Genomic DNA, 83,949 nt, shown 5'->3' with positions numbered 1-83,949 from the left:
ATCAGCCCCCATTACGGACTTTCACCGATTAGTACGTGCCCATGCTGGGCACACGTATAAAAAAAGTACTTGATAATATCAAGTACTTTTCAAAAAATATTTATATCATTGCATATTCAAATATAAGGTATCTTATGTTTTGTTAATTTATTAAATCTTCCTCACAAATTAGTACAGCTAAAAGCGTCCATCCAGGAACATATGCTGTCCATATAATATTAGTAAGCCATGTAGAATTAGTTGTTGCTAAAGGCGGATAAAATTTAGAAAATGCTACTCCAACATCGCAGATAAACATTAAACAGCCAGAAGCGGCTATAATCCAAGAAGCTTTTTTTGTAAAGTAATTCCGAAAAATAGTGCATACAGATGTCCAAGCCATATAAGTTAATACAATACCAAATATTATAGTTCCTATTTTCATTACTGAGTTATAAATATATGGTATCAATAAACTAAATAAGCTAATAAATAGAATGACAAAAGGTATTGCAACGAATATTTCTGATACTCTTAATCTAAAATTTTTATTATATGCAACAATCAGACAAATATAAGCACATAAAAATCCCAAAATTCCAAATGGATCTAAATTCATTTTTAAATTATCTATTGTACCTGAAAAAACTAAAAAGAAATCAGCAATAACAAGGAAAAATAAAGATAAAGCCATAAGCTTTTGCTCCATAAATTTCTTCTTTATTGTTAATGCTGATAAAAAAAGTGTAATCATAGTAGTGTATTTAAGATACAAAATCATATTTTCTTTAGGATAATAATTATCTAAGATAAAAATCAACACTGTTATTGGAAAATATATAGCTATTAGAATTCTTTGAGTATTTCTCATTAAAATCCCTTCCTTAAGTTATGTAAGATTGCTTTTAATAGTTAATGTTTTACTTATGATTTATTATAACCAAATTACATAATTTAAAACGAAAACATTTCTATAACCAAAGTATCTAAAAACTAATGAATTCCCTTACTTCATTTAGTATTCTTTTTGAACTTTCAAATTGAAAGGCATCCATTGCTTCCTTATATGTCATTAAATAAGCACCTTCTAATTCCTCTTCTTGATAACGTATCTGTTGATTATCATACTCTGCAAGAAAATATACTATTCTTTTAATAACATCATTTTTATTAGGAATTGTATGTTCATCAGTTGTCCTAAACCCTGCAATTATTTGTGGTTTTATACCAATTTCTTCATATATCTCCCTTAATGCAGTTTCTTCTTCAGTTTCATTTCCTTCAATATGCCCTTTGGGAAATCCATAAAATCCTTCTAAAGATTTCACAATAGCAAAATAAATTTCATTGTCTTTACGAGTAAAAACTATCGCTCCGCATGATACTTCATATTTCATAATTTACCTCCTTCTAATTACTATTTGTAATACTCAATATAAAATTGGACTTTATCTAACTATTTCTAATAATTCATTTAATGATTTAATCTCAATAAAATTTTTATTATTAATATTAGTATCTTGTTTACGATTTATAAAAATTGGCGTAAATCCAAAGTTTTCAGAACCAAGAACATCAGCTTCAAAGTTATCGCCAATAAAGTAAACTTGTTCCATTTTGATGCTATTATCATACTCTTTAATATCATCAAATACGATTTTAAATAGACCTTTATGTGGCTTCCGTATATTATAATCTGCACTAAAATATGTATTAATAAAATACTTTTCTAAATCATATTGATTAATGAATTTTCTCATTATGTTCTTTTTAAATATAGAATTACTTAATAAATATACAGGGATTCCTAATAACTTGAGCTGATTTAAAGTTGCAATAGTATCAGTAAATAATTCAGTAGTATTTATTTCAAGTGCACAATTAAATAAAATTTCTTCTAGTGGATAATTTACTTTAAAGCCATATTTATTTTTGAAATCTAAAAGTTCATCTTCAAATGCTACCTCTGAATTATTCTCGTTTCTTTTATCATAAAGTTCTTTCCAATATGTATTTGCATAATCTAAAAATTCTACTCTATCCGTTTCTTTTGATAATATATTTTTATGTAGATAAAGTAAACCTGAATTGAAATCAAAATTAATATCACGGACTAATGTCTCGAACAAATCAAAGACAATGGCTCTAGCTTTTGGCATAATGCACCTCCTTGTATAATCATAACTTGTACACCTTTTAATAATATTGCAAGTCCCTAAGTAATAATTCTTAATTTATCTTTGCTGATATATCATGCAATAAAAAAAACTTAGAACTTTTTATTTGTATATACATACTTATTTGCTTCTCCTGTTTTCTTAAATCCTACAGATTGATATAACAATTGAGCAGCATTGTTATTAATTGATGTACTTACATAAACACATTGTATACCTCTCTTTTGTAATTCTGAAAGTCCAAAATTAAGCGTACGTTTAATAATTCCACGCCTTCTATATTGCTCACAACAAGCTACTGGCTCAAGTAGTGCAGTACTACTCTTTTGGTCTATCCACCATGTTGTAAAACCAATAAAATTATTTGTTGATACATCACGGATTACATAGTCTAATGTATTATTGTAGTCATTGGATTGTAGGTAATCCTGAAACATTTTTTCAGTAATCATATTACCTGTTGGAATAGAAGCATGCTTAATACGCTCTGGAATATCTTCTGTTGTTAAAAAGCTTATCCGTTCTTCCAACCATTCACTTTTTTCTATTGAATAATTATTAAGCTCTAACATTCCTTGAAAACGTATTTCATTTTCCTTTCTATATCCATTATTTATTAATGATTTACATAAATTCTCATTGAGGCTATTCGCAATTATAAACCATTCTTCACAGTCATCGTAAAGCTTTCGAACTAACTTTATTATATCATCTATATATTGCTCAAAATTTGGCATAATTCTAAGTGAGTATTCCCTTTCATCAATGTATGCTAACAAATATCCAATTGGTGTTTCATCAAGGTAAAGTAATTTTGCATATGAGAATAGATCTGTCGCTCCATTTCCAAACATATATCTATCAAAACTTAAGCCACCTATATGCGGATGCCAAGATTTAAGCATATTCGCTTTACATATATTACTTTCAATACAACACATTATACTATAATCAATTTCATTTATAACGTCTCTAAGTGTAATCATTATAACACTCCTTGATTTATCTTTACTTACACATTAACTTACTGCTGTTAATTAAAACTACTCTATAATTGAATTTTATAGTTCAACTAAAATAGATGAACCTTTAGACTTATCACCATTTAACCATTGCCATTCTTCATGTAATTCTAATTTACCACTTTCCAAAGTGTATGAAATACTATGACACTTTCCAATTCTTTGTTGACCTTGTTTATTGATGTGTTACAAAAAAATCTACTGCTCCTTCTGGATAATAATGAGAATATATAGTTTGTATTGTTTTATGTGTTATATTTTTTACTATATCTAAATCTTCCTTTGTGGCTTGTCTTATATTCATGCTATACCCTCCAAATTACTATTTATAGTACTCAAAATAAAATTGAAATTTATTTATATATGTTCTTATTTTGATAAATTTTATTAACTATTAAATCATCTATTTGATTTCCATATAAAGAAACTGAACCAACCACTGTATTATTAATCCATAGAATATAGATGTTTTTTCTTTTAATCTCTTGAATAATACCATTTTACAATTTGCTATTTATTTTTATGATTAATGATATAAAGAAAATTGCGTATTAGTTAAACTTCTTAATAAATATCACAAGTTATATAATATAAATCTAACAGTAATCCAAAATCCAATTAACTGCCTGTAGCACATTTTCTGCAATGTAATCAGCTTCGTAATCTCTCCAAGTATCTCGGAATTCCTCCATACTGCCTTTGCCAACACCAGTTAACACCAAAATGCCCTTTGCCCCTATTCTTTTTGATAAAATAATATCTGAATTACCCATGTCACCTACTACAAAACTACTTTTTAAATCTATGTAATGTTCTTTAGCAGCTTTTTCTACCATCTCTGTTAATGGCTTTTTACATGTGCAATTGTCTTCTTTTGTATGTGGGCAACAATAAACCCCATCAAAATATGCTCCTTGTTCAGCTAAATTTCCTTGTAATATAGATAATTTGTTATCAAAATCTTTTTTCGAAAGATAACCTCTGGATATATTACTTTGATTTGTAATGATTATAGCAGGAATCCCATTATCATTTAACTTCTTTATGGCTTCTATAGAGAAGGGGTAAAACTCAAAATTGCTGATATCATCTACTCCATTTCCACCTAGAGTGCCCTGCATATCTAAAAATACTGCTTTTTTTAAACCATTCATAATTATAACTCCCCCTTATATTTCTCCCAAGTAGCACATAGACCGAAATGCAGTACATACCTTACCTGCGGTTTGATACTTTTCAAAAACATTTTGAAGTTCAAGTATAAATTGGTCATAGTTTTCCTCATCAGGTTTAGGTGTAAACGAGGCAGATAGTGCTCCCCCTTTGATACCGTCAAAGTTCTGATAAAGCTCATGAGTAAAAGATAATGTTTCATACTTATTATCTCTAAAAAAATCATATACCATTTCATCTCTCGAAAGTTTTCTACCATTATTTTCTGGTTTATCATTTCTGTACTTAGATAAAACATTTCTGTATTCAGTTGAAAAATCGTTGTAATCACCTACAAAGTCATCCCATACTATAAAAACTTTCCCATTATCTTTAATAATTCGTTTAAATTCCAATAGACACTTTTCTTTATTAAACCAATGAAATGCTTGGGCAACAGTTATCAAGTCAAAACAATTATCTTCAAGACCTGTCTTCTCTGCGCTACCAGCTATAGAAATGAAGTTACTAAACTGTGATAATAGTTCTTCAGCTTTTGCACGCATTTCATTATTTTGTTCAACTCCATAAACTGTATTTCCTTTCTCAAGCAAAAGGCGAGTAAATCTCCCTGTACCAGAACCGATATCAGCAATTACTGAATTATCATTAATAATATTATTTGAATAAAGAAATTTCATTATTTCAGCAGGAAAGCTTGGACGGTATTTGTCATAATCTTCTGTTTTGTTGGAATATCTTTCAGCACCAAATTTCATAGTATACCTCCTAAAAATTATTTCGTGATTATTTACTATTCCATATCAATTATAGCATAATTTGTAAAAATCGTATGATTTAATTTTCAAAGAACATTTATACAATTTAATACGTCAAATCTACATATTATCTGTTACTGTCTGCTAAAAGTTTTAACATTTCCTAATAAGGTCATTTTTTTATTATCAATAATTATTCCACCAGTATTGGTAATTGCATATACATTTTCTTTTTTCTCAGCTAATACCTTATTAATATATTTATTTTGAATTTCAGTATCTTCATAGTGAACTTCAATATCAAAATCTTTAATTAAATTTAGTCCTGTATTATATGTAAATGTATTATAATCTTCATCTGGAGTAATGTGATATTCTGATATTTGAATCATTGCTCCTGCGCTACTGCCAATAATAACACCTGTAAAATTTTTAATATCATCAATTAAATTAAACTCTTTTAAGCGCAACATCATTTTATCTGGAAAACCACCAGTAAAAAATATTATATTGCTATTTTTTATTTTAACTTTTGCATTTTCCTTTGTATCCTTAAAATAATTTATCCAATTTATATTTTCTTCTTTAACTCCGCAATTCAAAAATGGTATAACAACACTTTCATAATATTTACCATTATTATTGCTATACGCCTTCTGCCAATCATTATCACTACATATATCTTCACCAAATGAAAATGGAATTATTAAAACTTTATCATTAGAATTTATGTATTTCGATACTATATCTTTTGCCCAACTTTCGTGAAAATTATATAAACTAAATAACATATTTACCATAAATATTCTCTCCTTTATACAAAATATCCTTGTCCATAATTTACTTATACTATAACTTTGGAAGAATATCGCTCCATATTACACGCAATATATCCTTATGATTGATTTCATTATGGGCTGTAACAGTAATAACAGCATTATAATCAGTCAATACCACACACATTTGACCATACATGCCGTCTGCTCTATAAGTGTTTGGTGGCGTACACTTCCAAACCTGGTATCCATAACCCCCTCTTGTTTCTGGGTCATTTTTGGAGGTAGTATCTACCAAATCAGAATGCAGTAGATTTACATAATTAACAGGAACAATTTGTTTATCCTTATATACACCATTATGTAGTAAGGTTATCCCAATTCGAGAAAACTCTTCTGTAGTAAGATACAAACCTCCTGAACAGGATGTATGCCCATATTGGCAGGTATTCCATTGAGGATTTATAATTTCCAACATATCGAACATCCGAGGCTTTAAATACTCTAGCATTATTTTGCCGCTCACTTTTTCTACAAGCCGACCAAGCATGTAAGTACATAAATCCTCATAATAAAAATTAGAACCAGCTTCTTTTTTCATTTCAGTAATAAAGAAAAGCTCTGCTCTGTCTTTAGAATTATATTGACTAAAATCTTCAAACATATGTCCAGAGCTCATCTGTAACAGATGCCTAATACTTATTTTTTCAGAACCTGGATATGCCATCTCCTTGTATTCTGGAAAAAAATCTAGTACATAATCTGACAACCTTAAACGACCTTCATTTTCTGCTATACCAATTCCAACAGATGCAAAGGTTTTTGATGCGGAATAAAGATTTTCTCTATCATTACTCCGAAATCGATATTCATCCAGTGTTTTTCCGTTTTGATAAAGATGAATACCATATACACCCAAATTCCTTTCAATTACAGAAAATCGAAAATCCGATAACAAACCCATTTAAATACCTCCATATTAATAAAATATCATTTCCGCTACTTATTATTGTTCCATGCTTGATAAAAATTTACTAATAACTATTAATCTATATGACGTTTCATATAATCTCTTATTACTGCTACACTTGCCAATATATCAGCAATATTTTCTTCTGTTTTATAATTATCTTTAGCATAAAAAAGTATTTCACGAACTGTGGATAAAGAATTTTCAAATTTTTCATCCATCCATTCATATCTAGGAAGCAGCCATAAATGAAAATGACCAGACCTTTCTTCTTGAATAATAGATACTTCTTTAATATCTTTTATGCTTTTTAATGCCATCCTTGCTCTATAAACTAAATCAAAGAGTTCTTGTGATTCTTCGAAGGTAAGTTGTGAAAGTGATTTAACATGTTTTTTTGAAGCAATAATCAAAAATGCCTTAATTGGAATTTCTGGATCTTGGTGAAGAATAAAATTTTCCGTACTCAATATTATTTCACCTGGAGGTATAATTTCTCCATTTCCTATAGAACATCCAATACATTTACAATTTAGTTCCTTACCTAAAATGTCTTTTATTATCATAATTTTATCTCCTCACTAATTTTATACAATGGAGTAATTTATCAGTATTCAATTAGGTTATAATTTTCACAATTGTTATAATAAAAGTTACTTGTCCATAATATCTTTATAAATCTTTTTTATTTTCAATATTGAGTTTTTAACTGTTTTTATTCGAGAAATGTATTTAATAAGCCATATGTGAGGCTTATTAATTGTTTCAGTACTCCATCCATTAATCTTGCTAAATATTTATTTACAAATTATACACCCTTAAAGAAAAGCACGTATTAAATTAACTTAAATTGTTACTTGCATTCAAATATCTTGTATTATAGTATTTAACAGAAGTTTTCTTCTATCATTGCTTAAATTATGATATACATCTTCTTCCTTGTAATCAGGTATTATAAAACTGTTATTAATATTCATTAGATTTGCTAAATATCTATAAAAATCATAATGGCTTACTGGTTTTTCTCCCGATACATTTACTATTCCCGTAAAGTCACTATATGAAAGTTCAATTATTGCATTTGCTAAATCCTCTACATTAACAAAACTCGCATACATATTTGCTGTTCTTGAATACTTTTTTCCTGTTTTCGAAATTTCAAGTAACCCTTTCATCCTACAATCCATTTTGCCATCATAATCATACCCATATATACTCCCAGGTCTTACAATAACATAATTCGGATGATTTCTTACTATTTTTTCACCTTCAATTTTACCATTAATATATTTAGGTAAATATTCATCAGGTTTACGTTTATTAGGAATTACATCTTCACTTTGGTCTTTCCCTTTTCCAACTGTAGTAGAAACATAAATTAATCGCACATCTTTAGATATATTATTAACTATGGCATTTAAGCCTATTTCTGACAATAGCATTTCTTTTTCTGCATCCATAATGCTCCAAATAATTATATCTGGTTTCAATGAGAGTATTTTATCTATGTCTATCCTATTCAAAATGTTAATTTGTATAAGTTCGTGATTACTTGAGGTATTACAAGTTCCATAAACTTCGTTATTACTATATTTCTTAAGTTTCTTATATATTGTATTTCCCAAATATCCACTTGCTCCAATTATCAATAATTTCATAAATGTTCTCCTTGTCTTTCTAAATTTCATCAATATTGCATCATAATTTACTTTTATGTATCACTAAATTTCAAAATCTGGAATACTTTTTTCATTATTGAACCAGTGCAACACATGAGCACTGGCGAGAATATCGATGCTGTGATCTGGGAGTTTTGTGGCTTCAGCGGTGTCATCTATAATCTTTGAATTTGAAAAAGGCTAAAGTGTAATGGCAAGTTGTTATCGCATATCCGCATTTGATTCTACGGCAAATACAGAGTAGCCACCCTTCGCTAGTTTCACCGTGAACTTTCCATCCCCGCACCGATATGGGCAAATACTAAGTATAATGGCGCAAGTCCGAAGATTGTTTCAATAGAAGCCTTGGGATACCCAGGCAGTCCTTTGCATATGCATCTGCCTTTCCTGTAAAATTTTCTATATTCACTTTATTCCCTCCAAGTTTATAAATTTACGTTATAAATTTTCTACCTATGAATTACTTACCATTATGTATAAAGTATAGCATATTTTGTAATCACTGTATTATTATAAATTAATTTAGAGAAAACTGAACAACAAATTGGGACGGTTTTGTTAATTTGCTTAATAAAAAATCCCCCAATTAAGGGAGAGTATAGAAAACATCATAAAGAATTTGTAAATTTTTCTTCCAATCTTATCTTGGTAATAACCATAGATGAACATGATACTATAGTCAATTTCATTTAAACCGTTTCTAATTGTAATCATTATAGCCTTCCTATAATTTTTCCATTCAAATATTTTTAGTGCATATTAAGAGAAAATAGAGAACTAAAAATATTAATATATATCTTCAATTACATAAAGTTTTTTTGTATCAGTAGTTAATATTAAGTATATTTTTGAATTATCGTCTTTGCCTATAGTGTAGTATTTATAGTTGTTCTGGAAATTGGGCATATTTTCTTGTGGAACATTAAACATAGATAGAACTTTATCAATTTGTGTTTCAATGGATTTATTTTTATTATTTTCCCAATTCACAGATTCATTAATATCACTTTCTTTTGCATATTGAAAAATATGATATCGCTCACCATCTCCATGAAAACTAGCTTCACTCTCCATTGAATAAATTTCTTTATATGTGTCTGGTAATTTAATAGACCAATTGATATCAATAATTTCAGTATATGGTTTGTTTATTTGTACATATAAAAATACAGAAATTAAAATTATAACTACTAATAAAAAAACACCTATAATTTTAAATAATTTCTTCACTGTTTTACTCCTTTAAAACAATTTTATATAAATTCTTTATCCTATTAACTCATGCAATTCCCATATTCTTAATTATGTATTTATCACCTTGTTTAATGACGGTTACTTCTGTGTATTTATCCTTAATCCAACCATCGGTTGTTATTTCTCCATTTCCTGCAACCCAATCTGAATTACTGCTTACAGGTTTAACAGAATATACTACTCTAAATGTGAAGCCTGTCATAGTATTCTTAACATCCCGTACTTCCACAACTTTATAATCTGATAATATTATATTCTCCTCAGTTGCGGCAGACTTATAATCATTAAAATACTCATTCATTAGCTTTAAACAAATATCCTTTTCTTGCATATGCTGTACGTATAAAATAGTAATAAAAATAGCGACTATTAGTAATAACACTTATATAAATGTTTTATTTCTCATAAACTTTATTTCCTCCTGTATTTAATTTTTTCAAAAAGCGTCTCTTATAAAATATATTACGATTATATATCACTAATTTTTCAAAATCTGCAATACTTTTTTCATTAATATAGCAAATTATTTTCCAAGCTTCAGCCATTGCTTTTTCATATCCATTTTTATTGCTACTGCAACTTACTTTTCCATTCTTTCTATTCTTACTACAGAAATATTATGCTCATAATTTACGCAATCCATTAACCCTTATATCATCTAATTCTTCAGCAGTTAATGCTCCTGCTTCATAAAGCCTTAAATATTCTTTAGATACAGGGCTATCAAAAATCAATATATCATCAGAATTAATCGTAACGTTAACGCCTGATTTATAAAGCATCTTAATTGGATGCTCAGCCAGTTTTGATACTCGTCCTAATTTAATATTGCTAGTTGGAACAATATTTAAACGTATATTATTATCTACTAAATATTTAATTACTTGTGGAGATTGAGCTGCTGCAATTCCATGCTGCACTTCATCCAAGCCTAAAATTTGCACACCTTTTAGAACATCTTCTGCTGTTCCCCATTCTCCAATATGAGCTTTTAATCTTAATCCTTGTTCCTTAGCCTTCTTATAAATTGACTGGAAGTTTTCAATAGGTTGTGCAAATTCGTCACAATATAAATCTATAGAATAAAATTCTCTGCGCCCCCAAAAATGTTCTAAACATTCCTCTAAGTAAGAAATTTGACAATGTCTTGATAATCCAATTTGTAAACGCAATTCGATCTCAGGTGCTATTTTTTCATGTGCTTTATAAAATGCATCAATTAATGAATCAATATCATTATTAAAATATTCACCTAAGCCCCAAACATCTTCTCCAATTTCTAATATGGTTACACCATCTATTTTTGCTTGATAAAAGGTAGCTTCTATCAATAATTTTCTCATTTCACTGTTATGAAACTTTTTCCCCATGTATTTGTTATTCCAAGAATCCATATCATTCATTGAACATAATACACCATCAAAATAAGGAATATCTATTCCTGTAACCATTTTTATATATTCTCGATTTCCGCCCAAAGAAAAATGATTATGTAAGTCTGCTTTGGGAATTGTTTTTATTCCATTAAGGTCTTTTGATTCTAAAGAACTTATAAATTTATCCGAGTAAAAATCATTCATTTTGTTTCTCCTACGTCATACGTAATTAATCTATATGACGTTTCATATAATCTCTTATTATTCCTACACTTACCAATATATCAGCTTTATTTTCTTCAGCCTTATACTTGTCTTTAGCATAAAAACTTATTTCACGAACTGTCCATAAAGAATTTGTAAATTTTTCTTCCATTCATATCTTGGTAATAACCATAGATGAACATGACCAGACCTTTTTAGTTGTTTCACTATTTAAGATATATATTTATTAAGTTGTAGATATGCTTATTAGCGATACTTATTAATTGTTTCGTCACTCCATACATGAGCTTCAATATATCGTTCCGGACCAAATTTCCCATCATCATTCCAATCTTGTGGCAAACCATATTTTTCAATAATTTTTAGTATTTCATCATATGTATAGAGCTTTTTTCGATACTCTTTCCCATCATTAATTTTCGGACTAAATGTTGGCATTGAATCACCATATGTAAATGAAATAGTTTTTATTTCAAATTCCTCAATAGGAATTTTTATAAAGGCGCTGTTTTCAAACCAAGTGCTTAGCCAAGGGCTATGTCCAACTACCATATAATGAGGTGCTGTCCTATTTATAACTCCACCTTTCTTAGCAAACTCTGATCTAATTATATTCTCGCAGTTATGTCTGTATTCAATATATTTATTATGCCTTTGTGCACCTTGAGAATTTGGTTTTGTTACTTTTATATTATCAAGAATAGATTTTGCTTCATCAATTGGCAAGTCTGATAAGTTGACAAATGGACCGATTGTTTTATCAAAATAATGATATAAATACATTACAATCACCACCAATTACATAAATTTTCTACTTCACATTCATATACAATAATTTAATTAATTTTTATCTACCTAGAGACTCTACAAGTTTATAAATTTCGAACTTTCTCTTACCAATCGTTTGTTTCTCTAATCTCTTAAAACGGTTATTACCTATTTTCTGATTTTTATTCATACAAATAGCAATCATTGTTTCACTACTACAGATTTTTGCTAAAGATTCCATTAAGCTATTTATCTCATCTGTTCCCTCTTGCCAATCTACTAAGTTACCATAAGGTACATCAGTAATAATAATATCTGGTGTAATGTCAATTTGAATATTTTTTAAAGCATTTGCTTGAAATAACTGAATATTAATTTCTTTTTCTATAAGAGTTAATAATTTTATTGCACTTTCTTTTGCATCTCTATGAGATATTTTTTTAAACTGTTCATAAAGTGAATGAATTTCATCTATTCTTCGGTTAATACCCTTTTCTGATAATAATGACAGATTAAGTTTAGCAATTTCAAGCATTTTATAATCAATATCACTAGCAATTATTTTTGATATTGATTGTTGATTAAGTAGCCCCAACACTGTTGTGGAATATCCCCCGCCACAACAACAGTCATATAAACATATATCTTTCTTCTTGCTGGAATATTCTAAGCATCTACCATATATCTCATTTATAAGCCTAACAGGGAAATTGGGAACCCCATTAACATGATATAAAACCCTTCCACTTGCAAAATCTTCATAATTATTATTTTCTGCATATTTGTATTCCATATAATTTACTTCCTATTCTTTTCACTACACTATATTTAGTCTAATGATTTTATCTATTTTCTTTCCAACTTCCCCTGAACTCATATTTTAATCTAATCTTATTTAACCTCATAATGAAGTTCAACAAATTGATTAAACCTCCTTGTCCCCTTTAACCTTAATTCTAACTCAAAATCATTATTATTAAATAAAGGTATTCCACTGCCTATTATTATAGGTGATATAGTAATAATAAATTCGTCAACTAATCTTTCTTTAATAAAAGAATTTAGAAGATTACCACCACCAACAAGCCATATGTTTCCTCCCTCTAATCTTTTGATTTTATTTGTAAATTCAACTACATCTTCATTGATAAATTCTACATTTTCATTCTTACCTTTTTCTGACCTAGAAAATACATAGCAGTTTTTATTTTTATAAGGAAATTTACCTTCTTCCTTTTCCATAACCCAATCATATGTTCTTCTTCCAATTAGAATAGTGTCAACTGTGTTATAGAATTTAGAATATCCATTATCTCCTTCACCTTCTATTTTAAACAACCATTCTAAAGAATCATCTTCTGTGGCTATGTAACCATCTAAACTTGTTGCAATAAATAAAACTAATTTTCTATTGTTTGACATCGTTAAACCTCCCTATTTATTTACTTTAATGAATATAATTTACAATTGCAAATTAAATTAAATTTCCTTTATTTCTTTCTCACGAAAATATTCCTTTATTCTCTTTGCATATTCTAATCGTTCTTCAGGCTTAGAATTAACTCTATCTGCTTTATATAAATTATCATCTCTATATCTAGGAAATACATGAAGATGATAATGCCATACATCTTGACCTCCACAAGGTTCATTGTGCTGTCTTGAAGATACACCATCACATTTATACGTTTCTTTTAATACAAATGCAATTTCCTTCTCCATATCATGAATTCTATATGATAACTCAGAAGGTAAATCATAAATATTTTCTATATGCTCATTAGGAATTATTATAACATGCCCTTTATTATTCTCCCACCAATCAGATGCAATAAACACAGTAATATAATCATCTCTATACACTATATCATTTTGTTTAGTATATAAATGTTCATTTTCAATCCCTCTAACTATTAGACAAAAAGGGCAAGTATAATCCTTTGGCTCATGATTGTACATAGGTTTCCTCCTATTTAACTAGTCCCATTGTCCTGGGAATCTAAGTTTTTTTAGTTTTGGGAATTCTTTATTATATTCTTCTACTTCTTCTTTAGGAAGATTTTCAAAGGTTTCTGATTCATAGAATTTTCCTTTTATACCTTTCATACTAGCTTCAGCTAATTCTATTCCCATAAATGCATCGAAATTTTTACCTTCAGCAGTTGTAATATTAAAATTATCACAGGTTTTAAATCCTCTTAGCGGATAATATTCTGGTTCTCCAAAAATTACAATGCCTTTATATCCTTTATTGGCAGCTAATTTCATAGTTTCTCGTAGTAACAGCTCACCAACTCCAGTTCCCTGCCATTTAGGCTCTACACAAAGAGGACCAAAAGTTATAATGTCATGTGTAACTGCATCATCAACAACTCGTGCCTTTGAATACATTATGAATCCTATTACCTGTCCATCTTTTACTGCTATTCTGCTTAGCTCTGGAAGATAGTCTTTATCCTGACGTAATTTATGCACAAGGTAATGTTCATCGCAACCAAGATGATGTTTATTCCAAAATGCATGTTGTGTCATTAACTCTACATTGTAAAAGTCATCTTCTGTTTCCATTCTAATTTCTATTTCTTCAGGAGATAATTTTTTCTTTTCTTCTGGAAACCATCCAAATTCTAACCTTACTTCTTTTCTTTGCAAATCATTATTCTTGTAGCAGCAAGTATCCATACCAATCAAAGTAAAACCTTCATGCTGATAAAAATCTACTGCATTAACATTACAAGATTGTGTTTCAAGTATAATTGCACGACGACGTTCTCTCCTTGCTTGTTCCTTTGCCATTTCAATTAGACTATGGCCTATGCCTTGTTTTTGATATTTTTCCGCTACCCAAAGTTCAGTAATTCTTAGACGATTAGACCATAATTCCTGATCAGTTTCAATAGCAGCAATTAATTCATCATCAACTAACACGCCCCAAGCATAAGCATTCTCCCAGTGATCTGCATATAACTTATCTGGGAAATCATATTCTTCTGGAGTATGAGCTACTGGCTCCATAAAATCTTTCTTTTCTATTTCAATAGCATAGCCTTTATCTGTTTTATTAATTGAAACATCATAATACTTATTAGTTTTGTACCCTATTGGAATTATAGTTCCCTTCCATTTATCTATTGGTAAATGTATAATTTCAAATTCCACTATTACTATCCTCACTTTCTATATTATTCATTAATTTTACTTCCAAAAAAATTAATCTTACTTTATTATTATTTTCATCTTATTATATATATCTTTTTTTATTTTTGGGCAATTACACAATCATGGAATTCTCCTGTCAATTCTTTTGATGACCAAATACCATATTTTATTTCACTAATTAATAATTCATTCTTCCAATAAAGTTCTTTGACCATTTCTTCATTATGTGCAAATCCATATTCAGGGGTTTCTTGAACTAGACAATAGGAATTTTCATTAATTTTATATTTTATATCTAGATATGCTTTTCCCATTTTAATTTGGTTGCTTATATATTTGTTATATAAATTAAAAGAAGATATAAATAGTCCACCTTTTTTTAATACTCTATGAATTTCTTTTAAATATGAATCTATATCCTCTAGATACATATGGGTAAATACAGACCACATTATTACAATATCTACTGATTCATCTTCTATAGGAAAAACAATATCTTGACATTTTATTTTCCCTTCTTTTGAATATGCTCCATTGTATGCATCTATAAATTTAAATTTAAAATTGTTGTTTGTTACAGGTATATTATCTATACAATAAGAAAGCAAATTCTTGTTACTATCTATTCCAATATATTGACCTTGTTCATTTAAATAATTCAAAAAATGAATGGCTATTCTCCCGCAACCACAACCAATATCTAATATTTTTTGGTCTGGTTTTATAGATAACCACTGAATAATTTTTTCTGATTGCTCTTTTCCTAAATTAAAATAATATTCCTCATCATCAAAAGGCCCTGTCCAATTTCTAATCTCTGGAGCAGGAATAAGTTTCTTAATTTCCATAACTACCTCCATATATTGTTAATGCCATAATAATGATATTTTAGCCACACATAATTTATACTAGAAATAATATTTACATATATTTGTAAATAAAATGTTATCTATAATCTCTTCATATTCTTTGGACTTGCTCTATGCTTTCTTTCAGCATCATATTTTTGCCAATAAATCCTTTTTTCATTATATTGTGTTCTTGCCTCTTTAAATTCAGCAGGATAACCAAAATACACCACGCTCATTGGAATAACGTGGTCTGGAATATTTAAAGCTTTACATAAAGGTTCACATTTTCAACTTCTCTTTCAATGTATTTCCTAATGCTTCGTCTTTTGAAAATCGAGTCTATAAGACTTTCATATTCCATATTTCCATCTCCAATCTTTTGAGATACCTAATTTACACGTAAATTATAAGCGCAAATTTTAATCAACACAATTGAAAAAATAATTATAACTATTCTTTCTCAAATTTATAAAAGGCTTCTATGGGTTTCAGGAACATTCTTTCAATTTATAAGAATAAAAGTTGGAGAAATTAGATGGTATAAATTAATTAATTTTTCCTAATTTTCAATAGTTATAAACTTTGGTTTAATAAATTCAACCCCATTATCTAAAACATGATTTATGATTTCATAAAAATAATTTGGATAAATATCATCTGTTTGTGGGTGATCATGAATCACAAAAATATTTTGTGCATTTGACGCAAGCAAAACTCCACCTGTTTTAGGGTTTTCATTACGAATTCCTTTAAAAATATCTTCACGAGTGAATCCATCATTTTGTTGTAATCTATATTCTTGACAATCAAATGTGAAAAAAACATCATAATCTTTGTAGAATTCATGATGATTATACCACTCACTTGTAATTTGACTATCATCAATTCTACTAAATCCATTATTTATTAAATATTCTTGTAAAGCCTTTTTGTTTTTCCCACCCTTATCAGCATAAGGGAAGCGAAATAGCTTATATTTTCTTGGCACACCTGCATCTTTGTACAACAAATCGATTTGTTCCTCTTGACGTTCAATTTCAGAAATGCATTCTTCCAAATCAAGTTTCGAAAAATGTGGATGTGTGTACGTGTGATTTCCTATTATAGCTCCATTTTGAATTGCATATATGCCGTCTTCTCTTGATTCCCTGATCTTTTCACCACAAAAGAACATAATTGGAGTTATATCCTTACTATTAAGAAAATCAATATATGCTTTTGTATCCTTAGTTGGTCCATCATCTATTGTTAAATATGCTTTGCTCATATTACCCTCCTGTTATGTATAAATTATTATATTAAACTTTAAATTTATCAATTATCCTATCTATTTGATTATTAAATTCAAAATAGAAACTTTCATTAGTTTTAGATCTTTTTATGCACCACCCGATTCTAGTAAAGGCAGTCAAAAACTTATAGAAAGGAAGAGTATTATCCAAATCAGGCAGTTGTTTTATAGATTTATAACCCTCTAAGAAACTTTCTCTAGTCCCAGCATAAACATTGAATACTTCATTTTCTAATATTGAAAAGTCTTCGTCTGCAACTCCACCATTTGCAACTTCAAAATCTATAATTCCAACTACTTCAGAACCATTCACCAATATATTTCCCATTCGATAGTCCGAATGAAGTAAACACGGTTCTCCTAGAATCGGTAATTTCTCATGATAATAATTAAATATTTCATCGCATATACTTAGTTTCTTAGGATCCATAACCTTCTCGCAGAACACTTTATTCTTAGTGTACATTATTTTAAGATTATCAAGATAAACCGACTGCTTGTCTTTCTCTCCTTCAGTTTCTATTTTTCCATACTTCTTTAAGTGTATATTATGGATTCTAGCCAACATTATGCCCATTTGATATGCTAATTCTTCTGTAACATTTCCAGCAAGAGGCGTTCCATTAATATATGATATTAATAATGCTCCAGGTATCAGACTATCACCATTATAATATTTAATTACTTTTGGAACAGAAACTTTTCCACTCAATAATTCTAAAGCTTTTTTCTCACGCTCAAATTTTTCAGAATTAAAAGGTATTTTTAATACAACCTTTTTACCCCCTTCCAATGTTAAGATATAAACATTGGAACTATTTGACTCTGTAACAGTATCTACTCTTTTCACATCTAACTCAAAAATATCATAATAATTCTTAAGTTTATCTTTCAATTCCATATTTCATTACATCTCTTTCACCAAAATTTTACCGTTTTACTAACTCAAGCATATGTTTAAGGTCGGCTTCGTATCTTTTAAAAAGAACAATTCTATCATTTGAAATATCATTCATTAATTTATTAGCAACATTATAGGCTAAATTATACTGATCCTCATTAATTACTTTCGTATCTCTTGCTTCAGCTAATTCATCTTCGTCCAATAAATAAATCTCTAAAGGTGGCAAAATAACAATATCTAAATATAAATCATCATAAAAAGGTATTCCATCATTACCTATTCCATTTCTATATGTAATATCAAAATACCATTGAATTAATCTATTGTTTTCATCAAAAAATGCCGTTAGTGTATAATTCTCATTCAAAGGAACATATTGCATCATCTTGTAACCATTATTAATAATACAAATATTCTTCTTTCCATACTTAATAATACAATCTTGTGTCACTTTATTTATCTTAAAAAGTGTAATATACCCTTTAAAATCATAATCATCAACATTGATAAAAATGAAATCTCGATCAATAACTCTTTTCAAATATGTTCTATCTGTGGACTTTGTCTTCATTATTTATCCTCCAAATTCAAAAATCTTCAATTATAAATTTATCTTAATCCATCTATACGTTTCTTCTAGCATTTCATTTGTTACCGTATGTCCAATATCCTCATATTCAATAAACTTAAATAATTCATTTGCATTTTCAAATTCATTTATTAAAACAATTATCTGCATAATTCTTCCTGACCTATTATGTTTTATTAAGAAAATACTCCACTTTTTTAGAAGTCTAGCAAATTCTCTAGTAACAGCTTCTCTTTCTAAAGCATATTCAAGAACATTATGACATAAAATAACATCAAAGGATTCATCTTTTAAAATATTATTCTAATCTTTTAAAAAGTTTACATATTGATTTTGTAATAAAATTTTCATATTATTCATTAAGTACAGTTCCCAAAAAATTATTCTTATCCAATCGTATCTTATTATTGTTTTCATCTGTTAGAACTAAATCTTTAACAGTATCTGAACCTCCACCATTTTGTGATACTCGTCCTCCAGATATTTTATAATCATTTAAATTTATCCTAAAAACCATAGTTTCATTGCCTTCTAATTCAAAAACAGCCTTCTCCCCACCCCTTGTAAGTACATCAATACCATTAAGTCCATCTTCTTTATAATCAAAATCATTTATTATCATGTAAAATTGTTTTCTTTCATTTCCGTAATTAGTCATTTCTATTTCAGAATTAAACTTTGTATAACTCATATCTTTTGATTGATATTCAATTTTACTTTTTTCAAAATTATAGCCTATAGTTCTTAAGCCATCAGAATTCTTCTTTAATTTGATTACTGTTGCATCAGTTATATAATTAAATATGTTTACAAATACAAAAATCAAAATAAAAACCCATCTCTTTTTTATTTTCCATTCATCTGCAACAAACCTAAAAACTAAAGCTAACAGTACTATTGTTAATATGCCAAAATAAATAACCGCTAAATGCGTCCCACTAAAGTTACCACTCCAGGATTTTAGCCCAATAAATTCAAGTACATAATCTCCTAAAGCTCGTGTATAAGTGGTTGTTAACATCATATAAAATGAAATTGATAAAAAAAAGATTAATGATACTCCTTTAATGCTATTGTTGGTTATTGTTTTTTTCATCTAAGTCCCCCTCCGAAGTAATTCCCTCAAAATTGGTTATATTGAAATTATAAACATATTTATTATTTTATTCTATAATGAAATATAACAAAAATTTGCTTATTAATTTCTGTTTAATTTTTATTGCCAAACATTTTTCTAATTTTGTTTTCATAATATCTTAGTTCCTAAACGTAATTTATACAATTGAAAGACTTTGGCCTGCTTGATCCATAGTGAAAAAAACATCTTGTTCCATAACTAACAACAAGATGTTTCAATTTTATCATTTCAGCCGAGGCTTATATGAAAACATTGTACTATTATGATTAATTTCCTATTTAGCTACTTATTTAACTAATTTAATCAACTTTTATTTTGAAATAAAATAAAGAGGAGAACCCCTAAATCTGGACTTAGTTCTCCTCTGTTACTTAAACGAATTATTAAGTTCTCTTTTAACTTGTACAAAAAGGATTAGAAATTAATTTTCCAAAAGTCCATTCTATCTTGCCACCATTTTGCAAGTAAGGCTTTAGATTTTTTTGTAATAAAGTATCTTCTGGTAATACATCTAATGGAATGTCTTTGTTTCCATATACCCAGTCCATAAAACCTAAACTATCAACTTCCATGCGTTCAACATGGAAAGCTTTCTGAAATTGTAAGATTTTAGAGTTCTCAGGCAAAACATACTTTAATGATGGAGCAAGTAACCAGGAATTACAGACCATATCTGCCCCTTTAAAATCTGGATAATACTTTTCAAAAAAATCTAATGCTTCCAAATATGAGTTTCGTAGCTTGTCTATTGTCATATCAGCATCAGCTGGAATATGAATATCAATCAAATGTCGACCATTTTCCATTTTCATTTCATATTCAAGTTCTCCAATTCGAAATTCTACCATTGAAATTTGACGAACTGACCACCATGCCCAGATATAACGATAGTTTCCATGTTTATCCTTATAATCTTCCAGAAATCTCGAAAAAAACTTCATGGTAGCAATAAATATTTCTTTTGATATACCAAGCTCTTCATATTTAGCATAAGTATCACATGCGCATTGCAATTGGCAGGCTAAAATTTTCATTCCATCATCATCAGAACCTAACAAGCATTTCAAGCTCTCGAGTGCACTGTCCCAAGAATCTGGTTGCTTCATTTGCTCTATCTCATGTTCCATACTTTTAAAATCTATGCATTTCTCAAGCTCTATTATTTTATCCTTAACTTCATTAGCTATCCCTAAAAGGTTACAAATCTCTATTGTCTTCACAATACTTTTCCTCCAATTCCTTTTTGCAAATCTGTTTAATGTGCTCCCCTAAAGTATCTCACATACTGTTTTCGTCAGCCTATTCATTATCATTAAGTCAATAAAACTAATTTTCCCACTTTATATAGAATCATACTTATTCTTATTAGATTTTTTACCTAAATACATGAGCTTATCAACATAGTTGATATATTCATCAGATCTAAGTGTTTGCGTAATAATATTTACTATTAGGTTTTATTAAAGCATTGGGAATTATTTATATAGCCGATAGTAATGAGTAGTTTGTTCTATATCAAATCCAAGACTTCTATATAAATTTACTGCTCTTGTATTGCCATCTACTACAATCAACTCAATATTGCTATTTCCGTTGTTTAATGCCTTATTTATAGCAAATTGTGTTATTATCTTTCCATAACCTTTACCTTGATATGATGGAATTACAAATAAACCATCTATAAAGCCGTTATCATCAACAGCTACTGTAGCTATAAGATTTTCATTATTTAATAATAAGAAAGTATGATCTTTATTACTTATTAATTCATCTCTTTTTTTCTTGTCTAATTCACAGCATAAATGAGGTTGAAAATCATATGCCTTTCTCATTTCATAATAGCTTGTTCGTTGTCCTTCTACATATTGTTGAAAGTATTTATCCTCATAAGATACAAAACTTAAATTTGATTTAGGTTGTTCTTCCCCATTGTAAAACAAATCATACTCTCCATACTACTTTTCATAGCCTAATTTTTTATAAAGTAAAGTGGCATCATCTTCATCTACCCTAAATCTTGTATTAATAAATTTGAGATTTATTTCAGCTGTATACTTCATTATTTCATTGTACAACAAAGTTCCAATTCCTTTTCTTCTTGAACTCGGAACTACATATGTATCTACATCTGCCTTATTTTTATTACTCATCCATAATCTAAAGCTACTAAATCCTATAATCCCTCTTTCATTATCATCATATACAATTATTTTAATATCTTTATTAGTAATATAATTATTAATATCTTGATCTCTAATAATAATTCCTTGTTTAACTATTTTAAACAATTGCTCCTTGTCTTCAATACTAAACTCTCTTATCATTTTTTCTCCTTATTCAATCAAATTAATATAAACTTTATATTAGATATAAGTTGTTTATTATTTTAAAAAATCACAAATTAAATGTGTTTTTAATAACGCCCGCTTCTGCAGTATAAATTGAATGTTGCGCATCTCCCTTTTATAAGTCGTTATGTAAATTACTACAATACAAATGTATAACTTAAGCTGTAAATTTCATACCAATACCCATTAATAATCAAATAATCTACAACCACTCATAAGATATAATCCATATAATGTTTATTATAACATATATTACAACGCATAAGATATGTCATATATTCCACTAATATATATTTATTTCAAAACATTTTAATAACAAAGCTCTATTTATGAATACAGACCTATAAAACTAATTAGGACCCTCCGTAAAAGAAACGATTGGTCCTAATTAGTTTTATATACTATTCATTTAAATTAATAACCTAAAATAAGCCTATTTCTACATTCTGTTCTTTGCTCTGGTGCCATTTTTAAAATATTTTGTTCCATCCATTTTCGCTGAGGATAAGAAAACCTTGTCCCAAAAAACAACATAAATTGATTATGATGCTTTTCTCCATGAACTCCATAAATAGATTGAGTAAATTTAATAAAGCCCAATGCTTCTAGCAAAGCTGTATCATGTAGAAAAATCTTTTTTTCATCATCATATAATTCTAATCCTAGATCTTTTTCTAATTTAGAGGCTAAAAGATTATGTTTGGATTCACCGCATTCATAAAATTGTCCTTCTCTAGATAGCCAACCACATATACCTGTTTTACTCATAAACTTCGCAGGATAGATATTTAAAGCTTTCATACAAAACTTTAAATGTATCTTCCCACTCACCTCTCTTTCGTTAAAAAATTTAATATATAAGTTATAAATTAATTGTCCTCTTAATTATATTTTAATATATATGTTGTAAATTTAAAATATTTAATGACAAATTATTCTATTTTATTTTATTTTTTTCAATTATGCCTTATAAATAGTTTTCACATATATAAAGGTTAACTCTGCTACACCCCAAAACGTTTCTACACTACCAAGCTTTTCACCTATCTAATGAGTAGCTATGCCAGAATGCTGAATTTCTCTGGAATAAGGAACTTTTCTACAGCATACAAATTCTCTTCAGTATGTAGCTTTCCTACAATAAAAAGCATAAATTTAAATAAGAGTTATGGAATCCATTTTAAGTATTTCATCCATAACTCTTATTTTTTAGTTTTTATTTATTAACTTATTATCAATTTCTACTTTAGCAATAGGATAATTAACATAATATATATTTTTGAATTACTTTTTATTTTTATACTTATTGTTGACCAGCTAATCTCTTGTAAATTTCTAATCTTTCCATTGCTTCTTTTTCAGTTTTTTCAAATAATTTTTCAGCTTCTTCTGGGAAAGCTTTTGCAAGAGATGCATATCTTACTTCACCCATTAAGAAATCTTTAAATTCACCTTTTGGATCTTTCGAATCTAAAATAAATGGATTTTTCTCTCCTGCTAGTTCTGGATTATATCTATAAAGATGCCAATATCCACAATCTACAGCTTTTTTCTCTTCTGCTTGAGTATTAGCCATTCCTACCTTAATACCATGATTAATACATGTAGAGTATGCTATTATAAGTGATGGACCATCGTAAGCTTCTGCTTCTTTTATTGCTTTAATAGTTTGATTTTTATCAGCTCCCATACATACTTGTGCCACATATACATATCCATAAGTCATAGCCATTCTTCCTAAATCCTTTTTCTTAGTTCTCTTACCAGAGGCAGCAAATTTTGCAATTGCTGCTGTTGGAGTCGATTTTGAAGATTGACCTCCAGTATTTGAATAAATTTCTGTATCAAATACTAAAATATTTACATTTTCATTCATGGCAATAACTTGATCAAGGCCGCCATATCCTATATCATAAGCCCAACCATCACCACCAAATATCCATTGTGACCTTTTAACAAAATATTCTTTATCCTTTAATATTTCCTTAGCTATTTCGCTATTGTCATTTTCTAAAACTTCTATTAATCTTTTTGCTCTATCCCTAGTTCCTTCTCCAACATCTTTATTATCTAACCAATCCCTTAATACCTGTTTAGCATCCTCCGACATATTTGTTTCAAGTGCTGCTGCTACATTATTTGCAATTCTTTCCCTAATTGTCTTAACTCCTAAGTACATTCCATATCCGAATTCAGCATTATCTTCAAATAAAGAATTTGCCCATGCTGGTCCATGACCTTGTTCATTAATTGTATAAGCCATTTCATATGAACCTGCTGCCCAAATTGAAGAACATCCTGTAGCATTAGCAATCATCATTCTATCTCCAAATAATTGAGTTACAAGTTTTGCATAAGGAGTTTCGCCACATCCAGCACATGCACCATTAAATTCAAGTAATGGTCTTTCAAATTGGCTTCCCTTAAGAGTATATTTATCCATTGGGTTTTTAGTTTTTACTTTTTCTACTTTATAATTCCATGCTTCAATTTGCTCATGTTGACTATCTTGGGATTTCATAACTAAAGCTTTACCTGGTGCAGGACATACTTGTGCACAATTTCCACAACCAGTACAATCAAGAGGTGTAACACCAATTGAAAAATACAATTTTTCATCACCCTTAATTCCTTTTGATTCTCTTAATTTAACACTTTCAGGTGCCTTTTCTTTTTCTTCTTCATTTAATAAAAATGCTCTTATAGTTGCATGAGGACATATAAATGAGCATTGATTACATTGAATACAATTTTCTGGTATCCATTCTGGAACATTAACTGCTATTCCCCTCTTTTCATAGGAAGTAGTTCCTGCCATAAAGGTACCATCATGTATTCCTGCATTTATAAAGGTTGATACAGGCATGGAATCTCCTTCTAATCTATTCATAGGTCTTGTAATTTCCTTAATAAATTCTGGGAAATCTTCATTATGTTCAAGTTTTTCATCCAAAGCATTATTCCAATCATAAGGAACATTAATTTTAATTATTCCCTCCAAACCAGCATCTATAGCCTGATGATTCATATTTACTATTTTTTCACCTTTATTTCCATAGGACTTAACTACAGCTTCTTTTAAGAATTTAATAGCATCTTCTACTGGAATAATTTTTGCTATTTTAAAGAAAGCTGCCTGCATTATCATGTTTATTCTTCCACCTAAACCTATATCTTGAGCGATTTTAACTGCATTGATTATATAAAACTCTATATTGTTTTTAGCAATATACCTTTTTATGTTAGCAGGTAATTTTTCTTCTAATTCTTCTGGTGTCCAAATGGTATTTAATATGAATTTTCCATCCTTTTTTAATCCTCTAATAACATGATATTTGTATACATATGATTGATTATGACATGCAACAAAATCAGGACGATCTATTGGATATCTTGATTTTATTGGTTTATTGCCAAATCTTAAGTGAGATACAGTAAGACCTCCAGACTTTCTTGAATCATAGTCAAAATACCCTTGGGCATACATATCAGTATTATCTCCAATAATCTTTATTGCACTTTTATTTGCACCAACTGTTCCATCAGAACCTAAGCCCCAAAACTTACATGAAGTTATACCATCTGGGGTAGCATCTATATCATCTAAGGTTCTTAAGGAGGTGCTTGTAACATCATCAATAATTCCTATTGTAAAATTATTTTTAGGTTCATCTAAAATTAAATTGTCAAAAACAGATGCAATATGAGCTGGAGTTGGATCTTTTGAACCAAGACCAAATCTTCCTCCAACAATTATTGGAGCATTTTCTTTTCCAAAAAAAGCTCTTGAAACATCTAAGTATAACGGTTCACCTACGGAACCTGGTTCTTTTGTTCTATCCAAAACTGCAATTTTCGTAACAGTTTTAGGAATAACCTTTAATAATTTTTCTACTGAAAATGGTCTAAACAATCTAACTTTTACAAGACCTACCTTTTGCTTATTACCATTTAAATAATCTACGGTTTCTTCTACAACATCATTTACTACACCCATAGATATTATTATTCTCTCTGCATCATGAGCTCCATAATAGTCAAAGCAATGATATTCTCTACCAGTAAGTCTTGTGATTTCTCGCATATAATCTTCAACTATATCTGGAATATCATCATAATATTTATTTACAGCTTCCCTCATTTGAAAATAAATATCTGGGTTTTGAGCTGTTCCTCTTATTACTGGATGATTTGGATTTAAAGCCCTTTTTCTAAAATCATCAATAGCCTTATAATCTATAGCTTTACCTAGCTCTTCAGGTTCAATTATCTCTATTTTTTGAATTTCATGTGATGTTCTAAAACCATCAAAAAAGTTCATAAAAGGCATTCTTGCTTTTAATGTGGCTAAATGAGCAACTCCGCTTAAATCCATTACTTCTTGAACTGAGCCTTCTGCAAGCATTGCAAATCCTGTTTGTCTTGCAGCCATAACATCTTGATGATCACCAAATATGCTTAATGCCGATGTTGCAAGAGCTCTTGCTGCAACATGCATAACACAAGGAAGAAGTTCTCCTGCTATTTTATACATATTAGGTATCATAAGCAATAGCCCTTGTGAAGCTGTATAGGTTGTTGTTAATGCACCTGCTTGGAGAGAACCATGAAGAGCTCCTGCAGCACCTGCTTCTGACTGCATTTCAACAACTTTTACAGGCTGACCAAAAATATTTTTCTTACCTTGTGCCACCCATTCATCAACATGTTCTGCCATTGGAGATGATGGAGTTATTGGGAAAATTACTGCAACTTCTGAAAAACCATAAGATACATACGCTGCAGCTGTATTACCATCCATTGTTTTCATTTTTCTCATAGCATTACCTCGTTTTCTTTCTAAGGCAATATCAAATAAATAACAAGTCTTCTTGCTAGCCTATTTTCGACTTTTTATTTATTTTCATGTGCCTAAACTAAATATTTTTACTTTTGTATTATTTGTAAAGAATCAATTCATTATTCATAAATTAATTGGTTAAGAATTGAGATTGAGAGTTTTAATCAGAAAGTTTATATTATCAAATATAAAAAAGTGCAGCTGTATAAACCATTAAGGTTTTACTGCTACACTTCTTTTATCAAAAGTATAAATATATAATTTTAAGATTAATTTAGTTCTAGATTATCTGTTGATTTTAGCATATCTAAATTTTCATTTCTTGCGCATTTAGGGCAAGGATAAGTTTTGCACTCAGAACAACTTGATAAATTTTTTGATTTAATACACTTTCTAGTTTTACAAACCTCAGTCATTTTCCATTCAGACTCTAAACAACCTGTACAATGAATTTCTTCTGGCTCAAAAGAACATTCTAAAGTTGACCATTCTTTTGCTAATTTCTTCTTTTCATTAATATCACCAGATAAAGTTACAATATAGGCTGGACAGGTTTCACAATTAATTCCACACGGAGATATCACTTTATCATCCTTCTTTCTTAAAATTATAATTTATTATAATAAAAATAAATAATTATTTCATTGCAGAATTCTTACTTAATCAATTCTTTCTATGGCAAGCCCTACTAAGCCTGATCCAGTATTTACACCAAGAGCTGGTCCTATAGTTCCTGCAAACTTGCATTCCACTACATTAGGAAGATCTTTTATTGCTTCATGTAAGCTATTAACCTTATCTAATCCATCTCCATCTAAGATCCAAGCCTTATATTTTCCTTTTTCTAAGTAGCCTTTAAATATTTCTACTAATTTGGATACAGCCTGTTTAGAACCTCTAGCTTTAGCAGCTGTTCTGTAAGTTCCATCATCTGCTACAGTTATAATAGGTTTTAAATTTAAAAGTTCTCCAACTGTTCCTGCAACCTTGCCTATTCTTCCACCTTTTTGTAGATATTCTAAGGTATCTATCGTGAAAAATAAATCTATTTTATCTCTATATGCAGGTAAAATTTCAGTTATTTCCTTAAAGGATTTACCTTCCTTAATTAATCTTGCTGCTTCTAAAACCATTGCTCCTTCTGCCATTGTTAAAGTTTTAGAATCAAAAACAAAAGTTTCTAATTCAGGGTAATCTTCACTTACTAATCTGGCAGCATTGTATGTACCTGAAAAAGCAGCTGATATAGTTATTATTATTACATGTGTACATCCATCTTCAATTGCTTCTTTAAATGCTTTGTTCATACATTCTATGCTTGGCAGTGAAGTTTTTGGTATTTCAGTTTTTAATCTTTCATACATCATTTGGGGAGTTATTTCTATTCTATCCTCATATTCTTTATCTGAATATATAATTCTAAATGGCAATAGTTTTATGTTATTTTCGGCTAAAAGTTCAACACTTATATCCGAAGCACTATCTGTCATTAATGCTATTTTTTCCATTATCTTTCCTCCTAAATAGAATTATCTTACAATTTATTATAACACTGTTAATTCGTTATTCAATATACTACAAGTACAGAAAATTTTTACAAGTAAATTGATGATAGTAACAAATTAAAATTATTATTTAACTATAAGTCCTAAAAGCCTTGATAATTCAACTGCCTGAAGTGGTGAAACTATTGCATCCTTTAATTCTCTGCCAGTTAATAATATTTCTGATATATCACTATCTCTAAAATCTATTTGTTTTAATGGAGTGTTAGTAAACTCTGAACTACTTAAATTACATTCTTTATATGTAAGTTTATTAACACTACATTCTAAGAATATAGCCCCTTCAATATTACATTCCTTAAAATTAATATTTTTCATTTTAGAATATCCAAAATTTACATATCTTCCAAGAGCTTCTTCAAATAATACATTTTGAAGATTACCTTCACTAAAATTAGCACCTACTAGTTTGCAGCGCTTAAATTCAACTCTATGAATACTTCCTTCTGAAAAATCCACATTTGATAAATCACAATTTTCAAAAACCACATCCAATAAATCAATATTTTTAAAGGAGCATTCTTTGAATACCACATTTACAAAACGGCATCCGTTTATTTCTACTTTTTCTTCATTAATATATTGAACAATACTGTTTTCTACTAAAGTATTTCCCAAATACCTCTCGTTTAATAAATCACTTTCAATATCATCTTTTTCTTCTAAAAAATCTTCTAATTTAGGTTTTAAAATTTTATTTAATTCTGCCATATATAGTTTCTCCTTGTTAATCACTTTATACTCTAATACTTATAAGGTATATTATTTTTCTAATTAAACATTATGCATTCTCACATAAGTCAACAGCATAATAGCTATTTACTATTCTTGTTTTTACGAGCAAATAATATCTAATTATAATTATTATATTTTACTTATTATAGCATATTTATGAAAAAAGAGATTGCCTTTAAATTAAGCAATCTCTAAATTAATTATAGTTTAAATAGAATGTACTTTATAAATTTCTTCAACTCTTTCCCAATCAATTACATTCCATATGTTTTTAACATATTCAGCTCTTAAATTTTTATACTTAAGGTAATAGGCATGTTCCCATACATCTATAGTTAAAATAGGAAATAAACCATAAATTAAAGGAGAATTTTGATTTAAGGTGTTCATAATCTTTAATTTTCCATGTTTGTCCATAACAAGCCAGCCATATCCTGAACCAAATTGTTTTATAGCTGCTTCACTTACCTTTTCTTTTAATTTTTCTAAAGATCCGAAGGTTTTCAATATTTCTTTAAGCAAATTTCCTTCTGGCTTCTTTTTAGGATTTGGTGAAAGTATAAAAAAATATAAATTATGATTATAAACTCCTCCGCCTTGGTTTATAACCTCCTGCCTAATCTTCTTAGGTATCTTATGAACATTAAGCAATATATCTTCTAGAGTTTTTCCTTTAGTAAATTTTTCATATCCTTTTAATATGCTGTTTAATTTATCTACATACCCTTGCAAATGCTTAGTATAATGTATTTTTACAGTTTCTTCATCAATATATGGCTCTAATCCATTAAAGGAGTATGACAATTCTATTTTGTCATAAAGCAAATTAATTCACCGCTTTCACATATTACTGGTAATAACAATTAACTATTCCCTCTTCTCTATTACTTTATTCCAAAATTATAGTTTTGTTACTTAAAGGAAATTTCCAATCTAGCGCTCTAAGCCGAAAGGGTCTCCCCATTGCCATTTATCACTTCATCATCACATACATTTTTATTAGACACTTGAGCATTTCCACAAACTCTAGCTCTATGAGATACTATTACATTATCATAAATTACAGCAACATCGCAAACAACTGCCTCATCACAGACCTGTACATTCCCATTTAATCTTACATGTCCATATATCTTTGCATTTCCTGATAAAATAACATTTCCACTAGCAACTGCACTATCAAAAACAAGAACATTATCACAAACTCTAGCGCTTCCTGATAATTTTGCATTATCATATATACAAGCTTTACCTGATACTATTACATTATCGGATAATTGAGCATTATCGCTGACTACCGCATCATCATGAACTCTTGCGTTTCCTGATATTTTCACATCTCCTGCTATAACTGCATTTTCAGATATTCGTGATTCTTCATATACCATAGCATCATCATAAATCCAGCAGTTTCCATCTTGAGAAAGGTTTTTAACCCCTTCAACATATCCTCCAAGCTCACCCTTTTCTACATCACTGAAACTTTTTAATGCAACAATTTGATGTAATCTTTTTTCTGTGCCTTCTAACTCAATATAATTTTCACTTAACTTGTACTTCTCCATAATAACCCCTCCGATTTTCTCATAAATTTAATAGTATATATTTTTTGTACTGAGAGTACAAAAATAATTTAAATACATTATATCACTATTTTTATGAAAAATGTAAATTTTTATATATTTTTAACTTTAGTAATAAAAATAATTTAAATTTATTAAGCATATAAAGTAAATTTAATGACTTTCTTTAAATTCTTAAGTCATATTTTCAAAAATCTTTGGAACATTTAAAATTCCATATCCCCAATATGGATTTGGAATAATATCTCCACTTCTAGAAATTGCACCTTTTGCAAGATATGCTTTAACTGTTTGTGCATACAAATATGGATCATTCCCATCAACAATTCCCCATTGAAACAGCATAGCACAAACACCTGCCACAACTGCTGCAGAAACACTGGTTCCATTAACTATGGCTATCTTATTATCTGGTGCAACTGTAATTGCATTAACTCCTCCTGCTGCTACATCAATCCTATCTATATATGAATCTAAAAATGACATACCTGAATAATCAACCAAATTATAATTATTTTGATTATAAGCTGCTACAGTTACTATATAAAGAGAGTTTCCTGGATTGGTTATTGTGCCAAAAGGGTCTGGAAAACTAAACCTAGTACCTCCAACTGTCAATCCACGCTGCGGAAGCCATGCATCATATCTACCACTTAAAATATAATTTGCTACAACTCTAAGCCGCCATATACCTGGCTGTAAATTATAAAATCTAACACGTATTAATTCATCTCCTGTAGTTTCTTCAGGGAAAAAATAATTAACTCTAACTGATGTTTTTTCAAATATAAAGGTATGCTTTTTTGTGTAATTTAATATTATGGGTATTACTCCCGTACTTTCTCCAGATGGGGATACAATTTCCAAAGACATTATATTTGGCAGTTCTACCCAGATTTGAACCCATATATTTTTTTGCTGTGGTTCTGCTTCCAATTCTATAACTCCAGCACCAGGAGCTTGAAGTCCACTTATTTCTGCAACTGTTCCAGAGGCATGACCTCCTGCATTTCTTTGATTTCCAGTTCCAGCCACAATAATGATTCCACTTTTAGTAGATATATTTTCCATAAACTCTTCTAAAACACCTTCTCCCCTATGATTTCCCAGTGTACTGCCAAGAGGAAAATATATTACCAAAGGTTTTTTATTTGCTAATATATATTCATATAAAAATTGAAGAGCTGCAAAAATAGCTGTTATATTAAATACTGGAATTTCAGTATCTGGAAACTGGATTTCATATGAAAAATCTTCTATTAATTTTACAACTACAAAATTGCAATCTGGAACAACACCTCTTAATCTTGGGTTCTTTCCTGAGCCTCCTATTATTCCAGACATATTCGTACCATGTCCAATTTCATCTTCAGTTGGAACAATATTACCAGGGGTACGCCCTTCATTTTTTGCTCTTATTGCTTCATTTATTTGTTCTCGTGTATATATTTCTCCAAAAGGAACTTCACTTGCTTCATTTTGATTCATAGTAAGCACACTTTGATCCCAAATCAGTTCTATTCTAGTATTTCCTTCTTCATTCATAAATTCTTCATTTAAATAATCAATTCCCGAATCTATAATTGCTACATTAACACCTCTACCTGTTAAATTTAATGGCGAACCAGCCTGTAAAAAACTAACCTGAGAAGCCTCAATTGGAGAAATATCTTGGAGGGTATAAAATTCTGATGGGATAACATATGCAACAGACTTAAATAGAGCTTCTTTACTAATGTTAATTTCTATATCTTTTGGCACTGATACTATAGCAAATCTCTCATTGATTATTGTCACATAATAACCAGGGTTTTGTGATATTTCCTCTTCAATATTACCTTGATATTGGACTACATAATTATCATATCTAATATCATGAAAAATTTTTTCATGTTCTATATTTTTTTTCATTATGAACTTCCCCTTTATTCTGTTAGAATTATGAGTATTAAATATATTATCTCTTACTTCTTATCTTTTACTTGCTATTGCTTAAAGCTCTTATTAACACTTTTATTTAGGAATTCTAACGTATAAATTATTAATATAATACTCAACAAATTCATCAGATTGCTCAAAATAAACACTTTGTCTATAGCTTCTACTTATAATATTAAATGTACCTAATAAATCAAAAAATCCAAAACCAATTTCTCTATTGGGATATCTATAAATAAGATTACTTCTATCTGCCCCATGAATCAAATAAGCTATTACTTTTGTAGAATACATCGTTATATCATTACCTTTTACAATTCCCCATTCCATTAATAATGCACAAGCCCCAGCTACTATTGCAGTAGCTGCCGAACTTCCTGAAACTTTAGTAACTCCACCTAATGGTTTTGTAGTTAATATATCTACACCTATTGTTGCTATATCTGGATTAGTCAACTGCTCATTAAGGCTAAATCCCTTCCCTGATGCAGCAATTAAAGCGTTATTATTCCCGTAATATGCTACTGTGACTACCTTTCTTGCTGTGCTAGGTATGGTTAAGGTAACCAATGGATCTGACTGCAAAAATCTAGTGCCCTCTGGCAATGTTTTTTGTGGTGAAAGCCAAATATTATATACTCCATTTGTTATATAATCACCTCTTAGCTGAAGAGTCCATAAGCCGGCTTTTATATTAGTAAAACTAACATCAATGACTTCATGACCTGTGAAATGCTCTGGAACAAAATATCTAACTCTCATTTGAGTTTTATAAAAAACATAATTAATTGTTTGATCTTCATTATTTTTAGCTTTAATAAAATTTGATTCATCTCCATTAGGAGAAATTACATTTAATGATGCTATATTAGGTTTTAATACCCATATCTTAAAGGAAAAATATTTCATTTCCTTTGGTATTCTAATTTCAATTGGAACAACACTTCCTACCTGCTGAATAAAACCAGAAGCATGCCCTTCTGCAGCTCCTTCATTTCCAACACCCGCAACTATAACAATACCCCTGAGACTGCTTATAGAAGTTATATATCTCGAAATAATATTATTGCCGTCATGACTTCCCTCTGTTGTGCCAAGTCCTATATATATAACCATAGGTTTATTTTGCTTTATTGAATAATTTTTCAAGTAATCTATTGCTGCTAAAATCTCAGAAGTATTATAAACTGGTGTGTATGGAATATTATTTGCTTCTAACTCATTTTTAAAATTTATAGATTCAAATAGCTTTACAACTACAAAATCACAGCCAGATGCAACCCCTTGAATTTCTTTATTAAAACCTCTTCCACCAATAATTCCAGCCATTTTAGTTCCATGTCCATCCTCATCTCTTGAAGGGACAATTTCATAAGGATTTTGGTTATTTCTATAGGCTTTAATTGCATTATTTATCTCTTCTGTAGAATATGTTCTTCCCATATATACTGATGATTCAGACATATCTTGGATAGTTTGATCCCATATATTAACTATCTTTGAAGTATCATCTTCTCGAATAAATTCCTCGTTTAAATAATCAATTCCAGTATCCACCATTCCAATTAATATCCCACGACCAGTTAAATCTAAGTAAGGGTTAATTTTTATTGCACTAATATTGTCAACGCTAGAGGGTGATATGTCCTGTAGCACATATTTACTTCGTGGATCAATAAATGTAATTGCTGGCACATCTTTCATTAATTGTCCTAACAATTCAGGAGAAGTCGATATAACTCCAATAGTTTCAGTAATTATATCTCCACAGGCATATGATATCTTATCTATTTGTTCTTTAAAATTGCCTCTATATTCAACTAGGTAATTAGGCGAATTTACATAATATAATTTGCACTGTCTAAATTCAGACACCTTTTACTCCTAAATAGTATTCATATTAAATAATATTTGTAATATATCTAATTTATTCAAAAAAAAGCAGCATAGCAGGAATTAGGATCTTTCAATCTCTAAAAACAGCTATGCTGCAGCCAAGAGCTCCATAAGTAAAATACAATATACTTTTGTAAGCTTTGAACTTATTCTTTTCTTTCACCACTCTTACATGGATAAGCTATTAAATAAATCAGTACTATATTTTTGAACATCTAATAAGTTGGTCATATTATATTTTTCCTTTAATCCCTTAAAGTATATTCCAATAGAATTCTTCTCAATTATATTATTTTCAGCATTTTCTTGAATATGATTGTCCTTAATTGTTTTAGTTCTAGTAAGCATCCATGGTGCCTCATTTTTAACCATTTGTTCTAGTATTTTTCCACTGTAACAGCCAAAAAATTTAATAATGCTTTCAACTGCATTTCTTTCTGCATCTTCTAATTTTAAATTTTCATTTGAAAGTATGTCATTATTAATTATTTCAAAGCCAAAATGTTCATATCTTTCTTTTACACTAGCATATATAGGACCTTTTACTGAAGCTTCACAATCTTCCTGGAAAATAAAATTATCTGTAAACATATAATAAAATCCTTGTACATAATATAATAGTTTTTGAATCGTTAAAGGTGTTATATCTTCACATCTTATTAAAATATGCTTTATTACTGCATCAATCTTCTCCTCTGTTATATCCTTATTTAAAACAGCCTTAACTGCTTGTCTGCTTTTATTGTAATCTACTGGATTAATTCTTCCCTTATTAGTTTGTAATAAGATTGAATAATAATTAGTATTTTTATACATCTTCTTAAGAATATCTGAATTAGAGCTACAAATCATGTCTCCATCTAAATATCTACCTATAGTTTCACAGCCCCAGCCAAGTAATAATGATAATGCTTCTTCATTAATACTATATTTAAGAATAATCCGTTTTATATCCTCAATCTTTATAATATTATGCAAATTTCTATATTCTTCATATGAGCTGTTTAAATTATAATCACATATTTCTGAGACGAAGATTTCATTATTACATTCACAACAAACAGCTTTTTTAGCTATATAACTTATTTCTTCATCCTTTATAACAGACATTTTATTTACTTCATTTATTTCATATTGAATTTCCCTCATACAATATTCACAAAAAGCTAAACGTTTCATTAAAACTCCCCTTTAAATCAATAGTATTAATAAGTAATATATAATAAGTAAGAAGTATGTTTGAAATTATATAATTGGGTTTTTGTTAGCCAATCAAGATTCTTATCTAAACAAATATGTTATTGGTTTATTTCTTTTATGCAGAGATACTACTAATCTGTATTCTTCACCTTTATCGCATACTACATTAAACTTTAAATATATATCTACTTGCTCTTTTTTTTCTTCAAAATTATATAATTCTCTTTCAATGCAAAACACATACAAATCATTTAATTCTATGCCATCTTTTAAATTTTGAAGTCCGTAACAAAAATTCTTATAGTCTAAATTAAATAATATATCAATACGTTTCTTTTCATTTATGTTATATTCTTCAAGAAATTGCATATTTTCCATTTTATTTTCTTCTAAAGATATGGTAAACCTATTTTCCCTTACACAGTCTTTAATGATTTCAACTAAGTTTTTTATCTGTTCCTCAGTATAATCTTTTAGTATCAAATTTTTCACCCCTTATGAAAATAACGTCTAATAATATAACAAAAGGGTATCATTTTAAACAATTCCTGTCAATAAAAGCCAAGTGCATATACACTTGGCTTTTAATTATAGCTTAATATAAATATTTAGTTTTTAAATATTTATATTAATTCTTTATTTTATCAACTCTATTAGTTTTTATTAACCAATTTCTATAATCCATTAAATTTTCTTCAAGAATTCTCATATCTATAATTATGTAATTAAGTTTATGTCTTTCCAAATGAGAACTTTTTACTAAATTCTCCATTGTTTCACTTCCTTTATGGCTGTTTCAGCTAAAAAAACTTTATAAGTACATTTTACAACTAATATCATTATTATTATACAAAAGTTTTCTTAATTTTTACTTAATTTAAACATAATAAATGTTAAATTCTTTAATTCTAAATTACACTTTCTTAGTAATCCATGCTATTTTGTTTTTAGGAAAGCTCCATATTATGGCATAATCACTCTTTTTATAGGTGAGAAATTCTTATTTGCTGGGAAGTTCCGCATTGCAGGAAAGTTCCGTATTGTAGCATAGCTGCTCTTTTTATAGGTGCATAAATAATATTAAATTCTTAAGTTCTATTATTCTTAAGTTCTATTCTAACCTTCTTGAGGGGCGTATTCTGCTTGCTCTGTTTCTGCTTTTACTTCCGACATTAGAGGATTAAATGCACTGACTAAAACTTCTTGTATCGCTTCATCAGTGGTTTTATATACTTTACTTTGTATAATGTTTTTGTATTTTCCGCTAATTCCATCATTATATATAGTTCTTATTGCTGCTAATACTTTAGGATTATTTCCTGTTATTTTATTAACGTCATATCCTTCTTGAAAACTCCATATAGCAATTTGAGTTGCAAAATAAGCTTGATTTTCAGTATTTAAATTTAACTGTGCAGGGGTTCTGTTTGGATATCCTGCGCCAATAATATTGTTAATTTCCTCTCCACTGGTTCCAGTTAATAAAAAGTTTTGTCCTGAAGGATAGTTTTTATCTAGCTCTAAACAATATACAATATCATCTCTACCTTCAATTTTAATTTTTTCTACATTTAAATCGTAATTATTATATTGAACTTTATCTATAATTCCCTTTTGTGTAATTATTTTTACTGAACTTGGCATATCTGCACCTGTAATAAAGCCCGCAAATAAAGTTACAAAAAATAAATAAGTCATCAATCTAGTATATTTTTTTAATTTCATAATTTCACTCCTATCTTTTTTATTTAAAGATAGTTTTTGTTTTAATTACCTTATATATTCATTAAATTTTTAGTCATAGCTAAAAATAGGAATTAATAAGTTTAAAGTGACAATGAACCTTATAAATTGTTCATTGTCACTCAAAAGCAATATTAGATTATCTATTCTCTTATACGGTTTTAGCAACATAGTTCAAGTGATTTGTATCATTTAATGTAACTAATGCAGGATTTAGATCCTTATCAAAGGTTAAAGTATTTATACATGTATTTCCAAGTCCAATTTTATGATACATAGTCATGTCCCATTCAAACAATCCAATAAGTGCTGCCTTTATAATCCCACCGTGAGCTACAATTGCAATTTTCTTTCCTCTATGTTCATTAACTATTTCTAAAACACAATTTTTAGCTCTGTTAGCTGCATTAAGTATACTTAAATCCCCACCACATATTTTACTTTCTATTTTATCATTTCTCCAATCAATAAATTTTTCTGGATAATTTTCAGCTATTTCATGTACAGTTAAGCCTTCCCACTCTCCAAAGTTAATTTCTCTTATTTCCTGTGCTATATTAACTTTTTTGTCTGTATTAGCTGCAATTATATTAGCAGTTTCAAATGCTCTGCTTAAAGGACTTGAATATATGAAATCAAAATCTCCATTAAGCCTGTCCTTCAGTAATTTGGCTTGTTTAATACCTTCTTCTGACAATTCTATATCTATGCAGCCTTGAAACTTACCTAAAGTATTCCATTCTGTTTCCCCATGTCTAATTAATAATACTGTTGTTTTCATGTGTTACCTCTTTCTTTAATAATAAATATTACTAGAATAATTATAATTTGACTGGATCCTAGCAATTTATATACACTGGCATTATAAACTTATATTTCAATATTAATAGTAAATTAATTACTATATTATCAATATAAAATCTTCAGTGCAACTTATGTCAAAAAATTAAACCCATAGAACTAAAATCCTATGAGTTTATTTTATAATTATCTTTTATCTACCGTCTAGTATATTTCCAAACATTCCAAGTACACTGCCTTCACCTTTACTTTGTCCGCCTCCACTTGGTGCAGCTGCAAATACACGTTCTGCTAATCTACTAAATGGTAAGCTTTGTATCCATACTTTACCTGGTCCTGATACTGTAGCAAAAAATACTCCTTCACCACCAAATAATGTGTTTTTAACTCCGCCTACAAATTGTATGTCATAATTTACACCTTGAGTCATAGCCACTAAACAGCCTGTATCTATTCTTAAGGTTTCCCCAGGCATAAGATCTCTTTCAACTATAGCTCCGCATGCATGAACAAAGGCCATTCCATCACCTTCTAATTTTTCAAGAATAAAACCTTCCCCTCCAAAGAAACCTACACTCAATTTTTTTCTAAAATCAATTCCTACTGATACTCCTCTAGCTGCACATAAAAAAGCATCTTTTTGACATATTAATTTACCGCCTAACTTACTTAAATCCATAGGTAATATTTTTCCTGGATAAGGTGCTGCAAAATATACTTTTTCTCTATTCACTCCTGCATTAGTGAAGGCTGTCATAAATAAACTTTCACCAGTAAGCACTCTTTTTCCTGCTGAAAACAATTTATCCATAAATCCGCCGCCATTACTTTGATGAGAACCATCTCCAAATATAGTTTCCATTTGTATACTTGGATCCATCATCATCATAGCACCTGCTTCTGCTATAACAGTTTCAGCTTGATCAAGTTCAATTTCTACATATTGTATGTCGTCCCCGTAAATAGTATAGTCAATTTCATGTGAATTCATATTTTTTTCTCCTTTATCCAATATTTTTTACATTAATATAATTTCCAAAATTCATACTTCTTTATTACATATATTGAAGAAATAGTTTAAGAAATTTATTTAAGTATTATATCTAATTTTATATTATTTTTTATACTTATACAATATATAATAGTTGAAAAAGAAGTAATCATAACCGCATAATTACTTCTTTTCTTTAACTTTATTATTGATTATTTTAATATTAAATACTTAATACTAAGTATGATAAAATTACAAATTTTATTTTAATTAATTGGTTTTAAATTTACTAATTTCAGCTCCTAAGTGTTCTGCTAAAACTTTAAGTTCATTAGAATGTTTTGTAAGCTCTTCCATAGTTGCAGTTATTTCTTCAGCTGAAGCTGTAACCTCTTCAGATGCAGAAGCTGTTTGTTCTGAAACAAATGAAATATTTTCAATCTTAGATACTGTTGATTTTTTCTTTTCCTCTATGTCCAAAATAGATTTTCTTACACTATTAACTTTACTTAACATTACTTCAATTGATTTTAATATTTCACTAAATATTTGTTGAGTTTCACTTACAGCAGCATCTTGTTCATTTACTACTTCTTCAGTTAATCTTATTGATTCTACTGCTGTTTCTGATTTCTTTTGAATGCTTGCTATAATTGATTTAATTTCTTCAGTAGATTTTTGTGATTCTTCTGCAAGCTTTCTTATTTCTTCAGCAACAACTGCAAATCCCTTTCCGGCCTCACCAGCACGAGCAGATTCTATGCTTGCATTTAATGATAAAAGATTAGTTTGAGCTGTTATTTCTCCAATTGTTTCAGAAATAGCATTTATTTTTTTAGTACTTTCGTTCATATCTTGAACTATTTCATTAACTTTATTAGTTGCACTCTTGGTTTTACTTGATTTCTCAGTTAAAGTTTCTATCATATATAAACCTTTAGAACCTAATTCTTTAGTATTATTTGAAATCTTGTCCATTTCATCAGAATTAATACTTATTTTATCTATACGTTTTGATAAATCTTCCATTTCAGAAGCACCTTGTTGAGCATTTTTAACTTGATCTGCAGCGCCTACAGAAACATCTTCTATTGCCTTTGCAACTTCATTTATTGAAGCAGTTATTTCCTCTGACATGCTAGCAAGGCTTGTTGATGTTTCCAATACTGTATTTGATGAATTGGTAACACTTTTCATAAGTCCCGAAATATTTTCTATCATAGAATTAAAAGAGTTAGCTAAATCCTTAAATTCATCATTTGTTGAAGCTTTTATAGAAACTGTTAAATCTCCATTTGATGCTTTCCCAAATACCTCCTTCAACTTACGAATGTTATAAACTATCCTATTACTTAATATAAATGACATAATAATTGCAATTGCTGTCATTACTAATATAATTATTAAAGTTGCTTGCAATATTGATTTAGTATCATTTGTCAATTCACTTTCATCTATTATTGCAACAAGCTTCCAGCCTGTTAGTTCATTTGTATCATAAACACCAAATTTATTTTTCCCATTATACTCATAATTAACAAATCCATTTTTTTCTGATTTAACTTTGTCCCAAATGCTTAATTTAGAAGCCGCATCAGTATTAACAACTGTTTTATCTGGATGACCTAATACTTTTCCAGACAATTCTGTAATATATACATATCCTGTATTACCTATTTTCTTAGTTGCTATTCTATCTGCAAGTGTAGCTAATGTGCAATCTACACCTATTACTCCTATTACTTTTCCATCCTTTTCTACTGTTTTGGCAATACCAACAACATTTTTTCCAGTTCCTGCATCTTCATATGCTGGTGTTATTACAACTTTTCCCTTATGTTCCATAGCAAGCTTATACCAGCCTCTTGATCTTGGATCATAGTCATCTGGTAATTTTGCTGAAGGATACATGAACATCTTTTTTGTTTCAGTTCCATAATAAATGTCCAAAATATCATCATCGCTGTCTTTTACAGACTTTATAATATCATTTATGGCATCTGTATTATTATCTGTTTCAACATTAACTATAGCTGGATTTTTTGAAGTCATAGTGACAATATCTGCAAATCCTCTAAAATAATCCATTAATCCAGTATTTACTTCAGCCAGTGTTTGAGTACTTGTAAGTGTTAACTTATCACTTAGAATTGTCTTGGATCTGTTGTAAGAAGTTATTCCTGTAATAACTAATGGAATAACGCAAATGGCTACAAGACTCACAACCAATTTAGTTCTAATCGTGTTTATTTTCATCCTTTTAAATCTCATATTAAGTCCCCCCTTATACTTTTCTCCAATTAAATTGTATGACAATTTTTGTCTAAATTCAATGTTTTTTATAATTTATTCAATATATTTCCTAAAAATTTGATAGATTTTTAACAAATTAATTTAATAAAATCAAAACTCATTATATCATTTGTATTTATGGTCATAAATCTCAGTACATATTGTCTAGTTTAAATTTTTACATTTAAAGATATAATCTTCAATTAGCTATGTGCCAAAATTGCCCTTCAATTCATAGTTTTATATAAAACCATATTACTTACTAGACTTACGAACAAATAAGATTAATATTTAAAATGTTTAATAAAATAGAAAAAGACAAGTAATTTTAATGTTTTTAAAATTACTTGTCTAATGTAAGTTAAAATTTGTTTTTACAAGATCTTGTTTACATTTTAAATTGTTCTGCCTGAGTCATCATTTCCCCTGTTCGAATTTCTAGATTTTTAGCAGCATCAGAAACTTCTATAGAAGATTTATTCATTTCTTCTAATGATGCTGATAATTCTTCCTAAGCAGCGGCCGATTCTTCTGAAATTGCAACAATATTATCTATCTTTAAAATTATATTATCTTTTTGCTTTGTTATCTCTTTTGAAGAATTAGTTATATTTTCAGATGAAACTTTTGATTGTTCTGCAAGTTTTCTTATTTCATCAGCTACAACTGCAAATCTTTTTCCAGATTCGCCTGCTCTTGCTGTTTCTATTGCTGCATTTAATGCTAATAAATTTGTTTGTTCTACAACTGCATTTATCATAATTCTATTGCAGCCATTTACTTAATCATTTTATTTTGATTTTCTAATCCAAGCTCTTCAATTACTTTTTTGCTTCGCATAAGAAAATATCCATCAGTCCCAATTCCATGCAAATATTTGTCGAAAGAATCTACATCCTTTAATAATTCTACATATTTATCTTCTGAAAAAATTTCAACTTCACTATGCTTAGCTACAGAATTAATAATAAGGTTCAACTCATCATTTGCAATTTTAAGTTTTTCGTCAGTAATAGTTACATTATAATCATGAATTATTTGACTAGCGTATTTTGCTCCATTTATACCATGTTCTTCTGTTTTTTTAGTGATGACAACTGCTACATCATGTAAAGCTGCAGCTATTGCGGCAATTTCCAAATCTAAACCTCTTTTCATTGCTAATATTTTAGCAACCTGCAAACTTGAATATAAATGCATAACATCCCAAAGAACAGGTAACTCTCTACCTTCATTTATTAATACATTCATTTCCTCAAATAACATTTCAAGTATTTTGTTTAGCCTTTTCATATTCATCATAAATTACACCTCATATTACCCAAATATTTCTTTTATCATAATTATGTATCATCTTATACTTAAATTATAACATTATATTTTATCCATGTTTAAGTAAATTTACATTTTCTCTATTTATTCTTGCACTTACTTCCATTTTTTCATTTTTGCTTAATATGTCTGCTCTTTCTTCTTAAATTCAAAAATTCTAATTTTATTATTTACTAAAAATAAAAGAGCTAAAGAGATTTTAATTTCTCCTTAGCCCTATAACTTTACTTATATATAACTAATCCAGCTAAATATCCTAATACTCCTGAACTTAATATAGCTAATATTTTTAATACTGGAATGTTAATTTTTATTTCCATTATTATTAAACCTCTGCTTTCTATGTAAAAATTTTAACAATTTAATTATAACATATTTTTTAGCCTTATACATATAAAGGTTTGTTATAATAAACTCTATTTCAAACTTATATTATACGAAAAAATAAGTGACAAAATGCTCCTAAGTATTATAATTTCAATACCATTTCATATTGTTTAACATTTTGTTCAAATCCTAAATTTAATAAAAAATTCTCCATTGAAGAGCACTTGCTCTCTACATTTAAAACCTTTATACTTTGTGCTTCTGTGCTGTTTAATAGCTCTGTAAAGATACTTCTTCCAATACCCTTACCTCTATATTTTTTATCTACTGCTATTTGTGGAATATCTCCAGTACTTTTTTCAATAATACCATACCCTACAATTACATTCTCTATGTTTACCATACAATATACGAATTTATCTGATACAGCATTAATTGAATCAATAGAATTCTGCCAAGAAGGTTCAAAATCCCAAAACTTTTTAATTTTTTCAAAGCAATCTTCAGTAATTTTATTTATGCGTTGAATCTCATATGTTTTTATAGAAGTATACTCGTTTTTATCTAAACTATAACATTGGAAATCTCTTAAAATTTCAAAGCCTTCTTTTTTATATAGATTAACTGCAGCATTATTTGATTGAATTACTTCAAGTAAATATTGTTCCACTCCTATTTTTTTTAGTATTTCCTTTGAATTTTGAAACATATTACTTGTTATTCCCTTATTTCTAAAATTCTTTATAACTCCTGTTCCTGTATCATAAGCAGTCATTTTCCCTTTCCATTGCCTAATTCCATTTAATATGAAGCCAATTAATTCATTATTGTTAAATGCTCCTACTGAACCTTTTGCAACATAACCTCTTCTTAAAAGCATCTGTTGAAGCTTTAAAAGGGGTAAATCAATTTTTACTTGATAATCTGAAAAGGCATCTAAAAATGTTTTATGTATTTCTTCAATACTTATATTTTCAAATGTGTTGTAATCAAACATCTTATTATCTCCTGACCCAAATTATTATATACATTTATATATTTCAATATATTAATCAATTATACCATACTTTCACAAACTTTTCCAAATTATACTATATGTGTGCTATAATATTCCTACGAAGCTCAAAAAATATTAACCAAATATTAATATATTAGGAGGCAGATAACATGGAGAATATAAGGATAATCAAAATACCTCAATTAAAAGTAGTAAGTTCTGGAGCCATATCTACTATGGAACAATTAGAAGCATTTGATAGCTGGTGGTCATCAATAGATATGAACCACTATATTACACCTCGTGACTTTATGTGGTATAACAAAAAAGAAAAATATATGGAATGGGTTGTTGCTGTCCCTGAAAATTATAGTGATCTTGGTAACTATCACTCAGTTGATTTTCCAGGCGGTCTATATGCTGTGGCAACCTCCAAAGACACTGAAGAAGATTGTAATAATGTAAAAGAAGAAATTCGCAAATGGGTAACTGATAGTGATTGTTTTAAATTATCAACTGATAAAAATGATATTACTCCACGCTATACAATGAATCATGTGTTAACACCAAAAATTTTTAAGGAAAAGATGGGCTATCATCTATGTGATATTTTTGTACCAATCTTAACATTATGATTTTTGTTCTTAACTGAATAATGAACTAAATATTTATCAATTAAGCAGAGCAGATTTAGTTCTGCTTAAAATATAGTATAAAAGAAATCACATAAAACTCAACCCAAAAAATAAGTATAATAAAGATTTTACTCTCTATTATACTTATCCAGAAATAATGCTTAAAAAGGATATTGTAATTATCCTTGGGAGTTAAAATTTTGTTTAATGCTTGGAATTATATTAACATATTTTTATTTCTAATACAAGACTAAAACTATCAGATTTATCTGATTCTAAATTTCTTTGTTAAAATATATAAAAAAAGTTCATAAGTATTGTATTATTATATAGTTTTATAGATTATCATATTCTAATTTTCATCATTAAGGGCTTGTTATTCCTACTCTATTAATTTTCTTATTTCTCATATCTCAATGCCTCCATATTTCAAATTGCCCAAGTAATATCAAGTTCCACATTACTATTCCGTATTAATTATAACATAATTTGTAAATATACCTCGCTCAATATTTAAAGAATATTTATATATTTTGCTAAGTCAAATTTACATATTCTTCATAAAAAGCCTAATTAATCCGCCTCAGTAAGTAAAATTGTGCAACAAAAAACACCTCATTTTCATTATTGATATGAGGTGTTTTCAATCTTATATATTATTACTATTAGCAATATATATAAGATTTTGTGTATATATTTCACATTGCAATTCTACTTTTTAACTTTATCCTTTTCGTCTTCTAATTGTTTGAAAATCTCTTTATCACAATCATCAAATTCACTTATATCCTCAGCTTGTTTTAAATCCCCATTCTCGTAATTAACCTTAGTATATCCTTTTTCACCTATTGTATAAGCAAAAGGCTTAATATCTTTATAATTATCAATTATATCAATTCTACCTTTATTATCTTTTTGATCGTAAAAGTCCCAATACTTGCTATCTCCTTTATAACCAACTAAAACTACATATCTAGCATCTCCAAAATATGCTACGGTATCTTTTCCATACTTCGGATAAGCGCCCTGCTCTTGGCAAGACAATAAGGTTAAAGTAGTAAAAATGGCCATAAGTATAACAATTAGCTTTTTCATAATTATTTACCTTAATCCATTTCTTTATAATCTCACATTGTAAATTGCTTATAACATTTTTCTAGCTATTACTTTATTCAATTTAAAAAAACATTTTTATTAATAATTTCGTCTAATAAAACCATTATTTAACACACTACAGTATAAGCATTTTCATGCCAAATAGTTTATTTAAATTTAGAATATAATTGCAACCTTTATTATTATCCAATTTTCAATTTAAATTTTTGGACTGCTCTTTCATCATTTACTGGAATTATATCAATGTCAGCACCTAAACTGCTTAATTTATCAATAATACCTTCATATCCTCGTTCAATATATTCAATTTGTTCAATTTTAGTATATCCATCTGCTACTAATCCAGCTATTATCATTGCAACACCTCCACGCAAATCTAAAGCACACACCTTAGTCCCCATTAATGTTGATACACCTTCAATCATAGCTATTGTACCATTCTCTACTCTAATGTTAGCACCCATACGAATTAAATCTTTAACATATCCAAAGCGACTTTCAAAAATCGTTTCATCAACTGTACTTGCACCTGAAGATATTGCTAATAAAGTAGTAATTTGTGGTTGAAGATCTGTTGGAAATCCAGGATAAGGCAACGTCTTTACATGACTATTTCGTAGCTTACCTCTTGCACTAACACTAATAGCATTGTCAAATTCTTGGACCTCAACCCCAATCTCAATCAACTTAGCTGAGATAGCTTCTAAATGTTTTGGAATGACATTTGTAACTAGTACATCTCCTTTTGTTGCAGCAGCTGCTATCATGAATGTACCTGCTTCTATTTGATCTGGTATAACACAATATTCGCTGCCGTGAAGACGTTCTACCCCTTTAATTCGAATGGTATCTGTACCAGCGCCTTTAATGTCGGCTCCCAAACTATTTAAAAAATTTGCTACATCTACAACATGTGGCTCCTTTGCAGCATTTTCTAAAACTGTCTGTCCTTCTGCCATTGTAGCAGCTAACATAATATTAATAGTAGCTCCAACGCTTATTCCATCAAAATAAATATAGTTTCCAACTAATTTATCAGCTTTAGCATCTATAAAACCATATTCAATTTTAGTATCAATTCCTAATAGCTCAAAACCTTTAATATGATAATCAATAGCTCTTGTTCCAATATTGCAGCCTCCTGGAAGTGGAACTTTAGCTCTTTTTTGCTTTGCAATTAGTGCACCTACAAGGTAATATGAAGACCTTATTTTATGAATTTCTTCATTATCAACTTGATAGGTATTAATTGTACTCCCATTGATTTTAACTGTATTTGCATCTATACGTTCAACAATTGCTCCTAATTCTTCAATAGCCTTCAATAAAGCTGCAACATCATTTACATCTGGTACATTGGATATAGTTACCGTTTCATCTGCCATAATTGCTCCTGCTAAAATAGGAAGTGCAGCATTTTTACTTCCACTAATTTTAACTTCACCTTGTAGAGCTTTCCCACCCTTTATAATATATTGTTTCATAAAATACCTCCAACATTTGATACTTACTTTTTGTTTTATTTCAAATTCAAGTTTAACCATATATTCAAAATACTTAGGGTTGTTATCAAACTCTAAATATCCCTTATTACTTTTCCACTACAACAACCTTTATTCCTTGTTTTTCTAGTCTATGCAATTCTTCATCAGCTGCATCCCAATCTGTTATAAGTACATCAATTTTATTAGCAGGACAAATGCTTATAATTGATTCAAAGCCTATTTTCTCTGTAGGATACAAACCAATAGAACATTTTGAACTATTAATAATTGCATTAATAAATTCAATATAAACAGTACGTTGTATTGATAATCCAAATTCAGCAGATATACTAGCTGAAGTTATAAAGGCTTTATCAAAACGCATTCTCTTAATAGCTTCTACAGTAAACGGATCATAGAAATTACCCTTACTATCCATTTCACCACCTGTAACGATCACACGGATATTATCTTGCTTTCTTAATTCTTCAGCTATGATTATGGAATTAGTAACTACTGTAATGAAAAGATCTTTTGGTAAGTTTTGCGCCATAAAATAACCTACTGAGGCAGAGGTAATAAAGACTACATCACGCTGCTTTATCATAGACACCGCCTTTTGTGCTATAGAAAAATAGTTTTCCTTGATTTCAGTTATATCACGAGCTGTAATTTTAGGTGGCTTTGAAAAACCTATTTGACGTATAGGTATTGCACCTCCATGTGTTCTTTTTAACAAGCCCTTTTCTTCAAGAATTCTTAAGTCTCGTCTTGCCGTATCAAATGATACTTGAAACATATCCTGTATCTCAGTTGCTGCTATTCTGCTATTTTTTTCAATATATTCTAATATAGCCTGATGTCTTTCCTCAATAAACATGTATAAACTCCTTGTAATTTTTGTTATGGATTGGATTTCTTATATTTTCCATATTATCACACACTTTCACACTTATCAATATAAAACTGTGAATATATATGACATTTTGTTTATTTGTGTGAATCTATCATAAATACAGTAATTGAAATTTTATATCTACCTAGTGATTTCCTATAATAGCAAATTACTTCTTTGTTATATAACTTTATTATATGCAAAAAGAAAACTTATTACTTAAGTTAATAAATATTACTTGATATAAAAAGATGTTTAAAAAAATCGTATATTCAAACATTTGAATATACGATTTATGAATTTGTTGTTCAATTTTATTGATTAATAATTAATGAATATTGTTAACGATATGAAAATTTATTTCTTTTTAAATAATGATGTCCACATAAAATCTAAGCCTTGTAAAGTACCTTCTATTCCATCTTTATATTTTTTTATCTCTACAACCTCAAAATCTTTAGAAAATATTTGCTCAAGTTTTTCCTTGGTAAAGGCAACACCTACACGATGTTTTTCATAATACTCCCAGTCTGTAACTTCATCTGCACACTTTTCTCCCCAAGCAAAACATGTTAGACCAAAGTAAGAACCTTGCTTTAACGAGTTTCTTAATACTTCCACATATGAAATTCTTCTGTGTGGAGGCAAGTGATGAAAGCAACCACTATCATATATAAAGTCATATTTTTTGCTATCTAATTCAAATATAGATTTGCAGATAAAATTAACACTACAATTATTGTTTTCAGCAAATATCCTAGCGTTAGCAATTGCCGATTCAGATAAATCTACTGCGGTTATTTCACTGCCTAACTTAGCCATATATACAGCATTCCTTCCTTCCCCACAACCAAGTTCAAGAACGGTTTTGGGAGTGATTAATCCACTTGTAAAATACCTTTTTAGATTTTCATCAAGCAGCTCAGGATTTACTATAAATGGAGCATTAGCCCGTCTCTCTGAGTAAAAACTGTTCCATAGTGTTGCTTTATCAGCAAGTTTGGAATCTAACATATTAAATACATCCTCAACATTCAAAATATCTTGATTAACCATAATATTTTCCTCCTAATTAAAACTTATTAATCAGTTCCTAAAAACACATGAATTTGTTCACCAAATTATTTCTATTATTTATCAATGTTGTATACATGGACTTTAAGGTTAGAAATATCTGCTATTTTCCTCACTTATCTCCATCTTTTTATTCCTAATCTATAATAATAATTTTGCAATTTAATTTACAAGCTTTAACACTGTTTGTACTGCTTGATCATTATAAATATCTGAATTAATGGTTGCAGATACTTCAATATCAGGCTCTGTTTTCTTCTCAAAGTTACAAGTTCCATCTGAAACTAGTCCCATTTCTTGTGTAAATCTAAATATATATCCACTGTTAGGAAGAGCACATACTGCTGGGTCAAAACCAATACCATCTCCACCTGTTTTTTCTCCAACTAAAGTTGCAAAGCCTGTACTTTTTGCGAAAATTGCCAATGCTTCGGAAGATGAAAAAACATATTTGTCTACAAGTAAGTAAACTTTACCATTAAATCCAACTGAATTTTTAGGTTCATACTTACTTGTTATTTTTAGATAATATTTAAAATCTTCTTTTAATTCAGGAGGTAAATTCTTAAGATTTTCATTATAAATGTCTGAAATATGCGCAAATTTTTCATAACCACCCATTCTATCCATTACAAATGGCTTTAGAAAATTGCCTCCTCGATACACCAAATATAGTTCCTCTTCTAAGGGTTTATTAATAAGCATTGGCACTATGTTATCTTCCCAATACTTGGTGTCACCTCCACCATTTCCTCTTATATCAATTATTAAATCCTTATAATTTTTAATTTGTTCCAAATAAGGTTTAATTGTCTTCATATCTTCATCTATATTAAAGGTATTAAATGAATGTATAGCTATATATGCAATCTTTCCCTTTTCCAAATCCATTGTTTTAACATTATTAGATCTTATCTTTTCAGATGAAGAATTTAAATTTCCTTTTTCACTAATAGAAGAATATCTTTCAATAGTTTTTTGATTATTTAATTGACTTACCCATGCCTCATTCTCTTCAGAATACTTTTCATAAATACTTTTAAAATAGGAATAATTATTTTTATCTAGCATTTGTGTATGCCCATTTTTAAGCTCTAATAATATCTGGTTCATTGTGTTAAAAAAACTTTCATCATTATAAGTAGCTTTTATTCTATTAGTATATTCCTCTTTCTTTGATAACCAATCTATTCCATTTAGTCTCTTGTTTACTTCAAAAAAAGGATAATTTTCTTGAAGCGTTTTATACATATATTCGAAATCCTCTATTTTTTCCTTTTCGGTAAGTTGTTTAGTGTTGATATTACTATTTTCCTTTGAAGGTTTACTATTATTCACTCCACATCCACTAAGAATAAATATAATGATAATCAAAACAATGCTTAATTTACTCTTTTTCATCTTCTTCTCCTATTTACATAAAATAATTGTTATATGTTTTTTACTATTTTTAATTAATTATAACATATACTGTAAATTATTCCTTATTTACTTTCTAAGGAATATGACCAACTAACTAATTCGTCATGTCGATATATCATTAATTACCTCAATGAAAATTTGAAATTTATAGCTCCCTCCACTCTCTTTTCAGAATTGCATATTGGTAGGTATTTTCATAATGTGGAGTTCCGTCTGTATTGTTCACGAAAGATATGAATTCCATAAAAAGTCCTTCTTTTCTCATTCCAAGTCGCTCACAAAGCTTTTGAGATGGAATATTATCATCTTCAGCATAAGCATATATTCTCCTTGCATCATTGTTGAAGAGGTAGTCGATTAATGCTTTTGCTGCTTCAGTTGCATAACCGCTCTTTCCATATTTTAAGTTGAAATTCCAACCAACGCTATATGTATCAGGCTCCTCTTTTATGGCAAAAAGATCCCCAATAATTAAATCTGTATCAACCAAGCAAACAGCAAAATGTTCACTTTCTTTGCCTCTTTTCTCAACTTCTTTTTCTGCTTCATCAAGGGAATTTAATTTTTCACTCATAAAACAATGTACAGTTGGGTGTTCAAGGTATTCATATAATCCCGCAGCATCCTTTTTCTCAAAATCACGAATTATCAATCTTTCTGTTTTCAAATGCATTTTTTTATTTCTCCTTTAACTTCTATTTTTTTACTTGAGTTATATCCTGCTTTTTTTAATTCTAATTTGGTAATAAACACAGCAAAATACAATCGGTATTGCTATTATAATATGGTATATTGAACCTAAAAAAAGTGGAACAAGATCATTTTAGATCCTATCCCACTTAAATAATCTTTTGATTACAAGTCCTCTGATAAGGTTAATTAATTATATCATATTTAGAGAAAAAAGCTTTCATATTTTGCTATTTATTTTTGTGATTCATAATTTAAAAAGAATTGGATTTAACTCTGGCAGATCTTCATCAAACTATTCTCCAAATGTTCGAGAATCATAGGCCATGCTTGTTCATGTCCATTCTTCGAATCTTCATCTAGAAATCCTGCATGAGTTAAACGTAATACTGTTCCATCCTCACCTCCGTTCAATTCTACAGTCACAATTGTTTCAGCACCTTTAGTCCCGCCAGTACCTGTTATCCATGTAAGCTCAACCAATTGGTCAGGAACAAGTCTAAGAAAACGTCCATAGTGTGGATAGCGATTCCCTTCAAAAGCTGTTTCAAAGAAAAAAACAGAGTTGACTTCTCCTTTCATCAAAACTGAACCTGGTTCTGCAAACCAGAGGTCAAACTGTTCTGTCCAAGCTCTATATAAAATATCGGGTGAAAAAGGCATTGTCCTATTTACAGAAAGACTAAATGGTCGTAATGACAAATCTGGAACACAGATTGGTACTGATTGTTTCATAGTCTAATCTCCTTTAATTTAAATTCTTAATTTTACTAATAATATATTATGCTATCATTTTGAATCACTTTAATCTTAAATATACCAAATTAAAAATTACAATACTAACAGTTTGATATAAATTGTAATATAATTTTATTTGCAATGGTTATTGCTCATTATTCATAATGTTTTATTTGAAATTTATGAATTAACGTATCTTATTATTTTATCTATATTCTTCCTATCGGTGAAATCTACTTCCTTGTCATATATAGCAAGCATACCTATTTCATCAGGAGATAGCTCTTGACGCTTTTTACTTTTTATTTTCCATTTTAGTAGATTCATAAGAAATTTATCAAATAAATTTAGCTTTTTATAATTAAATCCACCTCTTAAATAAAAAACTTTTACATTTTCTTGCTCTTTTTCTGTAAAATTTTTATCTATTACTTCTCTTATAACATTATCTCTTGAAGGTGAAGCTCCAGTTGCAAAAACCACTAACTTTTTGTCTTTAAGTTTGCTAATATTTTTTTTAATTAATCCTACTCCAATAATACCTACAGCATATAAACTTCCACCATAAATTATGGTATCATATTTATCCAACATATTAATATTAACCTTTGACACTTCAAAAATATCTGCTGCCAAATCTTCTGCAATCCAATTAGCATATTTCTTTGTAAAACCAGTTTTAGATTTATATATTACTACTGTTTTCATTATTCACCTCTATATATCTACTTCTCTGTAAATAATTCTTTCATATATTTTTCATTAAAACTACTCTATAATAGAAATTTATAAAGCATATATTATACTCATAATAACATTTCAATTGCTTTATCAACATCTTTTTCTGTAAGTCCTATTTCTGGATTAGTTCGCACTTGCCTAATAACAAATCAATAAAATTCTACTTAACTATATATAAATAATTTCTACTACAAATTATAATTTATAGCGGTTTTTGTGCAAGATATAATGCAATAGTATCATTAATAATTATTTTATTGCCAGCATCTATAATAGCCTTTCTTACTCCCGTATAATATTTAGACTTATAAGGCTCTTCTAAAGTTATATGCTCACAATGTGTACTAATATATGAAATATATTCATCAGCATTAAGTGTTCTTACCTTTTTCCAGTCTTGATATTTGTAATTAACAAAACCATAATTTACAACATTATCATATTTCATTTTACAATTATATTTCTGCTTAACAGAAAAGTGTTCTTTATATACATCCTCTATTCTATTGTACAATTCTTCATTTGCACTTTTCTCATCTGAACGGGTCATAAACATTGCAAGTATGCCGCCTGGTTTTAGTATATTGTAAGCTTTTGAGAATGCTATTTCTTCTGGTATCCATTGAATTGTAGCTGCTGAATATATTAAATCAAATGTTTGATTTCCAAAATTGTATGTTTCAAAATCAGCATTTACAATATCAAAATTACTATAAGTCTCATATTTGTTTTTCAAATATTCTGTAAAGTTCTCCCCAAGTTCAATCGCCTTATAATTACAGCCAGTTTTTAAAATAGGCTCTGTTGCTTGTCCTGTCCCTGGACCAATTTCAAGTACATTTTTGCTTGGATTCAAATCAGATACAGTGATAATTTCTGTAAAAAGTTCATCACAATATCGGGGTCTATATTTATCAAATGTTTCTGGTATTCGGTCAAATGTCTTTCTGAAATCCATAAGTTATACTTCCTTTCAAATTATAATTTATATATCTTTTGTGAAAATTATGTAGAATTAATTTTACTTATATTAGTATTGCTCAGTATTGTACGGTAAAAAACTCCTAACTAAGCCTATATTATTCATTCAATTGTTACTTCTTTAACTCCCAAAATAAAAACAATGGAATCTTCTGTAGCCAAGAGATTGGCACAGAAACGTTTGCTTGTTCATCTGTTGGACGAGGTTCATTCATGTCCACAATTGTTAATCCGCATTTTATAAATGCTTTAACATATTCTTCAAGTGTTCGGTGTCTCCATATAACAGAAGTTTTGCCTTGTGGCAAAGGCGCTTCCCATTCTGCTGGTTGAAAGTAGTTTTTGATAACAACTTCTCTATTAATACCTTTACCTTGCCTTACAATACCTATTTCGTAATTTCCATTAAAACAAGGGTGTAGTATACTAACAAAAAATTTACCTGCTGGTTTCAATACTCTTGCGACCTCTTTAATAGTTCCATATAAATCTTCACAATCCATTAGCATCATAGAACAAAGGACAATATCAAAGGTGTTATCTTGAATCTCACACAAATCATTACTATTATATTTGTAATGCATAATGTTCAAGCCATTCATTTGAGCTTGCTCTTTTGAATAATCAATAAAATATTCAGAACAGTCAATTACTGTTACCTCTGCACCCATTTTAGCTAATTCCCTTGAATACCCGCCTTCGCCACAACCAAGATCTAATATGCATTTACCTTTAACATCTCCTAATAGTCCCAACATATAAGGCATAATAAAATGTATTCTGCTTTCCCCCTTCTGTGCTAATTCAATCCATTCTTCCACCATTTGATTCCAACTCTTTGTTGAGCTATCTTGCTTCATAGATAAACCTCTCTGTATCATAAAATTAAATAATCTCTGCTCCACGCTTATTTACCATTATAAAATAATTATAGCACAAACTGTAAAATTACATTGTTCAGTTTTTTAAAGAATATTTTTATAATTCGCTACGTAATATCTACAAAATTACACAGTAAAAAATCGTAAATTCAATCTCTTGAATAATACGATTTTAAAGTTTATTATTTATTTTTAGTGATTCATAATTAAAGAATAGTGTGTCATAAATTAAACGTTCATTTTCTTCTTTTAAAAACAGCCACAACTTCTCTTGTTGTCCCTTGCCCTAAACTTGTTGTTAAGCAAGATACTAGTTCCCAACCTTGTTCCCCAAATTTATTAAGTTCATAATTAAAATCTTCAATTTCTAATATACCACCCATGAAACCTTTTGTTTCAACTTTAATGCTTGTGTATTCCCATCTTTCCAACGAAATTCCCTCCATTTAATTCCATCTACTTATAATTTGAGAAATATGTGAACTTATCTATTATATTAAATGTAATTTTATCTTTCTATCTCACGTTTTTCTCAAAGTTAGTACCTTTTTTAATAACCAGTTCACCTAAATCACTTTCTTTTTCATTGTATTATTTATAATCCATTTATATAGTTCTTTGCTTTCAAAAATCTTTGTGCATAACTCATGTCCCATATTAGGAATTATCATTAAGTAAATATAACCTTCTTCAATTTACAAAGGCGATTTATACAATCTAATTTAACATACTTTTCAGCACAAACTCTCTCAATAAGTTATTAATTATCATCAAATAATTTTTTTATATATTCTCTATCATAATCTAATATCCATTTATTATAACTTTTATAAAGTGGATAAATTGTTTTTTTCTTTTCAGAAACAATATCTAATCCTCTATCATCATAATAATGAAATAATACATTCAAATTCGTATCAAATAGAAAAGTAGCAGATACAAGTGCTGAAAATCCACCAAGATCAGCTCTACTTATCTCTTCTAAAAGTTTATTTATATTTATATAATTTGTTCTCAAATCCCAATAATAAGATATCCTTTCTATTTCCTCATCACTATCATCTAAATAAACCATTTCAGAATATTTTTCCTGTGGTAAAGGTAATTCTGTTATTTCCATGAAATTCTGAAGAAAATCTCTACCATAATGATTATATTCATTGGGATATGTTATCCAAAGAAGAGTATCAAATTTACATGGCAAGCTCTGATATATAGTTAAAACCTTTTTATAAGTCTCTTGTAAATATTTTGGATTTAACTCGTCATTACAATATACTTCACCCAAAGGTTCACTTATTTCAAACCTTATTCCTACAGGACTATTATAAAAAATAGGACTTTCAAATCTTTTCATGCCTATTTTTTCAACAGATAAAGAAATACGTTCTTTCAGCAAATTTTCACGCCCCTAACCAAAAAATCTAAAAGCCTTCAAACTAATAGGATTTCGTTATAAAAAATATTAGCAATTTTTCCCCTGTCAATCAACTTCTAAATTAAAGGCTTTTTTATACAATGCAATATTGGTATAACAATCATAATATTCACCTCTAAAAATATAAATTATATCCAATAAAACAAAGGAATGCCTTTAATACATATCAATTGTTAGCTTTTCTATTTGCCACAATTACTCCTACAAGCGGATGTAACTTATGTACTTCAACTGTAAATCCAAAATTCGAAAAGCATTTTTCTAATTCTTCTACCCTTGAAGGATAATCCACTTGTGGACCATAACCTACTTCAGAAAATTCATTTTTATAGTCTTCAGGATTTTCAAAAAACATTAAGTCACCAATAACAATACTTTGCAGACTTTTTCCACCTATGCTAATCATTTTTTCTATCGCTTTTTCCTTATATGTTGTAGTTAAATGATGTAAAGCATAGTTAGATATGATTTTTGTAATACCTTTTTTATTTAAATCTACATTTAAGTTAGGTTCTTCAAATGTTCCTATATAAAGTTCAATATTTTGTATACCTTTATTTTCTATATTCTCTTTAGCTTGTCCAATCATTCCTTCACTAATATCTATGCCAATTCCTAATTTAATATTTTGTGATAACTCAACAATTTGTTTTCCAGTACCACAGCCTAAGTCAAGTAAAACATCATTATCACTCGGTTTAACTAATTCATTTATTAATTCTGCTGATTTAGACCTCCAATAATAGCTATCTGTAACATAATGTTTACTTGCATTATTAAATCTTTGTTTTGCTCTTGTTTCCATATTTGTAATCTTGGTAATATCAATAAGTTGCTGAACTTCTAGAAAACCCTTCTCCTTTATTTGTTTCTTAGCTTTATTCAAAGCCATAAGAACCACTTCAATATGTTTTTGATTTTCCTCCAAAGCTTTTGTTTGAATATCAATTATACTTTCTAAATTTTCACTTTTTTTATTTAGTAGTTTCTTTATTTCTTCAAGTGATAACCCAATAAATTTCAGTGTAGTAATTTGTTGCAATTTAATAAAATCCTCATCACAATAAATTCTATATCCTGTATCTGTCTTTATTGAAGGTTGTAACACCCCTCTCTTATCATAGTAACGCAATGTTTTTACAGTTACCCCTGATCTTTTAGCAAACTCACTGATTTTCAAGACTTCACCACCTTTCTCAATTAGTTTAAAGCCTCCCCTTAGTGGAAAGTCAACACTAATTTTTACACTTTATTAAATCCTTGCCATAAACCAAACTCAAAACTTAATATGAATATAACAAAGCAATAGATATCACATTATTTTACGCGCCAAATAAACTTCATGCTAAAAAGTGTGTGTAGTATTTAAATCTTATATGTACCCATAATTGTAAAGGCATTTCTAAAATTAATTTTCTAACCTTTACCACTTAGTATTATTGTGAATTTATTTCTTCGAACCTTTTTTCAGCTGCTTCAATAGCCACAACACCTGTTTTACACAATACATTAATACCTTTAACCATAGTTACAATTACAAATGCTTCCACTAACTCTTCCATAGTTAATCCTGCTTCTATAGCAGCAACAGCATGAGCCTTTGCACCACTGACTTCATCATCTAAACTATCTAATATAGTGAAAATTAATTCCCTAGTCTTCTTAGGCAAATTTCCATTTTCAATAGACTCGCGCATTACTAAATATCCTTTTAATCCATCAGGAGAATATTTAGAAAGAATATCAGCAAATGGTGGATTCCATTTCAGTTCATTTTTATAATAATTAAGTATACTTTCAAAATCTTTCATAAATAAATCCTACCTCTCATTGCTTATACTACACAAATATACACCAACGAACTCCGTATTTGTCGATTAAATCAACCATTAAAGTACTATATTCACAAGGGCTTAAAGGGTAAATAATTTTAGCACCATCTTTAAGTATGTTATATGCTTTTTGAACCAATTCTTCTTTACCTTCCCCAAAATGCAAACAAAATTGCATAGTAGTTCCTGTAATTCTTTCTTCGTCTTTAACTGCTTCTGATATTGCCAATATCTGCCCGTATACATTCAGTTCCGCATGCATAAAAGTTCCATCAGAATTAGGGTAACTTGCTACTAGCTCAGCATCAAAGGCTTTTTTATATAGTTCAACAGCTCTGTCGCTCCCTTTCACATATATTTGCATCATTGTTCTATACATCTACTTTATACCTCCATCGATTTGATTTAATTATTTCTATTTGATTATAATACATTAAGCTGACAACTATATTTACGACTATATGTCATAGTTAAAATATACATAATTGGCACTACCCAATCATTTACTATTCTGTATTAATTATAGCATATTTTGTAAAAATCGTATTATTGAACTAATAAAATAATGAAGTATATCCATATTATAATGAAGCTTTATAATATGGATGTGCCTCCAATTTATTGAAATATCTTTCAAAAAACAAATTGAACACTTAAATAATCCTATCTCCTCATAATGCCTTATAGTTCTACCTTTATGTTATAATTGATTCATAATAGTACCATATGGAGTAATACTAGTTTTGTGGAGGTGCAGCTTTGAATTCAATAGGTATATATATTATATTGTTTATTGGATTTGCAATGATTCTTGGAACTTGGGTTGGAAAAAAATAATTAACAGCATGCAAAAAGATAGGTTTATTAAATTGGTAGGTATTCTCATGACAGCTATCGGGCTTCAAATGTTAATTTTTACATAAAACACAATTCCCTATAAGTGTGAATAAAACTAGTTACAATGAAGAGAGGATATGAATAATGAATTTTACAGATAGAGCAAAAAAATTGAAATCGGATATACCTGCCTTATTTATTGCTTTGAATAAAAAAGAAACACCAGTAATAGCAAAGATTTTTGCAGCAATTGCAATTGGATATGCCTTGTCACCTATTGACTTTATACCTGATTTTATACCTGTAATAGGTTTATTAGATGATATAGTTTTAGTCCCAATACTTATAGCAATAACAATAAAATTTATACCACCAGAAATATTTATGCAGTGTAGAGTTGAAGCAGAAAACCTATGGAGTGATGGCAAACCTAAAAAGTGGTATTTTGCTATTCCTATTGTTTTAATATGTGTGCTATTAATATTTTTAGTTATAAGATTAATTGTTACATAATATTTATATTGTATAGCATATTTTATACAAAAAATATCGCGCTATTCTGATCAATATGCTCCCTTTACGGTAGACAGATTTAAGAATAGTGCGATATCCTAATGTACCATTAAATTTTTAAATATAACAATAACATATCTTCAAATTAATTTGTATATATTATTTCACTTTTATTCTAGCGAATTGCTCCATTTTTAAAGTTATCATACCACTGCTCCAGTTCTTCTTCACTGTCAATTTCTAATAATTTAAAAATTTCATAAGCAAATTGAACAGCTGCAGTTTCATTTGCAGTAATAACTTTATTGTCAACAACTACTTGTGCTGGAATGTAAAATTCTTCTCCCGTATATCCTTCTTGATTTTTGAATAATTCTAAACTATCACCTGTATGCTTAACATTGTTAACTAACCCATGCTTGCATAAAAAAGTGGTTGCACCACAAATAGCTGCTACAGGAATGTTTAATTTAATTAACTTTTTAATAAATTCTGCAATATCGTCATAATCATTTTCTTCCCAAGAAAGACCACCTGGGAGAATGACCATAGCAATATTACTAAAATTCTTATAATCCTTTATACTGTAGTCAACAGATGCACTAATACCACCCATTGACTTCTTTGGGATATCATCAACTGCAATTGTTTTTACCTCATAATCTGAAAAAGAATTAATAACTGCAATTGCATAACTTGCTTCCCAATCATTCCATCGCTCTGTCAACACAATTAATACTTCATTTTTAATATTATTCATCCTATCCTCCTGTACTTAGAAAGGCTAAAACATAACCACCCTTCTCATGTTTTTAATATTAATAAATTTATACAAGTTCATATATATCAGCTCCTTCCTTAACAATAAAATATATGAATAATAATTTTTCATGAAACACTATTTTTAAATATATATTTCAAATCACCATGCATATCTAACTCATTATACCATATTTTTCAAATTGTAATACTGTTAATTTTCAAATAATATTTTATAATCTACTTCGTCAAATCTACATTTGAAGCATAATTATATGAATTACTTTTTTTCATTTACACATCACTATTTTTTTGATATCTACGGTATTCATTAGGTCGCATATGATAAAATTCCTTAAATTTGCGGCAAAAATAACTGGAATTAGAGAATCCTGATTCTTGCGCTATGGTGGAAACAGACTGTTCTGTCACTCTCAGTTGTTTGGCAGACTGGGTTAAGCGATATTGTATAAGGTATTCAACCGGTGAAATATGAATTCCAGATTTAAAAATCTGCAAAGCACTACTTTTACTGATTGATGCGGAAGAAGCAATGTCTAAGAGTGAAAGTTCCTCCTTATAATTATCTCGTATAAATTGAATCATTATTTGCAGCTTATACTGCTGAATGTTACGTTTTTGTTCCAATGGCAAATCGGAGTAAGCATCTATATTTTTAATAAGAATATCCCAAAACTTTAAAAGAAGCTGTAAAGTATGAAACTCAGATGCATTTATTTGCTCTTGATGCTTATAAATAGTGGATAGGACTTGAAGTATTTTATTTTGCCAGTCAGTTTCCGGTTTGAAGATTTGATAAGGGATATTTGATTGTATAAAGGGACGTATATACTTTTCATAAATAAGGCTATTTTCTGGGGATAGCAGACTTGGGGAAAAAACGATATTCGGCATAATAGCACCATCCGTAGTTTCAAATCGGTGCATAATACCACTATTAATGAGGACGCTGGACCCCTCCTGAAGTTTGACTTCTTCTGAACCAATCAGGCAGATAATTGTACCCTGGGATGCGGTTACAACTTCTATTTCATGGTGCCAGTGCCAGTCAATATAATGAAAATCGAATTTCCATATATCATCAACGTAGTAGGCAAAAGGAAAATCAGGACTTCCATGTTGTACGATTTCCCTTAATGTATCATCTGTGGTTATTTTGTAGAACTGCATATTTCACACCTCCTTGGGATATTGTACAATATAATTGTGATTTTGTGCAATGAAAAATGAAGAAGCATGTGATATAATCCTATTTAAATAATATAATTGGAGGTATATTAATGGAATTCAAATGGTTAAATGAAGGAGAAATTTCTAAGAAAGAGAATCGAATTGAAATCAAAGCACCTGCACAGACAGATTTCTTCTGCGGAAGTATTGATGAATGTGAGGAAGGATTTCTACCTGAATCACTTTGTAATGCTCCATACTATTACACGGAGATTGATGGTGATTTTGTACTTAAGGTAAAGGTATCCCATGAATTTAAAGATACATACGATTCGGCATCTGTAATGGTTATGAAGGACCTTAGATGCTGGGCAAAAGCTTGTTTTGAATTAACTGATTTTGACACTCATGCGGTGGTTAGTGTTGTTACTAATGGAGATTCAGATGATGCTAACGGATGCAATTTAGATGGAAATTCAGCGTGGCTTCAGGTGTGCAGAGTTGGAAATAACTTTGCTTTCCATTATTCTATAGATGGTGAAAACTTCTATATGATGAGATATTTTCATCTCCCAGTTGAGCCTGTTATTAAGGTCGGACTTTTAGCACAAGCTCCTGTTGGTAGTGGTGGAACAAGAGTTTACGAGGATTTAATCATCGAAAAGACAACTGTTAAAAATATAAGAGTAGGAAAATAAGTATTTTGAAAAATCAATACAATAAAACAATTACAGCCTGTTTTATTGGTTATATAGTTCAGGCAATCGTAAATAATTTTGTACCACTATTATTCCTAACCTTCGAAAGATTATACGGAATTCCATTAGCTCAGATAACATTGCTTGTAACCATCAATTTTGCAATACAGCTTCTTGTAGATCTGCTGTCAGTACAATTTATTGATAAAATTGGATATCGTGCATCCATGGTGATTGCTCATGTTTTTTCAGCAGTTGGATTGATACTTCTTACCATTTTGCCAGAAGTGACACGTCTTCCACTTACTGGAATCATTGCTGCGGTAGTGATTTATGCTATTGGAGGTGGTTTGCTAGAAGTATTAGTAAGCCCAATAGTGGAATCATGTCCATCGGACAATAAAGAAAAGGCAATGAGTATGCTACATTCCTTTTACTGCTGGGGACACGTAGGAGTTGTCGCAATATCTACTCTGTTTTTCTACTTGTTTGGTGTAAACAACTGGAAGGTGCTTGCAATTATCTGGGCAATTATCCCACTATGTAATGCAGGTGTATTTACAAGAGTTCCCCTATTACCTCTGCTCCCAGAAGGGGAATCTGGGCTTCAAATGAAAGATTTATTTAGAATGAAACTCTTCTGGATACTCTTTATTATGATGATATGTGCAGGTGCCAGTGAACAGGCAGTCAGCCAGTGGGCATCTACTTTTGCAGAACAGGGACTTGGAATTACAAAGGCGGTTGGAGACTTAGCAGGACCAATGGCTTTTGCAATCATGATGGGGATTTCAAGAGTATTTTATGGAAAATACGGAGACAGAATCGATTTGGATCAATTCATGATTTTTAGCAGTATGCTATGCATTTTATCTTATATTGGAATTTCACTAATACCAATACCTGAGGCTAGTCTGATAGCATGTGCAGTTTGTGGATTATCTGTTGGAATTATGTGGCCTGGGACATTTAGCAAAGCTTCGGCTGCATTATCAAAAGGTGGAACAGCGATGTTTGCACTACTTGCGCTTGGTGGTGATGCTGGCTGCTCAGGTGGTCCAACTTTAGTTGGTATGGTATCCAGCAGCCAAAATGATAACTTGAAAATGGGAATTCTTGTTGCCAGTATATTTCCGATTCTTTTACTATTAGGAATACTAATTTGCAAGAGAATGAAAAATAATAAAAATATATAATGCACTCATACTGATATGCTCCCTTTATAGTAGACAGTTAAAATAATAAAACTGTCAGTATGGAGGGAGTATATTTTTATTATCTATTATTCATTTTTAGTGATTCATAATTTAAAAACATTGTATATAAAATCTTCTGATTATAAAATATTTCTTAAATCGCTTAAATCATAAATCATCTGTATATTGTTAATAGTCAATTTTTCTCCCTTTCGATTTAGCCAAATACCATTCATACCAAGATTTTTGCAAGGAATAATATCTGTCTGTAAATCATCACCAATATAATAACATTCTTGCGGTTGCTTATTAACCCTGTTACATGCTATAGCAAATAATTTTATATTAGGTTTTGAAATACCAACTTCTCCTGCGGTAATAATATCAGTAAAATATTGTTTAATATTCATTTTTTCTAACTTTAATGATTGTTGCTTTAAATCTCCGTTACTAATAATTCCAAGTCCATATTTTCTTGATAAATGCTTTAAGCAAGGAATTACATCATCATAGGGCTTCCAATTGTCTTCATAATTGCTTAAATATTTCTTGAATTTAATTATAGCATCTTCATCTGTAAGTTTGATGTTTGAATAACTAAATAACTCTTTTACTCTTTCAATGCGTTGTTGGCCAAATGTTAGTTCTCCCTTTAGGTACTTATTAAAATACTTATCTGATACTTGACACCAAAACTTGTAAAATACATCTTTTTCAAATTTAAATAAATCTTTATATTCTTCATAAAATGCTTCCACTCCAAGTAATTCAGCGCTTTTATGGTCTAATAATGTACCATCTAAATCAAAAAAAATCATTTTTACCTCCATTAAACCCTATTAAAATTATTTATAAATCAGCATACAATTATTTATGATTCTTCATTAATTATAGAAAATTATAAAATCGCTCGTTTTTCTTAAATAATGAGATTTTTCAATTTAAAATTTAATTTTATTAATCTATAATTTAAGAATATTACTAATCATTTTTTATTTCTTTTTATTAGAATATACTAACGAATCAACCATTGTACCTACTAGCATACCTAATCCCATACCAATATTTAAATTTCCAAGTGTTTTTCCTAAAATCATTCCTAACGCCATTCCTATTAGCATATAGAAAACTTTATATTCACCATGATTATTTTTTTCATCCATTAACTTAACCTCCCATCTTATATAACATAAATTACAAGATTCTAACTACTATAAATCTTTATTATTACATCTCTTAATAATATTATTACCATTCTATTATTTCTATTTTGCTGGATACCAATACAAATTAAATCTTGAAAATTGCACAAAAGCTTTGTTAGGCATTTGAGTTATTACTCTATAAACATGATAAATATCTCCACAGCCATTTAAAATATTAAATGTAGAAAAGGTAAATAATATTTTTGAAAATTCACCAGAATTAAATGCTGTAAAAATCCATATTATAAAAGGAATAATTCCCAAAATAACAGTAGGTAAAAGACCTATAAAAATAAACCTTAATTTTGAATTTTTACAGTTAAAATAAGTAAATGGCATAATACTTTTAACAGAATACCAAATTTGAACATCCGCATTTTTAGGGACAGCAATAGCATGAAGAAGTTCATGTGGAATAATAAATAGGAAACTTAACATTGCTCCCCACAAATTAAATAATCCATGCGTATTTGTCCCGAGATTCAATTTTCTTTTTAAATATACAAAAATTGCAATAATAATTATTGATAAAATTGCGAACAAACTAGATTCTAACATTAATCTAGTAGTATTTTCTGCACCTTTAAATTTTACTGCATTATCTGGAAGATTTCCAATTAATAATTGATTTTCATTAGTATACTTACCTTTCCAAGTTAATTTCATAATTAATAAATTCCTTTCTAAGTTGTTTAATTATTAACCTTATTTCTCTAAAGTTTTAATATATATTTATTTCATAATATCTTACAATGACGCATTAAAAAAATCGTAAATTCAATCTCTTAATTAATCGAGTTTACAATTGGTTGTTCAATCTTATTAATTCACAATTTAAGTACATTGACAATTAATAGTTAGAAATACTTCACTTATTTTTATGTAATATAAATTTCTGTAGTGGATAGTCAAATTCAGTTACAAATTCATCTTCCTCAAATCCAAACTTCTTATATAATGGTCTTGGTTCAATTCCTTTTATATCCTCTTCTCTAAATGTGGTAACTGTTATATATGTATCTTCTGGGAATAATGATAGCATCTTTTCTATCATTGCAGATGCAATCCCTTTCCTACGATGATTGGGATGCACTGCCATGCAAGAAAGACATTTAGAGTTATGAGAAAATAGCATAACACCAACAACATCACTCTTATGTTTTACACAAATGGCAGTTTTTCTTTTTATATTCTTAATCACAGTTTGTCTATAACCATCCATCTTCTCAAATGTCTCTAATCCTGGAAACTTATCACTAACAATATCAACCATTTTCATCCATGAATCTATATCTTTCATTTCTGCATAACATAATAAATATTTCTCAGTTAACATAGTTCCTCCCATTAATTCTAATCATTTATAATTGTAATTATCTATCTTACCTACATTATTCTTATTTTGCTTAATCAGTCTAACTTGAGTTTTTTATACTAACAGACCTCTTTTAATTTTATTATCTACCTCCCATAAGGCTACTTTATTACTGTCATATCTTAATTTTTCTTTAGCAGTTTGATAATCCATCCATTCATAATCAATATGTTCATTAGAAAGTTTTATTTCATCACCCCTAATATTCACTGCGAATGTATATTCAGGAATAACAAGACACTCTTCTCCCCATATGCTTCTGTGTACTTCAAAACATTCAGTTGAAATACTACAACAGGTTTCCAAAGAATAGTATTTATTATCAAACAATATTCCAGCTTCTTCATAAGCTTCAAGTTTAGCAGATTGAAGTGGTGTTTCTCCATCTTCACCACCACCTGCAATAAACTGCCAAATTTGCATGTCTGAACGATTAAACACAGCATATTTAATCGTCTCATCTTGAATTATATACGGTATAACTAAAACTTGATATTTCGCTCTAGCCATTGTTTCTCCCTTCGGCTACCTTAATATACCAAGTAGCTATACAAATTGATATATCTTCTCGTGTTACTGGTTTAATTTTAATATTATTCATGCGCACACAAATCCTTAATATATGTATCCATTATAATTCTCCTTTTAAGTTAGGTAACTCTTTAATACCAAATGATACATTAAGCTTTCCTTTTACTTCTATATTATTACCCTCAAAACAAAGTTCTAATGTACAGCAAAATGGTGTCCCAATAAACTGCGTATTAATAACAAATGTATTTTTATTGCTCCAATAACCATAAGAAGATACTAAACTAAAATCACCAATTAAATCAATTTTACATTCTAACCTTTCCCCTAATCCACCTACAATTTTATACTCGCCTTTACTATGAACTACAGTTAGCTCAAACTGACAAGCTTGAAAACAAATTGATACTTTCTCAAATCCAAATTCATTATCCTGTAAGTTATAATATTTACCACTTATTTCACTTTCCTTTGCAGAAGAATCAAAACTATTAACCAAATTACAATCTTTAATCATAGGTAACTTTAAGTTTAAGAGCTTTTCTTTAAGTTCCATACAGCATTCACTATTATCTGTAAATACTTCTTCTCCCATAGATGGAACTAGATGTTTCCAAATCAGATTTAACACAACTTGCATATCCTCTACACCACCATTTATTGCAACTACAGCATCCTGTTCAGGCATAACTACACAATACTGACCAAACATACCGTCTCCTCTATAGGCATTATGACGGCACATCCAAAATTGATAACCATAGCCTTGTTGCCAATCACTATCTTTGTTACTTCCATTGGATATGTGGCTTTGAGTTGCTTCCTTAATCCATGCTTCAGGTATCAAAGCTTTCCCATTGTATATACCTTTTTGAAGATACAGTTGTCCAAACTTAGCAATGTCTTCAGTTTTTATGCTAAGTCCAAATCCGCCCATATTTATTCCTTTGGGGCAAGTTTCCCAAGTTGCACCTTCAATACCTAAAGGTTCAAAAATTCGAGGTGTAAGATAATTTAGTAGTGTGTGACCTGTTACTTTTTGAACGATTGCTGAAAGCATATATGTAGCAGCGGTGTTATAAACAAAATGTGTACCCGGCTCATGCTCTACAGGAAGTTCAAGAAATGCCTTTACCCAGCTTACTTTTTTTTGAGAAAATACACGATCTGAAGTGTCATTATCATGCCCTGTAGACATTGACAATAAGTGCTTTATTTTCATTGCTGAAAGATTTTCGCTTATATTTTCTGGTAGTTCCTCATCAAAGTAAGATATTACATTATCCTCAACTGAAATAAGTTCTTCACTAACTGCAAGTCCAACTGCTGTTGAAGTAAAGCTTTTACTAAGTGAATAAAGCATATGCTTAAATTTAGAGCTATAAGGTGACCACCAGCCTTCTGAAATCACGTTTCCATGCCTTAACAGCATAAAACCATGAAGTTCAACTTTTTCTTTCTCTATTTCTAAAAGGAAATCCAATATAGCTTTAGAAGGCATACCCTGCTCCTCTGGTGTGCTTCTTGGAAGTTTTTTGTTACAATTCATAAAATTCACTCCTTCCTATATTCGTTAAATAGATTTTTATAATTCAAAATATTTTTTGCTATCTTAATCATATTGCCACCTACTTAAACAACAATTAATAGTTTTAATAAAATAACTCTATCACTATTATCCCCACTTAGTTGGACGTATGTAATTAATTATAGTATTTAGGAAAACTATATTAAATGGAAAGATTGTTTATAATCATATTTTCCTAGCTTTTGGTAAATAATTGTAAAAATCGTAAATTGACTCTCTTGAATAATATGATTTTACGATTTGCGCTTTAATTTAGTGATCCATAATTTAATAAAAATGATAATTAAGTAAAAAAAAGAATTTACTTAATAGCCTTTACATTAACGAACAATATTAATGCAAGTATTATAAATAATTGATAACATATACCTATAATACTAACAACCCTTCCTGATTTAGCAAAACCCAGACCCTTTTCTTTTGAATTGTTTATCTCTTTAACAGATTTACATGATATAATTATTCCAAAAGCACTAAGTATTAACCCAATAAAAGGTAACAATATTGATATAAGCCCTAATATTAATGAATATATTGACCTTTTGTTTGTTTTTTCCATTTTACATTTCCTCCTTCTTCACAATAATTTACTATTGTTCATTAAATTATAGTTGTTGATAACACTTATTATAACATAATTTACAAAATATTACACACAATATACATTTATTGGCTCTCTATATTTTAAGTCTTTTACTTTGATATATGAATGTGCTACATTGCTTTGAACTATAAAGTTTTTAGCCTTTATTATTTCTTTATATGAATCAAATATTTGAAGCCATTTGAACCTTTTAATATAGTTACTGATATATTTTTTGTTGCAACACCATTAAACCAATTTATCCATTTCCAACACTGATTTAAAACATATCCAATTAATAATATATGTAGGATCTTATTTAATTATGAGTCACTAAAAATAAATCACAAATTGCAAAATCGTATTATCCAAGAGATTGAATTTGCGGTTTTTTTAATGCATTATAATACTAAATTAGACATCAATTGTAGATTTGACGTAGAAATTATAAAACGTTCTTAGAAAATTAAATAATGCTATATTTACAATTTATGTTATAATTAATTAGGAATAGTAAAGAAATGTAAACCAGTAATTATTAAAGTTAATTAATAAATTTGGAGGCTACGCAATGAAAAAAGAACAACAATTAGATAAACGGTTATTAACAGAAACACTGGCCGTTATAATAACTACTGTTTCATTGTTTTTGATATTTAATAGTCTTACATCAATTATTCCTTTAATTTCTATAATATATCTTTTGGTTGAAAAAAGAAAAAGACATCGTTCGTGGTCAGACATAGGATTCAATATAAAAACTATTTTATCAGATACAAGGAGTAATTGGCATTGGATTTTATTAGTTGGAGTTATTTCACCACTTTTAACATTTTATATAGGAAAGCATTTTATACCAGGGTATATTGACTACGTAAAATCACGATTACCAATGGATGTAGAGGTAATAATACCTGCAATAATTACTGTTACAATTGGTACGTTTTTAGAGGAAATTATTTTTAGAGGATTTGTTCAAGGAAGGTTAGAATGGTTTATAACACCATTTAAAGCTATAATTATTTCATCACTTCTTTTTGCGTTTATGCACTATTCACATGGAAGTATTAGTATTACAGCATTAGATATGTCTGGAATATTTGTAGATGGAATAATATTGGGAATTATATTTTCAAGAACTAAAAACATATTTGCTTCATGGATTGGACACTATTTAAGTGACGTTATTGGTATAGTATGTTTATTATTTCTTATATAATAAATCGATAAAATTAAATAACAAATTGTAAAATTGTATTATTCAAGAGATTGGATTTGCAATTTTTTTAGTGCGTAATTCCACAAATTTATGAATGAATTGTAGATAGGACGCAGAAAATTATAAAAATGTTTTTTGAAAATTAAATAATAGGATTTTTACAAAATATGCTATAATTTATACAGAATAGTTTAAAATTGTGAGAAGTAAATAAGAAAATATAGGTGGGGTAAAATGGAAAACTTCAAAGATATATGGAGTCAAAAACAAACATATGAAAAAGTGCTATCTGTGATTGGGATTATTTGTTCCATAAGTATAATAATATTGGCTGGGATGCATATTTTAGGTATCTGGGAAAATTCAATAAATGTATTTCAACCATTAATGGGTCTGTTGATGTTGATTCAAAGCATTCAGTATTGGAAGAAATATAAAATAGTTGCAATATTTAGTTTGTGTGTTGCACTATTTATTTTTTTGATTTCAATTTCTATATTTGGGATTAGATAAAATCCAATTTTTATAGGTGATAAAGATGTTAATGCAAAACCTACCCCAGAAATGATTTGAATGAGGAAAGAAGTCTGGAAAGATTTTAAAGATAATTTAAGCCCAAATGGGAAGATTAGCAAAGAAGTTATTGCATATACTTGAACAAAATAAGAAAAATGTCAGTTCAATTGATTCAAACTATTAATATGAATCATAATTGTAAATTATTACGAAATATATTTAAGGAGGATTATGATGGGCATTTCCGTTAATGAACTTTTTACATTGAGAGAATTAGACGCACAAGCAATATTTAGAGGGGTTAAACATCCTTGGGAAGTTCTTACAAAAATTAATACCTTCATTCTTGAGTACGCAAAAACCCTGCCAAATGATTTTGAAAGGATTGAGGAATTTGTATGGGTTGGAAAAGGCACTACTATTGAAAAAAGTGTTATGATAAAAGGTCCGGCAATTATCGGTTATATTGCGAAATCAGGCATTCAGCTTATATTAGAGAAAATGTTATCATTGGAAATGACGTTGTTATTGGAAACTCAACTGAAATTAAAAATTCAATTCTCTTCAATAAAGTACAGGTTCACATTATAATTATGTTAGTGATTCAGTATTAGGGTATAAATCCCATTTGGGGGCAGGAGCAATAACCTCTAATTTAAAGTCAAATGGAACTTTAGTAAAAGTAAAATATGGTACAGATATTATTGAAACTGGCCTAAGGAAATTTGGTGCAATTTTAGGTGATTCATCAGAAGTAGGATGTAATACAGTTTTAAACCCAGGTACAATATTAGGTAAAAGTTGTATTGTTTATCCATTGTGTTCTGTGAGAGGTTATATTCCAGAGGATAGTATTTTGAAAAATAATGGTGAGATTGTAGATAGAAAACAAAGTTAAGTAATCAGAATATTTGTCGATAATTTCTCTCTATATAGGTTTTTCAAAGGATTATATTGATAAGTATTTAGATTCAGGAATCATTAAACATAGAAGTGAGATAGAACAAAAAGAATTTGATAATTTGTATATGAGCAAAGATAATTTTATTAAATATCATTTAGAGCTCAAAGAACTCTGTAAGAAGAATAATTCTAATTTTTTTGAGATCAATGATGATTATGCTGGAGAAGTGAATAATGTATACAAATGGATTGATGAACAAGTAGAAAAACTAAGGTAGTTAATAACCCTATTGGAGCATAATAAAATATTATCATTAAGCGTAATAGTAATTTATTGTTCATCAACTAAAAAAGGCAGCAATGCCTATATATATGTGCATATCTTATCTAATACCAAAATTTGTTATGAAAATTGCTCATTTATAGAATTAGAATAAAAAATGTAAAGCGTTGGGAGGGAAATATGAAAAAATTATTAATTGCTGTACTAATACTTGGAACTATTAATTTTACAGGATGTGCCCCCAAAAGTGCAGACGATAAGGCAGTAAAAGAAACATCTGGATCTACAACTACTACAGAGACTAAAACAAACAATGATAAAACTAATGCTGCTAAATCTGATACAACAACCACTACAGCTAAAACTGATACAGCTAAAGCAACAACTAGTGATGGCAAACAATTAGGTTATGTAAAAAAGTTGTATGAAGAAAGTGGAAGTAAGTATATTTCAATACAATACGTACAATGGTTGTCAGGAGAAGAAGCTATTAAGGCTATAATGGAAGATGATAAATGTACAAGAAAAGAAGCAGATTCTAGATATACTAATGATTATTATATAAGAGATAAAAACAAAGAAGTAAAAAAAGTAAAAGTTTCAAATAATGCCACTTATAGTATAATTAAAACTGGTACTGAAGCAACTAAATCAAACTTTGATGAAGCAAAGAAAGAGCTTGGAGAAACAACACAAGGTATTTTATGTGATGTAACTATAAAAGACAATCAAGTTACAGATTTGAAACAAAGATATCACCCATAATAAATTATAAAGTTAATTTGCTCTATAATATAGTAACAATCAAACTTCCAATTCTCGAGTTTGATTGTTACTGTTTTTTTAGATGTGAATATTATTTGTAAATGAGCAGATAAATTGTAAATTTGTTGTGGAGATTTATTTATATGTAACTAATTGAAAATATATTTAGGAAAGATGTATGAAAGTAATTTTTTTAGTCTGCTCTTTGCTATAATTAAAAAAATTGAATTTGTAGTAGAAATTATTTATATAGTTATAGTTAAGTAGAATTATATTTAGGAGATATATTATGAAGGTAATTTTTTTAGATATTGATGGAGTAATTAACTCAAATTTCTGGATGGAAAGCCATCAGAAAGAAATTAGTGATGGAACATTAATCGATAAAGAAAAGATAGAATTGCTAGCAAAAATAGTACATAAAACAGGTGCTGCACTAGTTATGCATTCAGGATGGAGATTTTGGTTTAATAATGATATGCAGCCAATTAGAAAAGAGGCACAGAATCTAATTGATTTGTTACTAGATTCTGGTTTAAGCATTTATGCAATGACTCCAGACCTAACTACTGAAGAAATCAGAAAATCTAAAATGTTCAGTAAAGTGAAAGCATCAGAGATATTTTTATGGTTAAAGCAGAATCCTAATATTGATAAGTGGATAGTTTTAGATGACATAGATTTGCATAATGATGAGTTAGCTATTAGGCAAATACGAACTAATCCAGAGATAGGAATTACAGAAAAAGATGCTGATAAAGCAATTGAAATGTTATTATAAGTATTGTGGGGAAGCTTGGTATGATAGAAATATTAAAATGTATTGTATTGTGATCCTATGCTTAGTAAAAAGGCTACATGAAAATGCAAGGTAGATCGGTTTGGAGCTGAGTTTTGATGATATAGAGATTAATATTAATGAGATAAAAATGCCGCTTATATTTTTGATAGTATGGACAATTTTATTACAGAATTATTTATGAACTATATAAATTATGAGATATGACGTTATAATTTGATTGTAAATTAATAGAAATCAAATATGGGGATGAGCATATGAATACAAGAAAAATAAAAATAGAAAATATTCCAGCTATTTTATGGGGAGAACTTTCAGATAAAATATATATATTTGTTCATGGAAAAATGTCAAACAAAGAAAGTGCACATGAATTTGCAGAAATAGCAGTTGAAAGAGGATATCAAGTTCTTAGCTTTGACCTTCCGGAACATGGTGAGCGAAAAAATGAAAATTATCTATGCAATGTTTGGAATGGAGTACATGACCTTGAAATAATTGGAACATACGTGCAAAAAAATTGGAAGAATATAAGCTTATTCGGATGTAGTCTTGGTGCGTATTTCAGTTTGCTTGCATATAAAAATCTTTCAATCAAGAAATGCTTATTTCAGTCACCAATTCTTGATATGGAACACTTAATATGTAAAATGTTCAAATGGTTCAATGTTACAGAAGAATTACTTAGAGAGAAAAAGGAAATATTTACACCAATTGATACTCTTTCATGGGATTACTACTGCTATGTAAAAGAACATCCTATTGACAAATGGAATATACCTACTGCAATTATTTATGGGACAGAAGATAATTTGCAAAGTCGTGCTGTTATAGATAGTTTTGCAAAAAAGTTCAATAGCGACTTAACAGTATCACTCGGCAGTGAACATGATTTTCATACAAAGGAACAATCACAAGCTGTTACACAGTGGTTAAGAAAGTACATTTAAAATGATAATAGTATTTGCAGTTTACAAAATCCAATTTATCTGCTAAAACAAAATATGAAAAATGTCAGTTTAATTGATTCACATTTATTATATGAATCATAATTGTAATTATTATGTAAAGGAGAGATTATATATGGAAAAGATTCTTCATTCAATACTTGCGGTGTTTCCTACGCCTAATATCGAAGAAACCGCTAAGTATTATAATGAGATTATGGGATTTAGAATTGTTAAATATTTAGATGTAAAAGAGCCACACATATGCCTTTACCGTGATAGTGTGGAAATAGTCTTGACTAAAGCAAATACTAAAAAAATTTATACGAATAGAGAACTTTACGGTTATGGGGAAGATTCTTATTTTATTACTGACAATCAAGAAGCCTTACAAAATGAATTTATAAGCAAAGGTGCTAAAATTGTTCGTCCACTCCATATGACTGATTATAATAATATGGAATTTGTTTTAGAAGATATAGACGGACGGTGGATTGCTTTTGGAATGAAACAAAAATAACACTTCTGCAAATAAGCAATAGATGAAATAACTCATATCCATGTTTAGAATACCAAAGAAAAAATCTCAACTACATTTAAATATCTCTGTTAGGCTTTTTCAATTAACTATCCCTTCTGTCATCATACTGAAGAATTAATTTATAACATAAAAAGCCACACTACTTAGCTTTAGTGCCAGTAATACGACTTTTTCACATCAATTTATCTCATTTTCATAAATATCTATTTCTAAGTTATTAATATTAAATTTAGAACCAAAAATGCTTTTAATCATATGAACCTCTTCATTATCCAAATGGCTGATAGAAAACATTGTTTGAAAATCATAAACTCCTAATACCATTGATTCATAATCATCCTTATTCGTAAAAAACATAATTTGATTGCAATTAAGTTTATAAAGATGATCTATATTAGAATAAGAAAAATCAGTTAATAAGCCTTCAATTAGTTTACTATCTATAAATGAACTATAACAAGTAACATTATATTCACTAAAACTCTCTTTAATTATTTCTTCTAAACATAACGGATCTTTTGCCAAGTCTTCATCATATAAATTTTCTAAATAAAATGTGGAATCTTTTAAATCTTCACATGTATAAGAGTTGAAAATTTTAGTTAAAATATCTACTTCAGGCTTTTCTAATTTTTCAGGGTTATATATTATTTTCACATAAACACATTTTTTTAATTCTAATAAGTATCTATATAAATCCGTAATAAATTCACTATGTGAATTTCTTTTTAAGTAAAAGTCAATTGATAAGTTTTTCATAAAATAACTCCAAACCTTCTAATTTGTTAATAAATTTTCAGATATATGTCCCATCTATTCCATTTAAATTCATACTTTTTCTAAGATGATCAATCCATGTAAGCTATAGCCTAATAAACTTTTATCTTCACAAGTTTTTAAATGAAATTGAATCCATTTATCAAAATCTTCTTTATTAGCTTGATTTATCTTGTCTGAAAGAAGGTATCCTATGCCATCTGCTGCAATATGAGCAACTATCTTAGCATTGTGCTTTTGGGCTATTTGCTCAATTTCTAATGGTGACATATTTAAGAATATTCCATCTCTTGTTTTGTTATTATAGGAAGAAATAGCTTGTTCAATATTTTCAAGTTTATTACTTGAATTTAATGAATATACTGAAACAGCCATATTGTTTATATATGAAATAACTAATAATCCTTTTGGCTTTAACACCCGTAAACATTCTGACATTGCAATATTTCTATCTTCATTATCAATATGATAAAAGGCTCCCATACACAAAACAACATCAAACATTTCATTTTCAAAACGCGTTAAGTCAGTTATGTTTCCAGTATAAATATCCTTCAATATAGGATTTGTATTTTGCTTATCTCTAATAATATCAACATTATGTGGAACAATATCTCCTGCAATGACCTTATGTCCTAACTCTGCCAATTTAAACGAATAATTACCTGTTCCAGCACAGCCATCTAGTATAAATGATCCCTTTTTAAATAATTTTTTAAAATATGTCATTGAAGTTATGATTTCTATTTGATGTCCATTATTTCTAAAAAATCTTCCATCTTCATCATAAGCATTATAATAATCAATTATAGCATTTTCCATTTCTTACTCCTATTCCTCAACTTACTTTGCTTTATATTGTCCATATAATTTAAATCTTTATCAAATCCTGATTATATATTTCAATGTTAATATATCATATTTAGTAAATGTACTTTTATCAAATATTGCTCTTTTTAAATGTGTATAATTTATAATGCTTAACTTTAACTCCAAATTTGTTCCACTCTGTATCATACTCATTATATATTCTTAATAGAAAATAAAAAATGAGGTATATCCAAACCACGATAATGCTTGATAAATTTCTCAATACAAGTCATTCCATTTCTTATTGCTACATTTTGAGATGATATATTTGTATCTCTAATAATAGAATATACTTCTTTAGCCTTAAGCTTATCAAAAGCATATTCTTTGCAGGCAATTGCCGCCTCACTTGCATATCCATGATGCCAGTGTTCTTTTTGAAAAAGATATCCTACTTCCATTAGCTTGCCACCATTGTAATCCTGCATTGACAAGCCACATTGTCCTATCATTTCACCTGTTTCTTTCAAAACAACTGCCCATAGACCAAAACCATATTCTTTATAACGTCCTAATTGTTTATCAAGCCATCCTTGAACCTCATTACTACTAAATGGACCCTCATATGCATACATTACATCCTCATTCTGTAAAATTTTACAAAGAGCAGTGAAATCTCCTTGTGTCATTTCTCTTAATGCTAATCTTTTAGTTTCTAGTACCACGGTTATTACCTCCTTATAAGAAATCTGTCATTTCAAATTACTTAATTCAAGCAAGTGCTCTTGCCCATTTAAAAAAATAATCTCTCTTTGATTATTAGCTACTTTCCACAGATGAATACCTGTATCTCCTGAATTTATAGAATACTCAGTATTAAATGGTAGCTTTATAAAACTAGCAAAAAGATTATTAATAGGGAAATCTGCTCTCCCCTCCATTCTACCTTCTATATCAGCAACTGACTGTCCATGTCTTATTACTAATATCTCCATTTTTCTCCGCCCTCTTTTCATTTCCATCCTTATATTAATTAATTTAACTTATTTTCCTTTTTGTATTTAATAGTTGCTAATGTACCATTTATTATTGTTACTAAAAGTAAAAATAACTGAGAAAATAATTTAAACAATTTCCCAAATCACTGTCACCGTATCACTTGTAGATAAATCCTCTGCCTGCAAATCAATAGTTTCAATACTTGATTCACAACAACTCATACTTTCATATAACACCTTATCTTCATGATATATATTAATATCATTCCAGCTATAATCAATATTTATAATTTCACCTAGTGTTACACCTGCTGCTTTTGATATTATAAGTGCTTTCTTCTTAGCATCTTCCACTGATCTTTCTAACAAAAGTTCCTTCATATTTGAATAATCTTTCATCTTATACTTAATCGAAAATTCTGGCTTTGAGCTACACTTTGATAATGCATATAATACTTTTCCTAATTTTTTATTATCATTATCGAATTCAATACTTAAATCATTTTTATAAATATATCCCACAAAGTATCTTACATAATCACCAGATTTATTTCTTTTGCTATCAAACTTAGAATTAATGTTAAAATTCGTTGTCTTTATATCCTTCTTATCAAAACCTAAAGGTTTTAAGACTTTTCTAATTTCTTCTAAGGATTCAGCTGCTGCTTCCATTGATTGTTCATAGGTTATATAATTTTCTGATAAATTAATATTTATCTCAATGCAATCTGGTGCCATTGAAACTGTTCCTTTGCCTTTTACTCTGATTACTTTTTCTTTCATTTAAACCTCTCTTTTAAACTGTTATATTTCCCACTTTTAGTATATTATCTGTATTAAACTTATATTAATTCTTTTTTTTAACAAATTCAACATATAAATCCTTATAAAATCTATTTAATCCAAGCCACACTCTCATCAACGCTAAATCCATCAGTAGTTACACAATCCCTATACATTCTCCCATCTTCTCCAAAAGCATAACAGCCACCATCAATCCACTTCCATAAAGGCTTATCATTCTCCCCTCTAACCATCTTGCAGCTTTCATCAAAGTAATACCAAGCCTTATACCCCTCATCATAATACCAGGCACTTTGCAAAGCATATCCCCTGTTATCAAAAATATACCACTCACCCTCAATTTCCTTCCATCCATTATCAAAAGTAAAATAAAATTTATTTATAGGATCAAGGGAATACCACCATCCAATAGAATTACAATTCCAACCATATTTCCATTGACCATCACTTGAACTCTCAGCACCAACTAATCCATTAACAATAGCTCTTGCAATGACTTCAGCATTATATTTATCTGCATCCTCACTATCAGCAAACAAACACTCAATTAAGATTGCAGGCATAATAGTTTTATTAAGAACAATAAGATTTCTTGTTTTCGCACCTCTGTTAGGTAAATTTAAGCTACATGCCAAAGCATTACAAACCTTAACGGCATATTGATTTGCTATTTCTGACTTACCTGTAACACAAACCTCTGGCCCTGTTCCTCCTCCTGCATTAATATGAATTTCAACATAAAGCTCTATGTCTAAACTTTGTGCTATTTGATTTGCTTGAATTGATCTTACATAACAATCTTCTGAGCTGTATTTATTCGCCTCATCAATTCTAAGCAAATTAACTCCATGACCTTTTTCCCGTAGAAACTCTACAACTAAAGCTCCAATTTCCCTTGTACAATTACTTTCATCAAGTTTATTAATAACCCCACATCCAACATTACCACTAGCAGTATGACCTGCTGCAATTATAAAATTACTCATAATCTAGCACCTCCTAAAAACAAATTTGCCTCATAAATTATCTTTTAATAAAAGCCCTGCAACATAGTAAAAAACTATTTTTTATTTCTCATATAAGAAATATTTATTATTACTATGCATCACATATGTAAAGATGATATTTTCACTTAATTAAAACTATTTTAAAAAATAAGTTGAAATACATTTTAAAGCATTATATGATGATTTCAGGCATCGATGTACTCTATTAATAAAGAAGGTAAGTTATGAATATTGATATTGAAATGATACCAGCATATAAAATTGCTTATATTAGAAAAATAGGTCCTTATGGTCCACAAAATGTAGAAGTGATGGAACAATTAAAAAGTTGGGCTAAAGAAAAAGACTTAATTGATGAAGACTCAATAATATTGGGCATAGCACAAGATAATCCTGAATTTACAGAACCTAAGGCTTGTCGTTATGATACTTGTTTAGTTGTTTCAGAGGAATTTAAAGCTGATGATAATAATATTAATTTGGGGAAAATCATAGGTGGAAGATATTGTGTATTTACAATAAACCATACAGCTGATGCTATGGAAAAAGCATGGAGAGAGATATTTTCAGAATTAGCAAAAGCAAATTATGAGTATGATGCTGGAAGGCCTATTCTTGAACGATATGCATTGAAAATGATAAATAAACATCTTTGTGAAATTTGTATACCAATATTGTAAAAATATCTATGACTTTTAAAAGCAGAGTTATTACAGTAGATTCTAAAGATAATTACAGATTGGAAAAGTTCAAATAAAAATTCTTTATAAAAAATGGCAGCAAACATAATGTTTACTGCCATTTTTACTATGCACATTTACCAGAATCATCATTTTCAATAATGACTCCAAGCTTTGCTGATATTATGGTATTTAGTTTATTAATAGATGTAGATAAATTATTAATTTGCTTTTCTAAGCGTATTAGCAAATATGCTGCAACAGCTATAGCAAATCCATTATTAACTACTAGATTTATTAATTCATTTACTTCCATAATCCTCACCTCCTCATATTGGATATATGTTGAGAAGTTGAAGATTTCATATTTATAGTAATAATCTTTACAACTATTTTTTACTGGTTTTGTTTCAATTGGAACTTATAATTAGTATTCTATTTATATTTATCTAACTCTTCTAAGCATCTGATGATTTTCATTGAATTGAACTAAATCCCATAAGTTTCCGTATAAATCTTTAAATACTGCAACTATTCCATAATCCTGTCTTTTAGGTTCTCTAACAAATTCTATTCCTACTTTTATCATTTCATTATAATCACGCCAAAAATCATCAGTTCCTAAGAAAAGAAACACTCTTCCTCCTGCTTGATTTCCTATGAATTCTTCTTGCTCTGGCTTAGATGCTCTTGCTAGTAATATTGTTGTTCCATTTGAACCTGGAGGCGATACTACTACCCATCTTTTCTCCTGCTCTGGCTGATATGTATCTTCAACTAATGTAAAATGAAGTTTTTTTGTATAAAATTCAATTGCTTCATCATAGTCTTTCACCACTAAAGCAATATGCACAATTGATTGAATCATTATTTATACCTCTATTCCACTTAAATTAATATACTAATTAACTAAAAAATATCAATATATCTTTTGGTTAATTATAGCATGTTTATAAAAATAAAATAATTCTTTAAATAATAAAAAAATCTGTAATTCAATCTGTAATCTTCCCTTTCCACACATATATCCTATATGAAAATCAAATGAAAGGAGTTGAAAAGTATGGCTGTAAATAAAGTTGCTACTGGAACTTCAATGACAATTGAAGTTCAAAAAGGTACTGATAAGGCTGGGGATCCTGTATATAGCAAAAAGTCTTTTTCTAATTTGAGAAATGATGTAGATCCTCAAAATGCCTATGATGTTGCAGAAGCTATTAAAGATCTTTTAGAAGCAAATTCTAAAAATGTAGCTTTAGTAGTAAGCTCTGACTTAGTCAAGGCTTAATGCAGTTAATTGTAAAAATATTATAAGGAAACTCGAATCACATACGTTCGCTGAGTACTCACAGAGTAAGCGACCATCATCAAATCATAGATTTGGATGTCTGCTTAACTGACTCACACAAAATCAAAGATTCGGGTTCCCTAATTAAAATGGAGGTGAAAATATAATGGAATATGTGTTACAAATGGTTTTTTTAACAGAAAAAGGTGCAAAGTCCACTTTAAGCATAGCTGGAATTAAATCTTCAATTACTGAAGCACAAGCAAATGCTTTAATGGACACAATTATATCAAAAAACATCTTTTTAACAACAACAGGTGCTCTTACTCAAAAGGAAAGTGCTCACCTAACTGAAAGAAAGATCACTAAGTATACTGTAGCTTAGATTCATTATCAAACAGAAGCTTGTCCTACCAATATGGATACGGACAGGCTTCTATTTTTATTTTATGCTTAAAATTAATTAGCATAAGTTTTTGTTGCTATATTATACGCCAGAGTTAATAAATTTAGGAGTTTCGTCAAATATAATTATCTCTTCCAAATTGCCTTTATATTTTTCAAAAAGTTTATCAATATCGTTGTTCTGAACAAAATTGTATTCCTCTTTAGTTATAGGAATTATCCATAACAGGTTAATTCTTTCATCCATAAACTTTTCATATTTAGGTGAATCAAATTGAGGAAACATATTATTATTTATAAATAACACAGCCTCAAAATTCTCAATTGCATTACAAGGAATTGTATGCCCATTTCCTAACCATGCTATTACCTGCCATGGAAAATTAGTCTGTCCACTTATATAACCTAATAACTTCATATAATCATCACTTTTATTTTTAAAACCATCACGACATGCAAATCCTAGTTCTATTCTTCTTTGCTGCTTTGCATCACCATATTCAAAAAATTGTTCAATTTTAGGCTGACATAATACACTTACTCCAGCTGTAAATGCATAATTAACTTTATTCTTATTTCCTGTAATCAATGCTTTAGAAGGAAACTGATTATTATCTATAGCATAATAATTTTCATATTTCCCAAAAAAACTTTCTAGAGCTGATAAATGCATATTCTGAACTTCTTTAAAATAGCCTTCCTTTAAATAATCCCAATATTTTTTACTCTTCATTACCCTTTTATAAAGATTATCTTCAGCCTCAGTTAATTCCCATGCAAATGGTCCAGTTCCTTTAGCATATCTTGAATATCCATAAAATCCATTTTCAGCCCAGCCTGGTATTACAGCCAAAAGTTTATTATTTTGAAGCAATGCTGCTGCATCACCTTCCTCAAACCAAATAATTGATAAATTCTCTTCATCAATATCTATTCCTTTACTGCTATGACTGCAATATTCTAAAGGCATTCTAGGTGCTATTCCATTATCCATTTCTTTATAATCAATGTTTTTTTCATCTGCAGTATCAATATTACATACCCAACATGGCTTAATTATACTATTTTCACTTCCTGGATTAACCCATAAATAAAAATAAACTGTAGTTTTGCTTTTCTCAACAAAGGCCTGAATATTACAGACTGGAGACCAGCTCTCTATTAAAATTTTATTCTCCTCTGTTTTAACTTCTTCTGGTTCACTTCTATCTTGCTTATTGAATAATTTCTTAAATATGCCCATATTTAATTCCTTTCTCATTTATTCTTTCAACAAATTACCATATAATTTATTACTAGTTGATTATAGCATATTTTGTAAGGCACACATAAACGTTTAATACGCAATATTTATTATTATGTATTTTTTATTGTAATAATTTCTTTTTATATATAGAATACCTATCCTATTATCATATATCCTATATATATACATAATTGTGGTGACTGTCACTATTGTTGAAAAGAGATTTTCTTAACAACTGTTAATTATTAATTGATTTAAGGGTGGTGTTTTATGAATTTCGAATATATAGAAGATCTAGTTACAAAATGCAAAAATAACGACAAAACCTCAAAAGAAAAATTAGCTGAAGAATTTAGACCTTTCATTATTAATATTTCAAAAAGAACCTTTATTGACAGGTATGATATGCAAGACATTCAAAACCAATGTTATGAAACTCTTTTTAAATGTATTCAGCTATATGATTTAAATAAACATAGATTTGTTGGATATGCTGTTAGTTCAATTAAAAATAATTTAAATGATTTAATCAAAAAAACTAAAATAAGAAACTCTACTGATGGCAACGATGCTCTAAGTCTACATGCTGATGTTGAAAGTGAGTTGATTTGTCAGGATATTAGCTTAGAAGATTTATTTTCTGAAGAATGTGACTATGAAGAGCTTAGATTTGCACTTAACAAATTAAATGAAGAGGAAAAGGCTCTTATTGATTTTATTTTTTTCAAAAATAATACCATAAGAACTTATTCCTATATAAAAAATATGTGCTATTCAACAGCTTGTCTAAGACGTGATGTTATTTTAAAGAAACTCTTTAAAGCTATAAATCAAGCTCAATAACATTGGATTCAAATGAATAAATTTTATGCTTTAAGGTA

Annotated in this window: 100 protein-coding genes and 2 pseudogenes; 17 read left to right on the top strand and 85 right to left on the bottom strand. The window is 29.0% G+C overall.

Translation table 11 applies throughout. The features are described 5' to 3' along the window. Positions 1-142 precede the first annotated feature (142 nt). The 51 genes and pseudogenes from GXK56_RS12285 to GXK56_RS12035 form a co-directional block, all read right to left on the bottom strand. Positions 143-850, bottom strand: coding sequence for a lysoplasmalogenase family protein (locus GXK56_RS12285; protein WP_160687746.1), 708 nt, complete (start codon positions 848-850; stop codon positions 143-145). 115 nt (positions 851-965) lie between these two features. After that, positions 966-1,376, bottom strand: coding sequence for an NUDIX domain-containing protein (locus GXK56_RS12280; protein ID WP_160687745.1), 411 nt, complete (start codon positions 1,374-1,376; stop codon positions 966-968). A 51-nt stretch (positions 1,377-1,427) separates the two neighbouring features. Continuing rightward, a complete protein-coding gene (locus GXK56_RS12275; protein WP_160687744.1) occupies positions 1,428-2,138 on the bottom strand; it encodes an HAD family hydrolase in 711 nt (236 codons plus the stop codon). A 110-nt stretch (positions 2,139-2,248) separates the two neighbouring features. After that, the gene (locus tag GXK56_RS12270; protein ID WP_160687743.1) at positions 2,249-3,142 is read right to left on the bottom strand and encodes a GNAT family N-acetyltransferase; all 894 of its coding nucleotides are present in this window, start codon (positions 3,140-3,142) and stop codon (positions 2,249-2,251) included. Positions 3,143-3,353: 211 nt separating this feature from the next. Next, the gene (locus GXK56_RS28540) at positions 3,354-3,482 is read right to left on the bottom strand and encodes a hypothetical protein (RefSeq protein WP_279283102.1); all 129 of its coding nucleotides are present in this window, start codon (positions 3,480-3,482) and stop codon (positions 3,354-3,356) included. Between the two features lie 292 nt (positions 3,483-3,774). Beyond that, complete coding sequence (locus GXK56_RS12260; RefSeq protein WP_160687742.1) at positions 3,775-4,332, bottom strand: HAD-IIIA family hydrolase; 558 nt, start codon at positions 4,330-4,332, stop codon at positions 3,775-3,777. A gap of 15 nt (positions 4,333-4,347) precedes the next feature. Further along, on the bottom strand, positions 4,348-5,109 hold the full coding sequence (locus GXK56_RS12255; protein WP_160687741.1) for a class I SAM-dependent methyltransferase: 762 nt from the start codon (positions 5,107-5,109) through the stop codon (positions 4,348-4,350). Between the two features lie 134 nt (positions 5,110-5,243). Next, positions 5,244-5,909 (bottom strand): Type 1 glutamine amidotransferase-like domain-containing protein, encoded by a 666-nt coding sequence (locus GXK56_RS12250; protein ID WP_160687740.1) that lies wholly within the window; start codon positions 5,907-5,909, stop codon positions 5,244-5,246. Between the two features lie 49 nt (positions 5,910-5,958). Beyond that, positions 5,959-6,849: a serine hydrolase domain-containing protein gene (locus GXK56_RS12245; RefSeq protein ID WP_160687739.1), complete on the bottom strand. Its 891-nt coding sequence runs from the start codon at positions 6,847-6,849 to the stop codon at positions 5,959-5,961. Positions 6,850-6,929: 80 nt separating this feature from the next. Next, positions 6,930-7,421, bottom strand: coding sequence for an HIT family hydrolase (locus GXK56_RS12240; RefSeq protein ID WP_160687738.1), 492 nt, complete (start codon positions 7,419-7,421; stop codon positions 6,930-6,932). Between the two features lie 297 nt (positions 7,422-7,718). Beyond that, a complete protein-coding gene (locus GXK56_RS12235; protein WP_160687737.1) occupies positions 7,719-8,513 on the bottom strand; it encodes an NAD-dependent epimerase/dehydratase family protein in 795 nt (264 codons plus the stop codon). 807 nt (positions 8,514-9,320) lie between these two features. After that, the gene (locus tag GXK56_RS12230) at positions 9,321-9,764 is read right to left on the bottom strand and encodes a hypothetical protein (protein WP_160687736.1); all 444 of its coding nucleotides are present in this window, start codon (positions 9,762-9,764) and stop codon (positions 9,321-9,323) included. Positions 9,765-9,813: 49 nt separating this feature from the next. After that, the gene (locus tag GXK56_RS12225) at positions 9,814-10,170 is read right to left on the bottom strand and encodes a hypothetical protein (protein ID WP_207710266.1); all 357 of its coding nucleotides are present in this window, start codon (positions 10,168-10,170) and stop codon (positions 9,814-9,816) included. A gap of 13 nt (positions 10,171-10,183) precedes the next feature. Further along, on the bottom strand, positions 10,184-10,333 hold the full coding sequence (locus GXK56_RS12220; protein ID WP_160687734.1) for a hypothetical protein: 150 nt from the start codon (positions 10,331-10,333) through the stop codon (positions 10,184-10,186). Positions 10,334-10,411: 78 nt separating this feature from the next. Then, positions 10,412-11,368, bottom strand: a complete 957-nt coding sequence (locus tag GXK56_RS12215) for an adenosine deaminase (protein ID WP_160687733.1) — start codon at positions 11,366-11,368, stop codon at positions 10,412-10,414. A gap of 25 nt (positions 11,369-11,393) precedes the next feature. Further along, entirely contained in the window at positions 11,394-11,540 is a 147-nt protein-coding gene (locus tag GXK56_RS12210) for a hypothetical protein (protein ID WP_160687732.1), read from the bottom strand. Between the two features lie 95 nt (positions 11,541-11,635). After that, positions 11,636-12,172 (bottom strand): hypothetical protein, encoded by a 537-nt coding sequence (locus tag GXK56_RS12205; RefSeq protein ID WP_160687731.1) that lies wholly within the window; start codon positions 12,170-12,172, stop codon positions 11,636-11,638. Positions 12,173-12,236: 64 nt separating this feature from the next. Continuing rightward, positions 12,237-12,950, bottom strand: a complete 714-nt coding sequence (locus GXK56_RS12200) for a hypothetical protein (RefSeq protein WP_160687730.1) — start codon at positions 12,948-12,950, stop codon at positions 12,237-12,239. A gap of 98 nt (positions 12,951-13,048) precedes the next feature. Further along, positions 13,049-13,579, bottom strand: a complete 531-nt coding sequence (locus GXK56_RS12195) for a dihydrofolate reductase family protein (protein ID WP_160687729.1) — start codon at positions 13,577-13,579, stop codon at positions 13,049-13,051. A 57-nt stretch (positions 13,580-13,636) separates the two neighbouring features. Continuing rightward, positions 13,637-14,116: an HIT family protein gene (locus GXK56_RS12190; protein WP_160687728.1), complete on the bottom strand. Its 480-nt coding sequence runs from the start codon at positions 14,114-14,116 to the stop codon at positions 13,637-13,639. A gap of 18 nt (positions 14,117-14,134) precedes the next feature. Next, positions 14,135-15,316, bottom strand: coding sequence for a GNAT family N-acetyltransferase (locus GXK56_RS28170; protein ID WP_243156104.1), 1,182 nt, complete (start codon positions 15,314-15,316; stop codon positions 14,135-14,137). A 98-nt stretch (positions 15,317-15,414) separates the two neighbouring features. Continuing rightward, complete coding sequence (locus GXK56_RS12175; RefSeq protein ID WP_160687727.1) at positions 15,415-16,164, bottom strand: class I SAM-dependent methyltransferase; 750 nt, start codon at positions 16,162-16,164, stop codon at positions 15,415-15,417. 101 nt (positions 16,165-16,265) lie between these two features. After that, entirely contained in the window at positions 16,266-16,403 is a 138-nt protein-coding gene (locus GXK56_RS12170; protein ID WP_160687726.1) for a hypothetical protein, read from the bottom strand. A 323-nt stretch (positions 16,404-16,726) separates the two neighbouring features. Then, positions 16,727-17,434 carry a polysaccharide deacetylase family protein gene (locus GXK56_RS12165; RefSeq protein WP_160687725.1) on the bottom strand — a complete coding sequence of 236 codons (708 nt, stop codon included), beginning with the start codon at positions 17,432-17,434 and terminating at the stop codon, positions 16,727-16,729. A 31-nt stretch (positions 17,435-17,465) separates the two neighbouring features. Beyond that, positions 17,466-18,359, bottom strand: a complete 894-nt coding sequence (locus tag GXK56_RS12160; RefSeq protein ID WP_160687724.1) for an aminoglycoside phosphotransferase family protein — start codon at positions 18,357-18,359, stop codon at positions 17,466-17,468. A 28-nt stretch (positions 18,360-18,387) separates the two neighbouring features. Next, on the bottom strand, positions 18,388-18,933 hold the full coding sequence (locus GXK56_RS12155) for a DUF402 domain-containing protein (protein ID WP_160687723.1): 546 nt from the start codon (positions 18,931-18,933) through the stop codon (positions 18,388-18,390). A gap of 30 nt (positions 18,934-18,963) precedes the next feature. Then, positions 18,964-19,101 (bottom strand): hypothetical protein, encoded by a 138-nt coding sequence (locus GXK56_RS28165; protein WP_243156103.1) that lies wholly within the window; start codon positions 19,099-19,101, stop codon positions 18,964-18,966. A gap of 12 nt (positions 19,102-19,113) precedes the next feature. Beyond that, positions 19,114-19,248, bottom strand: a pseudogene (locus tag GXK56_RS28535) (methyltransferase domain-containing protein); the annotation flags it as partial. Between the two features lie 55 nt (positions 19,249-19,303). Beyond that, positions 19,304-20,047, bottom strand: coding sequence for a hypothetical protein (locus tag GXK56_RS12145; RefSeq protein ID WP_160687722.1), 744 nt, complete (start codon positions 20,045-20,047; stop codon positions 19,304-19,306). Between the two features lie 437 nt (positions 20,048-20,484). Further along, entirely contained in the window at positions 20,485-21,309 is an 825-nt protein-coding gene (locus GXK56_RS12140; protein WP_160687721.1) for an acyltransferase domain-containing protein, read from the bottom strand. Positions 21,310-21,564: 255 nt separating this feature from the next. Next, positions 21,565-22,029, bottom strand: coding sequence for a GNAT family N-acetyltransferase (locus GXK56_RS12135; RefSeq protein WP_160687720.1), 465 nt, complete (start codon positions 22,027-22,029; stop codon positions 21,565-21,567). 15 nt (positions 22,030-22,044) lie between these two features. Next, positions 22,045-22,413: a GNAT family N-acetyltransferase gene (locus GXK56_RS12130; protein ID WP_160687719.1), complete on the bottom strand. Its 369-nt coding sequence runs from the start codon at positions 22,411-22,413 to the stop codon at positions 22,045-22,047. Between the two features lie 438 nt (positions 22,414-22,851). Next, positions 22,852-23,238 carry a hypothetical protein gene (locus tag GXK56_RS12125; RefSeq protein ID WP_243156102.1) on the bottom strand — a complete coding sequence of 129 codons (387 nt, stop codon included), beginning with the start codon at positions 23,236-23,238 and terminating at the stop codon, positions 22,852-22,854. A 502-nt stretch (positions 23,239-23,740) separates the two neighbouring features. Then, positions 23,741-27,256, bottom strand: a complete 3,516-nt coding sequence (gene nifJ, locus GXK56_RS12120) for a pyruvate:ferredoxin (flavodoxin) oxidoreductase (RefSeq protein WP_160687717.1) — start codon at positions 27,254-27,256, stop codon at positions 23,741-23,743. 290 nt (positions 27,257-27,546) lie between these two features. Further along, positions 27,547-27,861, bottom strand: coding sequence for a DUF3795 domain-containing protein (locus tag GXK56_RS12115; protein WP_160687716.1), 315 nt, complete (start codon positions 27,859-27,861; stop codon positions 27,547-27,549). A gap of 75 nt (positions 27,862-27,936) precedes the next feature. Then, positions 27,937-28,785 carry a DegV family protein gene (locus tag GXK56_RS12110; RefSeq protein ID WP_160687715.1) on the bottom strand — a complete coding sequence of 283 codons (849 nt, stop codon included), beginning with the start codon at positions 28,783-28,785 and terminating at the stop codon, positions 27,937-27,939. Between the two features lie 123 nt (positions 28,786-28,908). Further along, positions 28,909-29,553 (bottom strand): pentapeptide repeat-containing protein, encoded by a 645-nt coding sequence (locus tag GXK56_RS12105; RefSeq protein WP_160687714.1) that lies wholly within the window; start codon positions 29,551-29,553, stop codon positions 28,909-28,911. Positions 29,554-29,784: 231 nt separating this feature from the next. Continuing rightward, positions 29,785-30,402: a superoxide dismutase gene (locus GXK56_RS12100; RefSeq protein ID WP_160687713.1), complete on the bottom strand. Its 618-nt coding sequence runs from the start codon at positions 30,400-30,402 to the stop codon at positions 29,785-29,787. A gap of 116 nt (positions 30,403-30,518) precedes the next feature. Next, positions 30,519-31,142 carry a hypothetical protein gene (locus tag GXK56_RS12095; protein WP_160687712.1) on the bottom strand — a complete coding sequence of 208 codons (624 nt, stop codon included), beginning with the start codon at positions 31,140-31,142 and terminating at the stop codon, positions 30,519-30,521. Positions 31,143-31,334: 192 nt separating this feature from the next. Beyond that, the gene (locus GXK56_RS12090) at positions 31,335-33,071 is read right to left on the bottom strand and encodes a S8 family peptidase (RefSeq protein ID WP_160687711.1); all 1,737 of its coding nucleotides are present in this window, start codon (positions 33,069-33,071) and stop codon (positions 31,335-31,337) included. 102 nt (positions 33,072-33,173) lie between these two features. Next, positions 33,174-34,973 (bottom strand): S8 family peptidase, encoded by a 1,800-nt coding sequence (locus tag GXK56_RS12085; protein WP_160687710.1) that lies wholly within the window; start codon positions 34,971-34,973, stop codon positions 33,174-33,176. A gap of 189 nt (positions 34,974-35,162) precedes the next feature. Further along, positions 35,163-36,173, bottom strand: a complete 1,011-nt coding sequence (locus GXK56_RS12080; protein ID WP_160687709.1) for a type II toxin-antitoxin system antitoxin SocA domain-containing protein — start codon at positions 36,171-36,173, stop codon at positions 35,163-35,165. Positions 36,174-36,275: 102 nt separating this feature from the next. Continuing rightward, positions 36,276-36,686 (bottom strand): hypothetical protein, encoded by a 411-nt coding sequence (locus GXK56_RS12075; protein ID WP_243156101.1) that lies wholly within the window; start codon positions 36,684-36,686, stop codon positions 36,276-36,278. Between the two features lie 136 nt (positions 36,687-36,822). Next, positions 36,823-36,966: a hypothetical protein gene (locus GXK56_RS12070; protein WP_160687707.1), complete on the bottom strand. Its 144-nt coding sequence runs from the start codon at positions 36,964-36,966 to the stop codon at positions 36,823-36,825. Positions 36,967-37,310: 344 nt separating this feature from the next. Next, complete coding sequence (locus tag GXK56_RS12065; protein WP_160687706.1) at positions 37,311-37,919, bottom strand: thioester domain-containing protein; 609 nt, start codon at positions 37,917-37,919, stop codon at positions 37,311-37,313. Positions 37,920-38,088: 169 nt separating this feature from the next. Next, the gene (locus GXK56_RS12060; RefSeq protein ID WP_160687705.1) at positions 38,089-38,718 is read right to left on the bottom strand and encodes a histidine phosphatase family protein; all 630 of its coding nucleotides are present in this window, start codon (positions 38,716-38,718) and stop codon (positions 38,089-38,091) included. Between the two features lie 213 nt (positions 38,719-38,931). Next, positions 38,932-39,729, bottom strand: coding sequence for a TIGR00266 family protein (locus GXK56_RS12055; protein ID WP_160687704.1), 798 nt, complete (start codon positions 39,727-39,729; stop codon positions 38,932-38,934). 270 nt (positions 39,730-39,999) lie between these two features. Next, positions 40,000-42,000 (bottom strand): methyl-accepting chemotaxis protein, encoded by a 2,001-nt coding sequence (locus GXK56_RS12050; protein WP_160687703.1) that lies wholly within the window; start codon positions 41,998-42,000, stop codon positions 40,000-40,002. Between the two features lie 532 nt (positions 42,001-42,532). Next, on the bottom strand, positions 42,533-42,781 hold the full coding sequence (locus tag GXK56_RS12045; protein ID WP_202127875.1) for a methyl-accepting chemotaxis protein: 249 nt from the start codon (positions 42,779-42,781) through the stop codon (positions 42,533-42,535). Positions 42,782-42,798: 17 nt separating this feature from the next. Next, entirely contained in the window at positions 42,799-43,323 is a 525-nt protein-coding gene (locus tag GXK56_RS12040) for an HD domain-containing protein (protein ID WP_160687702.1), read from the bottom strand. 499 nt (positions 43,324-43,822) lie between these two features. Next, a complete protein-coding gene (locus GXK56_RS12035) occupies positions 43,823-44,677 on the bottom strand; it encodes a GNAT family N-acetyltransferase (protein WP_160687701.1) in 855 nt (284 codons plus the stop codon). Positions 44,678-44,847: 170 nt separating this feature from the next. Here GXK56_RS12035 and GXK56_RS12030 point away from each other — a divergent pair, with 170 nt between their 5' ends. After that, entirely contained in the window at positions 44,848-45,312 is a 465-nt protein-coding gene (locus GXK56_RS12030) for a GyrI-like domain-containing protein (protein ID WP_160687700.1), read from the top strand. Positions 45,313-46,023: 711 nt separating this feature from the next. Here the strand turns inward: GXK56_RS12030 and GXK56_RS12025 are convergent. The 15 genes from GXK56_RS12025 to GXK56_RS11955 all read right to left on the bottom strand — a co-directional run bounded on the left by GXK56_RS12025 (position 46,024) and on the right by GXK56_RS11955 (position 58,983). After that, positions 46,024-46,407, bottom strand: a complete 384-nt coding sequence (locus tag GXK56_RS12025) for a hypothetical protein (protein ID WP_160687699.1) — start codon at positions 46,405-46,407, stop codon at positions 46,024-46,026. A gap of 203 nt (positions 46,408-46,610) precedes the next feature. Next, complete coding sequence (locus GXK56_RS12020) at positions 46,611-47,912, bottom strand: UDP-N-acetylglucosamine 1-carboxyvinyltransferase (RefSeq protein ID WP_160687698.1); 1,302 nt, start codon at positions 47,910-47,912, stop codon at positions 46,611-46,613. A gap of 106 nt (positions 47,913-48,018) precedes the next feature. Continuing rightward, a complete protein-coding gene (locus tag GXK56_RS12015; protein ID WP_160687697.1) occupies positions 48,019-48,792 on the bottom strand; it encodes a DeoR/GlpR family DNA-binding transcription regulator in 774 nt (257 codons plus the stop codon). Positions 48,793-49,164: 372 nt separating this feature from the next. After that, positions 49,165-49,863, bottom strand: coding sequence for a class I SAM-dependent methyltransferase (locus GXK56_RS12010; protein ID WP_160687696.1), 699 nt, complete (start codon positions 49,861-49,863; stop codon positions 49,165-49,167). Between the two features lie 180 nt (positions 49,864-50,043). After that, positions 50,044-51,282: a S41 family peptidase gene (locus tag GXK56_RS12005; RefSeq protein ID WP_160687695.1), complete on the bottom strand. Its 1,239-nt coding sequence runs from the start codon at positions 51,280-51,282 to the stop codon at positions 50,044-50,046. A 166-nt stretch (positions 51,283-51,448) separates the two neighbouring features. Then, entirely contained in the window at positions 51,449-51,976 is a 528-nt protein-coding gene (locus GXK56_RS12000; protein ID WP_160687694.1) for a GNAT family N-acetyltransferase, read from the bottom strand. A 287-nt stretch (positions 51,977-52,263) separates the two neighbouring features. Continuing rightward, complete coding sequence (locus GXK56_RS11995) at positions 52,264-52,728, bottom strand: SRPBCC domain-containing protein (RefSeq protein ID WP_160687693.1); 465 nt, start codon at positions 52,726-52,728, stop codon at positions 52,264-52,266. Positions 52,729-52,911: 183 nt separating this feature from the next. Beyond that, positions 52,912-53,439 (bottom strand): flavodoxin domain-containing protein, encoded by a 528-nt coding sequence (locus tag GXK56_RS11990; RefSeq protein WP_160687692.1) that lies wholly within the window; start codon positions 53,437-53,439, stop codon positions 52,912-52,914. A gap of 235 nt (positions 53,440-53,674) precedes the next feature. Beyond that, positions 53,675-54,430 carry a class I SAM-dependent methyltransferase gene (locus GXK56_RS11985; protein WP_160687691.1) on the bottom strand — a complete coding sequence of 252 codons (756 nt, stop codon included), beginning with the start codon at positions 54,428-54,430 and terminating at the stop codon, positions 53,675-53,677. 136 nt (positions 54,431-54,566) lie between these two features. After that, positions 54,567-55,313 carry a class I SAM-dependent methyltransferase gene (locus tag GXK56_RS11980; RefSeq protein WP_160687690.1) on the bottom strand — a complete coding sequence of 249 codons (747 nt, stop codon included), beginning with the start codon at positions 55,311-55,313 and terminating at the stop codon, positions 54,567-54,569. Between the two features lie 257 nt (positions 55,314-55,570). After that, positions 55,571-55,765, bottom strand: a complete 195-nt coding sequence (locus GXK56_RS11975) for a DUF4177 domain-containing protein (protein ID WP_160687689.1) — start codon at positions 55,763-55,765, stop codon at positions 55,571-55,573. 329 nt (positions 55,766-56,094) lie between these two features. After that, on the bottom strand, positions 56,095-56,733 hold the full coding sequence (locus tag GXK56_RS11970) for a DUF3885 domain-containing protein (RefSeq protein WP_160687688.1): 639 nt from the start codon (positions 56,731-56,733) through the stop codon (positions 56,095-56,097). Between the two features lie 205 nt (positions 56,734-56,938). Next, entirely contained in the window at positions 56,939-57,952 is a 1,014-nt protein-coding gene (locus GXK56_RS11965) for a MerR family transcriptional regulator (protein ID WP_202127874.1), read from the bottom strand. A 256-nt stretch (positions 57,953-58,208) separates the two neighbouring features. Next, positions 58,209-58,583: a carboxymuconolactone decarboxylase family protein gene (locus GXK56_RS11960; protein WP_160687687.1), complete on the bottom strand. Its 375-nt coding sequence runs from the start codon at positions 58,581-58,583 to the stop codon at positions 58,209-58,211. A gap of 28 nt (positions 58,584-58,611) precedes the next feature. Next, positions 58,612-58,983 (bottom strand): VOC family protein, encoded by a 372-nt coding sequence (locus GXK56_RS11955; protein WP_160687686.1) that lies wholly within the window; start codon positions 58,981-58,983, stop codon positions 58,612-58,614. 602 nt (positions 58,984-59,585) lie between these two features. On the opposite strand from GXK56_RS11955, the gene GXK56_RS11950 reads away from it, so the two are divergent. Next, the gene (locus GXK56_RS11950) at positions 59,586-59,954 is read left to right on the top strand and encodes a DUF1232 domain-containing protein (RefSeq protein WP_202127873.1); all 369 of its coding nucleotides are present in this window, start codon (positions 59,586-59,588) and stop codon (positions 59,952-59,954) included. 175 nt (positions 59,955-60,129) lie between these two features. Here the strand turns inward: GXK56_RS11950 and GXK56_RS11945 are convergent, their stop codons facing one another. Continuing rightward, positions 60,130-60,714 (bottom strand): type 1 glutamine amidotransferase family protein, encoded by a 585-nt coding sequence (locus GXK56_RS11945; RefSeq protein WP_160687685.1) that lies wholly within the window; start codon positions 60,712-60,714, stop codon positions 60,130-60,132. A 293-nt stretch (positions 60,715-61,007) separates the two neighbouring features. After that, positions 61,008-61,904 carry a helix-turn-helix domain-containing protein gene (locus tag GXK56_RS11940; RefSeq protein WP_160687684.1) on the bottom strand — a complete coding sequence of 299 codons (897 nt, stop codon included), beginning with the start codon at positions 61,902-61,904 and terminating at the stop codon, positions 61,008-61,010. 110 nt (positions 61,905-62,014) lie between these two features. On the opposite strand from GXK56_RS11940, the gene GXK56_RS11935 reads away from it, so the two are divergent. Together GXK56_RS11935 and GXK56_RS11930 are read left to right on the top strand one after the other, a co-directional pair. Further along, positions 62,015-62,602 (top strand): DUF1349 domain-containing protein, encoded by a 588-nt coding sequence (locus tag GXK56_RS11935; protein ID WP_160687683.1) that lies wholly within the window; start codon positions 62,015-62,017, stop codon positions 62,600-62,602. 5 nt (positions 62,603-62,607) lie between these two features. Beyond that, positions 62,608-63,798 carry an MFS transporter gene (locus GXK56_RS11930; protein ID WP_160687682.1) on the top strand — a complete coding sequence of 397 codons (1,191 nt, stop codon included), beginning with the start codon at positions 62,608-62,610 and terminating at the stop codon, positions 63,796-63,798. Positions 63,799-63,938: 140 nt separating this feature from the next. Here GXK56_RS11930 and GXK56_RS11925 read toward each other — a convergent pair whose 3' ends face one another. The 8 genes and pseudogenes from GXK56_RS11925 to GXK56_RS11890 form a co-directional block, all read right to left on the bottom strand. Then, positions 63,939-64,616, bottom strand: a complete 678-nt coding sequence (locus GXK56_RS11925; protein WP_160687681.1) for an HAD family hydrolase — start codon at positions 64,614-64,616, stop codon at positions 63,939-63,941. Between the two features lie 174 nt (positions 64,617-64,790). After that, positions 64,791-64,961: a hypothetical protein gene (locus tag GXK56_RS11920; protein ID WP_160687680.1), complete on the bottom strand. Its 171-nt coding sequence runs from the start codon at positions 64,959-64,961 to the stop codon at positions 64,791-64,793. 102 nt (positions 64,962-65,063) lie between these two features. Continuing rightward, positions 65,064-65,669, bottom strand: a complete 606-nt coding sequence (locus tag GXK56_RS11915) for a DUF3267 domain-containing protein (protein ID WP_160687679.1) — start codon at positions 65,667-65,669, stop codon at positions 65,064-65,066. Between the two features lie 202 nt (positions 65,670-65,871). After that, positions 65,872-66,339 carry a GNAT family N-acetyltransferase gene (locus GXK56_RS11910; protein WP_202127872.1) on the bottom strand — a complete coding sequence of 156 codons (468 nt, stop codon included), beginning with the start codon at positions 66,337-66,339 and terminating at the stop codon, positions 65,872-65,874. Between the two features lie 93 nt (positions 66,340-66,432). Further along, positions 66,433-66,888, bottom strand: coding sequence for an NUDIX domain-containing protein (locus tag GXK56_RS11905; RefSeq protein WP_160687678.1), 456 nt, complete (start codon positions 66,886-66,888; stop codon positions 66,433-66,435). 121 nt (positions 66,889-67,009) lie between these two features. Then, positions 67,010-68,458, bottom strand: coding sequence for a serine hydrolase (locus GXK56_RS11900; RefSeq protein ID WP_160687677.1), 1,449 nt, complete (start codon positions 68,456-68,458; stop codon positions 67,010-67,012). 340 nt (positions 68,459-68,798) lie between these two features. After that, positions 68,799-69,056, bottom strand: a complete 258-nt coding sequence (locus GXK56_RS11895) for a DUF4190 domain-containing protein (RefSeq protein WP_160687676.1) — start codon at positions 69,054-69,056, stop codon at positions 68,799-68,801. A 90-nt stretch (positions 69,057-69,146) separates the two neighbouring features. Then, positions 69,147-69,349: pseudogene (locus tag GXK56_RS11890) on the bottom strand (IS1595 family transposase); the annotation flags it as partial. A 302-nt stretch (positions 69,350-69,651) separates the two neighbouring features. Between GXK56_RS11890 and GXK56_RS11885 the strand changes: the two are divergent. The 9 genes from GXK56_RS11885 (at position 69,652) to GXK56_RS11850 (ending at position 75,032) form a co-directional block, all read left to right on the top strand. Continuing rightward, positions 69,652-70,299, top strand: a complete 648-nt coding sequence (locus tag GXK56_RS11885; protein WP_160687675.1) for a type II CAAX endopeptidase family protein — start codon at positions 69,652-69,654, stop codon at positions 70,297-70,299. A gap of 234 nt (positions 70,300-70,533) precedes the next feature. Continuing rightward, entirely contained in the window at positions 70,534-70,812 is a 279-nt protein-coding gene (locus GXK56_RS11880) for a DUF3953 domain-containing protein (RefSeq protein ID WP_160687674.1), read from the top strand. Positions 70,813-71,288: 476 nt separating this feature from the next. Further along, complete coding sequence (locus GXK56_RS28735; RefSeq protein WP_347707951.1) at positions 71,289-71,429, top strand: hypothetical protein; 141 nt, start codon at positions 71,289-71,291, stop codon at positions 71,427-71,429. Between the two features lie 14 nt (positions 71,430-71,443). Beyond that, entirely contained in the window at positions 71,444-71,713 is a 270-nt protein-coding gene (locus GXK56_RS28730) for a hypothetical protein (protein WP_347707950.1), read from the top strand. Between the two features lie 13 nt (positions 71,714-71,726). Then, positions 71,727-71,996, top strand: a complete 270-nt coding sequence (locus GXK56_RS11870) for a hypothetical protein (protein WP_243156100.1) — start codon at positions 71,727-71,729, stop codon at positions 71,994-71,996. 185 nt (positions 71,997-72,181) lie between these two features. After that, positions 72,182-72,766, top strand: coding sequence for a hypothetical protein (locus GXK56_RS11865; RefSeq protein WP_160687673.1), 585 nt, complete (start codon positions 72,182-72,184; stop codon positions 72,764-72,766). A 289-nt stretch (positions 72,767-73,055) separates the two neighbouring features. Beyond that, complete coding sequence (locus GXK56_RS11860; protein WP_160687672.1) at positions 73,056-73,547, top strand: HAD domain-containing protein; 492 nt, start codon at positions 73,056-73,058, stop codon at positions 73,545-73,547. 275 nt (positions 73,548-73,822) lie between these two features. Further along, positions 73,823-74,515 (top strand): alpha/beta hydrolase, encoded by a 693-nt coding sequence (locus tag GXK56_RS11855; RefSeq protein ID WP_160687671.1) that lies wholly within the window; start codon positions 73,823-73,825, stop codon positions 74,513-74,515. 133 nt (positions 74,516-74,648) lie between these two features. After that, positions 74,649-75,032 (top strand): VOC family protein, encoded by a 384-nt coding sequence (locus GXK56_RS11850; protein WP_160687670.1) that lies wholly within the window; start codon positions 74,649-74,651, stop codon positions 75,030-75,032. Positions 75,033-75,230: 198 nt separating this feature from the next. Here GXK56_RS11850 and GXK56_RS11845 read toward each other — a convergent pair whose 3' ends face one another. From GXK56_RS11845 to GXK56_RS11820, 6 genes are all read right to left on the bottom strand, one after another. Next, the gene (locus GXK56_RS11845; protein ID WP_160687669.1) at positions 75,231-75,812 is read right to left on the bottom strand and encodes a hypothetical protein; all 582 of its coding nucleotides are present in this window, start codon (positions 75,810-75,812) and stop codon (positions 75,231-75,233) included. 69 nt (positions 75,813-75,881) lie between these two features. Further along, positions 75,882-76,652, bottom strand: coding sequence for a class I SAM-dependent methyltransferase (locus GXK56_RS11840; RefSeq protein ID WP_160687668.1), 771 nt, complete (start codon positions 76,650-76,652; stop codon positions 75,882-75,884). A gap of 200 nt (positions 76,653-76,852) precedes the next feature. After that, entirely contained in the window at positions 76,853-77,365 is a 513-nt protein-coding gene (locus tag GXK56_RS11835) for a GNAT family N-acetyltransferase (protein WP_160687667.1), read from the bottom strand. A 27-nt stretch (positions 77,366-77,392) separates the two neighbouring features. Further along, positions 77,393-77,635, bottom strand: coding sequence for a hypothetical protein (locus GXK56_RS11830; RefSeq protein WP_160687666.1), 243 nt, complete (start codon positions 77,633-77,635; stop codon positions 77,393-77,395). A gap of 129 nt (positions 77,636-77,764) precedes the next feature. Beyond that, positions 77,765-78,421: an SIMPL domain-containing protein gene (locus GXK56_RS11825; RefSeq protein WP_160687665.1), complete on the bottom strand. Its 657-nt coding sequence runs from the start codon at positions 78,419-78,421 to the stop codon at positions 77,765-77,767. A 110-nt stretch (positions 78,422-78,531) separates the two neighbouring features. After that, entirely contained in the window at positions 78,532-79,428 is an 897-nt protein-coding gene (locus GXK56_RS11820; RefSeq protein ID WP_160687664.1) for an N-acetylmuramoyl-L-alanine amidase, read from the bottom strand. 245 nt (positions 79,429-79,673) lie between these two features. Here GXK56_RS11820 and GXK56_RS11815 point away from each other — a divergent pair, with 245 nt between their 5' ends. After that, positions 79,674-80,129, top strand: a complete 456-nt coding sequence (locus GXK56_RS11815; RefSeq protein WP_160687663.1) for a GyrI-like domain-containing protein — start codon at positions 79,674-79,676, stop codon at positions 80,127-80,129. 127 nt (positions 80,130-80,256) lie between these two features. On the opposite strand, the gene GXK56_RS11810 is transcribed toward GXK56_RS11815, so the two are convergent. Then, a complete protein-coding gene (locus GXK56_RS11810) occupies positions 80,257-80,445 on the bottom strand; it encodes a YvrJ family protein (RefSeq protein ID WP_160687662.1) in 189 nt (62 codons plus the stop codon). 129 nt (positions 80,446-80,574) lie between these two features. Beyond that, entirely contained in the window at positions 80,575-80,997 is a 423-nt protein-coding gene (locus GXK56_RS11805) for a VOC family protein (RefSeq protein WP_160687661.1), read from the bottom strand. A 195-nt stretch (positions 80,998-81,192) separates the two neighbouring features. Here GXK56_RS11805 and GXK56_RS11800 point away from each other — a divergent pair, with 195 nt between their 5' ends. Together GXK56_RS11800 and GXK56_RS11795 are read left to right on the top strand one after the other, a co-directional pair. Continuing rightward, positions 81,193-81,417 carry a DUF1659 domain-containing protein gene (locus GXK56_RS11800; RefSeq protein WP_160687660.1) on the top strand — a complete coding sequence of 75 codons (225 nt, stop codon included), beginning with the start codon at positions 81,193-81,195 and terminating at the stop codon, positions 81,415-81,417. A gap of 166 nt (positions 81,418-81,583) precedes the next feature. Beyond that, positions 81,584-81,802, top strand: a complete 219-nt coding sequence (locus GXK56_RS11795) for a DUF2922 domain-containing protein (RefSeq protein WP_160687659.1) — start codon at positions 81,584-81,586, stop codon at positions 81,800-81,802. 102 nt (positions 81,803-81,904) lie between these two features. Here GXK56_RS11795 and GXK56_RS11790 read toward each other — a convergent pair whose 3' ends face one another. Further along, complete coding sequence (locus GXK56_RS11790) at positions 81,905-83,083, bottom strand: suppressor of fused domain protein (RefSeq protein ID WP_243156099.1); 1,179 nt, start codon at positions 83,081-83,083, stop codon at positions 81,905-81,907. Positions 83,084-83,338: 255 nt separating this feature from the next. On the opposite strand from GXK56_RS11790, the gene GXK56_RS11785 reads away from it, so the two are divergent. Continuing rightward, on the top strand, positions 83,339-83,911 hold the full coding sequence (locus GXK56_RS11785; RefSeq protein ID WP_160687658.1) for a sigma-70 family RNA polymerase sigma factor: 573 nt from the start codon (positions 83,339-83,341) through the stop codon (positions 83,909-83,911). The last annotated feature ends 38 nt before the right edge of the window (positions 83,912-83,949 follow it).

This window comes from Clostridium sp. C2-6-12 (genome assembly GCF_009928485.1).
In the GTDB taxonomy this organism is placed as follows: Bacteria; Bacillota; Clostridia; order Clostridiales; family Clostridiaceae; genus Clostridium.
The sequence above is the reverse complement of the archived record's forward strand: the minus strand, read 5'-3'. Positions and strand labels throughout refer to the sequence as shown.

Bases quoted from the DNA above. Each gene is read 5' to 3' on its own strand.
- GXK56_RS12285 (WP_160687746.1), bottom strand. From the start codon at position 850: ATGAGAAATACTCAAAGAATTCTAATAGCTATATATTTTCCAATAACA.
- GXK56_RS12280 (WP_160687745.1), bottom strand. From the start codon at position 1,376: ATGAAATATGAAGTATCATGCGGAGCGATAGTTTTTACTCGTAAAGAC.
- GXK56_RS12275 (WP_160687744.1), bottom strand. From the start codon at position 2,138: ATGCCAAAAGCTAGAGCCATTGTCTTTGATTTGTTCGAGACATTAGTC.
- GXK56_RS12270 (WP_160687743.1), bottom strand. From the start codon at position 3,142: ATGATTACACTTAGAGACGTTATAAATGAAATTGATTATAGTATAATG.
- GXK56_RS28540 (WP_279283102.1), bottom strand. From the start codon at position 3,482: ATGAATATAAGACAAGCCACAAAGGAAGATTTAGATATAGTAAAAAAT.
- GXK56_RS12260 (WP_160687742.1), bottom strand. From the start codon at position 4,332: ATGAATGGTTTAAAAAAAGCAGTATTTTTAGATATGCAGGGCACTCTA.
- GXK56_RS12255 (WP_160687741.1), bottom strand. From the start codon at position 5,109: ATGAAATTTGGTGCTGAAAGATATTCCAACAAAACAGAAGATTATGAC.
- GXK56_RS12250 (WP_160687740.1), bottom strand. From the start codon at position 5,909: ATGGTAAATATGTTATTTAGTTTATATAATTTTCACGAAAGTTGGGCA.
- GXK56_RS12245 (WP_160687739.1), bottom strand. From the start codon at position 6,849: ATGGGTTTGTTATCGGATTTTCGATTTTCTGTAATTGAAAGGAATTTG.
- GXK56_RS12240 (WP_160687738.1), bottom strand. From the start codon at position 7,421: ATGATAATAAAAGACATTTTAGGTAAGGAACTAAATTGTAAATGTATT.
- GXK56_RS12235 (WP_160687737.1), bottom strand. From the start codon at position 8,513: ATGAAATTATTGATAATTGGAGCAAGTGGATATTTGGGAAATACAATA.
- GXK56_RS12220 (WP_160687734.1), bottom strand. From the start codon at position 10,333: ATGGCTGAAGCTTGGAAAATAATTTGCTATATTAATGAAAAAAGTATT.
- GXK56_RS12215 (WP_160687733.1), bottom strand. From the start codon at position 11,368: ATGAATGATTTTTACTCGGATAAATTTATAAGTTCTTTAGAATCAAAA.
- GXK56_RS12210 (WP_160687732.1), bottom strand. From the start codon at position 11,540: ATGGAAGAAAAATTTACAAATTCTTTATGGACAGTTCGTGAAATAAGT.
- GXK56_RS12205 (WP_160687731.1), bottom strand. From the start codon at position 12,172: ATGTATTTATATCATTATTTTGATAAAACAATCGGTCCATTTGTCAAC.
- GXK56_RS12200 (WP_160687730.1), bottom strand. From the start codon at position 12,950: ATGGAATACAAATATGCAGAAAATAATAATTATGAAGATTTTGCAAGT.
- GXK56_RS12195 (WP_160687729.1), bottom strand. From the start codon at position 13,579: ATGTCAAACAATAGAAAATTAGTTTTATTTATTGCAACAAGTTTAGAT.
- GXK56_RS12190 (WP_160687728.1), bottom strand. From the start codon at position 14,116: ATGTACAATCATGAGCCAAAGGATTATACTTGCCCTTTTTGTCTAATA.
- GXK56_RS12175 (WP_160687727.1), bottom strand. From the start codon at position 16,164: ATGGAAATTAAGAAACTTATTCCTGCTCCAGAGATTAGAAATTGGACA.
- GXK56_RS12170 (WP_160687726.1), bottom strand. From the start codon at position 16,403: ATGAGCGTGGTGTATTTTGGTTATCCTGCTGAATTTAAAGAGGCAAGA.
- GXK56_RS12165 (WP_160687725.1), bottom strand. From the start codon at position 17,434: ATGAGCAAAGCATATTTAACAATAGATGATGGACCAACTAAGGATACA.
- GXK56_RS12160 (WP_160687724.1), bottom strand. From the start codon at position 18,359: ATGGAATTGAAAGATAAACTTAAGAATTATTATGATATTTTTGAGTTA.
- GXK56_RS12155 (WP_160687723.1), bottom strand. From the start codon at position 18,933: ATGAAGACAAAGTCCACAGATAGAACATATTTGAAAAGAGTTATTGAT.
- GXK56_RS28165 (WP_243156103.1), bottom strand. From the start codon at position 19,101: ATGCAGATAATTGTTTTAATAAATGAATTTGAAAATGCAAATGAATTA.
- GXK56_RS12145 (WP_160687722.1), bottom strand. From the start codon at position 20,047: ATGAAAAAAACAATAACCAACAATAGCATTAAAGGAGTATCATTAATC.
- GXK56_RS12130 (WP_160687719.1), bottom strand. From the start codon at position 22,413: ATGATAAGAGAGTTTAGTATTGAAGACAAGGAGCAATTGTTTAAAATA.
- GXK56_RS12125 (WP_243156102.1), bottom strand. From the start codon at position 23,238: ATGAAAGCTTTAAATATCTATCCTGCGAAGTTTATGAGTAAAACAGGT.
- nifJ (WP_160687717.1), bottom strand. From the start codon at position 27,256: ATGAGAAAAATGAAAACAATGGATGGTAATACAGCTGCAGCGTATGTA.
- GXK56_RS12110 (WP_160687715.1), bottom strand. From the start codon at position 28,785: ATGGAAAAAATAGCATTAATGACAGATAGTGCTTCGGATATAAGTGTT.
- GXK56_RS12105 (WP_160687714.1), bottom strand. From the start codon at position 29,553: ATGGCAGAATTAAATAAAATTTTAAAACCTAAATTAGAAGATTTTTTA.
- GXK56_RS12095 (WP_160687712.1), bottom strand. From the start codon at position 31,142: ATGGAGAAGTACAAGTTAAGTGAAAATTATATTGAGTTAGAAGGCACA.
- GXK56_RS12090 (WP_160687711.1), bottom strand. From the start codon at position 33,071: ATGAAAAAAAATATAGAACATGAAAAAATTTTTCATGATATTAGATAT.
- GXK56_RS12080 (WP_160687709.1), bottom strand. From the start codon at position 36,173: ATGAAACGTTTAGCTTTTTGTGAATATTGTATGAGGGAAATTCAATAT.
- GXK56_RS12070 (WP_160687707.1), bottom strand. From the start codon at position 36,966: ATGGAGAATTTAGTAAAAAGTTCTCATTTGGAAAGACATAAACTTAAT.
- GXK56_RS12065 (WP_160687706.1), bottom strand. From the start codon at position 37,919: ATGAAATTAAAAAAATATACTAGATTGATGACTTATTTATTTTTTGTA.
- GXK56_RS12060 (WP_160687705.1), bottom strand. From the start codon at position 38,718: ATGAAAACAACAGTATTATTAATTAGACATGGGGAAACAGAATGGAAT.
- GXK56_RS12055 (WP_160687704.1), bottom strand. From the start codon at position 39,729: ATGAATTCACATGAAATTGACTATACTATTTACGGGGACGACATACAA.
- GXK56_RS12050 (WP_160687703.1), bottom strand. From the start codon at position 42,000: ATGAGATTTAAAAGGATGAAAATAAACACGATTAGAACTAAATTGGTT.
- GXK56_RS12045 (WP_202127875.1), bottom strand. From the start codon at position 42,781: ATGATAAATGCAGTTGTAGAACAAACAAATTTATTAGCATTAAATGCA.
- GXK56_RS12040 (WP_160687702.1), bottom strand. From the start codon at position 43,323: ATGATGAATATGAAAAGGCTAAACAAAATACTTGAAATGTTATTTGAG.
- GXK56_RS12035 (WP_160687701.1), bottom strand. From the start codon at position 44,677: ATGTTTGATTACAACACATTTGAAAATATAAGTATTGAAGAAATACAT.
- GXK56_RS12030 (WP_160687700.1), top strand. From the start codon at position 44,848: ATGGAGAATATAAGGATAATCAAAATACCTCAATTAAAAGTAGTAAGT.
- GXK56_RS12025 (WP_160687699.1), bottom strand. From the start codon at position 46,407: ATGAAAAAGCTAATTGTTATACTTATGGCCATTTTTACTACTTTAACC.
- GXK56_RS12020 (WP_160687698.1), bottom strand. From the start codon at position 47,912: ATGAAACAATATATTATAAAGGGTGGGAAAGCTCTACAAGGTGAAGTT.
- GXK56_RS12015 (WP_160687697.1), bottom strand. From the start codon at position 48,792: ATGTTTATTGAGGAAAGACATCAGGCTATATTAGAATATATTGAAAAA.
- GXK56_RS12010 (WP_160687696.1), bottom strand. From the start codon at position 49,863: ATGGTTAATCAAGATATTTTGAATGTTGAGGATGTATTTAATATGTTA.
- GXK56_RS12005 (WP_160687695.1), bottom strand. From the start codon at position 51,282: ATGAAAAAGAGTAAATTAAGCATTGTTTTGATTATCATTATATTTATT.
- GXK56_RS12000 (WP_160687694.1), bottom strand. From the start codon at position 51,976: ATGCATTTGAAAACAGAAAGATTGATAATTCGTGATTTTGAGAAAAAG.
- GXK56_RS11995 (WP_160687693.1), bottom strand. From the start codon at position 52,728: ATGAAACAATCAGTACCAATCTGTGTTCCAGATTTGTCATTACGACCA.
- GXK56_RS11990 (WP_160687692.1), bottom strand. From the start codon at position 53,439: ATGAAAACAGTAGTAATATATAAATCTAAAACTGGTTTTACAAAGAAA.
- GXK56_RS11985 (WP_160687691.1), bottom strand. From the start codon at position 54,430: ATGGATTTCAGAAAGACATTTGACCGAATACCAGAAACATTTGATAAA.
- GXK56_RS11980 (WP_160687690.1), bottom strand. From the start codon at position 55,313: ATGAAGCAAGATAGCTCAACAAAGAGTTGGAATCAAATGGTGGAAGAA.
- GXK56_RS11960 (WP_160687687.1), bottom strand. From the start codon at position 58,583: ATGAAAGATTTTGAAAGTATACTTAATTATTATAAAAATGAACTGAAA.
- GXK56_RS11955 (WP_160687686.1), bottom strand. From the start codon at position 58,983: ATGTATAGAACAATGATGCAAATATATGTGAAAGGGAGCGACAGAGCT.
- GXK56_RS11950 (WP_202127873.1), top strand. From the start codon at position 59,586: ATGAATTTTACAGATAGAGCAAAAAAATTGAAATCGGATATACCTGCC.
- GXK56_RS11945 (WP_160687685.1), bottom strand. From the start codon at position 60,714: ATGAATAATATTAAAAATGAAGTATTAATTGTGTTGACAGAGCGATGG.
- GXK56_RS11940 (WP_160687684.1), bottom strand. From the start codon at position 61,904: ATGCAGTTCTACAAAATAACCACAGATGATACATTAAGGGAAATCGTA.
- GXK56_RS11935 (WP_160687683.1), top strand. From the start codon at position 62,015: ATGGAATTCAAATGGTTAAATGAAGGAGAAATTTCTAAGAAAGAGAAT.
- GXK56_RS11925 (WP_160687681.1), bottom strand. From the start codon at position 64,616: ATGATTTTTTTTGATTTAGATGGTACATTATTAGACCATAAAAGCGCT.
- GXK56_RS11920 (WP_160687680.1), bottom strand. From the start codon at position 64,961: ATGGATGAAAAAAATAATCATGGTGAATATAAAGTTTTCTATATGCTA.
- GXK56_RS11915 (WP_160687679.1), bottom strand. From the start codon at position 65,669: ATGAAATTAACTTGGAAAGGTAAGTATACTAATGAAAATCAATTATTA.
- GXK56_RS11910 (WP_202127872.1), bottom strand. From the start codon at position 66,339: ATGTTAACTGAGAAATATTTATTATGTTATGCAGAAATGAAAGATATA.
- GXK56_RS11905 (WP_160687678.1), bottom strand. From the start codon at position 66,888: ATGGCTAGAGCGAAATATCAAGTTTTAGTTATACCGTATATAATTCAA.
- GXK56_RS11900 (WP_160687677.1), bottom strand. From the start codon at position 68,458: ATGAATTGTAACAAAAAACTTCCAAGAAGCACACCAGAGGAGCAGGGT.
- GXK56_RS11895 (WP_160687676.1), bottom strand. From the start codon at position 69,056: ATGGAAAAAACAAACAAAAGGTCAATATATTCATTAATATTAGGGCTT.
- GXK56_RS11885 (WP_160687675.1), top strand. From the start codon at position 69,652: ATGAAAAAAGAACAACAATTAGATAAACGGTTATTAACAGAAACACTG.
- GXK56_RS11880 (WP_160687674.1), top strand. From the start codon at position 70,534: ATGGAAAACTTCAAAGATATATGGAGTCAAAAACAAACATATGAAAAA.
- GXK56_RS11865 (WP_160687673.1), top strand. From the start codon at position 72,182: ATGAAAAAATTATTAATTGCTGTACTAATACTTGGAACTATTAATTTT.
- GXK56_RS11860 (WP_160687672.1), top strand. From the start codon at position 73,056: ATGAAGGTAATTTTTTTAGATATTGATGGAGTAATTAACTCAAATTTC.
- GXK56_RS11855 (WP_160687671.1), top strand. From the start codon at position 73,823: ATGAATACAAGAAAAATAAAAATAGAAAATATTCCAGCTATTTTATGG.
- GXK56_RS11850 (WP_160687670.1), top strand. From the start codon at position 74,649: ATGGAAAAGATTCTTCATTCAATACTTGCGGTGTTTCCTACGCCTAAT.
- GXK56_RS11845 (WP_160687669.1), bottom strand. From the start codon at position 75,812: ATGAAAAACTTATCAATTGACTTTTACTTAAAAAGAAATTCACATAGT.
- GXK56_RS11840 (WP_160687668.1), bottom strand. From the start codon at position 76,652: ATGGAAAATGCTATAATTGATTATTATAATGCTTATGATGAAGATGGA.
- GXK56_RS11830 (WP_160687666.1), bottom strand. From the start codon at position 77,635: ATGGAGATATTAGTAATAAGACATGGACAGTCAGTTGCTGATATAGAA.
- GXK56_RS11825 (WP_160687665.1), bottom strand. From the start codon at position 78,421: ATGAAAGAAAAAGTAATCAGAGTAAAAGGCAAAGGAACAGTTTCAATG.
- GXK56_RS11820 (WP_160687664.1), bottom strand. From the start codon at position 79,428: ATGAGTAATTTTATAATTGCAGCAGGTCATACTGCTAGTGGTAATGTT.
- GXK56_RS11815 (WP_160687663.1), top strand. From the start codon at position 79,674: ATGAATATTGATATTGAAATGATACCAGCATATAAAATTGCTTATATT.
- GXK56_RS11810 (WP_160687662.1), bottom strand. From the start codon at position 80,445: ATGGAAGTAAATGAATTAATAAATCTAGTAGTTAATAATGGATTTGCT.
- GXK56_RS11805 (WP_160687661.1), bottom strand. From the start codon at position 80,997: ATGATTCAATCAATTGTGCATATTGCTTTAGTGGTGAAAGACTATGAT.
- GXK56_RS11800 (WP_160687660.1), top strand. From the start codon at position 81,193: ATGGCTGTAAATAAAGTTGCTACTGGAACTTCAATGACAATTGAAGTT.
- GXK56_RS11795 (WP_160687659.1), top strand. From the start codon at position 81,584: ATGGAATATGTGTTACAAATGGTTTTTTTAACAGAAAAAGGTGCAAAG.
- GXK56_RS11790 (WP_243156099.1), bottom strand. From the start codon at position 83,083: ATGAGAAAGGAATTAAATATGGGCATATTTAAGAAATTATTCAATAAG.
- GXK56_RS11785 (WP_160687658.1), top strand. From the start codon at position 83,339: ATGAATTTCGAATATATAGAAGATCTAGTTACAAAATGCAAAAATAAC.